The 115343-nt window shown below is 45.2% G+C and carries 84 protein-coding genes (2 of these 84 running past the window's edge); 11 read left to right on the forward strand and 73 right to left on the reverse strand.

Annotation, left to right across the window (positions count from 1 at the left end; genetic code table 11):
- Together H171_RS14770 and H171_RS14775 are read right to left on the reverse strand one after the other, a co-directional pair.
- On the reverse strand, positions 1-1025 hold the 5' portion of the coding sequence (locus H171_RS14770) for a cation:dicarboxylate symporter family transporter (RefSeq protein ID WP_100305835.1). 364 nt of this gene lie to the left of the window's left edge; only the first 1025 of its 1389 coding nucleotides appear in the window; its start codon is at positions 1023-1025; its stop codon lies beyond the left edge, outside the window.
- The gene (locus H171_RS14775) at positions 1026-2219 is read right to left on the reverse strand and encodes a MalY/PatB family protein (RefSeq protein WP_100305836.1); all 1194 of its coding nucleotides are present in this window, start codon (positions 2217-2219) and stop codon (positions 1026-1028) included.
- A gap of 276 nt (positions 2220-2495) precedes the next feature.
- On the opposite strand from H171_RS14775, the gene H171_RS14780 reads away from it, so the two are divergent.
- A complete protein-coding gene (locus H171_RS14780; RefSeq protein WP_100305837.1) occupies positions 2496-2978 on the forward strand; it encodes a MarR family winged helix-turn-helix transcriptional regulator in 483 nt (160 codons plus the stop codon).
- Positions 2979-3219: 241 nt separating this feature from the next.
- Here the strand turns inward: H171_RS14780 and ppdK are convergent, their stop codons facing one another.
- Positions 3220-5844: a pyruvate, phosphate dikinase gene (gene ppdK / locus H171_RS14785; RefSeq protein WP_100305838.1), complete on the reverse strand. Its 2625-nt coding sequence runs from the start codon at positions 5842-5844 to the stop codon at positions 3220-3222.
- 267 nt (positions 5845-6111) lie between these two features.
- The gene (locus H171_RS14790) at positions 6112-7443 is read right to left on the reverse strand and encodes an MATE family efflux transporter (RefSeq protein WP_100305839.1); all 1332 of its coding nucleotides are present in this window, start codon (positions 7441-7443) and stop codon (positions 6112-6114) included.
- Between the two features lie 235 nt (positions 7444-7678).
- Here H171_RS14790 and H171_RS14795 point away from each other — a divergent pair, with 235 nt between their 5' ends.
- The 4 genes from H171_RS14795 (at position 7679) to H171_RS14810 (ending at position 12793) form a co-directional block, all read left to right on the forward strand.
- Positions 7679-8842: a BMP family lipoprotein gene (locus H171_RS14795; RefSeq protein WP_100305840.1), complete on the forward strand. Its 1164-nt coding sequence runs from the start codon at positions 7679-7681 to the stop codon at positions 8840-8842.
- A 359-nt stretch (positions 8843-9201) separates the two neighbouring features.
- The gene (locus tag H171_RS14800) at positions 9202-10737 is read left to right on the forward strand and encodes an ABC transporter ATP-binding protein (RefSeq protein ID WP_100305841.1); all 1536 of its coding nucleotides are present in this window, start codon (positions 9202-9204) and stop codon (positions 10735-10737) included.
- The gene (locus H171_RS14805) at positions 10734-11843 is read left to right on the forward strand and encodes an ABC transporter permease (RefSeq protein WP_100305842.1); all 1110 of its coding nucleotides are present in this window, start codon (positions 10734-10736) and stop codon (positions 11841-11843) included. Before H171_RS14800 ends, H171_RS14805 begins: the two co-directional genes overlap by 4 nt.
- Complete coding sequence (locus tag H171_RS14810) at positions 11840-12793, forward strand: ABC transporter permease (protein ID WP_100305843.1); 954 nt, start codon at positions 11840-11842, stop codon at positions 12791-12793. The genes H171_RS14805 and H171_RS14810 overlap by 4 nt, the downstream gene beginning before the upstream one ends.
- 125 nt (positions 12794-12918) lie before the next feature.
- Here the strand turns inward: H171_RS14810 and H171_RS14815 are convergent, their stop codons facing one another.
- The 11 genes from H171_RS14815 to H171_RS14865 form a co-directional block, all read right to left on the reverse strand.
- Positions 12919-14307, reverse strand: a complete 1389-nt coding sequence (locus H171_RS14815) for a glycine--tRNA ligase (protein WP_025231588.1) — start codon at positions 14305-14307, stop codon at positions 12919-12921.
- A gap of 14 nt (positions 14308-14321) precedes the next feature.
- Positions 14322-14951 (reverse strand): hypothetical protein, encoded by a 630-nt coding sequence (locus tag H171_RS14820; RefSeq protein WP_100305844.1) that lies wholly within the window; start codon positions 14949-14951, stop codon positions 14322-14324.
- Positions 14952-15249: 298 nt separating this feature from the next.
- Entirely contained in the window at positions 15250-15915 is a 666-nt protein-coding gene (gene recO / locus H171_RS14825; RefSeq protein ID WP_100305845.1) for a DNA repair protein RecO, read from the reverse strand.
- A gap of 15 nt (positions 15916-15930) precedes the next feature.
- Complete coding sequence (gene era, locus H171_RS14830; RefSeq protein WP_100305846.1) at positions 15931-16836, reverse strand: GTPase Era; 906 nt, start codon at positions 16834-16836, stop codon at positions 15931-15933.
- A 69-nt stretch (positions 16837-16905) separates the two neighbouring features.
- Entirely contained in the window at positions 16906-19830 is a 2925-nt protein-coding gene (locus H171_RS14835; protein WP_100305847.1) for an insulinase family protein, read from the reverse strand.
- A gap of 186 nt (positions 19831-20016) precedes the next feature.
- Entirely contained in the window at positions 20017-20841 is an 825-nt protein-coding gene (locus tag H171_RS14840; RefSeq protein WP_100305848.1) for a YdcF family protein, read from the reverse strand.
- A 225-nt stretch (positions 20842-21066) separates the two neighbouring features.
- Positions 21067-22452: a TrpB-like pyridoxal phosphate-dependent enzyme gene (locus H171_RS14845; protein WP_100305849.1), complete on the reverse strand. Its 1386-nt coding sequence runs from the start codon at positions 22450-22452 to the stop codon at positions 21067-21069.
- Between the two features lie 563 nt (positions 22453-23015).
- On the reverse strand, positions 23016-23813 hold the full coding sequence (locus H171_RS14850) for a GntR family transcriptional regulator (protein ID WP_100305850.1): 798 nt from the start codon (positions 23811-23813) through the stop codon (positions 23016-23018).
- Positions 23814-23888: 75 nt separating this feature from the next.
- Complete coding sequence (locus H171_RS14855; protein ID WP_100305851.1) at positions 23889-24524, reverse strand: hypothetical protein; 636 nt, start codon at positions 24522-24524, stop codon at positions 23889-23891.
- Between the two features lie 11 nt (positions 24525-24535).
- The gene (locus H171_RS14860) at positions 24536-26662 is read right to left on the reverse strand and encodes a hydantoinase/oxoprolinase family protein (protein WP_100305852.1); all 2127 of its coding nucleotides are present in this window, start codon (positions 26660-26662) and stop codon (positions 24536-24538) included.
- A gap of 89 nt (positions 26663-26751) precedes the next feature.
- Positions 26752-28053, reverse strand: coding sequence for a citrate transporter (locus tag H171_RS14865; protein WP_100305853.1), 1302 nt, complete (start codon positions 28051-28053; stop codon positions 26752-26754).
- 747 nt (positions 28054-28800) lie between these two features.
- On the opposite strand from H171_RS14865, the gene H171_RS14875 reads away from it, so the two are divergent.
- Complete coding sequence (locus H171_RS14875; protein WP_157803168.1) at positions 28801-29112, forward strand: helix-turn-helix domain-containing protein; 312 nt, start codon at positions 28801-28803, stop codon at positions 29110-29112.
- Here the strand turns inward: H171_RS14875 and H171_RS14880 are convergent, their stop codons facing one another.
- From H171_RS14880 to mtaB, 9 genes are all read right to left on the reverse strand, one after another.
- Positions 29113-30339, reverse strand: a complete 1227-nt coding sequence (locus H171_RS14880) for a peptidase U32 family protein (RefSeq protein WP_100305856.1) — start codon at positions 30337-30339, stop codon at positions 29113-29115.
- 126 nt (positions 30340-30465) lie between these two features.
- Complete coding sequence (locus H171_RS14885; protein WP_100305857.1) at positions 30466-31107, reverse strand: O-methyltransferase; 642 nt, start codon at positions 31105-31107, stop codon at positions 30466-30468.
- On the reverse strand, positions 31104-31499 hold the full coding sequence (locus H171_RS14890) for an endolytic transglycosylase MltG (protein WP_100305858.1): 396 nt from the start codon (positions 31497-31499) through the stop codon (positions 31104-31106). Before H171_RS14890 ends, H171_RS14885 begins: the two co-directional genes overlap by 4 nt.
- A 127-nt stretch (positions 31500-31626) precedes the next feature.
- On the reverse strand, positions 31627-33294 hold the full coding sequence (locus H171_RS14895) for a ribonuclease J (protein WP_100305859.1): 1668 nt from the start codon (positions 33292-33294) through the stop codon (positions 31627-31629).
- A gap of 15 nt (positions 33295-33309) precedes the next feature.
- Positions 33310-33777: a Fur family transcriptional regulator gene (locus H171_RS14900; RefSeq protein ID WP_025231564.1), complete on the reverse strand. Its 468-nt coding sequence runs from the start codon at positions 33775-33777 to the stop codon at positions 33310-33312.
- Between the two features lie 52 nt (positions 33778-33829).
- Positions 33830-34111 carry a DUF1292 domain-containing protein gene (locus H171_RS14905; protein ID WP_100305860.1) on the reverse strand — a complete coding sequence of 94 codons (282 nt, stop codon included), beginning with the start codon at positions 34109-34111 and terminating at the stop codon, positions 33830-33832.
- Positions 34101-34541 (reverse strand): Holliday junction resolvase RuvX, encoded by a 441-nt coding sequence (ruvX, locus tag H171_RS14910; RefSeq protein ID WP_100305861.1) that lies wholly within the window; start codon positions 34539-34541, stop codon positions 34101-34103. Before ruvX ends, H171_RS14905 begins: the two co-directional genes overlap by 11 nt.
- A gap of 140 nt (positions 34542-34681) precedes the next feature.
- Positions 34682-34942: an IreB family regulatory phosphoprotein gene (locus tag H171_RS14915; RefSeq protein ID WP_025231561.1), complete on the reverse strand. Its 261-nt coding sequence runs from the start codon at positions 34940-34942 to the stop codon at positions 34682-34684.
- Positions 34943-35022: 80 nt separating this feature from the next.
- Positions 35023-36384, reverse strand: a complete 1362-nt coding sequence (gene mtaB / locus H171_RS14920) for a tRNA (N(6)-L-threonylcarbamoyladenosine(37)-C(2))-methylthiotransferase MtaB (protein WP_100305862.1) — start codon at positions 36382-36384, stop codon at positions 35023-35025.
- Between the two features lie 160 nt (positions 36385-36544).
- On the opposite strand from mtaB, the gene H171_RS14925 reads away from it, so the two are divergent.
- Entirely contained in the window at positions 36545-36778 is a 234-nt protein-coding gene (locus H171_RS14925) for an HPr family phosphocarrier protein (RefSeq protein ID WP_100305863.1), read from the forward strand.
- A 99-nt stretch (positions 36779-36877) separates the two neighbouring features.
- Here the strand turns inward: H171_RS14925 and thiI are convergent, their stop codons facing one another.
- The 11 genes from thiI to hrcA all read right to left on the reverse strand — a co-directional run bounded on the left by thiI (position 36878) and on the right by hrcA (position 48397).
- Positions 36878-38056 carry a tRNA uracil 4-sulfurtransferase ThiI gene (gene thiI, locus H171_RS14930; RefSeq protein WP_100305864.1) on the reverse strand — a complete coding sequence of 393 codons (1179 nt, stop codon included), beginning with the start codon at positions 38054-38056 and terminating at the stop codon, positions 36878-36880.
- Positions 38057-38135: 79 nt separating this feature from the next.
- Entirely contained in the window at positions 38136-39290 is a 1155-nt protein-coding gene (locus H171_RS14935; protein WP_100305865.1) for a cysteine desulfurase family protein, read from the reverse strand.
- A 233-nt stretch (positions 39291-39523) separates the two neighbouring features.
- Complete coding sequence (locus H171_RS14945) at positions 39524-40261, reverse strand: 16S rRNA (uracil(1498)-N(3))-methyltransferase (protein WP_100307544.1); 738 nt, start codon at positions 40259-40261, stop codon at positions 39524-39526.
- Between the two features lie 20 nt (positions 40262-40281).
- Positions 40282-41238: a 50S ribosomal protein L11 methyltransferase gene (gene prmA, locus H171_RS14950; protein ID WP_100305867.1), complete on the reverse strand. Its 957-nt coding sequence runs from the start codon at positions 41236-41238 to the stop codon at positions 40282-40284.
- A gap of 9 nt (positions 41239-41247) precedes the next feature.
- Positions 41248-41994 carry a sulfite exporter TauE/SafE family protein gene (locus H171_RS14955; RefSeq protein ID WP_100305868.1) on the reverse strand — a complete coding sequence of 249 codons (747 nt, stop codon included), beginning with the start codon at positions 41992-41994 and terminating at the stop codon, positions 41248-41250.
- 443 nt (positions 41995-42437) lie between these two features.
- Positions 42438-42623 (reverse strand): hypothetical protein, encoded by a 186-nt coding sequence (locus H171_RS24185; protein ID WP_157803169.1) that lies wholly within the window; start codon positions 42621-42623, stop codon positions 42438-42440.
- Between the two features lie 151 nt (positions 42624-42774).
- The gene (locus H171_RS14965; RefSeq protein WP_100305870.1) at positions 42775-43341 is read right to left on the reverse strand and encodes a glucan-binding protein; all 567 of its coding nucleotides are present in this window, start codon (positions 43339-43341) and stop codon (positions 42775-42777) included.
- Between the two features lie 40 nt (positions 43342-43381).
- A complete protein-coding gene (gene dnaJ, locus H171_RS14970) occupies positions 43382-44515 on the reverse strand; it encodes a molecular chaperone DnaJ (protein WP_100305871.1) in 1134 nt (377 codons plus the stop codon).
- 203 nt (positions 44516-44718) lie between these two features.
- On the reverse strand, positions 44719-46575 hold the full coding sequence (gene dnaK, locus H171_RS14975) for a molecular chaperone DnaK (RefSeq protein WP_100305872.1): 1857 nt from the start codon (positions 46573-46575) through the stop codon (positions 44719-44721).
- Positions 46576-46685: 110 nt separating this feature from the next.
- Positions 46686-47330 carry a nucleotide exchange factor GrpE gene (gene grpE, locus H171_RS14980; protein WP_100305873.1) on the reverse strand — a complete coding sequence of 215 codons (645 nt, stop codon included), beginning with the start codon at positions 47328-47330 and terminating at the stop codon, positions 46686-46688.
- Positions 47331-47347: 17 nt separating this feature from the next.
- Positions 47348-48397, reverse strand: coding sequence for a heat-inducible transcriptional repressor HrcA (hrcA, locus tag H171_RS14985; RefSeq protein WP_100305874.1), 1050 nt, complete (start codon positions 48395-48397; stop codon positions 47348-47350).
- 375 nt (positions 48398-48772) lie between these two features.
- On the opposite strand from hrcA, the gene H171_RS14990 reads away from it, so the two are divergent.
- Together H171_RS14990 and H171_RS14995 are read left to right on the forward strand one after the other, a co-directional pair.
- Complete coding sequence (locus H171_RS14990) at positions 48773-49342, forward strand: 3D domain-containing protein (protein WP_100305875.1); 570 nt, start codon at positions 48773-48775, stop codon at positions 49340-49342.
- Between the two features lie 197 nt (positions 49343-49539).
- Entirely contained in the window at positions 49540-50262 is a 723-nt protein-coding gene (locus H171_RS14995; RefSeq protein ID WP_100305876.1) for a 3D domain-containing protein, read from the forward strand.
- A gap of 95 nt (positions 50263-50357) precedes the next feature.
- Here the strand turns inward: H171_RS14995 and H171_RS15000 are convergent, their stop codons facing one another.
- From H171_RS15000 to gpr, 10 genes are all read right to left on the reverse strand, one after another.
- Positions 50358-50861 (reverse strand): hypothetical protein, encoded by a 504-nt coding sequence (locus H171_RS15000; protein ID WP_100305877.1) that lies wholly within the window; start codon positions 50859-50861, stop codon positions 50358-50360.
- Between the two features lie 120 nt (positions 50862-50981).
- Positions 50982-57374: an InlB B-repeat-containing protein gene (locus H171_RS15005; protein ID WP_100305878.1), complete on the reverse strand. Its 6393-nt coding sequence runs from the start codon at positions 57372-57374 to the stop codon at positions 50982-50984.
- Positions 57375-57596: 222 nt separating this feature from the next.
- Positions 57597-62108 carry an InlB B-repeat-containing protein gene (locus tag H171_RS15010; protein ID WP_100305879.1) on the reverse strand — a complete coding sequence of 1504 codons (4512 nt, stop codon included), beginning with the start codon at positions 62106-62108 and terminating at the stop codon, positions 57597-57599.
- Between the two features lie 10 nt (positions 62109-62118).
- Positions 62119-68361 carry an InlB B-repeat-containing protein gene (locus tag H171_RS15015; RefSeq protein WP_330404251.1) on the reverse strand — a complete coding sequence of 2081 codons (6243 nt, stop codon included), beginning with the start codon at positions 68359-68361 and terminating at the stop codon, positions 62119-62121.
- Between the two features lie 18 nt (positions 68362-68379).
- Entirely contained in the window at positions 68380-70032 is a 1653-nt protein-coding gene (locus H171_RS15020) for a cell surface protein (RefSeq protein WP_100305880.1), read from the reverse strand.
- Between the two features lie 325 nt (positions 70033-70357).
- A complete protein-coding gene (locus tag H171_RS15030; RefSeq protein WP_100305882.1) occupies positions 70358-71248 on the reverse strand; it encodes a tyrosine-type recombinase/integrase in 891 nt (296 codons plus the stop codon).
- Positions 71249-71630: 382 nt separating this feature from the next.
- The gene (gene hemW / locus H171_RS15035; protein WP_100305883.1) at positions 71631-72854 is read right to left on the reverse strand and encodes a radical SAM family heme chaperone HemW; all 1224 of its coding nucleotides are present in this window, start codon (positions 72852-72854) and stop codon (positions 71631-71633) included.
- Positions 72844-74658 carry a translation elongation factor 4 gene (gene lepA / locus H171_RS15040; protein ID WP_100307546.1) on the reverse strand — a complete coding sequence of 605 codons (1815 nt, stop codon included), beginning with the start codon at positions 74656-74658 and terminating at the stop codon, positions 72844-72846. The genes hemW and lepA overlap by 11 nt, the downstream gene beginning before the upstream one ends.
- Positions 74659-75133: 475 nt before the next feature.
- Positions 75134-76546, reverse strand: coding sequence for a stage II sporulation protein P (locus H171_RS15045; protein WP_100305884.1), 1413 nt, complete (start codon positions 76544-76546; stop codon positions 75134-75136).
- Between the two features lie 56 nt (positions 76547-76602).
- Positions 76603-77580: a GPR endopeptidase gene (gpr, locus tag H171_RS15050; protein WP_100305885.1), complete on the reverse strand. Its 978-nt coding sequence runs from the start codon at positions 77578-77580 to the stop codon at positions 76603-76605.
- A gap of 328 nt (positions 77581-77908) precedes the next feature.
- Between gpr and rpsT the strand changes: the two genes are divergently transcribed.
- Positions 77909-78172: a 30S ribosomal protein S20 gene (gene rpsT / locus H171_RS15055; RefSeq protein WP_038280961.1), complete on the forward strand. Its 264-nt coding sequence runs from the start codon at positions 77909-77911 to the stop codon at positions 78170-78172.
- 168 nt (positions 78173-78340) lie between these two features.
- On the opposite strand, the gene H171_RS15060 is transcribed toward rpsT, so the two are convergent.
- From H171_RS15060 to H171_RS24190, 10 genes are all read right to left on the reverse strand, one after another.
- Positions 78341-79999, reverse strand: coding sequence for a glycoside hydrolase family 13 protein (locus tag H171_RS15060; RefSeq protein ID WP_100305886.1), 1659 nt, complete (start codon positions 79997-79999; stop codon positions 78341-78343).
- A gap of 13 nt (positions 80000-80012) precedes the next feature.
- Positions 80013-81731, reverse strand: coding sequence for an amylo-alpha-1,6-glucosidase (locus tag H171_RS15065; protein WP_100305887.1), 1719 nt, complete (start codon positions 81729-81731; stop codon positions 80013-80015).
- Positions 81732-81743: 12 nt separating this feature from the next.
- A complete protein-coding gene (pgmB, locus tag H171_RS15070; RefSeq protein WP_100305888.1) occupies positions 81744-84716 on the reverse strand; it encodes a beta-phosphoglucomutase in 2973 nt (990 codons plus the stop codon).
- A gap of 17 nt (positions 84717-84733) precedes the next feature.
- A complete protein-coding gene (locus H171_RS15075; RefSeq protein WP_100305889.1) occupies positions 84734-85558 on the reverse strand; it encodes a carbohydrate ABC transporter permease in 825 nt (274 codons plus the stop codon).
- A gap of 12 nt (positions 85559-85570) precedes the next feature.
- Positions 85571-86467, reverse strand: a complete 897-nt coding sequence (locus tag H171_RS15080) for a carbohydrate ABC transporter permease (RefSeq protein WP_100305890.1) — start codon at positions 86465-86467, stop codon at positions 85571-85573.
- An 87-nt stretch (positions 86468-86554) separates the two neighbouring features.
- Positions 86555-87913 carry an ABC transporter substrate-binding protein gene (locus H171_RS15085; protein WP_100305891.1) on the reverse strand — a complete coding sequence of 453 codons (1359 nt, stop codon included), beginning with the start codon at positions 87911-87913 and terminating at the stop codon, positions 86555-86557.
- Positions 87914-87935: 22 nt separating this feature from the next.
- Positions 87936-88955, reverse strand: a complete 1020-nt coding sequence (locus H171_RS15090; protein ID WP_100305892.1) for a LacI family DNA-binding transcriptional regulator — start codon at positions 88953-88955, stop codon at positions 87936-87938.
- 252 nt (positions 88956-89207) lie between these two features.
- A complete protein-coding gene (locus tag H171_RS15095; protein WP_100305893.1) occupies positions 89208-90041 on the reverse strand; it encodes a CPBP family intramembrane glutamic endopeptidase in 834 nt (277 codons plus the stop codon).
- A 204-nt stretch (positions 90042-90245) separates the two neighbouring features.
- Complete coding sequence (locus tag H171_RS15100) at positions 90246-91073, reverse strand: peptidoglycan recognition protein family protein (protein WP_100305894.1); 828 nt, start codon at positions 91071-91073, stop codon at positions 90246-90248.
- A 1-nt stretch (position 91074) separates the two neighbouring features.
- The gene (locus H171_RS24190) at positions 91075-91230 is read right to left on the reverse strand and encodes a hypothetical protein (protein ID WP_157803170.1); all 156 of its coding nucleotides are present in this window, start codon (positions 91228-91230) and stop codon (positions 91075-91077) included.
- Between the two features lie 357 nt (positions 91231-91587).
- Here H171_RS24190 and H171_RS15105 point away from each other — a divergent pair, with 357 nt between their 5' ends.
- The gene (locus H171_RS15105; protein ID WP_100305895.1) at positions 91588-91770 is read left to right on the forward strand and encodes a DUF6774 domain-containing protein; all 183 of its coding nucleotides are present in this window, start codon (positions 91588-91590) and stop codon (positions 91768-91770) included.
- A gap of 156 nt (positions 91771-91926) precedes the next feature.
- Here H171_RS15105 and H171_RS15110 read toward each other — a convergent pair whose 3' ends face one another.
- The 18 genes from H171_RS15110 to H171_RS15195 form a co-directional block, all read right to left on the reverse strand.
- On the reverse strand, positions 91927-93132 hold the full coding sequence (locus H171_RS15110; RefSeq protein WP_100305896.1) for an AI-2E family transporter: 1206 nt from the start codon (positions 93130-93132) through the stop codon (positions 91927-91929).
- 55 nt (positions 93133-93187) lie between these two features.
- Positions 93188-94159, reverse strand: coding sequence for a DNA polymerase III subunit delta (holA, locus tag H171_RS15115; protein WP_100305897.1), 972 nt, complete (start codon positions 94157-94159; stop codon positions 93188-93190).
- A 37-nt stretch (positions 94160-94196) separates the two neighbouring features.
- Positions 94197-96590 carry a ComEC/Rec2 family competence protein gene (locus tag H171_RS15120; RefSeq protein WP_166433626.1) on the reverse strand — a complete coding sequence of 798 codons (2394 nt, stop codon included), beginning with the start codon at positions 96588-96590 and terminating at the stop codon, positions 94197-94199.
- Positions 96591-96643: 53 nt separating this feature from the next.
- Entirely contained in the window at positions 96644-97633 is a 990-nt protein-coding gene (locus H171_RS15125; RefSeq protein ID WP_100305899.1) for a GerMN domain-containing protein, read from the reverse strand.
- A 17-nt stretch (positions 97634-97650) separates the two neighbouring features.
- Positions 97651-99093: a sensor histidine kinase gene (locus H171_RS15130; RefSeq protein ID WP_100305900.1), complete on the reverse strand. Its 1443-nt coding sequence runs from the start codon at positions 99091-99093 to the stop codon at positions 97651-97653.
- A 27-nt stretch (positions 99094-99120) separates the two neighbouring features.
- On the reverse strand, positions 99121-99987 hold the full coding sequence (locus tag H171_RS15135; protein ID WP_100305901.1) for a DegV family protein: 867 nt from the start codon (positions 99985-99987) through the stop codon (positions 99121-99123).
- A 189-nt stretch (positions 99988-100176) separates the two neighbouring features.
- Positions 100177-101955, reverse strand: coding sequence for an ABC transporter ATP-binding protein (locus tag H171_RS15140; RefSeq protein WP_100305902.1), 1779 nt, complete (start codon positions 101953-101955; stop codon positions 100177-100179).
- A gap of 8 nt (positions 101956-101963) precedes the next feature.
- Complete coding sequence (locus H171_RS15145) at positions 101964-103211, reverse strand: hypothetical protein (RefSeq protein WP_100305903.1); 1248 nt, start codon at positions 103209-103211, stop codon at positions 101964-101966.
- A gap of 203 nt (positions 103212-103414) precedes the next feature.
- Positions 103415-104953, reverse strand: a complete 1539-nt coding sequence (gpmI, locus tag H171_RS15150) for a 2,3-bisphosphoglycerate-independent phosphoglycerate mutase (protein WP_100305904.1) — start codon at positions 104951-104953, stop codon at positions 103415-103417.
- A gap of 248 nt (positions 104954-105201) precedes the next feature.
- Positions 105202-105954: a triose-phosphate isomerase gene (tpiA, locus tag H171_RS24595; protein WP_100305905.1), complete on the reverse strand. Its 753-nt coding sequence runs from the start codon at positions 105952-105954 to the stop codon at positions 105202-105204.
- A 105-nt stretch (positions 105955-106059) separates the two neighbouring features.
- Positions 106060-107271, reverse strand: coding sequence for a phosphoglycerate kinase (locus tag H171_RS24600; protein ID WP_100305906.1), 1212 nt, complete (start codon positions 107269-107271; stop codon positions 106060-106062).
- A 136-nt stretch (positions 107272-107407) separates the two neighbouring features.
- A complete protein-coding gene (gene gap, locus H171_RS15165) occupies positions 107408-108439 on the reverse strand; it encodes a type I glyceraldehyde-3-phosphate dehydrogenase (RefSeq protein WP_054791531.1) in 1032 nt (343 codons plus the stop codon).
- Between the two features lie 120 nt (positions 108440-108559).
- Entirely contained in the window at positions 108560-110230 is a 1671-nt protein-coding gene (locus H171_RS15170) for a Na/Pi cotransporter family protein (RefSeq protein ID WP_100305907.1), read from the reverse strand.
- 224 nt (positions 110231-110454) lie between these two features.
- A complete protein-coding gene (locus H171_RS15175) occupies positions 110455-110982 on the reverse strand; it encodes a GNAT family N-acetyltransferase (protein WP_100305908.1) in 528 nt (175 codons plus the stop codon).
- A 118-nt stretch (positions 110983-111100) separates the two neighbouring features.
- The gene (locus tag H171_RS15180; RefSeq protein ID WP_100305909.1) at positions 111101-111922 is read right to left on the reverse strand and encodes a carbohydrate ABC transporter permease; all 822 of its coding nucleotides are present in this window, start codon (positions 111920-111922) and stop codon (positions 111101-111103) included.
- A 16-nt stretch (positions 111923-111938) separates the two neighbouring features.
- Entirely contained in the window at positions 111939-112832 is an 894-nt protein-coding gene (locus H171_RS15185; RefSeq protein ID WP_100305910.1) for a carbohydrate ABC transporter permease, read from the reverse strand.
- Positions 112833-112900: 68 nt separating this feature from the next.
- Positions 112901-114226, reverse strand: a complete 1326-nt coding sequence (locus H171_RS15190) for an ABC transporter substrate-binding protein (RefSeq protein ID WP_100305911.1) — start codon at positions 114224-114226, stop codon at positions 112901-112903.
- A gap of 202 nt (positions 114227-114428) precedes the next feature.
- Positions 114429-115343 carry the 3' portion of a response regulator gene (locus tag H171_RS15195; RefSeq protein WP_100305912.1) on the reverse strand. 555 nt of this gene lie beyond the right edge of the window, so the window shows 915 of its 1470 coding nt (coding positions 556-1470); its start codon lies beyond the right edge, outside the window; its stop codon occupies positions 114429-114431.

Raw genomic sequence — 115343 nt, forward strand, 5'->3', positions numbered from 1 at the left:
ATAGCCGCGCAGCCGTTCTGTCCGATGGAGGTACTGAGGGAACCTGCCAGGTTGGAAACTCCGTTATCCACGCCCATCTCATCTGTCAGGGTCCTGATGGTCAGCGGCAGGGTTCCTGCACTGGTACGGGAGGTAAATGCAAATACCAGGGTTGTCATGGCCTTCTTAAAATATGTAAGAGGGCTGACTCCCACGACAGCCAGTATCAGTCCGTGAATGATGAACATGATAAATATAGCTGTATAGGAAGCAAGAACAAATGTTACAAGCCGCAGGATGCTGGTATAGTCACTTCCCGCAATGGTCTTGGTCATCAAGGAGAAGATGCCGAATGGAGTCAGCATGATAATCATCATGACCACTTCCACCACCAAGGTATTCAGCGAATTCATTAGTTTTCCGAAAAACTCCGCCTGTTCCGGGGCGTAGGTACGTACCCCGATTACTCCGATTCCCAGGAATGCTGCAAAGAGCACCACAGAAAGGGTTGCATTGCTGCCCTGTCCGGTCAGGGCATAGATCGGATTGGATGGAATGATATCAATAATGGTATCTTCAATGGAAAGGCCCTCTTTCGCCTTCTCTTCCAGCTGGGAAGTCTTCTTGCTCTCAGCCTCGCCAATCTCCAGACCCTCTGCGCTGACGCCAAATGCCTTAGCGGTAACACCGCCTACCACTGCTGAAATTGCTGCCGTTGACAGGAGAATTACCAGTACAAGAGCTGTGATCTTGCCAAGGTTCTTGCCTGACTTCTGGTTAATGATCGCACACACGATGGATACAAAAATCAGCGGGATTACCATCATCTTTAAAAGCTTGGTATATGCAGTACCCACCAGGCTGATCCAGCGCAGGCTCTCAGAAACCGCTGCATCATCTGCCACTGTCTTTAAGATCGCTCCAAATATAATACCGCCGAACAGACCGGCTATTACACGTACATTAAAAGATTTGCCTTTTTTCTGCAATACAAACAGAACACCCAAATAGATTAAAAAACAGATTACACTTATATAAACAGCCATTTATTCCCCCACCTTTTCTTTGATGTTTTTAATTATGCTCTCGACAGCAGTAACAACATTCTTTGTATCAGTAGCCAGGTTAATCCGGATAAATCCGTGTGCCATGAGGCTGAACCACTCCCCAACGTCGCAGGCAAGACGACACTTGTTCTGGATAAAACCGGCAGTCTCTTCCCCTGTGAGATAGCCCCTTAAATCAATCCAGGACAGATATGTTCCCTCAAGAGGCGTAACCACGATCTCTGGAAGCTCTCTTGCAAACTCTTGTTTCATATAATTGTAATTGTGAATAATCAGTGCCTTCACATTCTCAAGCCATTCTTCTCCTCCCCGGAAAGCGGCCTCCACGCCTGCAACACCCATGAGGTTGACTTCCGGTGAACCAATGCTTTTGATGTATGCATCATAGGTTTCCATTAACGGTTTGTCAAATATGATTACATGGGAGTGAATCAGCCCGGCTAAGTTAAATGTCTTGGACCCCGCATTTAAGGTGATCAGAATATCCTTATACTTACCGTTTCCGACCAGGGCGGAGGATACGAACTTCTTCTCCTCATAGGTAAAATCCTGGTGAATCTCATCGGAAACCACCAGCACCCCATGTCTGCGGCAGATGCCGAACATGGTATCCAGCTCCTCCTCTGACCATACCCGGCTTACAGGGTTATGAGGGGAACACAGGATGAACATCTCTACCTTGTTGTCCATGATTTCCTTCTCAAACTTTTCAAAATCCAGGGTATAATAACCGTTGTTGTTATCAAGCTCACAGGTTACAAGCTTTCTTCCAGTATTCAGTATGGCATCATAAAATGGGTAATATACAGGGGGGCAGATAATAACGGACGCATCCTCTTTGGTGTATGCCCTTACAGCTGCATATAAGGATCCCACCACTCCGGTAGCAAACCTTATATTTTCCCTGGCAAGTTCCACATTATGATGCTTCATCTGCCATGCAAAAAAAGAATCAAAAAATGCATCCTCTACCGTGCCATAGCCAAACACGCCGTGCTCCACGCGCTTGACCAAAGCCTCCCTTACTGCTGCCGGCGACTGGATCTCCATATCGGCAACCCAAAGGGGAAGCAGGTCTGCATCTCCAAAAATTTCCTGAAGTGAGTCCCACTTTAATGTACCCGTTCCCCGTCGCTCCACACAATTTTCCCTACAGAACTTCTCAATGTCCATGAAAATACCATCCTTTTCGTAGTATAAGCAAGCTATTGCATAATATTGTTCACTAACTGAACTATATTATAAAATACTTAGTACATATTGTCAATATATTTTTAATTCATTTTTAATAAATAGGGCATTTTTTACATAATTTGTTTATTTAAAATTATTATAGTTTATTCACTTAACAATATTTCCCGTTTTGTTTGAAATAATATATTGAAGCCCTATTCTATATATGGTACTATTACATGTACAAACATCATCAATTGGAACAGGAGCATTTATATGAGTCATATTTCAGATATAAACAGTGCATATCAGAAGTTGAATGCACGGGCGGATACCTTGTATGAATTTATCATCTTATATCACAATTACATCTATGCCCATCATACATATGAGAATGAAAACTTTAACATGATGGAGATACACACCCTTACCTACATTGACGACTCCCCCGGGATTACCGCCACTGAGCTGTCAAAGATATGGCACAAAAGCAAAAGTGCCATTTCCCAGGTCATCAAGAAGCTGGTTGACTCCGGATATATAGAAAAACGCTACAAAGAGAATAATGAAAAATCCGTATGCCTGTATGTGACAGAAAAGGGACAGAGACTTTCCTCGGTTCACAAAGCTTACGATGTAGCAGACATCACACAGACCACCTCCTATCTGATCGAACAGTGCGGTGAGTCAGACCTAGATGCCTTTTACCGGATTGTTGAAAAGTATAATGAACTTCTGAAATCTGATCTGGAATCTTAGGGATATCAATTGTCAATTATATAAGAACAGCAAAAAAGCTGCAAGATCTATACCGTAAGGTCAGATTGAGCAGCTTTTCTCATATGTTGCATTCTTAATGTATTTTAAACATCAAAAGGGGCCGTGTACGAAACTGCCGGTACCACAACCCCCTTCGACTGTCATATATAGATGTTACATGTAATATCTTTAAATTGCCTCACCTTCAGCATCATAAAGGAAACATATTTTTTAGTTTTCCTTAATTGTTAAGTGCTGCCTGTGCTGCTGCCAGTTTTGCAATCGGCACACGGAATGGAGAACAGGATACATAATCCAGACCAATCTTATGGCAGAACTCTACGGAAGAAGGATCTCCGCCGTGCTCGCCGCAGATACCAACATGCATCTCCGGACGAACGCCCTTGCCTAACTTAATTGCTGTTTCCATAAGCTTGCCTACGCCGGTCTGATCCAGTTTTGCAAATGGGTCATTCTCGAAGATCTTGGTGTCATAGTAAGCATTTAAGAACTTGCCTGCATCGTCACGTGAGAAGCCATAGGTCATCTGAGTTAAGTCATTGGTTCCGAAGCAGAAGAATTCTGCCTCTTTGGCAATGTCATCAGCGGTCAGGCATGCTCTTGGGATCTCGATCATGGTACCTACTTCATATTTTAAGCTGCTTCCTGCTGCAGCGATCTCTGCGTCAGCAGTTTCAACTACGATCTTCTTAACAAACTTTAATTCCTTCTCATCACAGATCAGCGGAATCATGATTTCCGGGCAAACGTTCCAGTCAGCATGTGCTTTCTGAACGTTGATGGCTGCACGGATCACTGCCTTTGTCTGCATCTTTGCGATCTCAGGATAGGTAACTGTCAGACGGCATCCACGATGTCCCATCATCGGGTTAAACTCGTGTAAGGAATCAATGATGCTCTTGATCTGAGCAACAGTCTTGCCCTGGGTATCTGCCAGCTTCTTAATGTCGTCTTCCTCTGTTGGAACGAACTCATGCAGAGGCGGATCTAAGAAACGGATGGTAACAGGATTACCTTCCAATGCTTCGTAAAGCTTTTCAAAATCATCCTGCTGTACAGGAAGGATCTTTTCAAGAGCTGCTTCTCTTTCCGCAACGGTATCGGAGCAGATCATCTCGCGGAATGCGTCGATTCTGTCTCCTTCAAAGAACATATGCTCGGTACGGCAAAGGCCGATTCCTTCTGCTCCCAGTTCTCTTGCTTTTCTTGCATCAGCAGGTGTGTCAGCATTGGTTCTTACTTTCAGCCTTCTGTACTTGTCTGCCCATGCCATGATTCTTCCGAATTCACCGATAATGGCTGCGTCTACTGTCGGAATGATTCCGTCATAGATCTTTCCGGTAGATCCATCAAGGGATAAGAAGTCTCCTTCATGATATTCCTTGCCTGACAGGACGAATTTCTTATTTTCTTCATCCATAACGATTTCGGAACAGCCGGATACACAGCATGTACCCATTCCACGTGCAACAACTGCTGCATGAGAAGTCATACCGCCGCGTACGGTTAAGATACCCTGAGCTGCTTTCATTCCTTCAATATCTTCCGGTGAGGTCTCAAGACGAACCAGTACAACCTTCTCGCCTCTTTCATGCCATGCTTTTGCATCGTCAGCCGTAAATACGATCTTACCGCATGCAGCTCCTGGAGATGCTGCCAGAGCCTTTCCAATCGGTTCTGTCTTCTTTAATGCATCTGTATCAAACTGAGGATGGAGTAAGGTATCCAAGTTTCTTGGATCGATCATCTTAACTGCCTTTTCCTCTGAAATCATGCCTTCGTCAACCAGATCACAAGCAATCTTTAAAGCAGCCTTAGCTGTTCTCTTGCCGTTACGGGTCTGAAGCATGTAAAGGGTTCTATCTTCAATGGTAAATTCCATATCCTGCATATCTCTGTAGTGATCTTCCAGCTTATTGCAGATTCCTACGAACTGCTCATAGGCTTCCGGCATAACTTCCTTTAACTGGTCAATCTTCTGCGGTGTGCGGATACCGGCAACTACGTCCTCACCCTGTGCGTTCATTAAGAACTCACCCATAAGGTGCCGTTCGCCGGTTGCTGGGTCACGGGTAAATGCAACACCGGTACCGGAGGTCTCGCCCATGTTACCGAACGCCATCATCTGAACGTTAACAGCAGTACCCCAGGAATATGGGATATCGTTGTCGCGGCGGTATACGTTTGCTCTCGGGTTGTTCCAGGAACGGAAAACAGCCTTGATCGCTTCCATCAGCTGTAACTTTGGATCTGTCGGGAAATCAGCACCGATCTTTTCCTTATACTCAGCCTGGAACTGTTTTGCGAGCTCCTTTAAATCCTCAGCTGTTAAATCTACGTCCTCTGTGATTCCTTTTTCTTCCTTCATCTTATCGATGAGCTCTTCAAAGAACTTTTTCCCCACTTCCATAACGACGTCGGAGAACATCTGGATAAATCTGCGGTAACAGTCCCATGCCCAACGAGGATTACCGGATTTTGCAGCCAGAACTTCCACTACTTCTTCATTCAAACCAAGGTTTAAGATGGTGTCCATCATACCTGGCATAGATGCTCTTGCACCGGAACGAACAGAAACCAGAAGAGGATTTTCCTTATCGCCGAACTTCTTTCCGGTGATCTCTTCCATCTTAGTGATGTGTTCCATGATCTGGTCCATGATCTCATCGTTAATCTTCTCGCCGTCATCATAATACTGAGTACAAGCCTCTGTTGTTATGGTAAATCCCTGGGGAACCGGAAGGCCTAAATTTGTCATCTCTGCCAAGTTGGCGCCTTTTCCTCCTAACAGGTTTTTCATGCTTGCATTACCTTCGGTAAACAAATAAACCCATTTTCTTGCCATAAGTAAATTTCCTCCTCAAAATGTGTTGGTTGTCCAGCTTTTCTGCCGGATACATTCGCAAAAAAGCCCTGCAAATATTATAGCATAATTCATACGCTAGTAAAGGGGGTTTCTTTAATTATTCCCAAAAATTAGCTCTTTTTTCGATACAATTACCATGAAAGTACTTCCATATTCAGTCATTTTCCGATATGCGATTTTAGTTCGTATATACGAATTTTCCATTTGAAAATCCACGTTTTACCCCCAAAATTTTACAAAATAAATTCAAAATTTTTCAGTTAAAACAGACTTTTTTTCTTTCAGCAACACCAGGCAGATCCCCAGCGTCAAAAATTCTGACACCGGCATAACGGTCCAGATCCCGATTACCCCAAATGCCATTGGAAGAAGAAATACAAGAACGCTGCTTAAGATAAGTCCCCGCATCAGGCAGATGAACAAAGCCTTTCCCGGATTTAGTACCGACTGGAACCAGGTGCTGAACAAGATGTTAAATCCCATGGGAAGAAATGACAGGAAATAAATTCTGACAGCAGGAACCGACATGCCTAAAATCTCATTCGCAGGCTTAACAAAGGCCTCTGTTACCATAGCCGGGAAAAGCATACCCACTCCCACAAACAGCACACCGGCAACGCATGCGGCCAATTCTCCCATGCGGCGTGTTTCCTTTAACCTCTCCATTTTTCCGGCCCCGTAATTCATGGCCAGAATGGGTTGGGAGGCCTGCGAGATACCATTATTAATAGAAGCAACAATCAAGGCGCTGTTGGATATGATACCGTACACCACCACTCCAAGATCGCCAACGTAAGCCAAAAGCTGGCGGTTAAATAAAAACATGACGATTCCGCTGCACGTTTCTAATAAGAAACTGGAAAGGCCGTTTACCACGATTTCCCCTGCTTTTCTCCATTTGAAGCCAAGGGCGATTTTTAAGGAACTTCCCTTGGAAAAGAAATGGGTTAGCAGGATGCCAAGAGTCAGGCAGGAGCCGATCACAGTGGCCGCCGCCGCTCCTGCCATTCCCATATTCATAGGAAAGATAAAAATATAATCCAGGAGCACATTGGTGACACCGCCGGTGATCACGGCAGTCATTGCCAATTTAGGAGCTCTGTCATTTCTGACAAAGGCCTGAAGGAAAGAAGAAAGCAGGAATACAGGCGCCCCCCATACCAGTATCCTTCCATATTCCCTGACATATAGATCCATGGTTTCATTTCTTCCCAGAAATTTTGTCACAGGGTCAAACAGCAGATGCCCTGCCGTCACATAGAACACGCCGGCAGCTGCTGCCATGCAGAGTGCAGCCGTAAAATATTCCCTGGCCCCATGCTCATCTCCCTTTCCCTTGGAAATGGACAAGAGCACACCCCCGCCTACGCCAAACAGCAGGCCGGTTCCGAAAAACAGACTGTATAAGGGCAGAAGAAGGTTTAAAGCAGCAATTCCGATGGCGCCTACTCCCCGTCCGATCATCAGGGTGTCCGCCAATATATATATAGAAGTAACCAGAGTGGCGCTGATGGATGGCATCAGATACCTTAAAAATAACTTCTTCACCGGTTCTTCCAGTAAATTTGCCTTTTTCATAAAAATCCTCCTTTTTTATTCTTTAAACATTCTATCATTTTTCGTTTAAATAACAAGTAATATCAGAGAATATCCGTCCATATTAAATGGTTAAGGAATATATTCCATAAAATGCTCGATTATTTTTTGATTTTTTCTGTAAAATTACACCAAATGAGATTGTTTCCAGAACGAAAATGTGATACATTAGTGGTATCTCTGAAAATTAATCAAAAACAGGAGGAAAAACAAGATTATGAAAAAGAGAGCATTAGCATTAGCAATGGCAGTCATGATGACTGCAGCATTAAGTGGATGTGGATCTTCCAATCAAGGCGGCGCTACCACAGCTGCACCGGAAACCACAACTGCTGCTGAAAAAACGGCAGAGACAACAGCCGCAGCTTCAGAAAAATCTGACAACGGGTATGAGCTTGCATTGGTTACAGACTTAGGAACCATTGATGATAAGTCCTTTAATCAGGGCGCTTGGGAAGGCATGAAGAAGTATGCGGAGGAAAACAACATTTCCTACAAATACTACCAGCCCCAGGAAGGTACTACTGATTCCTATCTTGAGACCATCGGCCTTGCCATCGAAGGCGGCGCCAAGTTAGTTGTTTGCCCAGGATTCTTATTTGAAGAGCCTGTATTCCTTGCTCAGGATCAGCACAAAGATGTTCATTTCATCCTTCTGGATGGCGAACCTCACAATGGTGATTATTCAGAATTCAGAACAGAGGCTAATGTTATGCCGATCCTCTTCCAGGAAGACGAGCCTGGATTCTTAGCAGGCTATGCAGCAGTGAAAGACGGTTATACTAAGCTTGGTTTCTTAGGCGGTATGGCAGTTCCTGCAGTTATCCGTTATGGCTACGGATTTGCAGAAGGCGCTGACGTTGCAGCTAAGGAAATGGGAATCGACAACATAGAAATCATGTACAACTACACAGGTGCATTTGCCGCTACACCGGAAGCTCAGTCCATGGCAGCTTCCTGGTACCAGAACGGAACCGAAGTGATCTTTGGATGCGGAGGCGCAGTTGGCAACTCCGTTATGGCTGCTGCTGAAGAAAAAGGCACGAAGGTTATCGGCGTTGACGTTGACCAGAGCTATGAATCCAATACTGTTATCACCTCAGCGATGAAAGAGCTGTCCGTTTCCGTTTACGATGGAGTAAAGGCATTCTATGACAATTCTTTCCCAGGCGGAAAAACCAGCATCTTCTCAGCAAAGAACAATGGTATCGGACTTCCAATGGAAACTTCCAAATTCACCAAGTTCACACAGCAGGATTATGATGCAATCTTTACTCAGTTAAAAGACGGTAAGATCGAACTTGTACAGCCTTCCCAGGATAACAACAATCCTACGGTTGACTTAAAGCTTGAAAAGACAAAAATTAACTTTGTAGAATAATCTGCAAAAGAAGCGCCATTCGGGTAAACCTTTAAGCCCAAACAGCGCGGGCTAGAAAGAGGAATACCTTCCAGGCATACCTATATGCCCAAATAGCGTGGGCGGGAAAGAGGAATACCTTCCAGGCATACCTATATGCCCAAATAGCGTGGGCGGGAAAGAGGAATACCTTCCAGGCATACCTATATGCCCAAATAGCGTGGGCGGGAAAGAGGAAAGGAGATGCCGTTTGATTCACCAGTCAGAACAGACCTGGTCTCTTACGGCATCTCTTTTTTATTTCTCATAAAACAGAAAAATACCACGGTGTATTTTATTAACCAGGTCCCATAGATAGGTACCGAATTAAGGGGGATTTTATGGACTACATTATTGAGATGCTTCACATCACGAAAGAATTTCCTGGTATCATCGCCAATGATGACATTACTCTGCAATTAAAGAAAGGCGAGATACATGCTCTGCTTGGTGAAAACGGCGCGGGAAAATCCACGCTCATGAGTGTCTTATTCGGCCTGTACCAGCCGGAAAAAGGCGTCATAAAGGTCAGAGGAAAAGAAGAAAAGATAACAGGGCCGCTGGATGCCAATGCCCTGGGTATTGGCATGGTTCATCAGCATTTTAAGCTGGTAGAGAATTTTACCGTACTTCAGAATATTGTACTGGGCATTGAAACGACAAAACGCGGGTTTTTAAAGATGGATGATGCCCGTAAAAAGGTTATGGATTTAAGTGAGAAATACAAATTATTCGTGGACCCGGATGCGATCATATCGGACATTACTGTTGGCATGCAGCAAAGGGTCGAGATTTTAAAAATGCTTTATCGTGACAACGAAATCATGATTTTTGATGAACCCACCGCGGTTCTTACTCCTCAGGAAATTGAGGAACTGATGCAGATCATGAAAGATCTGGTAAAGGAAGGAAAGTCCATCCTGTTTATCACCCACAAGCTCAATGAAATCAAGGCGGTTGCGGACCGCTGTTCTGTCCTGCGCCGCGGTAAATATATTGGAACGGTAGAGGTAGCAGAAACGACACCTGAAGAAATGTCAGAGATGATGGTTGGCCGAAAGGTAAATCTGACCGTTGACAAGAATCCTTCAAAGCCCGGTGAAGTTGTGCTGGAGGTAAAGGATCTTTCGGTGGAGGCTAAAAGAGAAGGCCAGACAAAAAAGATGGTCCATGATGTCTCCTTCAAGGTAAAAAGAGGTGAGATCGTCTGTATTGCCGGCATCGACGGCAATGGCCAGACAGAGCTTATCCATGCCATTACCGGCATTTCCGATATGAGCTCCGGTACCGTTACCATCAACGGGGAAGACGTGACGAAAAAGAGCATCCGTTACAAAAATACCCATGGTTTGTCTCACATACCGGAGGACCGGCACAAACACGGCCTTGTCCTGGATTATAACCTGGCCTACAACCTGGTTCTTCAACAGTATTTTGAAAAGGACTTCCAAAGCAACACCTTCTTAAAAAATGACAAGATCTATGAATATGCGGAAAAGCTGATCCAGGATTATGATATAAGAAGCAGTGAAGGCTCCTTTACTACTGCCCGCAGCATGTCTGGCGGAAACCAGCAAAAGGCTATTGTAGCAAGGGAGATCTCCAAGGCTCCTGATATCCTGCTGGCAGTTCAGCCCACCCGTGGCTTAGACGTAGGAGCCATTGAATACATTCACCGCCAGCTGATAAAGCAAAGAGATGCGGGTGCCGCCATTCTCTTGGTATCCCTGGAATTAGATGAAGTCATGAATTTAAGCGACCGGATTCTGGTCATGTTTGAAGGCGGAATCGTAGCCGACCTAAATCCTAAGAACGTTACGGTTCAGGAATTGGGTCTTTATATGGCAGGCGCAAAGAAAGAAGGTGGCAAATCATGAAACCGAAACAAATAAAGGACCATACAGGAATTCTTTCTTCCATTTTTGCCATTGTGCTTGGATTGATCGTAGGCCTGATCATTCTGTTCCTTTGCAATCCGAAGCAGGCTCTTCCTGGATTTGCAACGATTTTATCAGGAGCATTTACTCATGGAGCCAAGGGCGTTGGACAGGTGTTTTATTATGCAACTCCTATTATCCTCACCGGACTTTCTGTGGGGTTTGCCTTCAAGACAGGGCTTTTCAACATCGGGACTCCCGGTCAGTTTATCATGGGGGGATTTGGCGCTGTCTATGTGGGAATCCTCTGGACATCCTTAGGGCCGGCTCACTGGATCGTCGCTCTTCTTGCCAGCGTCATCTTAGGCGCTGTGTGGGGCCTTGTACCAGGACTTTTAAAGGCTTATTTTAATGTAAATGAAGTAATTGCTTCTATTATGATGAACTACATCGGCATGTATCTGGTTAACTGGATCGTGAAAAGTTATAAACCCTTATTTAATAACCTGCGAAATGAATCCCGGAATGTGGCAGCAACAGCCAACATTCCAAAGATGGGACTTGATAAGATATTCCCGGGTTCCAGTGTTAACGGCGGAATCCTCATTGCAATCCTTACGGTGATTGTGATCTGGCTCCTTCTTAACAAGACAACCTTTGGTTATGAATTAAAGGCTGTGGGCTTTAACCGGGATGCCAGTAAATATGCTGGTATTAATGAAAAAAAGAGCATTATTTTATCTATGGTAATCGCAGGAGCCATTGCAGGACTTGCAGGCGGGCTCTTGTATCTGGCAGGTACCGGAAAGCACATTGAAATCAAGGATGTGCTGGCATCGGAAGGCTTTACCGGCATTTCCGTTGCACTGCTGGGCTTAAGCAACCCCATCGGAGTTCTCTTCTCCGGCATCTTTATCGCTTACCTGACAGCCGGAGGATTTTACTTACAGCTGTTTGAATTTTCAACGGAAATCATTGATATCATCGTTGCAGTTATCATTTATTTCAGCGCCTTTGCCCTTATGGTAAAGATTATTCTTGCTAAAATTCATAGGCAGAAAAGCGAAAAAGCAGAAGCAGCTAAGGAAGGAGGAACGAAATCATGAGCGTAATTTATTTCATTTTTCAGCAGACCATGTATTTCATGATTCCTCTCATGATCGTAGCTTTGGGAGCCATGTTCTCTGAGCGAAGCGGAATCATCAACATTGCTTTGGAAGGAATCATGACCATGGGAGCCTTTACCGGAATCCTGTTCATTCATTTTACAGGCGGCACCATGAATGGACAGCTCCAGCTCATCATTGCGGTCTTAATCTCCATGGCAACCGGTATGGTATTTTCCCTGTTCCACGCCTACGCTTCCATTAACATGAAGTCCAATCAGGTAATCAGCGGTACTGCATTAAACATGTTCGCCCCCGCATTTGCCATCTTCGTGGCCCGTGTTATTCAGGGAGTACAGCAGGTTCAGTTTAACAACACCTTCCGCATTTCATCCGTTCCGTTATTGGGAAAGATACCGTTTTTTGGTCCTCTCCTGTTCCAGAACGCTTATATTACCACTTATATAGGCATTGCAATCTTTTTGCTTTCAACCATTGTTCTTTATAAAACCCGGTTTGGTTTAAGGCTCCGGTCCTGCGGCGAGCATCCCCAGGCGGCTGATTCCGCCGGAATTAACGTATATCGGATGCAGTATGCAGGTGTTATGATCTCCGGCGCCCTTGGCGGACTTGGCGGACTGGTCTTTGTAGTTCCCACCTCCACCAATTTTAACGCAGACGTAGCCGGATACGGTTTCCTGGCTCTGGCTGTATTGATCTTCGGCCAGTGGAAGCCGGTCAATATCATGTTTGCCTCCCTTTTCTTCGGGCTCATGAAGGCTATCGCATCAGCCTATTCCGGAATCCCATTCTTAAGCGCAATGGGCATTCCAAGTTACTTCTATAAGATGATACCTTATATTATCACCTTGATCGTGCTGATCTTCACTTCCAGAAACTCTCAGGCTCCTAAGGCAGAGGGTATTCCTTATGATAAAGGTCAGAGATAGAAGGCAGGGTTCAAAGGCAGAGATAAGAGACTGAGTTAAAAAGATGGAGAAAGAGGCATATGCCTCTTTCTCCATCTTTTTATTAATTATTTGAACTGATGCCTGTTAAATAAACAGGATCATGTTTAGAAACGGAACTTATCCTCAAAGTAGCTCTTCAGCTCTGCAATGGGAACTCTTACCTGTTCCATAGTATCACGGTCACGGACGGTTACGGCGAAATCTTCCTCTGAATCGAAATCATAAGTAACGCAGAATGGAGTACCGATCTCATCCTGTCTTCTATAACGCTTTCCGATGTTGCCTCTGTCATCGAATTCACAGTTATAATATTTGCAAAGCTCTTCATATACCTTTTCAGCGCCTTCATTCAGCTTCTTGGAAAGAGGAAGAACACCGATCTTAACAGGAGCTATGGCAGGGTGGAAATGAAGTACTGTACGTACATCTCCTTCTGCAATCTCTTCTTCATCGTATGCAGCACAAAGGAATGCAAGGGTCACACGGTCAGCTCCTAAAGAAGGCTCTACTACATAGGGGATGTACCGTTCTTTCTTTTCGTCGTCAAAATATGTCATATCCTGTCCGGACGTGTTCTGGTGCTGGTTTAAGTCGTAATCGGTCCTGTCTGCGATTCCCCATAACTCGCCCCATCCGAACGGGAACAGGAATTCAATGTCAGAGGTTGCCTTGCTGTAGAAAGAAAGTTCTTCCTTCTCATGATCCCTTACACGCATCTCGTCTTCTTTGATTCCCAGGGTCTGCAGCCAGTTGATGCAGAATTCTTTCCAGTATGCGAACCATTCCAGATCTGTATCCGGTTCACAGAAAAACTCCAGCTCCATCTGCTCAAATTCTCTGGTACGGAAAGTGAAGTTTCCTGGAGTGATCTCGTTACGGAAGGATTTACCTACCTGTCCGATACCAAATGGTATTTTTTTGCGGGATGTTCTCTGTACGTTTTTGAAGTTTACGAAAATACCCTGGGCTGTTTCTGGTCTTAAGTATACGGTATTTTTGGCATCTTCGGTTACTCCCTGGAAGGTCTTGAACATCAGGTTAAACTGACGGATATCTGTGAAATCATGCTTACCGCAGCTTGGGCAGCAGATGTTCTTCTCATCAATATAGCTCTTCATCTCTTCCTGGGACCAGGCATCAACAGAGCCTTCAATGGTGATATTGTTCTCAGCCATATAATCTTCAATCAGTTTATCTGCACGGAAACGCTCCTTACATGCCTTGCAGTCCATCAGTGGGTCGGAAAAACCGCCTAAATGTCCGGAAGCAACCCAGGTCTGGGAGTTCATCAGGATGGCACAGTCTACGCCTACGTTATATGGGCTTTCCTGAATAAATTTCTGCCACCATGCTTTTTTTACATTGTTTTTAAGTTCTACACCTAAGTTGCCGTAATCCCAGGTATTTGCAAGGCCGCCGTAAATTTCGGAGCCAGGATATACAAATCCTCTTGATTTTGCTAGTCCCACAATCTTTTCCATTGTCTTTTCCATGATCTTAACCTCTCTTATTTAAAAATGATGTAATTTTTCCCTTGTGCTGTCTGAACGGTATAGCGATCTTTTATAACTGCATTCTTGGAAACAAATAAAAGCCTTCCCTGGGTTTGTATTGTTACCGGTTGGGGTGTCTCCACGACGATGGCAAAGCTATCCCCTTTGTTGGACAAAGCTTTTTTTTCTGCCGGTTTTCCATCAGAGGCTTTTACAAATGCCACCCCTTCTGATTCACTCTGCTCCAGGACATCGGACAAACGGGTCACTGTAATGGAATCTACCTGGTTTTCTTTGTCCTCATACTGGGATGCAAAGCCTGCTAAGTCACTTCCAGATGCATAGTGGAAAACCATTTTGGCATTACCGTTTTCCATGGTACAGGAATCAAGGGTTACCGCTCCTTGGCCATGGGACTCGTTATATCCGGAAACAGCTTCTTCCAGATAGGCTTTCAATTCTTCTGCATGATAATAATCCTGTTCCGCATAGGTTTCCACCGTGGCGGTCTGAAGGGTTCCTTCTTCTGTTACATAAATTCTGCTGCTCTCCGTATTCAAGGTGCCGCCGCCGCTCCTGCCTAAGCAGCCTGTCAGCATTCCGGCGGCTAGAATGGCAGCCAGAAAGGCTTTCTTTTTTTTCATCCATTTCCCTCCTGCATTGAATTCTTTGTTACGCGGATTCGGGTGGTGGTTATGAAACTGAAGTGTTGGTTTGAATTGGTGTTGTGTTGGGTGTAATAGTGCGGACCGTGAGGATATAGTGCAGCACGTTAGTCCGCAGGGCAGCCCGTGAAGCCGCAGGCTTCACGGGCTCACGGGCGTTCGCCCTATGAATCAGGGCACGAGAAAATTTTCTTATGTGCAAGCACAACGAAAATTTTCTCGTGCCCTGATTCGCACTGCTCATAGCATTCTTGAACATTATACCAAACCCCACCTGTCATTTCAATACTTTCCATCCAGTCATAGTGTGTAAAATATTCAGCGAGTGAAATTCCTTGTCCACATAGCGCTTCTTATTGATCTCCACACAGCGGACGAATTCCTCCAGCACCGGATCCGTCAAAGTAAAGGTGTATAGGTGCTCTGCCGGAGAGGCGATTACATATTCCCATGCATAGCTTGCCGAATCACTGACAGAGCAGGGAGGGGTCTCTGTGTATTCTCCGTTTAACACCATTGCTTTCAGTTCAAAAATCCTCTGTACCAGCTCATTTTTCAGAGCTGGTTTTAAAAGCGCCCGGATCGACTGGTATAGTAGCTTTAAAACACCTGTTCCGTCCATATTCTCCCTGGCGTAATAATCGGCCAGTTCCAGAAAATAGGATCCATAGCAGGTTCCTTCCACATCCAGGGATAATGCTTCAAAATAATTGGTGATCTCCGCCGACCGAAGAGTATAGGAATCCCTGCCCTCATATAAGGAAAACTGCCCGAAGGCAAAGGGGCGGCTTACCGCCATGAATGGACTCCCCGGTCTTCTTGCCCCTCTGGCAAATGCGGTGATCTTTCCTCTTTCCCTGGTGAGTATCACAAGGCGCTTATCCATTTCTCCGACCGGGGTCACTTTTATTACCATCCCCGTCATGGTTTCAACTTCCCTCAATTCCTACCACCACTTTTAAATGTCTTTTTCATTATATCCATAATTTTTCATATACAGCTCGCTGTCCCGCCATTCTTTCCGGACCTTGACCCAAAGCTGTAGATTTACCTTTGTATCCATCAGAGCTTCTATTTCCCTGCGGGCTGAGCTTCCGATCTTTTTCAGCATGGAACCGCCTTTTCCAATGATGATCCCCTTGTGGGATTCCCGCTCACAGATAATTTCGGCTTCAATATCCATGATGCCGTTATCCCGCTCCTTCATCTTCTCAATCGTGACCGCGATCCCGTGAGGTATCTCATCATTTAAAAGACGAAGGGCTTTTTCCCTGATAAGCTCCGCTGAAATCTGACGCATGGGCTGATCTGTTACCGTATCCTCGTCGTAATACTGAGGCCCCTTTGGAAGATATTTATAGATGAGTTCCAGCATCAGGTCCGTATTTTTGTCCTTTAGAGCGGAAACAGGCACGATCTCAGCAAACTGGCAGACATCTTTATATGCACTTATAAAGGTTAAGATATCCTCCTGGTTCTTCACTGTGTCAATTTTATTAATAACAAGGATCACAGGAGTTTTTACCTGGCTTAACTGCTCCGCGATATGCTGCTCCCCGGCCCCGATGTAGGTAGTCGGTTCTACCAGCCAGAGCACCACATCCACTTCTTTTAAGGTGCGCTCCGCTACGCTTACCATATATTCGCCCAGCTTGTTTTTTGCTTTATGAATTCCGGGAGTATCAAGGAAGATGATCTGTCCTCTCTCATCCGTATACACGGTCTGGATGCGGTTTCTGGTTGTCTGGGGCTTATCGGAAGTGATGGCGATCTTCTGGCCGATGAGATGGTTCATCAGGGTGGACTTTCCAACATTGGGACGTCCGATCAGGGTAACAAAACCTGATTTATAGTTGTTTTCCATATAGGGGGTTCCTTTCCTCTTTCGTGTCCACGTTTTTTGGACATTAAGGTATGCCTGTAAGGCTTTGTATTATGAGTGGAACAGGTTCTTGGTTTCTACAAACAGATCCTTATCCGCTTCGATTTTTTCTTCATTTCCAATGACGCAAAGACTTCCTGTATTTAAAACGGCGTTTACTAGAGGCGCCAGTTTGCGGATATCTTCCTGAGTGGCAGTTAATACTTCTTCCCGCTCCTTTTCCATCATCTCCCGGTCAACTCCGGATAAATAGGCGGAAAGGCCGCGGTTTCCTCTGGTAGACGGAGGGTACGGCACATCCATATCGCTGATGGTGCCGATGACATATTTTGTCATATCACGGTCCGTTGCCTGGAAGCTCTCTAAATAATCTACGACTCCGTCATAGATCCGATTTGATTCTCTTACGTTTGGATCCCGGTAGGAAGTAAAGTAACCTTCTCCTGAACGGCCAAATCCGCTCATGCAGCCATAGGCTCCTCCTTTGACTCTTAAATTGATCCAAAGGTAATCATAGCTTAAAATGACTTTCAATATTTTAAGAGCGCCGGTATATTCCTGGCCGCTGCCTGCAAAGGTACCGCATCTGGCCACATAATTGACCTGGGAAGCCGTGCTGAAGCCTTCGTTTCTGTTTCCAGGTGAAAAAGCAAAGGGATAGCGGGTTCCTTCTCCTTCTGGCAGCAGATCTGTGAGCTTTTTAAGAGCATCAGGGAGTAAATTATACCCTTCTTCATCTGCCGTATAGCTGACCAGCATGTTTTTGGAGGTGAATAGCTTTACCATGACCGCTTTTAAGCGGGCAATGATCTCCTTCTTGCGGGTAGGATATTCCTTTTCCAGATTCTCTAAAAATTCATAGTACCCGATTCCGCCGGTCAGATCATTAAATGAAGAGGTGGCGGAAAAGTAAGAAGTAGCCCTGGCTACGGCTGCTGAATGGCAGGAACCCTCCAGCTTCATTCTGGCTCTTGACCTGGTTTCGCTGATGACTTCGCCTACCCGCTTTTCATCATCTAAAATAGAACGGGTCAGGATCTCGCCAAGAATAGAGAAGCCAAAATCAAGCTTCTCATAAAGCACCCTGGCACTTGCCATAAAGAAACCTTTAAATTCCCCATTATTTTTTAAATCAGGATAAGAGGATACGCTAAAACTGACACCGCCGCTGTTTAAATGGATCTCACTGGTTAAGTCCCCATAGGAGAAGTTTTCTGTATTTACATAGCCAAGCAGGGATTTTAAAAATCCAACATAGGGCAGATCCTCAACAGGAACTGCGGAAGTATCAAACAGAACCTTTAAATATCCGATTCCGGAAGTAAACATCTCATGATGGATCACCTTGACGCCATGGGCTGATTTTTCTTCCCATATGATCTCCTCTGCCTCCTTGGTTATATCTTCTCTCGAAAGCATGGGAATCATTTCCAGCATCTCCTGGGGAGAAGGGTTTTCCTGGTATTCTTTTAAAGCACGGGTCTGTTCTGCCAGCTCCCGAAGTTCTTCTTCTGAAAGGGAGGCTTTGTATGCGGCCAGCTTCTTCGCTTCCTTCTCATCTTCCATTGCCGTTAAGTTCTTTTTGGGACTTACGGTTAAGACGGCCTCAAAAGGATTGTCCAGAAGGTATTCTCTGATGAGCTGTTCAAAATATCCGTCATCTACCACTTTTTTCAGATAATCAAAGGTATCCTGGTATTCTAAGTGCATCATCGGATCTCCGTCATAGAGCCAGCTGTCCATGCATTGAAGACCATACATCAGGCCCTTTGGTGCCGAACCGTAATCCGCTTCCCGGTAACGGAATTCGTAGTAGTTCATTCCTGCTTTCAGGCTCTTCCTGTTGATGCCTTCATCTGCAAGCCTTCTTAAAGTTCCTTTTACAACGGCGAGAAATTCTCCTCTCTGCTCCTTGTTTGCATTTTTTGCAATGATGGTAAAGTAGGGCTGAAGAATGCCGCTGTCATATCCTCCTAAAATGTCCTGGCCGATCCCGGCATCAATTAGAGCCTGCTTTAAGGGTGCGCCCGGCGCATCCAAAAGGGTGTATTCCAGAATCTGGAATGCAATATAAAGCCTGGGATCCAAGTCTGTTCCCACGGCTGTACTGATGGAAAGATAGGTGGCATTTTCTTCAGACTCTCCTTCGGTAATGGAATAAAACGTCTCTCCCTCCACCGGATTTGAGAATGGTTTTTGTCTTGGGATACTGGAATCGATGGTTATTTCGTCGTAATAGCTTAAGTATTCTTTATCAAGCCAATCGAGTTTTTCTTCCATGTTCATATCCCCATAGAGATAAATATAGCTGTTGGAGGGATGATAGTATCTCTTATGAAAGGCTAGAAAATCTTCATAGGTCAGATCCGTAATAAAGGCAGGATCTCCGCCAGATTCCTGGCCGTAGCAGTTATCCGGGAAAAGAGTTTTCCTGGTGTAGCGGTCCAGTACTTCTTCCGGGGAAGAAAATGCTCCCTTCATTTCGTTATATACTACTCCATTGTATATCAGATCTGATTCCGGGCTTTCCAGTTCATAATGCCAGCCTTCCTGCATGAAAATCTTTGGCTCTCTGTAGATATTGGGATGCAGTACGGCATCCAGGTACACGTTCATCAAATTCTGGAAATCCTTGTCGTTGCAGCTGGCTACCGGGTATACTGTTTTATCCGGGTAGGTCATTGCATTTAGGAAGGTGTTAAGGGAACCCTTTACCAGTTCAACAAACGGGTCTTTCACTGGAAATTTGTCTGATCCGCAGAGCACGCTGTGCTCCAGGATGTGGGCAACACCGGTGCTGTCTGACGGAGGGGTACGGAATCCAATGGAAAATACTTTGTTCTCATCATCACAGGATACGAGAAACAGCCTGGCTCCGCTTTTTTTATGGCGGAGTACGCAACCGGATGCTTTGATCTCTTTTATTTCCTTTTCTTCTACAACCTCATAGGCTGCAAGGTTTTTAAACTGATTCATTCTGGGTTTTTTCCTCCTGCATGTTCTTATTATACGTGAGTCCGCAGTGCAGCAAGCGAATCAGGAAGATTCGTTTGCCCACGGGCATCCTCCCTATGAAATAGGCCTTGAAAAGATCTACTTATGTGCAGGCACAACGTAAATCTTCTCCTGTCCTATTTCGCACTGCTCATTGCATTCGTGTAATTACATATTGCCCACTAATTTGTCTTTTAATATGGCTGCGCACTCTCTGACGCAAAAGTGTACGAAAAGAATGGGGTCAGATCCACAGGATATGCCATAGATATCCGGTATTCCCCATTTTCTTCCAATTTGCAGCGCCCGAAATACATGAAAATCACTGGTGAGTACTCCAATTTTAATGGGCTTATCCGGCACCTCTTCAAAGGTTCCAGGCTCCATGAAAATCGGTTGGTCCAGACGGCGGGCTTTCCTTTCCGCCTGGTCTGCTTCAATGGCTACACGGCTGTATGCAATATTCTCAACCGTGCTGGTGGAGCGGGTCTCTAAAATCAGCTGTTCCTCTTTTACTCCGTTAAAGACCAGATAATCACGCATGGCTGCGGCTTCACTGACAGGTTCGTCATCCCCCTGGCCGCCGGACAGCACCAGAATCGTAGATGGATTGTCATCTAAGTACTCCATGGCTTTATCCAGCCGTTTTTTTAAGGATTTACTGATTCCTGTTTCTTTTACCCTGGCTCCCAATACAATGACATAATCCAGATTGGAAGTATCCCGGGCAGCAACACCCGTAAATACCAGGACTTCCACCACCAGAAATATCAGAATTCCGGTACAGCACATGGTAATCACCGACACCGGAATCCATAAGGGAACCTTATCCTTATGCTTCACATAGGCTTCCCAACCCACCGGCAGCAATATGCAGATGGCAGCAAATACAAGCCATATAAAAGAAAGAGATGTGGTCAGACCAGAATAAAGAATGATCACAACATAATAAATAATGCAGGAAACGGCCATCAGCCAAAAAATTAACGCCATATGCCAGCCTCCATTCTACACTTTTTAAAATCAGGTAAATTCTGGGCATAATTCTTTTATAGCATACCACAATATAGGGATTTCTACAACTGTCACTGAAATTATAACAACATCATGTATGAATGTACCTATGATTTTATGAGAATTCAGGTAAAGGCGGCCGGCAAAAGAAAAACAGTACCTGTTTTCTTTTGCCGGCCGCCTTATCCCTCACTAACGGTGTTTTTATTCCAGGTTACCCGGGAATCTTGGAATTCCGTCAAATCCAGCCTTTAAATCATCATCTGTTGGAATATAGTCTGTCATCGCTCCGTCATGGAACTTTTCATATGCCATCATATCAAAATATCCTGTTCCTGTAAGGCCAAAGAGGATCGTCTTCTCTTCTCCTGTCTCTTTGCATTTTAAAGCCTCATCGATTGCCGCTTTTATCGCATGACTGCTTTCCGGCGCCGGAAGGATTCCTTCTACTCTCGCAAACTGTTCTGCTGCCTCAAATACAGCTGTCTGCTCTACAGAACGCGCCTCCATGTATCCGTCATGGTAAAGCTGAGACAAGGTGGAACTCATCCCATGGTACCGCAGGCCTCCTGCATGGTTTGCTGATGGAATAAATCCACTTCCCAGAGTATACATTTTTGCCAGCGGGCATACCATTCCGGTATCGCAAAAATCATAAGCAAAAACGCCTCGTGTCAGGCTTGGGCAGGATGCAGGTTCTACTGCAATAAACCGGTAATCTGCTTCGCCCCTGAGTTTTTCACCCATAAACGGAGATATGAGTCCTCCCAGATTGGAGCCGCCGCCTGCACATCCAATAATAATATCAGGCTTGATCCCGTATTTGTCCATTGCAATCTTGGCTTCCATTCCAATCACCGACTGATGCAGAAGCACCTGGTTTAAAACGCTTCCCAGCACATACCGGTACCCCTCGGTATGTGTTGCCACTTCCACCGCCTCAGAAATGGCACAACCCAGACTTCCTGTAGTTCCGGGATGCTCTGCCAGGATCTTCCTTCCTACCTCTGTTTCCTCGGACGGAGATGGGGTCACGCTGGCTCCATAGGTGCGCATTACTTCTCTGCGGAAAGGTTTTTGTTCGTAGGAACACTTGACCATATAGACCTTACAGTCCAGCTCCAGATATGAGCATGCCATGGAAAGAGCCGTCCCCCACTGCCCTGCCCCGGTCTCAGTGGTCACTCCCTTTAACCCCTGCTCCTTGGCGTAATAAGCCTGAGCAATAGCAGAATTCAGCTTATGGCTTCCGCTTGTATTATTGCCTTCAAATTTGTAGTAAATTTTTGCCGGAGTCTTAAGCTTCTCTTCCAGGCAGTATGCTCTAACCAATGGGGCCGGACGGTACATTTTATAAAAGTCAAGTATTTTTTGCGGAATTTCTATAAAAGGATTATCATTATCCAGCTCTTGCTTTACCAGCTCCTTGCAAAATACAGTTCCAAGTTCCTCTTCTGACATTGGCTGTAAGGTTCCTGGATTTAAAAGAGGCGCCGGCTTATTCTTCATGTCGGCACGTACGTTGTACCACTCTTTAGGCATCTCGCTTTCTTCCAGATAAATTTTGTAGGGAATCTTGTTTTCACTCATATAAAATCTCCTTTCCTCTTTCCTGCCCACGGTTTATGGGCATAATGGTATACCCGTAGGGTGTTTCCTCTTCCCTGCCCACGGTTTATGGGCATAATGGTATACCCGTAGGGTGTTTCCTCTTTCCAACTTTGGGCATTTTCTTTCCGGGATAAGTAGATTTTTAAAATAAAAAATACTCTTATCCCTCACAATAAAATATTGCAGGGACAAGAGTATGTATCGTCATAACTCCTGCGGTGCCACCCGGCTTGATGCATCTGGTGCATCCTCTCACGCATACTGACATATGCTGACTTTCTTAACGGAGTTTACTCTCCGGCTCACCTACTTACCATTCAGTTCGCCCTCAGAAGCCCATTCCCAACTGCCTTTCCCTGCCGCAATTCCACCACCTGCGGCTCTCTGTGTGGTAAGTACAATGGTACTTGCTCTTCCTCATAGGTTTAAAAAAACTCTAACACGGGAAGTGTTAATTGTCAATCATTTTTACTTGAGTTTTTCCCTGATTCAGACACTTTATATCCAGCTTCCAGTTCATAAGCCGTTTATCTGTCTCTCCCCTATAAAAAAGACTGAAATGTTTCAAAGAAATCATCGTTCCATGGAATATTCACGTAATCTTCATTGATGTTTCTCTTGAACAGACTTGGGTACTTTTTAATTAATTCTTTTTTGTCCCTGTCCAATTTAAAAAGGTGCTTTTGCAGCACGTACAGCATTTCTTTGGTATCCCTTGTCTGCAGAGCGAGTATGATCTCCTCATGCTGGGCAACAATCTCTTTTATATTTTGCGCCTCCCGGCAGCTAAGCAGCCGTATTCTCCTGAAATGGCCTCCAACGTTATTGATGGTCTGAAAACTGAAAAGGCGGTCTGTTACCCGGTAAAATATTTTATGGAATTCATCATCCATATGCAAAAACTTCCTAACATCCCCATTGCCCATGTCGGCAAAGGCCTTCTGTTCCATCAGGTTGTTCCGTAATTCCACTAAGTCCGTAGGAGTATGACATGCCATAAACAGCTTCATAACCTCCTCTTCTACGGCTAGTCTTAGAAAACGTTCCTGTTCCACTCTATCTAAATCTATCTTGGACACCCTTGTTCCTCTCTGAGGGAGAAGGGTCACCAAATCTTCCTGTTCAAGCCTGATGAGCGCATCTCTTACCGGAGTTCGCCCAATGTTTAGTAAATCACAAATATCCCTGATGCTTAAGTTAATTCCCGGCCTTAAATGAAGATCCAGGATTTTCTCACGGAGAAGCTGATACGCATTATTATCTGTGCTTTCTCCCTGACGGGAAGCCTCCTCCTGGCCGTCAACGGAAGCTGATATGGTTCCTTTATATAATTCCAACATTGAACCTCCTTTTATTATTGACCATATTTTTTCTATAATCGCTATTTTCCAACAATAAAATAATCATATTTCATTTTATAGGATAGAGGAGAAAAAATCAATAGAACAAACACCCGTCTTAATTAATAAACACATTTCATACAGGCAGGGAGAATAGGATATCCCGCTCATTATTTTGGAAAAATGAATGGCTCCCACCTCTCCTGCCCCGTCAAGGCCTCTGGACCTGGCAAACAGATTCCATACCGGTCTTTTCAACATTTTGCTGCGGGTATAAATCCCCGGCGAATTTTCTTCAATCCAGTGGAAAATTTCATGGAACAAAACTACCTCTTCCAGTACTTCCTCCCAGATTATTTCCGACAAATTATTTTCACTTATAAAACCTTTTATTGCGTTTAAGGTACTATCATTTAACATGATAGTACCTTCTTCCGGCTCAAATATTCCCATATATAAAAATGGTCTTCTCAGTTCTTCTGTTGTCCGTTTTATAGATAACCCCATTGCACCGGCAAGAGAAACACCGGAAACATCCCCATAGCGTTCCTTAAACTCTAATGCGTATGTTTCTGCCGTTTCCATGGAATGAAACAGAATTTCCTTTTCTTCCTCTTCTGACAGTTCACAGGAAGCCGGGTGGTTTTTCAACACCCGGCTATACCATGTTTCATCTTCAGCAGCAGCAAGTTTTTCTATCAGTTCTTGCATACACACCATCTCTACAGCTCATTGCGAGCCAGGACCAGGATGATTTCTGCATCCTCTTTTATATCAATAAGCTCAACCCCGGCCAATCCGGTTACCTGTTCCAGGGCCGGAATTCCGGAATAATCGATAACCCTGGATTCTGCGGCAATATAGCAATCCGGATTGATCCTGACCTCGCTTGAAAAGTTGCTGGCCTTATCCCAGGCCAGTTTTAAATCATCACGTAGCCTTGATTTTGTGGTTACCAGTACCGTACCATTGGACCTTTGCACTTTTACAAAGCCCTTTTTATCTATCATTCTCACGGGAGTCTTCCCGTCTTTTTCTGCAGTTACTACAAATATGGAACCATTGCTTCCAGCCATCTTCATCTTTGACTGTTCCAGGCCAATGGATTCCGCTGCGATTTGAAGTGCCTCTTCCTCATCACAATTCTTCATTAAGTCCGTGGTCTTAACCTCTGTGGAACCCATGGCAATGGCTGTAACCTTCTGGGCCTGCTCATCAATTTCCACATAGACTTCAATGCTGTCTTCCACTGCACCGCTGTTCATGGCCAAAGCTTTTGCTTCTTTCTTAAGGGCTGCAATATCTTCCGCAGTGGGATTGGGAATGGTCCGCTCTACCATCTCCCTTACCATGGCCAGTGCCACACCGATAGAAGAAATAACCTCGGCATTTACCGGTATCTGGTATTTAAAGTTCATTTCATTGGCCGTAAAGGTCAACAGTGTTCCGGCACCGCCTCCGGCGCCTACCAGCACGATCTGTTCTCTTTCAATTTTATATTTATCGATCAGATCCTCAATGACTGGTTTGATTTTATCACAAGCCTTCTGAAGAATGGCTCTTGCCGTATCTTTAATGGACAAGCCCACTTCATCTGCCAGAAGCTGCATGGCTTTACAGCTGGATTCGTAATTGCCCATTGCATAATCCCCGTCTTCCAGGATTCCAAGTACATTGGCAGCGCATGTATTTGTAATGGTTACACTTTCGCCATTCTTTAATCGGATTGCCACATAGTCACTGGGGTCATTTTCACGAGGCTTAATGTAGTATAATTCTGCCCCTTCAAACAGCTCCGGCTCTGTGAAACACGCATATCCCATATTTGCAATATGGGCAGAACGAGGACCCACATCAACGATAGCACCCTTTTTCGCACGGATCATACTTCCGCCGGCAACCCCCAGCACCCGGACATCAAGGCTGTTTACATAAGTTCTGTGTCCTCCGATAATGGAATAATCCACTGCCGGGCGGCCGTTTTTGATCACCCCGATGTTGGTAGATGTTCCGCCAACCTCAAAATAAATGCCGTTAGAAGCACGAAGATACATAAGAGCGCCGATCACGCTGGCCGCAGGTCCTGAAAGCATGGTAAGGATGGGACGCTTTTTCATTTCATTGATTTCCATGACTCCGCCGTCACCGCGCATGATCATAAGAGGAACCGTTACCTTTGCGGCACGTACACTTCGCTCCGTGGAATTGGCAGTATCCAGCATTTTCGGCAGGATCGATGCATTGAGGCAGGCGGTGCGTGTGCGGGTCGTCAGGCCATAGAGCTTTGTAATATCAGAAGCCACGGTGCAGGGGATTCCCTGGCCTTCCGCAATCTCTGCAACCATGCGCTCTTCTTTCATATTATCTACGCCAAATGCTTTGCTGGCTACGATTACCTTATCTCCCTGATCTGCCATCTTTTTGATCATAGAAGATACGTTATCCGGTGTCATGTCCTTGGTTTTCATAAAACTATGGTCAATATTGATCCACTTTCCGGTGCCTAAATCAATATCCTTGATTTTTGTCTGGCGTTTTGTAAAGAATGCCTCCAGACCGCCGCCGCTCATCCCGATCACTCCGACTTTGGCCACATCTCCTTCTAACAAGGCATTGGTAGCCTGTGTGGTACTGTGAGCAATAAAAATGACTTCTTCCGGTTTAATATCATTCTCAGAAAGACATTTTTTAAATGCTTCCACAACACCTGTTGCCACTCCGTTTTCGTCGTGGTGGGTTGTCATAACCGACCCTTTACCTACAATTTCGTTTGTGCTGTTGTCTATCGCTACGGCCTTTGTATGGGTTCCGCCCACATCAATGCCAATTCTTATTGCTCTGTTGCTCATTCGTTGTCCTCCATCTAAAACGGACAAGGGCATACAGACCTTATGTATGCCCCTGTCTGTGAAACTTTTTCATCTACCAAAACAAAGAATTAAACCATTCTTCCTATCGTAAAGTAAATAAGAATTTCAATGGCAATTAGGCTTGCCCAGGCCCACGGCAGGTTGGTCTTTATGTACTGTTTCGGTTCTACCTTTGCATAGCTTAAGCCCCACATGGTCCAGGACTGAGTAGGACATGCACTAGCCACAATAGCAACCGGAGGGATTAAGAAAATAGCATACAGGAAGTGGGGATTAAATGCTCCCGTTGCGTTTAAAATGGAATACAGTGCAATACCGGAGCCCCAAATCATTAACGGTCCGCGGAACAATGCCAGAGGCGCCAGGATACAGAATGCAGCCAGAACTACAATCTCGGATCTTGGAACAACATCCCCAAGCAGAGTCTGAAGATAAGGAACAACCTTGGTAGCGGCTCCCTGGAAAATATTTACGCTGTAAAGCATACCGATCAGAAGTCCGCTGTCTGCAACGCCATCATATAACGTCTTCTGGGTCTTATCCACAGCAGTTTTATAGGTTCTTAAATTCCGTGTAAATAAAAGACCTACAAAGCTTCCTAACAGGAATGCGGGAACTGGCTGCCATTTAAAAATACCTACCATTGCAATGGGTACAAAGGGTACGATAAAGCAGTACCATCCAAGAGGTTTTTCCTCGTAGCTATCCTGGACACCGGCCTCCCAGGCCCGCCTTCTTCCTCTTTTATTGCTTTTAAAATGATGGTACACGACAAATGCAATCATAATGACCATGTGAATGGCAGTTGCCATCAGGGCAAAACGAATGTAGTTGTCATTATAGGAAGCCACTTCTTCACCGAATACCTTCTCAAACTGGCTTACATAAGCAATATTTAAGTACATTCCGCCTGCAACGGACAGCATGTAGGCGCCTAAAGCCGCTCTTTTTTCCACTCCCATGGAAAACAGAATGGGAAGTACGATCATACCGATTGCCATAACGGAACCTACACCAAAAACGCTGGTAAAAAGCAGATTACAGGTAATGCACAATAGTAATGTGGTTACCAAGGGCCTGTCACCCGCAAATTCTACCGTCTTCTTAATGATATAGCCGGCAATTCCCGTATCGACCAGGATACGTCCAAACCATGCACCAAAGATAATGATTGCTATGGTCTTTCCATAATCATCTAACGGCTTTTGGAATACATCGCTTACCACCTCATTGATCGGCACACGTCCAATTACACACCATAAAACGGCTGTAGCGATAAATCCGATCAGAAGATTTCCGCCTTTCATGCAGTACACTACCAGCCCCACAAAGACCAGCAGCAGTAATATGCCAGTAATAATGTCAAGCATCGTTTCTCTCTCCTTTTTAATTGTAATTTTTTGCAGCTTCGTACCTGTTTCCGGATTTGATTCTTCTTGTCGCAACTAAAATTTCATCTGATATATCAGTTTTCGATATATAATATATCACATAAAAATTAGAGATACTATATGCATTATTAATAAAAAATTTATATTTTTTTATTAATATTACACATTTAAGGATCCGCCAACAAGTTAAAAAAAGGAGACGATAGTAAGTTTATAAACACAAAGTCTACTGTTTTGCATTATCGATTGAAATTATAGTAGATCATAATAAATTTCTCGATGATCACGGCCCTTTCCTCGTTGGTAGTTTGAAAATACTGGACATGAAAATACCCCTATACAGGACTTTTATATTTCATTCTCCTATATAGGGGCAGCATATCAGTTTTACTTCAACACGCATACTCTCTATTTTGATTGAAATTCGTTAAGTTCTCCGACTTGTTATTACCTCAACTGCAGGACTTCATACATCATAAGCAGCTTTTGTTCTGCCAGCCCATTCTGGAGGTAAACGGCAGCGCTTCTTTTACGGAGAACCCTATAGATATTTTGTTACAAATAAAAAAGCTCTACTACAGCAGCATTTCCTTTAAAGAAATGCGCATGTATGAAGAGCATCTACATTTTTTTATTGTTATAGGAGAACATAACAATCAGATCTAGCATAAGCTTTCCGCCCAGAAAACACCGCAGCAAAAAGCTTATGACAAAAAGTTTGATCTTGTGGCTGAATATATCGGGCAGCACTATATGGAGCCGGTCAGTTTAGAGGACCTAGCTGCTTTTGCAGGCTTCAGCAAATACCATTTTTCCAGAATCTTTATGGCCTACTACCAGACCTCTCTGCCGGAGTACATCACTTCCGTACGGATTTCCAAGGCAAAAGAGCTGTTGGAAAATCCGGATTTATCCATTATGGACGTGGCATTCCAGTCCGGCTTTTTAAGCCTGTCATCCTTTAACCGGACCTTTAAGCAGAGAAACAACTGCACGCCTTCCCAGTTTCGGAAAATGTTCGACTATTTTCCGGCCTGATCAGGCCTTGCAGCGTAAAATATCGTATTCCTGGGGTACGTCTCCCTCTAACTCTAAGTACAGCACCTGCTTGGAATGGGGGGCGCTTTCCTGGGACTTTCCTTCTTCGTCATAAATGGCTTTTACAAGGACTTCTAAGTTCCTGCCATCGGGCTTCATCACCTCAATGGTGTCCCCTACCGAAAACTTATTCTTCTGTGTGGTACGGGCTAATCCTCTCTCATCCACTGCTTCAATAGTTCCCAGATACGTATAGTTTTTCACATAAGTGTTGTTGTCATAGATCTGCGTGGTAGAATCAGGCTTACTAAAATAAAAGCCGGTGGTAAATTCCCGGTAAGTGCATTTACCGATTTCGGAGCGGTACCACTCCATATTGGCCCGGTAGATTTCAGGGTCTTTGTTATAATCATCAATGGCCTTCCGGTAAGTTCTGGCCACGGTGGCTACATAAAGGGCTGTTTTCATGCGGCCCTCTATCTTAAAGCTGTCAATCCCCGCATCCATCATCTCCGGGATGTGTTCGATCATACACAAATCCTTGGAATTAAAGATGTAGGTTCCCCGCTCATTTTCATAAACCGGCATGTATTCTCCCGGTCGTTGTTCTTCAACGATGAAATACTTCCAGCGGCATGGATGGGTACAGGCTCCCTGGTTGGCATCTCTTCCTGTCATAAAATTGCTTAAAAGACAGCGTCCGGAATAGGAAATGCACATGGCTCCATGGATGAAGCTTTCGATCTCCATATCCTCCGGAATCTGGCTGCGTATTTCTTTTATCTCTGTCAGAGAAAGCTCCCTGGCGGAAACGACCCGTTTGGCTCCAAGCTGGTGCCAGAACAGATAAGTTCCGTAATTGGTGTTGTTGGCCTGAGTGCTGATATGGATTTCCAGATCCGGCATAATACGCTTTGCAATAGCAAATACTCCCGGATCGGAGATGATCAAGGCGTCAAGGCCTGTTTCCTTTAATTCATTAAAATATTCCTCAACTCCGGTCAGGTCATCATTATGGGCCAGAATGTTGGCCGTAACATAGACCTTTACCCCTCTTTCGTGGGCAAAGACGATTCCTTCCCGGATCTCTTCCATTGTAAAATTCTTTGCCTTGGCGCGGAGGCCAAAGGCTTCTCCACCGATATAGACAGCATCTGCGCCGTATACTACTGCAGTTTTAAGTACTTCCAGGCTGCCTGCCGGAATCAAAAGTTCGGTCTTTCTCATGAAAATCCTTTCTTATGTCCATATTTTAAAGAAGTCCGACTCGCCTTACGGCTCATCGAACGTCTAATTTGCTAAGTGTCTTATAGGTTAAATTCAGGCCGCCATTTGCTTCCTTCATTAAGTAAATTAGATCAGAATGCTGACGGTGATCCCGTCCCCGATTGGTACAATGGTCGTTGTAAGCCGTTCAGAATGCTTTAGCTCATATAAGTATTCCCGCATCCGCCCGTGAATGGTCCGGTTCCGTCGCTCCACCGCATAGCGGGATTCTATGATATCCCCATCCTGAAGGACATTATCGGAAATCAACATCCCTCCGGGGGCCATAAGCTCTAAGATCCTTGGCAGCCACAAAAGATACTGCCCCTTGGCTGCATCCATGAAAACAAGGTCAAAGGGGCGGTCAAGCCCCTTTAATATCTCCTGCGCATCTCCTTCAAGCAAGGTGATCCGCTTAGTCTCTCCGGCCTCTATAAAATTTTCTTTAGCCTCTGGAATCCTTTTTTCATATTTTTCTATGGTGGTGATATGGCATTCAGGCGGCATAACCTCAGCCATTAAAAGAGTAGAGTACCCCACCGCCGTACCAACCTCCAGAATGGCCTTTGGCCTCATGGCAGCCGTCATTGTCTGGAGAAAAGCCGCAGTTTCTTCCCTGATGATCGGGACGCCTTCCTGCCTCGCCTTTTTTCCGATCTTTGAAAGGAGCGGGCTTCTGTCTGTTTCCAGAGACTTTATATAATCCGTTATCCTGTCGTTTACAATCATTTTTTTACTTCCTTTTCCTCTGTATTCTCATTCATCATCTGAAGGATTTCCTTGGAGGTCATGGAAGTGTTTAAGGTATAGTCTCCCGGGTTTACCTTATAAGCAAAAAACTCCGCCTGTATGATAAAGGAATATTCATTGGATATCAAACCATTATCCTTTAGAAGCTTTGCCGTCTGGGACACAGAAGTTCCTTTGTTAATAGTTATCTCCTTGTCCCGTCCCGGCTCTGCTTCCATTGCAGAGGCATAGAATATCTCATGGCCGAACTCATATCCTCTTGTAACTCCCTCATAAAGGAGGAGGATCACCAGGGCAAGGATAATAAGCCTGCTTGAAATCGCAATGACTGCTCCAGTTATTTTATTAATCTCTTTCGTCGCACGGCTCATATCCTGCTTCCTTTCATCTTATTGCCCGTTTTACAGGGCATAAAGGTATACCCGCAGGGTGTTTCATCTTATTGCCCGTTTTACAGGGCATAAAGGTATACCCGCAGGGTGTTTCAAGTACCCTGTTCTATACTTCCATAATGATTGGCAGAATCATAGGATTCCGTTTCATCCGCTTCCATAAAAAGTCGCTTAAGCTATCCCGTATCACATTCTTAATCTTACCCCAGTCATTGACATGGCGGTCCAGGCAGTCAGCAACAGCGTCATTGACAACGTTCCTTGCCTCCTCCATTAAATCCTCAGACTCTCGCACATAAACAAATCCTCTGGATACAATATCCGGACCTGCCAAAAGCTGATTGGAGTATTTCTCCAGGGTCAGAACCACCACGATAATTCCGTTCTGGGCCAGGTTCTGTCTGTCTCTTAAAACGATATTCCCTACATCTCCGACGCCAAGACCATCTACCAGGATTCCTCCTGCCTGCACATGGTCCACGATCTTCCAGGATTCCTGTCCCAGTTCCACCACATCGCCGGAGGACATGATAATCACATTCTCCTTTGGGGTTCCCATCGCCTGAACCAGATTTTTCTGGGCCATGATATGACGGTATTCACCGTGCACCGGGATGGCGTATTTGGGACGGACCAGGGCATACATCAACTTGATTTCCTCCTGGCATGCATGTCCCGATACATGAGTGTCATCGCTGATTACCTCTGCTCCCTTCATGGAAAGCTCGTTAATGACCTTTGAAACAGCCTTTTCATTGCCGGGAATCGGATGGGAGCTTAAAATTATCACATCGGTCGGCTTAATGGAAATCTTTTTATGAGTGCTGCTTGCCATACGGGAAAGTGCTGCCATGGATTCTCCCTGGCTTCCGGTGGTGATGAGCACAGTCTGCTCATCGGGGTAATTTTTTAACTGGTCAATTTCAATGAGGGTTCCATCCGGAATATTTATATAGCCAAGCTCACTGGCCGTGCCGATTACATTGACCATGCTGCGGCCCTCTACCACTACCTTGCGGCCAAACTTGGCTGCGGAATTGATGACCTGCTGTACCCGGTCCACGTTTGATGCAAAGGTAGCTACAATGATGCGGTTATTCTTATGGTCTGCAAAAATGTTATCAAAGGTTTTTCCCACGGTCTTTTCCGAAGGAGTAAACCCGGCTCTTGTAGCATTGGTGCTGTCACACATCATGGCCAGAACGCCCTTTTTGCCCAGCTCGGCAAAACGCTCTAAATCAGCCGGTTCCCCGAATACGGGAGTATAGTCAATCTTAAAATCGCCTGTATGCAGAATCACGCCGGCCGGTGAAAAAATGGCAAGGGCGGAGGCATCGGCGATGCTGTGGTTGGTTTTGATAAATTCAATACGGAAACAGCCTAAATTAACGGACTGCCCATGCTTGATCACCTTTCTCTTGGTGTTTTTCAATAAATTATGTTCTTTCAGCTTGTTCTCGATTAGGGCTATAGTAAGCTTTGTTCCGTATACCGGCACATTAATATCCCTTAAAATATAAGGAAGAGCGCCGATATGGTCCTCGTGGCCATGAGTGATAACAAATCCCTTTACCTTATCAATGTTCTGTTTCAGGTAAGAGACATCCGGTATCACCAGATCGATTCCTAACATATCATCGGTTGGGAATGCCAGTCCGCAGTCCACAATGATGATGCTGTCTTCACATTCAAAAGCAGTGATATTCATACCGATCTGTTCCATTCCGCCTAAAGGAATGATTTTAACTTTCGCGTTGCTGTCTTGTTTTTTCAATATTTTACCTCCATCTTATGATTTTCCGTCCTGTTCTTCTTCCATTGCCTCCCGGCATTCCCTGCAATACCCGTGCAGCTTCACTTCATGATCGGTCACAAGAAAACCTGTCCTGTCAAGAAGGGCCTGCTCCAGCGTATCCAGTAAATCGCCTTGAAAGGAAAATACGTTTCCGCATCGGTTGCAAATCGCGTGGTGGTGGTGATGTCTGGACTCACGATCCAAGCCCCCTAATTCATAGCGGGCGAATCCATCGTCAAAACTGACCTTGTCAATCACAGATAGATCCACAAGTACCTGCACGGTCCTGTAAATCGTGGCAAGCCCAATCTCCGGGCACTCCTGCCTGGCCAGATCATAGATCTCTTCCGCAGTCAGGTGCTGCCCGGGGCGCTCTGCCATGAGTTCCAGTACCAGCATGCGCTGGTTGGTCACCTTGAGTCCTTTCTCTCGAAGCATATTTTTAAATATTTCCTGTTTCATTAACAGTCCCTCAATTACTCACCATCATTTTTGTGTGAAAGATGCTATTCTTTCAAATTTGAATATCCACATCTGCTCCGTCAAGCAGTTCGGAAAATATCTTAAATAAATAATCTATCTCGTTATCATCCTCTACAAACTCATACAAAGCCTGGCTGTCTTCCTGCTTTGACAAATCCTTTAAGATGTAACATTCCCCTTCGTCATCGTCATCTGCCGCATCAGTTACCAGCAGATAATTCATCCCATTAATTCTGGTTTCCTCCAGAACGTAAAACTCCACGTTTTCCCCTGAATCCGTTGTCAGGGTAATCTTCTTCTCATCACTGTTCATTTCCTGTCTCCTGCTTTAAGCTGTCCAGATAGCCCTGCAGGATCAGCCCTGCCGCCACCTTATCAATGACTGCCTTGCGGTGTTCTCGTCTTACACCGCTTTCCTGTAAGATTCTCTCCGATGCAACGGTCGTAAGCCGTTCATCCCATAGAATGACGGTAAGTCCTGTCCGCCTCACGAGCATCTCTTTAAACTGTTCCGTTTTCTCGGCCCGGTCACCGGCCGTATTATTCATATTTTTCGGATAGCCGAGGACAATGGCTTCAATCTCATATTCCCGGATCAGTTCCTCAATCCGGGCACAGGTCTTTCTCAGTTTATTCTCGTCTTCTCTCGTAATTGTCTCCACTCCCTGGGCGGTTATACCAAGTAAGTCAGAAACTGCAACTCCTACAGTTTTAGAACCGTAATCAAGCCCCATAATCCTCATATTTTCCTCCAAGGTTGTTCTTTTTCCAATCTTTATGCAGCAAAAGAAAGCTGGTCCAAAGCCAACCGTATAAAAACAAACTGTCAGACTCCGCCTATTTCCACTTCATCTGACAGCTAGACTTATGATTATCCACAGCCTTATTTCAACTTCGTATCAATATATACTCCCATAAGTTCTTCCAAAATCTCATCCCGCTCAACTTTCATGATAAGACTTCTGGCATTCTTATGGCTGGTAATATAAGTAGGATCTCCTGACATAATATAGCCCACGATCTGGTTAATAGGATTATAGCCCTTCTCATTAAGGGCAATATAAACCTGCTCCAGCACCTGGCTAACATTCAGTTTATTTTCCTGCACTGCCTTGAAAAATTGCGTATTATGAATATCGCCCATGTTTCTCACGTCCTTTAACTGTTCTACTATATTCTAAACCAAAAGTTTGAATTCGGCAAGCCAAAAATAAATTTTGTCTCTCAATACTTTAAAAATGCCACCTCATCGTTTAGCATCTCCATCAGAGTTCCCTCTTTCACTACGCCCTTTAAGCCTTCTTCAAAGGGTATTGCAGCCTTCACATATTCTCTGGTGTGGCCGATCATGTAATGAACGTCATTCCACCAGTAATCCTCTTCCATAAGTACCTCGGTCCTGGATCCTAACCATGACTTCCGATACTCTAAGGACATTTCCTTCTCCAGGCAAAGGAGTTCATTGCTGCGCACCGCCTTTATGGATTCCGGGATCTGGTCCGGCATCACTGCCGCCCTGGTGCCGTTTCTTTTGGAATATTTAAAAACATGCATCTCATAGAACTGAACATTTTTCAAATATTCTTTTGTCACCTGGAAGTCTTCGGAGCTTTCTCCCGGGAATCCTACGATCACATCTGTGGTAATGGCAGGATTTTTAAATGCCTTCCGCAAAATCTGACAGCGGTTTAAATAATCCTCCGTGGTGTAATGGCGGTTCATTCGCTTTAAGGTATTATCACATCCGCTTTGCAGGGATAAGTGGAAATGGGGACATATTTTATGAAGTCCTGCCAGTTCTGACGCAAACTCTTCCGTTACAATCCTGGGTTCTAAGGAACCAAGGCGGATCCGCTTTAAGCCTTCCACTTCGTGAATGCTCTTAATCAGATCCAGAAGAGTAAGCCGTTCTTCCTCTGGAAAATCCTTTCCATAGGAGCTTAAATGTATTCCTGTTAGTACGATCTCCTGAAAGCCGGAAGCGGTCAGACGTTTTACTTCTTCCGCCACCTCATCGGGCTTCCGGCTTCTTACTCGTCCCCTGGTGTATGGTATGATGCAGTAGCTGCAAAACTGGTTGCAGCCATCCTGGACCTTGATAAATGCCCTTGTATGGTCTGAGATCTTGTCAATGGACAGATTCTCGTACACCATAGTGTCATTGATATCAATAACAGTTTCCACCGCTTCAACAGGCGCAGCGGACTGACCGGAGGATATGTCTTCTTCCGGCTTCTTCTTTTGGGCAAAGTAATCTTCCAGAATAGAAACCAGTTCGGTCTTTTTATTGTTGCCAACGACTAAATCCACCGCTTCATCCTTTTTAAGCTCTTCTCCTGCTGCCTGGACGTAGCATCCGGCCGCCACGACCACTGCCTCCGGATTCATCTTCTTTGCCCTGTGGAGCATCTGCCTTGATTTACGATCCGCGATATTCGTTACGGAGCATGTATTAATGATATAAACATCTGCCCCTTCCGCAAAAGGAACGATCTCATATCCTGCGTTTTCAAGAAGCTGCTGCATGGCTTCTGTTTCATAGGAATTAACCTTGCATCCTAGATTATGCAGGGCTGCCTTTTTCATCTTGTTTTCTCCTATCTAAATAATCCTTTTATTTTCAGTATTTTCATGTAAATTTACCATTGACTTTTGTACAATATATCAGTAGTATTGAAGTGATTAAGGGTCTGTTCCCAGGCAGGCCCTCATTAAATAAAAGAGCTCACTCAAGGAGGTTTTTCACATGAAAACAGTTCGTATATCTTTAAATTCCATCGATAAAGTAAAATCTTTTGTAAATGATTTAACAAAGTTTGATACCGATTTTGATCTTGTTTCCGGCAGATACGTAATTGACGCAAAATCTATTATGGGCATCTTCAGCCTGGATCTTTCCAAACCCATTGATTTAAATATCCACTCTGAAAATAATGCTGATGAAATCTTAAGCGTGTTATCTCCATACATTGTAGATTAAGAATCAGCCGTTCGATCAGCCGCCAGGTGAATTGAACTTCTATAATGTCTTTCGGGGTCCGGCCTTTTCCAAAAGGAGCCGGACCCCGATTTTATTTTTTTAACACCAAACTTTTTCCACCGTGCTTATGGCTGTTTCAACCAGTTCGCCGATCTTTTCCTCTAACTTTTCCTCTGACCGTTCGATCATCTTCAAACTCGGTTTTGTCACCGGATGCTTTGCCACAAAAATGGTACAGCAGTCCTCAAAGGGAAGTACGGAAGTCTCATAGGTACCGATCTTTTCCGATACATCCACGATTTCCTGCTTGTCAAAGCCGATGACAGGACGGAATACCGGCATAGTGGTGGCTGCATCCGTAGCCGCCAGAGACTGCATGGTCTGGGAAGCCACCTGTCCGATACTCTCTCCTGTTATGAGTGCCATAGCTCCGCTCTCTTCTGACAGGCGCTCTGCAATTCTCATCATATAACGTCTCATGATGATGGTAAGCTCCTCATGAGGGCATTTGTCATAAATGTACAGCTGGATATCCGTAAAATTTACAATATGAAGGCGGATCGGCCCGGAATATTTAGAAACCAGCTTTGCTAAATCGATTACCTTCTGTTTGGCACGCTCGCTGGTATATGGCGGCGCATGGAAGTAAACGGCATCAATCTTAACCCCGCGCTTTGCGATCATATATCCTGCCACCGGGCTGTCGATACCTCCGGATAAAAGAAGCATGGCTTTTCCATTGGTTCCCACCGGCATGCCGCCAGGACCTGGAATGACATGGGAGTAAATATTGATCTTATTGCGGACTTCCACATGAAGCATCACATCCGGCTTATGAACATCTACCTTTGTCTCGGGAAACGCATTAAGAACTAATTCCCCCAAATCCCGGTTGATCTGTTCAGAATTTACCGGATATTTTTTGTTTCCTCTGCGGGCATTGACCTTAAAGGTGAAATTCTTATCCTCGTAGAATTCATCTACATAAGACAGCACCTGCTTCTTTAAATCCTCGTATCCATTGTCGTCCACCTGAACCATAGGGCAGATGGCGGCGATACCGAAGATACATTTAAACGCTTCTATGACCTCATCAAAATCATATTCTGACTCTGCATTCACATATATACGGCCTGATTCCTTGGAAACTATAAAATCTCCTTCCACCCGCTTTAAGGAGTGGCGGATCTGAGTTACCAGGGCATCCTCGAACAGATAACGGTTCTTTCCTTTAACCCCGATTTCTGCATATTTAATTAAAAATGATTGATATTGCATCTGTTATCCTTTCCTCTCTCCTGCCCATGATTTTTGGGCATAAAGGTATACCCGAAGGGTATTTCCTCTTTCTGTAATCTTAGCCTCTCTGATAACGCCTTAAAACAGGCAAAAGCTCCTTAAGCACATCAATGCAGTAATCCACTTCCTCTTTGGTATTATAAACCCCGAAGCTGAACCGCAGCGTAGAATCCAAAAGCTCTGGTTTAACGCCTATTCCCTTTAATGTTCCACTGACAGCCGGATGGTTGGAAGAGCAGGCAGACCCGGAGGACACGTAGATGTCCTTATCTTCCAGAGCATGCAAAAGCACTTCGCTTCGGACTCCCAAAAAGCTTGCGCTGACGATCTGAGGTGCCGACAAGTCACCGGGCAGGCTGTTTACCGTAACGCCGTCGATCCCGGAAAGCCTGTCTATCATATAATCTTTAAGCGCGATCATAGACTGCATCTTCTCTCCATGATCCGTATACATTATTTTAGCCGCCACTCCCATGCCTGCGATTCCAGGAACATTTTCCGTACCGGAACGCATGCCTCTCTGCTGGCCGCCTCCATAAATCAAGGGCCTTATTTTCACCCTCTGGTCAATGTATAAAAATCCAACGCCTTTTGGTCCATGTATCTTATGGGCGCTGACGGATAAAAGATCAATCCCCTGGCGCTTTGGACGGATGACAAACTTTCCGTATGCCTGAATGGCATCTACATGGAACAGAATGGACGGATTCTTCTTTTTTATGATCTTTGAAATGGCTTCGATGGGTTCCACCGCACCGATTTCATTATTTACATACATGATGGAAACCAGAATGGTTTCCGGGCGGATTGCCGCCTCAAGCTCTTCCAGACGGATATGTCCGCGGGCATCTACAGGAAGGTAAGTCACCGTAAAGCCCTGTTCCTCTAAAAACGCCAGGGGATTATACACTGAGGCATGTTCTATGCCGGTACTGATAATGTGGTTTCCCGCCCTTTTATTGGCCATAGCAGTCTCAATCAGAGCCATATTATTGGATTCTGAACCACCGGAGGTGAATACGATTTCCTTTGGAGCAACTTTTAAGGTCCCTGCTATGATCTCCGCAGCTTCCTTCATATACTGTTCCGCTTCCATTCCTTTTTTATGCTTGGCGGAAGGATTCCCGTAGTCCTCCGTCATGATTTTTACAACAATATCTCTTACCGGTTCCAACACTCTGGTCGTCGCCGAATTATCAAAATAAGCTTCCATATATGGCTCGTTCCTTTCCTCTTCCCTGTCCATGCTTTTTTGGACATAAAGGTATGCCTGAAAGGCGTTCCTCTTCCCTGTCCATGCTTTTTGGACATAAAGGTATGCCTGAAAGGCGTTCCTCTTCCCTGTCCATGCTTTTTGGGACATAAAGGTATGCCTGAAAGGCGTTCCTCTCACTGCCCGTATTTCCGGGCAATAGGGGTATCCGTACGTTGTTTCTCCTGGCCCTGTCAGTCTTCCAGCTGGAAGGCCAGTACGGATACAATCGCAAGGCCGGCAGTTTCCGTCCTCAGGATCCGTTTTCCAAGGGTAATTGGTTTGGCTCCGGAATTCTTTGCAAGTTCCATTTCAGAATCCTCAAAGCCTCCCTCCGGTCCGATAAATATCCCCGCGCTCATTCCTGGCTTAATGGCTGACAGGATTTTCTTCGTCTCCGCCATATCCTTTGCGTGTTCAAACGGAATGACTGTTATATCAAGATCCTTTGCAAAGGTCAGAGCCTCCTGAAACGTCATGACACCGGTCACCTCCGGTATGATAAGCCGCTTGGACTGCTTGGCAGCGCTTTCTGATACCGCCCTCCAGCGGCGAAGCTTTGATTCTTCCTTTTTTTTATCCAGCCGCACCACGGCCCGTCTGGTCTGCACCGGAATGATCTGGGATACACCAAGTTCCACAGCCTTCTGGATAATTAACTCCATTTTATCACCCTTTGGCAGTCCCTGAAACAGGTAGAGCCTGGCAGGAAGCTCAGCGCCTCCCTCATCCACCGACAGGATTTTGGCCGTAACTTCCAAAGAAGCCACTTCCAGAATCTCACACAGATAATCTTTGTCTATGCCATTGCTGATTAAAACCTGTTCTCCGGCGCCCATCCGCAGGACATTCTTCATATGATTCACATCCGGCCCCATGATCCGGATTGTATCTGCTCCAATCTGATCCTGATTAACAAAAAAGTGATACATCCTTTTCCCCGTTCCTCTTCCTACTTCTTCCTGACTGTTATAGAAATCCATTCGCCCTGATAGGTGGTTTCCACAAGCTCAAAGGCTTCATTTTCCTCAAATGCTTTCTTCACAGCCTCTTCCTTCATGTTAATAATGCCGGAAGTAATGAAAATAGCGTCTTTTTTCATGTGAACTGAAATTTCCTTCTGAAGAAGGATGATGATATCTGCCAGAATATTAGCTACCACTACATCATATTTTTCAAAGCCTGCTTTCTCCTGGATCGCCCTGTCATCAATAATATTGCCCTGTAATACCTGAAACTTATCCACAGGGATCTCATTGGCTTCCATGTTTTCTTTAACAGCAATAATGGCATTTTCATCAAGGTCTGTTCCAAATACCTCTTTGGCACCCAGCTTTAAGGCAGTGATTCCCAGAATGCCGCTTCCGGTTCCCACGTCGAGGAGGGTTGTCTCAGGAGTAATATATTTTTGCAGCTGACGGATACAAAGCTGGGTCGTCTCATGCTGTCCGGTACCAAAAGCAGTACCCGGGTCGATCTCAATCAAAAGCTTGTCCTTGTGCTCCTCCGGGATCTCCTCCCAGGTAGGTTTGATCAGGATATCATCTACCGTAAATGGCTTAAAATACTGTTTCCAGTTATTAATCCAGTCCTTATCCTCAGTCTCACCGGACACAATGGTACAATCCCCTAAATCCGTGAACATGGAAAGCTCCAAAAGTCCTTCTTCCACACGTTTTAACATGCCATCGATGTCAGAATCCGGCTCCAGATAGAAGCTGACCTTTGCAATGCCCTCATCCGGCGGAAGCTCCGGCAGAATATCGATAAACATGCCTTTTGTCTCCGCCTCCGTTAGAGGGATGTTATCCTCGATCTCAATGCCTTCTATTCCGATTTCATCAAACATGCTGCTGACTAAATCCACGGCCTCTGTCGTGGTGGTCAGTGTAAATTTTTTCCATTTCATAGCAATTCCCTATCCTTTAATAATTTTGATAAACAGACACAAAAGCACCACTAAAACAACCGGGCGCACAATCTTTAATCCATTTTTTACCACAAGGCCAGATCCGATATAATGGCCTGCTATGCAGAAAAGTCCTGATGCCAGTCCTAAGGGGATCAAAACCTTTCCATTTATTAAAAAAGTCGCCAATGCTGCAATATTAGAGGACAGGTTAATCACCTTCGTGGTGCCTGATGCGCTCCTGACATCCATTTTGGCAAATCCGGTCAAAATCAGCAGTAAAAAGGTTCCCGTACCTGGTCCGTAAAAACCGTCATAGCATCCAATGACCAGCGCTGCACCTATGCTGATCAAAAGCATCTTTTTTTCAGGCAGGCTGCTCTCTTCCTCCTGATTTCCCAGGTTTTTATTCTTAAGAACATAAAAGGCAACAACCGGAAGCACCGCCAGCATCATACCCTTTAATAGCCGCTCACTTGCAAGCATGGATAAGTGCGCTCCGATTACAGAACCAACCACAGCAAAAAGTGCGGCAATCAGAGACAGCTTTGCTTTAATATAACCGCCCTTTGCATACCTTGCCGTAGAAATCACCGTTCCCATGGTGGAACCCAATTTATTGGTTCCAATGGCCAAATGAGGAGGAACCCCTGCTGCCAGATATGCCGGAAGGGATATAAGTCCTCCACCTCCTGCAATGGAATCTACAAAACCCGCTAGAAAGACAAGAGGGCACACGATCAGATATTGGTACATAGGCTGTTTCCTTTCCTTGGCATCCGGTAACCGGACTTTCTCATTATAGTATATGAACGTTTAGCTCTCAGTTTTAAATCACAAGATATCATAACATACAATGAAATCGCTTGCAAGCGTCTAACATGTACGAAATTTAAAGGGTTATTTCGTAATTTATAAAAAAAAATATTTTTTTTGAAAAAGATGCAATAAAAACGGATGCTGGTGCATTAACTAATTGAACGGATGAAAATAACTTTTGTTTCGTTCCGATCGCAAGGGCAAAAAAATATCAAGTAAACGAAATTCCTTGATGCATTACACCCCATCACACCCGCCTGAGCGATTGGAATTGGAACAGGAACTATTTTCACAAATTACAAAGCAAAAATTTTTGTAATGAAAACAGGGGACGCACCTCATGGCCGATGCATTTCAGCCGTGTGGTGCGTCTCCTGTTTTTATGACGAAATATCCTGTTTCCCTTTTATGATTATCCACATATTGATCAACTGCTCTTTTTGTTTCCAGAACTGCATCCCAGCATATTGCCACAAAGGCCTGTAAGCTTCACTGCAAAGTACCTCTAAAGCACCTTTTATTGACTGCATATGCCGCTCCATGAGATCCCTCCATTCAATACTCATCTGATAATCTCTTTGGTAAAATTCACTTAATGAAGGTAAACAAAGTTTATCGAACCGAACTTCCTCTCCATTATTAAACATGAAATTCAAATGAAAGAAAAGGTACAGCAGAAAATTTCCGCCATACCTCTTAAAAACCATTCAAACAGATTTACTGAATCCAGGCTCCGTCAGCCCCCACCTTATATCCGTCAGGAGTGGTCGTATTGGTGAGCAGCCTTCCCTTATAACCATCGGACATGGTGTTAAAGTAATAAGCCTTTCCGTCTACAATCTGCCAGCCTATCCTCATGGTACCCATTGTACCGTCATCCATCGGATTTAAGTAATACCGGAAGCCTCCCTCATCTGTGTACCAGCCGGTCAGCATATGTCCTTCCCGGTTAAACCGGTACCATCTGCCATCGATATGCTTCCAGCAGTTCGAGGGCCAGCTTCCGTCACTGTACTGAAACCACCAGCCGGATGGGCTATAACGCCATCCTCTCTGATAGCTGTAGCTCCCGGGACCATCATCATCGTCATCATCATCGTCATCATCCCAGCAGTCAAAGGATACACTTCCTTCAACCGGCCCTTTGTTTTTTGTGCCCGAGCCGTTCCAGCCTGGAAAATCCCGGACAGACTGCCCGTCAGCGGCCATGACTGACGCCGGAAACAAAGCTGCTAACCATATAACAACGGCTGTCAGGGCCAGTTTTTTTGCAAACCTTCCCATACGTTCCCCTCCATTTAAAACCATGTACCTTCCGGAATCCTTATTTAAAGATTCCCTTCTTTTTATGTTTGTCACCTTCTACTGTGCCGTTCATGGCTTCGTCAAACTTACGAAGCGCCTCTTTTTGAACCTCTGTCATACGCTCCGGCACTGAAACCACCAAAGTGACAAAATGGTCGCCCCGAATTGCCCGGTTGCGCAGGGAAGGAACACCCTTTCCTTTTAAGCGCACCTTGGTATCCGTCTGGGTACCTGGCTTCACTTCGTATTCCACTTCTCCATCCACGGTCTTGATCCGGATGGTTCCGCCTAAAGCAGCATTTGCAAAGGAAACCGGGACCGTTGAGAAAATACTGGTATCCTGGCGTTTGAAAATCGGATGGTTGGATACCACTGCCTCTACCAGCAGATCCCCTCTCTCACCGCCATTGGTTCCCGGTTCTCCAGCACCTGCAAGACGCACGGACTGTCCGTTGTCAATTCCTGCCGGAATGGTGACTTTAAATTTCTTTCTTCTTGTAATGTATCCGCTGCCATAGCAATCCGGGCATTTGTCTTTAACAATTTTCCCGCTGCCTCCACAGTCCGGACACGTCTGAACATTCTGTATCTGTCCGAAGAAGGATTGCTGGGTATACATGATCTTTCCTTTTCCATTACATTTTGGACATGTAACAGGTGAGGTTCCCGCTTTTGCACCGCTTCCGTGACAGGAGGAACACTCTTCCTTGAAATTGATCTCAATCTCCTTCTCGCAGCCAAAAATCGCATCCTCAAAGGTGATGCGGATGCTGGTTCTGACATTGGCTCCCCTAGATGGCCCATTGTAACGGGCGCTGCTACGTCCTCCGCCAAAGATATCTCCGAATATATCTCCGAATATATCTCCCATGTCCGCTCCACTAAAATCAAAGCCGCCAAAGCCGCCTGCTCCCCCGCTTCCGTCAAAGGCAGCAGAACCGAACTGGTCGTACTGACGTCTCTTATCAGGATCGCTAAGGACACTGTAGGCCTCGGAAGCCTGCTTGAACTTCTCAGCAGCCGCAGCATCTCCGGGATTTGTGTCAGGATGGTATTTCTTAGCTAATGCCCTGTAAGCCTTCTTAATCGCTGCATCATCCGCATCTTTTGGAATGCCCAGGGTTTCATAATAATCTTTCTTACTCTCTGCCATCTTAGGTCTACCTTTCATAGATTAAGAACATTCGATTCACCTTCGGTTCACCGAACGGCCAAGTTCCCAAATACCCATCAGGGTAACTGAAAGCCTTCATTTTCTCTCGTCTTTGCTGAGGAACTCATGCCTGAAGAAATTCGGAAAAAGTGCTGTATCGCTACAACACTTTTCCAAAAGTCCTGTCTGCTGACCAGACTAGTTTACACCTCTTTGAAATCGCCGTCAACTACATCGCTGTCCTGATAGGTTGCATTATCTGCTCCCATGTCAGGGCCTGCGCCCTGGGCTCCGCCCTGCGCCTGCTCATAAACTTTTGCAAATAGAGCCTGTGCACTGTTCATCAGTCTTTCTCTGCCAGCCTTGATATCTTCAATCTGAGCATCCGTCATATCATCGATTGGGGCTCTGTTAACTGCTTCTTTTAATGCATTCAAGTCCGCTTCCACAGTTGCCTTATCGTTTGCATCGATCTTGTCTCCTACTTCCTGCAGAGCCTTCTCTGTCTGGAATACCATGGAGTCTGCATCGTTTCTTGCGTCAATGCCTTCCTTACGCTTCTTATCCTGAGCCTCATATTCAGCTGCTTCCTTAACTGCCTTATCAATATCAGAATCAGACATGTTGGAGCCGGAAGTAATGGTAATATGCTGTTCCTTGCCTGTTCCCAAGTCCTTAGCGGAAACATTTACGATACCGTTGGCATCGATATCAAAGGTAACTTCGATCTGAGGAACGCCTCTTCTTGCAGGTGGAATTCCATCCAGACGGAACTGGCCTAATGTCTTATTATCTCTTGCAAACTGTCTCTCACCCTGTACCACGTGGATATCAACCGCTGTCTGGTTGTCTGCCGCTGTGGAGAAGATCTGGCTCTTCTTTGTGGGGATCGTTGTATTTCTTTCAATCAGTCTGGTAGCAACACCGCCCATGGTCTCAATGGATAAGGAAAGAGGAGTTACGTCCAGAAGCAGAATATCGCCTGCGCCTGCATCACCTGCAAGCTTTCCGCCCTGGATGCTGGCGCCGATGGCAACACATTCATCCGGGTTCAAGGACTTGGAAGGCTCCTTGCCTGTCAGCTGTTTTACTTTCTCCTGAGCAGACAGCATACGGGTAGATCCGCCTACTAACAATACTTTTCCTAATTCTGCTGCAGTAATGCCCGCATCTCTTAATGCATTCTGTACCGGAACCGCAGTGCGCTCGATGAGATCTAATGTCAGCTCATCAAATTTTGCTCTGGTCAGGTTCATATCCAGATGCTTTGGACCTTCTGAAGTAGCAGTAATAAACGGCAGGTTGATGTTGGTGGTCGTTGCGGAGGATAATTCCTTCTTCGCCTTTTCAGCAGCTTCTCTTAATCTCTGCATAGCCATCTTATCACCGGATAAATCTACGCCCTCTGCCTTTTTAAATTCATCTACCATCCACTGGGTCACGCGGTTATCAAAATCATCACCGCCCAGACGGGTGTCGCCGTTGGTGGAGAGAACTTCGATAACACCGTCGCCGATTTCAATGATGGAAACGTCGAAGGTACCGCCGCCTAAGTCATATACCATAATCTTCTGCTCTTTTTCATTGTCAAGTCCATAAGCCAGAGCTGCTGCTGTCGGCTCGTTGATGATACGCTTTACGTCAAGACCTGCAATCTTACCGGCATCCTTGGTTGCCTGACGCTGTGCATCGTTAAAATATGCCGGTACGGTAATAACCGCTTCGGTTACTTTTTCTCCTAAATAAGCCTCTGCGTCTGCTTTTAATTTCTGAAGGATCATAGCAGATATTTCCTGAGGGCTGTAATTTTTACCGTCAATAGCAACCTTGTAGTCCGTACCAATATGTCTTTTGATGGAAGAGATGGTACGGTCAGAGTTTGTTACTGCCTGACGCTTAGCAGGCTCACCGACTAGCCTCTCACCGTTCTTTGTAAATGCAACAACGGATGGTGTGGTTCTTACGCCTTCGCTGTTTGGAATAACAACTGGTTTACCGCCTTCCATAACGGCTACGCAGCTATTTGTTGTACCTAAGTCAATACCAATGATCTTGCCCATAGTTTTTTCCTCCTAATTAATAAACAAAATATAAATGATTACCTTTTTCCTGCCCATATTGGGCATAAGGTATACCTGAAATGTATTATCTGCTTCCTGATGCCTCGTGACTAATTTGCCACCTGCACCATGGAATGCCTTACCACGCTGTCACGGTAAGTGTAACCCTTCTGAAGCTCCTGGGAGATTATATTTTCGCCCAGTGACTCATCTTCAATATGCATTACTGCATTATGGAAATTCGGATCAAACGGCATTCCAACCGCTTCAATAGGTTTTACGCCGGCTTCCTCCAGCGTTTTCATAAGCTGTTTATATATCTTATCCATTCCATCTGCAAAAGGAGCGCTTCTTTCCTCCTCGGATATTGCTGCAAGACCTCTTTCAAAATTATCAACTACCGGAAGAATCCGTTCAACGATATCCTTAGCTCCGATTTCGAACATGGCTGACTTTTCTTTTTCTGTTCTCTTGCGGTAATTATCAAATTCAGCCATGGATCTCTGAAGGCGGTCGGTCAGTTCCTCTATTTTTTCATCCCTTGGGTCTTTCTTCTCTTTCTTTTTTCCGAAAAGGCCCTTTTTTCCGGATTCTTCTTTGGAACCCTCTTCAGCCATTTCTTCTTCCGGAACATATTCCTGGGTTCCATCGTCCCCGCAGGCTTCTGCACCTTCTATTTCTTTTTCAGCGAAAACGGCATCCTCTGTATTAACAGTCTCATCTGCCAGATTCTCATCTGTTTTCACATCTTCCATGCTCAATGCTCTACCCTTTACCTTTCATCTTTTTTCAAAATGGTATCCAGCTGCGTCATGAGATTACGCAATGTGCTGAGAACCTTTTCATAATCCATCCGTTTCGGACCAATGATTCCAATGGTACCTCTTAGGCCTTCGCCCAGTTCATAGTTGGCGGTTACAATGCTGCAATCCTTCATTGCCTTAACAGGTGCCTCATCGCCAATGTAAACCTGGATTCCGGATCCGCTCTCCGTGCTGTTCATATCATCAATCAGCCCCTGCAAAAGATCCTTCTGTTCCAGCGTACCGATAAGCTTGCTGGCCCTTTCTCCGTCACTTAACTCCGGATACTTGAAAATGTTCGTGGCCCCGCTGGTATAAATCTGAAGGTCTTCATCATCACCCCGGATAGCGGCAGCCACCTCACCTAGAACCCGGTCCACCACATCACAGTGGGGCCCTGCCTGAACCTTCATCCTGCTGATCACTTCAAGATTGATCTCCTCTATGGTCAGCCCGTTAAGGGCATTGTTAAGAAGAATGTTAAGATTCAGAAGTCCTTCGTCATCTAATTCCGTATGAATGGGAATCATTGCATTCTTAATGATATTCCCCTCCACCACGATAACCACAAGAAGCTTTTCTTCATCAACCTTGGAGAGCTGGATAAACTTCAGTTTGTTCCGGTGGAATTGAGGCGCGCTGATCATTGCAGCGTAATTGGTATTCTGGGCAAGAAGCTTTGCCATCTGTTTTAACAAAAGTTCTACCCGGTCCACCCGCTTTAACATCATATCCTTGATCTCAGTGACTTCCTCTTCTTTTTCCTGCATGATCTGGTCCACATAAAAACGGTATCCTCTGTCTGAAGGAATCCTTCCGGCGGAGGTGTGAGGCTGCATGATATATCCCAGTTCCTCCAGATCAGACATCTCATTCCGGATGGTAGCAGAACTTAAGTTCAAATCCGTATACTTTGATATGGTACGGGAACCTACAGGTTCTCCGGTTTCCAGATAAGTTTTGATGATGGCTTTTAATATAGTTACTTTCCGCTCATCCAACTGATCCCTGTCACTCAAACTGCCCCACTTCCTTTCTGAGTCTTTTTGTTAGCACTCAACGTTTGGGAGTGCTAACATCTTCTTTTCATAATATATTCTTTTTTTCTACTTTTGTCAATACATTCCTAAAAACTTTTTGATGAAGTTTTTATGTCCTGTTTGTACATTTTTCCTCATTTCTAAATGAAATATTACAAAGCTGTTGACATTATCTTCTTGACTTTTAACACTTTTGTAATATAATGGTAAATATGACACCATGACAACACAATTGCGAGGTAAGGTTAAAGGAAAGATGACTTACAGCCTTAAGCTTGTGAACAGCGTGCCCCGCTTTACCGGGCATCAACCGGATTTGCCCGCATATCCGATTGATCCATTTGGAGGTAAATTATGAATAGTTTTTCAGGGAAAAAGAGGATCACCGGATTCCTGACACTTCTTTGTATCCTGCTGTTGTCAACAACTGCACTAGCAGCCGAGACTACAGGAAATGACGAAACCGTGAATCAAGTACAGTCCGAAAACTCTGGAACGGATCACCAAACCATACAAACCAGCACGGAAAATCAGGCAGCATCAGCCAGTACTGAGGAAATCGGACCTGGTATTAAGAAAAAAGAAGCTGAACCTGTAAAGCCGGAGGAGCCGGCAAAACCGGTTTATCAAAAAGGAGAATCCCTGGGACTCTTCTCCGCCACTGCATATTGTCCGGGCGAAAGCACCGGCAAACAGTGCCGTACCTATTCCGGTACGATACCGCAGCCGCAGCATACCATATCTGCAGATATCACAATTCTTCCGCTTGGAACAAAGGTCATGATCGACGATATCGTTTATACCGTTGAAGATATCGGAAGCGGCGTGAAGGGAAATAAAGTCGATATATTCTTTGCAAGCCGCAGGGAAGCATTGGATTTTGGAAGACAGACAAAAGAATTATTTGCAGTCATTGAACAGTAGAAAATGCCCATATGACCCCGCAGAACAGTGAATTACTTCACTGCTTCTGCGGTTTTTTTTTCGTCTTAACCTTGACAAATATGGAAAAATGTGTAAAATGTTTACTTGTACCTCATTTATTACAATTCTGTTACATATAATTATAAATATATTAAAACTTATTACAGATTGTAAAAAAGAAAGGAAGTATTTGTAATATGAGTAAAACAAACCGAATTCAATGGTTCCTCGGAACCTTACTAATGATGACATTTATCTTAATAAGTGCATGGAACGTTTTGGCGGCTCAGACAGCAGGTATTATTGACAATGCTGATGAGAACAACGTCAGGGGCTGGGCCCTAAACAGTTCTGATCCAAACGCTGCGGCAGAAGTAAAGATTGTTATTACCAATCAGTCAAACGGACAGGTCGTTGCAGAACTTACCACCACTGCCTCTAAGTACCGGGAGGATCTTGTATCCAACGGAACCGGAAATTACGGCTTTGAAATACCGGTTCCCTGGAGTTCCTACGGAGACGGCACTTATCTGGTAGAGGCCTATACAGGAGGCCAGAAGCTTTCCGGCACCAGAGTACATGGAGTAGGTGCTGCCGCTGCCGCAAGTCTTCAAAACAGCAACTCTAATCTTCGTTCCCTGGGGGTTTTTAAAACCACGGCCTACTGCCCGTGCCGCAAGTGCTCCGGAGGCTGGGGAGGACGTACCAGCACTGGAAGCATTGCAACCGCAAACCATACCATCTCTGTTGATCCAAGGGTCATTCCTTATGGCAGCCGCATCATGGTAAACGGGGTTGTTTATACGGCAGAGGATTGCGGAGGCGGAGTCAAGGGGAACCACATTGATATTTACTTCAATACCCATGGTGAAACCCGTGCCTATGGCACCAGGAGTGCAGAAATCTATCTTGTTCAGTAATACAAACCCCAGCAGGAAAGCCCGGTGAAGATTTTCTTTTCTCCGGGCTTTTTATAATATTTATCACATAGGGCCCAATGGTCCATTTCCGTACTTTACGTTCTCACGGCAATCTCTTTTATCATGCGCATCAGTTCTAAAGCGCTTCGGAATGCTACATAATTTCTGGATGTCAGTCTGCCGGCAACTATTCCCTGAATACTGGCGTTCTGGCGATGTTCTATTTTGACTATCAATGTTTCTTTCGCATGAACTGCACGCGAACTTAAGGTCAAACTATCCTGTAGCTGAATTTTTGCCTTTACTGGTATTTTGTTTTTTCCCTTAGTTCTGTGTGCATATTCATCTGACATTTTTTTATTAAGAAACCTTGGATTAGTGGACGACTGGGGAGTTCCAACCCAGTCGCATATTTCATCCAGTTTAAGCATTAAATCGCCTATATCGGAAAACCACACAGGTCCGTCTATATAGCAGTTAAGAATTTCACCATATAAATTTCCTTCTTTTTTTCCATGAAAACAAATAAGCATCGTACTGACCCGGTCTGTTATAGTCATGCTGCGGCAGATGTTCTGCATTTCTTCGCTTTTTATCATAGGTTTATTATCCCCCTTTTCAATCGTGCTTTGTGAGGTTTTCTTTATAGAAAGGGAAAGCAAAGGATATGCACACTTTCCCTTTCCAGCAAACGAAAGTTGCTGCTTTCCATCATGTCCTTACTGCAGCCAGGCTCCATCTCCCCCAACGGCATATCCATCAGGCGTCATCTCACTGACATACATGGATCCCAGTGGCCGTTCTTCATTGCTCTTATAGATCCATTTCTCCGTTGCCGCATCATACCGATAGGTTTCCATACTGTTCTGCTCTGTAAAGTAATACCACTTTCCTCCGATATTCCTCCAGCCCTTTGCCATCATTCCTGTCTCAGGGTCTAAATAATACCAGCGGTTGTCTTCCTTATCATGATGCCAGCCCGTCTTCATCTTTCCAAGCCAGCCGTCTGATTCTGTATTGCAGTAATACCAGTCATGCTTCTCATCACGGAACCAGCCGTAATCCATGATCCCGCTGGCATTGAAATGATACCAGCCGTTCTTGTTCACGTCTCCGTTTGCATAATCCAGCTTCGCCCACATTCCTGTCAGACGGATTCCTCCGTTTAGCACAAAGGCCCACTGGCTTCCCTTTCCTGAAAGCTCTTCCCAGTTTCCATTGGTTCCCACGATGTAGCTCTTGCTCCTGCTGGGATTGTAAGGGTTGGCTTTGATTCCGCTTCCGGTTCCTCCTCCGCCTTTGCTTCCTCCCTTGCTTCCCGAGCTCTGGATCTTATCATAGTGGTCATAACGCTCATCCAGTACTTCATCTAACGGCTTTGTCACTTCTTTCAGCTTTTCCAGCGCTTCAAGCAGTTCATCAAGGGTCGCCTTCGGAGAAGTACGGTCCAGTATCTCCAGGGCCTCTTCGATTGCTTCCTTAAGCTTCTCTGTCTCCTTTAATGTCAGGAAATAGTCATCGCTCTTATCAATCGCGTTCTTTATGGCATCCTCCAGCTCTTTCCTGGCATCAGTTACTTCCTTCTGATTGTTCTCGTAGTAGGCATAGACATAGGTTTTCCGGCTGATCTCCCGGTCCGGATCGAACTCACTTAAGCGGTCCTCCCGATAACTCCAGCCTACATAGCTGTACTCTACGCCTTCTTCACTGATGAAAATATCTGCCGGTTCTTCCACCTGGCCATACTCATAGGAATAATACCAGTCACTGGGAGCCTCTCCCTTTCTTACCTTGAAGTAATACTGGTACCTCGGAAGGGCTGTCTGGTTTAAGAAGTAGAGCCGGTATGCCCTGGAATACACCATCACATACCTCATTCCTGCCTGGGCCGTAAAGGTAAACAGCCCTCCGGTCTCTTCCGGATCATCTGACATCTCCACAAGCTCCGCCTGGACCGAACCGTCAAACGGGTCCGTAAAAATCCGGTACAGCTGGTAGTCCATCATGCCCACATCATCCTTACCTAACTGGATATAGGTGACGAATTCTGCATCCGATGGCGTGGCCATGGCCGTCTTTCTTCCATTGACATATCGTTCAATGTCTACATTCAGTCCCCAGGCTGCTTTAAACGCCTGGCTGTGGTCGCTGTCATACTCCGGCGAGGCCTTTACTGCATTGGATTCCGTGGCCTTTGCTGCATTCTTCGTATATACCACCTTATAGGTTACATCTGCATGGTTCTGATCCATCAGGATCCGGTCTGCATCGGTCGTCAGCTCCTCCTCCAGTTCCGGTATCTCTCCCGGATCAAGGGCGATTTCATTCTCACTTCCTCCACGGATCTCATCAACCACCGTTGCATTGCTCGGACTGGCAACCGGACGGGTATAATAAGCCGTAAACACCAGATTGGTATCCGGCATATCAAAGGCAAGCTCTCTCTCATACAGCTTTCCGGTAAGACCTGGCACTGATCCTATGGTGTTCTTCCAGTACAGGAACGTCTCTCCTGCTCCATTGGTCTCTTCTGCTGTAATTACCACACGGTCTCCCTTATGGGCTTCCTCATATCTGGCTGCGTCAATCGCTTCCTGATCAACACTTACCACACGGCCTTCCAGGGTCTCCACGATGTAGTTGGGGATCTCCAATGCTCCCCCTGGGTCCGTAGTGATCACTGATCCGTCCGGCATCCGGCTTTCTGCCGTGATTTCGGTCTCTCCCTTTGGTCTGGCTACCACGATGTACTCCTCGTTGTAATTCAGCCCGGAAAAAGTCACACTTCCCGGATTTCCTGTCACGGCCTGCCAGCCGTCACTTCCGGTCTCCGTGGTAACGATGACCGTTCCCTCCTTACTTAAGACCGCATAATCCGACTTCTTATCGGCAGGCTTGATCACAAGCACTGTTTTTCCTTCGTGGTTCTCATCAAATAAGATCTGGTAGTTGGTCTCCACCACAGGGGTCAGTACCTCCACCGGGTCACTGATGTTCCCTTCAGTATCTCCGATCTGGTTCCCCACGATTGCATGCACATTTCCTGCTGCCTCATACACAAGGTACCTGGCTCCCGGGTAGAGTCCGTCAAAATATACCCGGCCTGCAATGGTTCCCGTCTGCACTCCCACGATGTTTCCTTCCAGGTCGGTTATGATGTACTGGTAGCCTGCCGTGGTGTGGTAAACGGTGATCTTTCCCTTTCCTTCCCCGTTAAGTCCGGTGGAAGCATCGGGAGCTGCCACATCCGTTCCGAATACTGCCGGATCCTGATAGAAACGTATGGTATAGGTATGTCCATTCTTTAATACATCAGCTGCTTCCACATCCAAGTCCCCGTCATACCAGCCATCCACCAGATAGTTGATCTCCGGCACATAGCCCGGTATCTGGCCTGCAATGTCCCCCCAGGTCCTGTCATACTGGATATGCAGGGAGGTAATGCTTCCGTCTGCCAGAGAACCGTGTTCTCCTGCTGCAAACTGGATGTCGATCCATTTCTCCGGGTCCTCTTCAAACAGGGCCGTAACAGTCGCATCTCCGGTAAAACGGTGATCTTCTGTCAGAAGCTGCTCTCCGCCATTCAATGTCCCGTTTCCATCCTGGTCTATAAACCAACCGGCAAACCGGTAATACTGGTCCGCCAGTGTCATGGGAACCAGGCGTTTTTCCTTTACCGTACTCCAGGTATAACTGTCGGTCTGACCTGCTGCAGAACCATCATTTCCAAGAACTGAAGTACTATATACCCCGCTTCCCAAAGTTTGTTCTACTACGTCAGGGGACACACCGTTTCCATGGGAGATGGAACCGTGAGCTCCAGTCCGATAGGTGATCTGATACCATTTTGACGGAACACGGTCATACCGGTAGCTGACGGTTAAGTCATCGCTTGGCATGATCCCTGAATAATCATGGCCGGTATCAAAGCTTCCGCTTAAATCCGGTACTGCTGCCGCACTTTCATAGCTATAACCGTACAATTCCCGGTATTCTGTGCCGACCGCTGTATCCGCTGTTTTCTGCTGGACCTCCGGAATAACGATATTCCTTAAGTTATTATCAGTCGAATCATTATCCAGATAATTAACCGTAAACCGGTAGCCTTCCCCTGTTGCTTCATATACATATGTAATTTCTACCGGCTGGTTCGGCATGAAGCCCATAAAACCACCGCTGCTTCCAAAGCTTCCCTGGACTGCACTGACCAGATTCCCATCCGAATCATCCGCAGTATCTCCGGCTGTTATGCTTCCTGATACAAACTGATATCCGTATATATCCAGCGGACTTGTGCTTATGGCATCCTCCGGGTAATACGGCGTTACACCAGGCGCATGGATCACGGTTCCGTTCCCCGTCACATAGCGCACCGTCAGATCCGATCTGGCCGCCGGATTATTCCAGTCTACCTTGTATGCGTATTTCACAGCCGCATCCTGTCCCGGCATCCTTCCGGCAAATTCCCCGGTCGAGCCGTTAAAGGTTCCGATCGGCGCTGCTCCCAGTCCGTCATAGTTATATTCAGCGGGGCTGGTCAGGGAATCCGAAAGACTCCACAGATACCCATGGATGTTCTTTTTCTGGGACTGGATCACCGACTCCACAGAATAGGTATTTGCCGTGGTCGTCGACTGGAACACGATGGAGCCGTTCTGATTGGTGTAATCCACCGTATAATCAAACTTCACATTAGAGTCCGGCTCCCATATGGCATAATAGGTAACTGGATCTTCTGGATATACAGCCGGCAGGGAGGAGATGTATTCCGGACTGGTATGGCTGTTTACCTTGCTCCATCCCTTGAACACGTATCCGTACCTGCTCACACTGGGAAGCAGGGCATTTACGCTGTTTCCGGCCGTTCCGGTCAGGGTTTGCGGCTGAGGTGTACCTCCGTTGACTACAAAAGCAATGGAGGCATCGATACGGGTGTATTCATAGGTAACTACCACATCCTGCCCCGGCATAGTCCCGGTTATTTTTCCAAAATCTGTTTCTTCTGTTTCCACCGCAGTTAAGGTACTGCCGGTCCCCTGGTCAATGGAAGTTCCGGTAAACTCATACCCGGAAATAGCCGATGGCGGCGAAATAACCACCCCATCTCCCGATGCAAAGGACAGGCTGGGCGTATCCGGTGCACCGGTCACGGTTCCTCCTGTAGCAAAATCCCGATAAACAAAGCTAACGGTGTAGCCATTGCGTTTCAATACTGTATTTTTTGAATTATTTAAAGCAGAGGATCCCACTGTAGCAAAGATCCCGGCCCCATTTCCTACATCCGCATCTGCAAAATAGTTGTCTGCAAACGGGCAGGAGGAAATGCTTCCGGAATACTCAACCGAAGGAACGGCTATAACGACTTCCTGCCCCGTGGCTGTTGACTCCCCGACAGACGCCTCCGGAACTTGCTGGGAAGTTACACCGATCCGTGAGGCGTCAAGATCTCCCTCTACGGTAATGTGCTTCCCATCTGCCAGATAGACATTTGCTTTTTCTCCTGCAGTATTTGTATTGTCCGAAATAATTATTTCATTCCGGGCAGAAAAAGTACCGGTACTTTCAAATTGAACCGCACCTTTTCCCGCTGCAGGTCTGTTGCTCTTTATCTCAATTCCACTGTCTCCGCCATTAAGCACAAAATTCGTACTTCCCAGAATTTCTACTGCGCTTCCATTATTATTCTGAAGAGTCAGTTCATTATTTAATTCTAAAGTTCCTCTGCTTGCCTGAATCATTGAAGCAGCATCTGTCAAAGTTCCATTGGTTCCATCCATAATAATATCTGTAAATGAAAGCCCGAAGTTATTATTATTTGAAAACATTTCACCAGCAAATCCATTGGCACGGGCCAGCGTCACACGGGCACCGGCAGTAGGAGCTCCCCCTAATGTCATATCAGTACTGGAAATGACAATTTTCGTATTCGAATTTGTTATGCTGCTGAAATCAATCGTAGAATTAATAGGATTATAATCTTGAATAAAAATATATGCATTTTTCCCGTTGCATTTAGCAATTGCCGCCTCTATGGTCTGTAATGGCTCACTAAATATTCCTGAGTTACTATTGCTGCCATATTGAGAAGAAACATAGTACGCCGCCTCTTTCATTGCAAAAGCAACTCTCCGATGTACAATTTCATAAGGCCGTACCGTAAACATCCAGGAATAGGATATAGAACAGTCACTGGACAATGCGGAAGACGCCGCGGATTCCTTAAACATATTCGTACATCGCTCGCTAAAACTTCCCGCCCATTTCGTTGTCGTAGGTTCCGTTATTCCAAGAGTCGGGTCATCTGTAATCACATCAACAACAACCGCCTTATTTGCAGTCTCCCTCATATAAAATCCCCGGGCTGTTTTATACATATCTTTTGTAAGACTGCCATTGATTTGTAGATCATAGGCGCTGCCCAGCCAGAAGGTACGGCCGTCGGACGGCATTGTGCCTCCTACATGAGCAAGATAATAATCTACCAGCATATATTTGCCATCCGAACTGGGAGTGGTCGTGACCTTCATCTCAATACGTGTTTCATTTGCGCCCGATCCGAATTTAAGCAATTCTGTATACCCGTTGTAATAACCATTAAAAGAACCGGTGATTGCATTACCTTCAGAATCATGCTGACCATGTTTTGCGGAATAATACTTTCCGCTGCCGAGAGTTATTTGTGTATCCGGTGTATAAAGACCCGTTACATTGGCTGGTACCGGTGTTATCTTAGAATTGCTGGTAGCTTCATCTGCCGCCATGAAAAGATAACTGGGAAAACCATACCAGCTATAAGTAAACTGCATATTGCCGGTACTGTAAGTATCACTCTGCCCCGCTTTTTTTCCTGCAAGCTCAAAACGCCAGCTTGTGCCTCCGGAGCCAGTACTGGAATAATCATTACTCCACTTCCACGTCTGGTTGATATTATCACTTGCAGAAAGTCCAAGATTCGTGCTTCCCAGTTCCGGAATATAGGCAAATGCAATTACCGTCTCCTGAAAAGTAAGTCCGGCTATCAGGCATACGGAAAGGACCATTGCCAAAATACGTTTCCAAACCATATAAACATTACGGATCCTTTCTTTTTTCCTTTCTTCCTTTCGTTCCATGTTTCCTCCTTTTAAAAGACCGATTTATAACTTCACCTTAAATCAGTGCTCTTTGTTCTTACCTCAATCTCCCTTACCATTGACTCAGGCCCCAGATGCTTCGGAAACCTGTTTCTCCTTTAGGCGTCAGCCATCCGCTTATCCATGATCCTTTTAAAGAAAGGGAGAGTGCCAGATAATCCAGACACTTTCCCCTCCTATGAAGAATGATTTCAATTTAAACTATGGGGTTTCCGGTGTCCATTTCCCGCTTTCATCCACATAATATCCATCCGGGGTCACTTCAGCCCGGTACAGGGAACCCAGCGGACGTTCTGACTGACCGGCATAAGCCCATTTCCCGGTTGCTTTATCCAGATACCATGTCTGCTGACTGTTTTCCTGTGTCAGGTAATACCATGCGCCGTCTATTTTCTGCCAGCCGGTAAGCATAGCACCGTTAAACAGATTTAAGTAGTACCATCTTCCATCATTATCATCAAGATGCCAGCCGGTCTTAAGGCGTCCGAACCAACCATCGTGAACGGTGGTTAAGAAATACCATTTCCCTTCTTCATCTAAAAACCATCCGCTGTCCATTACCCCTTCCTGGTCAAAATGGTATGTATAGATCAGGGTGGTCCCATTATAGGTATATCTGATATTTGCCCACTGGTCTTTTAATTTTGTTCCGCTGCTTAATAGGAAGGACCAGCCATTGGCTGCCGGATTAAAATTCTCCCAGTGACCGTCAACATCATTTGTATAAGTCTTATAACTTCCAAAACGGTAAGCACCCGGTCCCACGCTACTGCTGGAACTGCTCATTCCGGAACTGCTGCCTCCTCCAGAACCGCTTCCGCCTCCGGATCCATTTCCGCCTCCGGATCCATTTCCGCCTCCGGATCCATTTCCGCCTCCAGAGCCATTGTCTCCTCCGGAACCATTGTTTCCACCAGAGCCATTGTCTCCTCCGGAGCCATTGCCATTTCTGATTCCGTCAACAATATCCTTTAATGTCTGATAAGCCTGATCCAGCTCATCAATCGTGGGACGGGGCAGAGTATCACGCACTACAATTGCATCATGGATTGCATCGGTCAATGTATTTCTGTCTTCTTCACTTACCGAACCATTGTTTTTCAAAGCATTAGCTGTATTGATTTCATCCTCCAGCCGGTTCTTTGCCTCCTGCCACAAGGAATCATCCTCCTGTTCATACACTGCGTACAGTTGGAGATTTTTGTTAATCGGAGCCGTTATATCATAAAAACCTGCGGTAGCCAAAGGCTGTTTTTTTAATCCTGTAAATTCATATACAATACCGGTAACCGGATCCGTGTAGTCTTCCAAGCATTCAAGATCCATATATCCGTCTGTATCTTCTAAAGTACTTCCGGCTCTTGCTTTAAGACTTGCCACCGAACCTCTTATCGTATCGGTAACGGTAACCGTATATGATTTGGAATAAGTTAAGATAATCGTGTCCCCAACATTTGCATCAAATAAGAATGTACCGGTAAAACCGGCATCCGGATCATTCAGATCAGGTTCCAAAGGCATAATCTCCGTACATACCGGATCGCTATCCGCATTTTCAACCTTCCACAACTGGTAATCCATATTTCCCAGAAGGCTGGTATCCAGGGTACCATAAACCTGAATATCAGGTGTGTGGTTCCCATCGGAGGGCAGTGCTTTATTAATGCCATCCACCTTTCTCGACAATGAGATTCCTAAAACCCAGGGGATCTTTAATGCTTCACTATCCACTGCAGCAGCATCTCTCACTGCATTGGACTCCGTAGCAGTCGGTACATTTCTCCGGTCAAATTTAACCGTATATTCCACTTTATGCCCTGATGTCAGCAAACCTGGATCGGAAGAATTGTCAATCAGGTCGAGTTTTAACGCTTCCAACAGATCCGTTTGCATATTGAGAGCAAACGTTCCATTTTTAGGGGAATAATCTACCGTTGCATTGGATGAGGTCGCCGTGGCTGGTACGGACTCATACCGTGCCTGAAGAACTACGTCGCCGGCCGGCATAATAACCCATGGATTCTGCTGTTCTGCCTGAGATGCAGTAAGAGACATAGAGCCAATCAGGCAATCCCACCGCTTAAAACTGTACCCGGTTATATCAGGGGCTTTAATCCTTATCTTATCCCCTTCCCGGACACTGACCTGGGTTGCTCCTTCTTCAATCTCCAAGGGTACGTTATTTCTGGTAACCTCCGCCACATAGCCTCCGTTTGTGATATACAGAGTATAAGTCTGATTTTGCACCAGAGAGGATTCTTCCAGGAAAATGGGATTTCCCAGCAATATCTTTTCAGACGGAGACTCTGTTTCTCCCAAATGCTTTGCAACTACCGTATATTCCCGGCCGGATTCCAGACCTGGGAATTCTGCAAAAGCCGGATTTCCTGCGGCTTCTAACCAGCCGTCTGCTGATCCTTCCTGTGAAACGGCATTTCCATTACCATCAAGCAGCGCATACAGCGTATCCGCCGCTGTTGGACTGATCCTGATTTTCTTTCTGCCTTCATTTCCATCATTTGCTATGGCATAGTTATTTGCAAGAGTGACAATGCCTACCCTTGCAGGCTGGCTTATCAGGGAGCCATCCACATGACCGGTCAGTGGTTCCCCTGTTACAGGTGCCGCAGTCAATGATAGTTCATACACATAATAATAGGTACAGGGATTGAGCCCTGTAAATTTCCCGCTCTGCAACTGGGAACCTGTCATGGTGGATATGACGATTCCGTCTGCATCCGCAACTGCATACTTTCTCTCTTCGTTAGCACCATTGATTCTGATCTGTCCGGTTCCATCTGCTGATACAGAACCATCTGCATCAGGAATGCTTAAAATCCCGTCATCACCTGCCATTAGCGTGAACCTGGCCGTATAGCTGTGATTGGAAAGAATCTGCAGATCATTTTGTACCTGGTTTCCATTCTCATCATACCAGCCTGCAAACATATAATTGTCATCTGGCTGAAGCGAGGGAAGCGCCAGATCTGTCCATATCGTTCCTCTTGCTACATGGGCCGAAGTGGCTCCTGAAACAATACTTCCATGGCTTCCGGATACAAAGTTTAAATCAAACCACTCATTGGGGTCCTCTTCAAAATTGGCATATAGCTTTAGGTTCCCGGTTATCTCCACATCCCCGGTAAGCTTTGCACCGGTTTTTCCTGTTCCGTTTGCGTTTGCTTTATACCATCCGTCAAATAAATAATGTGTCGCCGCCGACGGAGTGATGCTCTGAGTCAATTCATCAATTGTATAGGTATCCAGCCTGAAAAACCTGGGAGAGGGATCTCCCGACAGATTTCCGTTCGCACCATTATAATAATCAATACGGGCCCAGTAGTTAGGATCCGTCAAATCCTCGTTATAGGTAATGGTAACAGAACCTCCGACAATGTCCGTATTAAAGGTCAGCTTTTCGCTTGCCTCATCCAGAACGGAGTTGGAGAAATTACCGTTCCACGTGATATTCGGCGGATAAGAATATCCTGATTTTCTTTCTATATCCAGATCTACAAGTTCAGTCGGGGATACGGACAAATTCTGCTGTTGTTCAAGAATGTTGTTATGATTGTCCACCGTGTTTACAATAATATGGGTCGTATAAGACGGATCAATCTGATACCTATAGGTGATTACCACCATTTGATTGGGCATCTTTCCTGTATAATTCTTATCTGCATCAAAGCTGCAGCCAGCCGAAGCCGCCGAATAGATTCCTCTGTTTACTAAATCATCTGTATCTCCAAATCCGGCCTTCAGTTCTGCACCGGTAAGTTCATATGCCGTTATAGCAGCAGGTGCAACAGAGAAGGCTGTTTCTGCAGAGTAAGCATATGCATCCGGTGTTTTTATAGCAGTACCGTCTCCATCAACGTACTCTACCCGCAATGTAAATTTTTTGCTGGTATCCGGTTCATAACGATAGGCAACCGTAAGATCATCGTTAGGCATGTATCCCCGGATCGCGTTGGTAGAAGTGTTGATAGCAGCGGCCGCTTCCAATGTTCCGGCCCCGCTCGCATCGTCAAATCTTCTGATCTTGTTATTTTTTATCAGCACTGATTTCAGCTTATACCCCGGTATGTTCCTTTTATAGGTGGCTGAAACCGGTGTATTGGCCGTCACTGGATTCGTCCAGGTTCCGTCATCATAAAACCGGATCATCTGGCTATCGTCGTCTGATGGCCATGCGGATTGGCTGGTACCGTCAGTTATGCTGTCTCTTGCCGAATTTAAATCACGGTAATGCATGACCGTGAAATCAAACTGGCTGCTGCTGTTGCCATTCCAAACCGCCTTATAGGTTTCCGGTGACTCATAGGGGAAAGCATAAGGCAGGTTAAGAACCTTATTTCCATTTTCGTTATACCAGCCGTCAAAGGTATAGCCCGGCCACTCAACCTGGAATTCCGGAAGCTTGGGCCTTGGTCCGGAGCCTTTGTCCTCTGTTTCAATGCCGCTAAAATCTCCAGATGAACTTAGGGCAAATCCTGCCTGTCCCGTGGCATAGGAAATGTTATTTTCATATCTTGGTACATTCGCATATGTAGAATGCGACAGATTCGGTCCCTTCTGCGGATCAAATTGAACGACAGAAGGATCGCCGTATCCTAGCGTTGCTGCAGATGCGGGCGGTGCCGCCATGGTAATAACCATGGCGGCTGCCAGTATCAATGCAGTCTGCGCTTTCCATTTCTTCATGTTTTTCATTGTTTCCTCCTTACTGCAGCCAGGCTCCATCTCCCCCAACGGCATATCCATCAGGCGTCATCTCACTGGCATACATGGATCCCAGTGGCCGTTCTTTATTGCTCTTATAGATCCATTTCTCCGTTGCCGCATCATACCGATAGGTTTCCATACTGTTCTGCTCTGTAAAGTAATACCACTTTCCTCCGATATTCCTCCAGCCCTTTGCCATCATTCCTGTCTCAGGGTCTAAATAATACCAGCGGTTGTCTTCCTTATCATGATGCCAGCCCGTCTTCATCTTTCCAAGCCAGCCGTCTGATTCTGTATTGCAGTAATACCAGTCATGCTTCTCATCACGGAACCAGCCGTAATCCATGATCCCGCTGGCATTGAAATGATACCAGCCGTTCTTGTTCACGTCTCCGTTTGCATAATCCAACTTCGCCCACATTCCTGTCAGACGGATTCCTCCGTTTAGCACAAAGGCCCACTGGCTTCCCTTTCCTGAAAGCTCTTCCCAGTTTCCATTGGTTCCCACGATGTAGCTCTTGCTCCTGCTGGGATTGTAAGGGTTGGCTTTGATTCCGCTTCCGGTTCCTCCTCCGCCTTTGCTTCCTCCCTTGCTTCCCGAGCTCTGGATCTTATCATAGTGGTCATAACGCTCATCCAGTACTTCATCTAACGGCTTTGTCACTTCTTTCAGCTTTTCCAGCGCTTCAAGCAGTTCATCAAGGGTCGCCTTCGGAGAAGTACGGTCCAGTATCTCCAGGGCCTCTTCGATTGCTTCCTTAAGCTTCTCTGTCTCCTTTAATGTCAGGAAATAGTCATCGCTCTTATCAATCGCGTTCTTTATGGCATCCTCCAGCTCTTTCCTGGCATCAGTTACTTCCTTCTGATTGTTCTCGTAGTAGGCATAGACATAGGTTTTCCGGCTGATCTCCCGGTCCGGATCGAACTCACTTAAGCGGTCCTCCCGATAACTCCAGCCTACATAGCTGTACTCTACGCCTTCTTCACTGATGAAAATATCTGCCGGTTCTTCCACCTGGCCATACTCATAGGAATAATACCAGTCACTGGGAGCCTCTCCCTTTCTTACCTTGAAGTAATACTGGTACCTCGGAAGGGCTGTCTGGTTTAAGAAGTAGAGCCGGTATGCCCTGGAATACACCATCACATACCTCATTCCTGCCTGGGCCGTAAAGGTAAACAGCCCTCCGGTCTCTTCCGGATCATCTGACATCTCCACAAGCTCCGCCTGGACCGAACCGTCAAACGGGTCCGTAAAAATCCGGTACAGCTGGTAGTCCATCATGTCCACATCATCCTTACCTAACTGGATATAGGTGACGAATTCTGCATCCGATGGCGTGGCCATGGCCGTCTTTCTTCCATTGACATATCGTTCAATGTCTACATTCAGTCCCCAGGCTGCTTTAAACGCCTGGCTGTGGTCGCTGTCATACTCCGGCGAGGCCTTTACTGCATTGGATTCCGTGGCCTTTGCTGCATTCTTCGTATATACCACCTTATAGGTTACATCTGCATGGTTCTGATCCATCAGGATCCGGTCTGCTTCGGTCGTCAGCTCCTCCTCCAGTTCCGGTATCTCTCCCGGATCAAGGGCGATTTCATTCTCACTTCCTCCACGGATCTCATCAACCACCGTTGCATTGCTCGGACTGGCAACCGGACGGGTATAATAAGCCGTAAACACCAGATTGGTATCCGGCATATCAAAGGCAAGCTCTCTCTCATACAGCTTTCCGGTAAGGCCTGGCACTGATCCTATGGTGATCTTCCAGTACAGGAACGTCTCTCCTGCTCCATTGGTCTCTTCTGCTGTAATTACCACACGGTCTCCCTTATGGGCTTCCTCATATCTGGCTGCGTCAATCGCTTCCTGATCAACACTTACCACACGGCCTTCCAGGGTCTCCACGATGTAGTTGGGGATCTCCAATGCTCCCCCTGGGTCCGTAGTGATCACTGATCCGTCCGGCATCCGGCTTTCTGCCGTGATTTCGGTCTCTCCCTTTGGTCTGGCTACCACGATGTACTCCTCGTTGTAATTCAGCCCGGAAAAAGTCACACTTCCCGGATTTCCTGTCACGGCCTGCCAGCCGTCACTTCCGGTCTCCGTGGTAACGATGACCGTTCCCTCCTTACTTAAGACCGCATAATCCGACTTCTTATCGGCAGGCTTGATCACAAGCACTGTTTTTCCTTCGTGGTTCTCATCAAATAAGATCTGGTAGTTGGTCTCCACCACAGGGGTCAGTACCTCCACCGGGTCACTGATGTTCCCTTCAGTATCTCCGATCTGGTTCCCCACGATTGCATGCACATTTCCTGCTGCCTCATACACAAGGTACCTGGCTCCCGGGTAGAGTCCGTCAAAATATACCCGGCCTGCAATGGTTCCCGTCTGCACTCCCACGATGTTTCCTTCCAGGTCGGTTATGATGTACTGGTAGCCTGCCGTGGTGTGGTAAACGGTGATCTTTCCCTTTCCTTCCCCGTTAAGTCCGGTGGAAGCATCGGGAGCTGCCACATCCGTTCCGAATACTGCCGGATCCTGATAGAAACGTATGGTATAGGTATGTCCGTTCTTTAATACATCAGCTGCTTCCACATCCAAGTCCCCGTCATACCAGCCATCCACCAGATAGTTGATCTCCGGCACATAGCCCGGTATCTGGCCTGCGATGTCCCCCCAGGTCCTGTCATACTGGATATGCAGGGAGGTAATGCTTCCGTCTGCCAGAGAACCGTGTTCTCCTGCTGCAAACTGGATGTCGATCCATTTCTCCGGGTCCTCTTCAAACAGGGCCGTAACAGTCGCATCTCCGGTAAAACGGTGATCTTCTGTCAGAAGCTGCTCTCCGCCATTCAATGTCCCGTTTCCATCCTGGTCAATAAACCAACCAGCAAACCGGTAATACTGGTCCGCCTGTGTCATGGGAACCAGGCGTTTTTCCTTTACCGTACTCCAGGTATAACTGTCGGTCTGACCTGCTGCAGAACCATCGTTTTTCAGAATGGACGTCTCATAGACCCCGGTTCCGCTCCCCTGTTCCTGTACATCAGAAGACACTCCGCTTCCATGGGAAATGGCGCCATTGATTCCTGATTTGTAAGTAATCCGGGCCCACTGGGACATGACACGGTCATATCGGTAGCTAACGGTTAAGTCATCACTTGGCATGGTTCCCGTATAATTACGGCTGCCATCAAAGCTTCCGCTGGAAGACGGTACCGCCGCAGCACTTGCATAGCTATAACCGTATAAATCCCTGTACTCCGCGCTGACCGCTGTATCCGCTGTTTTCTGCTGGATCTCTGGGTTTATGATATTTTTTAAACTGCTGTCACTGGTATCATTATCTAAAAAGTTTACGGCAAATGTATACCCTTCCCCTGTTGCCTCATATACATATGTAATTTCTACCGGCTGGTTCGGCATGAAGCCCATAAAACCACCGCTGCTTCCAAAGCTTCCCTGGACTGCACTGACCAGATTCCCATCCGAATCATCCGCAGTATCTCCGGCTGTTATGCTTCCTGATACAAACTGATATCCGTATATATCCAGCGGACTTGTGCTTATGGCATCCTCCGGGTAATACGGCGTTACACCAGGCGCATGGATCACGGTTCCGTTCCCCGTCACATAGCGCACCGTCAGATCCGATCTGGCCGCCGGATTATTCCAGTCTACCTTGTATGCGTATTTCACAGCCGCATCCTGTCCCGGCATCCTTCCGGCAAATTCCCCGGTCGAGCCGTTAAAGGTTCCGATCGGTGCTGCTCCCAGTCCGTCATAGTTATATTCAGCGGGGCTGGTCAGGGAATCCGAAAGACTCCACAAATATCCATGGATGTTCTTTTTCTGGGACTGGATCACCGACTCCACAGAATAGGTATTTGCCGTGGTCGTCGACTGGAACACGATGGAGCCGTTCTGATTGGTGTAATCCACCGTATAATCAAACTTCACATTAGAGTCCGGCTCCCATATGGCATAATAGGTAACTGGATCTTCTGGATATACAGCCGGCAGAGAGGAGATATATTCCGGACTCGTCTGACTATTCACTTTGCTCCAGCCCTTAAACACGTATCCGTACCTGCTTACACTGGGAAGCAGGGCATTTACGCTGTTTCCGGCCGTTCCGGTCAGGGTTTGCGGCTGAGGTGTACCTCCGTTGACTACAAAGGCAATGGAGGCATCGATACGGGTGTATTCATAGGTAACTACCACATCCTGCCCCGGCATAGTCCCGGTTATTTTTCCAAAATCTGTCCCTTCTGTTTCCACCGCAGTTAAGGTACCGCCGGTCCCCTGGTCAATGGAAGTTCCGGTAAACTCATACCCGGAAATAGCCGATGGCGGCGAAATCACCACCCCATCTCCTGATGCGAAGGACAGGCTGGGGGTATCCGGTGCACCGGTCACGGTTCCTCCTGTGGCAGTATCCCGGTACGCAAAGCTTACGATATATCCGTTACGCTTTAAGACCGTATTCCGCGAATTGTTTAAAGCTGAGGAGCCAACTGCGGTATAAATCCCTGTTCCGTTTCCTGTATCCTTATCTGCAAAGAAGTTGTCTGCAAACGGACAAGAGGTAATACTTGCAGAATAATCGGCTGAAGGTACAGCGATGACAATTTCCTGTCCCATCTCTGTTGAATCTCCGACCGAAGCCTCAGGTATCTGCTGTGCAGTCACGCCGATCTGTGAGGCATCCAGATCTCCATTTACAGTAATCTGCTTTCCCTGTGCAAGATAAACATTGTTTTTTTCTCCGGAGGAATTCACATTATCCTCAATCGTCACCAGATTTTTTACAGAAAAGCTACCGTTACTATCAAAGTAAACAGTTCCCTTACCATTGGAAATGTTATTTTTTACTGTTCCATAATTCATTGACAGATTTGCCGTTCCCGTTATCTCTACCGCACTTCCTGATCCGACTGAAGTTCCATTGCAATTTTTCACAACTGCTCCGCTATTGATCTCAACTGTTCCGGAGGCTGCAGATATGACCGGCGAGGAAGTCTCTACGCCATTTCCGTCAAGGATGATATCTGTCAATTTTAATGTCCCGCTTGAAACATTAAAAACGGAGCCTGTATAGGAATCTGCCCGTTTTAAGGTCTTAATATAATCAGAATTTTCATTTGTAGGATTTCCGGAATGATCAAAATCCGTACTTGCTATCGTAATATCCTTTGAAGAAGACCCGGATATTGCTATTGGGGCTGTTATATCCGGATAATCCATCACATAGATGTATCCCTTTTTATTTCCAATCTTATTTAAAGCATATTCAATGGTTTTATATGGACTGGTGTATGTCCCTTCTGCCGAACTGCTGTCACTTCCATATAAATCTGATACATAGTAGGATGTATCTCTGATTGCAAAGGCTACACGCTTATGTACCATCTCATATGGATGCAGCTGAAAATGCCAAGAATAAGCCATTCCTGAATCAATTCCGCTTACCGAATCTCCTCCACCTTCGTTGAATACGTTGCCTCCCCATGAACTATAATGGCCTATCCATCTGGTGGTCGGCGGTGTAACACCGAGATTACTGTCGTTTGTGATACAGTCAAATGTTGTCTTTGTATATTGGTTCACCATATGAAAGCCGCGGTTATTTTTGTATACCGTAGCATAATCGTCTGACGAGCCACCGCTTCCGCCTCCGATCATTACATCAGTACCTGTTCCCAATTTAACAGTCCTGCCATTGATTCCACCCTGTCCGTTTTTGTCATAAATGTAATAGTCTACAAATACATATTTGTCATCCGGACTTGGTGAAACCGCAATTTTAAATTCCACTCCCATACTGGCCAAATCTTCCACAGCACCGTTGGTGCCCCCATTTGCCTTATATGTGGTGCCGCCAGCAACCTGAAGGTAGGTTGCATACCCTTGCCAGCTAAAGGTTGTTTGAATTCCACTTGTGCTATATTCTGTCTGTCCTGCTTGTAAACCGCACAAGTCAAAGCGGTATGAGTTCCCCCCGGATTCGCCCGTTCCGCTTCTCGGCCCTATCCATTTATATGCAGTTGCCTCGCTTGCCCCGTTCCCAAGATCTTCATTTGTTAATTCTGAAGAAGCATACGCGATCACGCTCATTCCAGGCAATAACTGGCCTCCTATGATACAAACCGACAGAACCATCGCAAAAAAGCGTTTCCATAATTGATACCATCTTTTTGATATTCCTGCTTTTTTACTTTTTGTAGTCATATTCAATTTCTCCTCTGATTAGAAATTAAGCCTTTCTTCCGGAGGCAGTTCATCTGTGGAAGGCTCTGTATCATAACCTGCAATCAGACCTCCTTCATATGGATTCTCTTTGTTATCTTTATCATAATGATAGAAACCGATTCCATCAGTTCCAGTTCGCCATCTGGGCTTTTCATCATCTCCCACCCATGCTGCAAATCTGTCGTTTATAATAAGGAGATATCCTCCCTCTTTATCCTTTACTGCCTTTTTATCACCTTTTACAATCTTTCCGTTAATATCTACCACCTGGTAATACGTCTCATCGTTCTTCCGAACCTCTACTACACCATAGCCATATTCTTCATCTGCCTCCAGCCTAATTCCATTGATGTAGTATCTGTTATCATTTTTCTGAAGCTGGTTCCGGTTCCCATAGGCCTTTCCGTTTCCGGAAAATCCAAATGTAAAGACACCATCTTCCAGTTCCACTTTGATCTCCTTTCCCATCTGCATGGAACCGTCATTTAATTCGTCCGGCGCAAACAAATACAGATCGGATTTTTCAATTCCATATAATGAGCCATCTATAAAATCCTCTGAACTCCAGTCGTCCACATCGTACTGGGCTACAAACTCCGATTTTCCATCGAACAATACAAAGCCCGTCTTCATCCTTCCGATTCCGTCAAAGGCATAATTTTTTCCGCTGATGTTACGGATCCTGTTCCGGTAGACTTCCCCTTTTTCATCCGTGTGCCACCAGCTGCATTCCTGATCAGAATAATCCGTTTCATCCAGATTTTCCGACGGGTACATCCAGAACCACATGTTTTTCAGAAGCTTGCCTCCATCATATGCGGAATAGAATCTCGCAGATGTGGAGCTGGTAGGATTGCTTTTATCCGCATTGCTAATGGTTGCTACCTTGCCCCACCATGGGTTCATAATTCCATTTTCATCAAATCCATAAGCATTTCCGCCAATATTCTTCTGCTTTAAATTCTCTCCTTTGCTGTAAACCTTTTTGGAGCTTTCATCAAAATAGATCCACATTTTTTCATAATCCGAATAATAGCGGTCGGTCATGTTGCTAAGCAGTTCAGAACCACCGGTCCCATAGCCGATTTCACCATAATCCAGCCATTTTTCTGTAAACAGAACCCCATCTTCTCCAGAGTAATAAACCCCTTCTACAAACGGATCATCCGAATCATTAATGGAATTTCCATTTTCATCAATCCATCCGGTTAACATAAGTCCATCTTCATTAAAAAGATAGGTATTTCCATTAATCTTCTTTTTGAAACTGTTGCCCTTTCTTTGATACGCCTTGCCATCAGTTCCAAAATAGTACCAGCCTTCTTCAAAATCACCTTCCGGATCTTTGGTTTCATCAATCCAGATCCATGTGTTTTGAACCATCTTTCCATCTTCATCCACGAAATAACTGGTGTTTCCCAGATGGAACATACAATTCTTAAGAATCGTTCCTTCCGATGATAAGTAATACCAACTGTCCTTTGATTTTTTCCAGACATTTGTCACCGGCTGATCATCCGAACCAAGGTATGACCATTCGTCATTCTCGAGCTTCCAGCCTTCGGCAGCATAGACATCTTCATGGAAAGATGACGTTAAAAAGCCCACCGAAAGTGCAAAGATCGTTAGCACACATAATCTCTTTTTCATTCCTCATCACTACCTTCCTTTCTCTTAAGTTACATCTTCATGGAGTTATTTCCGCCATAGGGGAAATTGGCACTCAACATGTATACCTTTTTGCAAAATACAACAGAATTCCTCTTTTGTTGTTTAAAAAAAAGAAAAACCGGGTTTGATATAACGCTCCGGTTTTTCTTATCTAAATATAAACACTTTAAAAGGCCGGTTTTACAAAAATTATGCAAACCAGCTTCTTTGTTGTACCTGAATTTCAAAAAAAGGAGATTTTGAAGAAAAATAGTGGATTTTATTTCCTTTATGTAGTAGAATATTTTAAGATACTAGAATGCTTTTACAACAAAAGAGGAATTCTGTCGTCAATTTCAACCAGCAATTTCAGACTTTCCAGCTGCCTTATATGGTTATAGCCGCTTTCTATCGTGTAAATACGTGTCGTATTAACGCTGCTATGTCCTAATATATCTGCAAGCCTGGACAAATCCTTCTCTGAATCATAGTAAGATCTGGCAAATAAATGTCGTAAATTATGGGGATAAATTTTTTCCTGTGCGACGCCCGCTTCTACGCCCAATGCTTTCATTTCTCTCCAGATATTACTTCTGTCCAATGCAGCTCCATTCCTTGTTATAAAAATCATACCTCCTTCTAAATGTCTTTTTTGTGCATACAATATTAACATCTGAGATAACTGTCTTGTAAGGAACACAGTTCTCACCTTCCCCTTACAATCCACTTCCGCCCGTCCTCTGACTGCGGCTTCTACCGTAATAAAAGGTAACTCCGATACCCTGATTCCAGTTGAACAGATCGTCTGCAGCAATAAAGCCAATCTTATATTACCTTTTTCAAAAGCAGTTTTTACCAATCTCCTATACTCATCCTTTGACAACTCCTTGTTTTCTGAACAAAAAGTATTGCGGCTGATTTTAAGAAATTTCACTTTACAATCCTCCCAACTGCAATAATTAAAAAAACCATTAAGCGCAGCCAGAGCCCCATTAACTGTCACAGGAGCCATCTTTTCGCGCATAACACCCTTCCACATTATCACAATTTCTTTATTAGCAGATCTTCCATTGAGATAGTGCATGAATAAGCTGAGATTATATCGGTAACTCCGAATTGTTTCTTTGCTTTTTTCACAACCGTGCAACCACGCACAATATTCATCGATCAGCGTATCTGTAACGATTCTCGCTTTACACTTACAGACTTTATCCATATTGTCCTCCTATTATGCAGTACCATATATTCAAATACGAATCGTTCCCAATTCAGGGATAAAATATTCTACATTCAGGGAAAGTTAAAATAAAAAACAGAAATCCTCTTGAGAATAAATAAGAAGATTTCTGTCTGGCATTGAAAAGAAAAACTATCAACTTTCCGTGCTGTCATTTTTTTAACGAAGCTTCTTCGAACTAAATGATTCTATTTATCGTATAATAATGTCGGACATAAAACCCAAAATTTCTCTTCTTATCTTCGACTATTATTCTACTGAAACGTAAAACAAACTAGTTGTATAATGTAATTAATATTAGGTTAATTGTATTAAATAATGTTAAAAATTACCATTTTTCATTATCGCTTACGGATTATGCTCATTTTAAAAACCGGCTCATAACATAATTACTGATGTCGATTCCTCTGGAAGTCAGACGATAACAGCCATCTTTAAACTCCATAAGCCCTTCCTCTTCCATTGCATCTAACACCATACCGTAAACGCTCCGGATGTTGTGGCCAAAGTTGCTGACAAACCCTTGGGCTGAGACACCTTTCATGAGACGCAGCCCCAGAAACATGTATTCTTCCATCTTTTCCTCTATCGTCAGCTGCTCAAACTCCTGCCTCAACACTCTCTGAAATGCTTCTTCCTGATCCAGACTGGCTCTGCAATACTCATCGAGTGCAGGAGTATTATGAAAACGGCATCCATTCAAATAAGAGGCAGCCCCCAGACCTAAGCCCAAATACTCTACTCCAGTCCAATAGCCGATGTTATGCCTGCATTCGTATCCGTTTTTGGAATAATTGGATATTTCATACCTTTCATATCCTTGTTCGTTTAGAAATTCCTGGGTGAGGTAATACATTTCACGCTCTGTATCCTCATCCGGCAAATTCGGCAGGGACATAAGTCTATTACGTTCTTCCAGGGTCAGGGAGTGGTTTTCCATGTTTTCCATGTTTCCTTGCTCCCCATACCGATCAAAATAAGGTGTCCCCTTTTCCACGATCAGGCTATAAGCAGATATATGCTCCGGTTTCAGCATTGTCACCTTTTTTAAGGTATTCTTCCATGATTCCAATGTCTGCCCTGGAATTGCTGAAATCAAATCCACATTTACGTTGTCAAATCCGGCCATACGAACTCTTTGATAGCTTTTCAGGAATTCATCATAGGTATGAATTCTGCCTAAATAGCGCAGCTCTTTGTCATCTGCAGACTGAAGCCCCATACTGATCCGGTTTACCCCTGCTTCTCTGTAACAGGAAAGCGCCTCGGCCGTCACCGTACCAGGATTTACCTCCATCGTGATCTCTGCACCAGGAAGAATCTCAAACGCTTCCCTGAGAGAATGAAGAACTGCAGCCATGTCCCCTATACCCAATATAGAAGGAGTGCCTCCCCCTATGAATACACTGATCACCTGGTATTCTTTGACTTTGGCACTCTGGAATTTGATCTCTTCTATTAACTTTTCTGTATATTCCCGCTGCATCTGCTGGTTACCGGGAAAAGATAGGAAATCACAGTATGCGCATTTACGCACGCAGAACGGGATATGCACATAAATCTCAAGATTCTTTTTATTCATCATCTAATTTCAGTACGCTCATAAATGCCTTTTGCGGTATCTCTACGTTACCAACCTGGCGCATACGTTTTTTACCTTCCTTCTGCTTTTCAAGAAGTTTCTTCTTACGGGAAATATCACCGCCATAACATTTGGCTAAAACGTCCTTTCTCATGGCCTTCACTGTCTCACGGGCAATGATCTTGCCGCCGATAGCAGCCTGGATGGGGATCTCAAAAAGCTGTCTGGGGATCTCATCCTTAAGCTTCTCGCACATTCTCCGTCCCCTGTCATAGGCCGATAACGCATGGACGATAAAGGAAAGGGCATCCACTTCTTCCTTGTTTACCAGAATGTCCAGCTTCACAAGCTCTGACCTCTGGTAGCCCTTTAATTCATAATCAAAAGACGCATAACCCTTGGAACGGGATTTTAAGGCATCAAAGAAATCATAAATGATCTCGTTTAAAGGAAGCTCATATCTTAAGAGTGCCCTGGTGGCTTCCATGTATTCCATGCCCAGATACACGCCCCGTCGTTCCTGGCACAGGGTCATGATGGCGCCTACAAATTCCGTGGTCACCATGATCTCAGCGCTGACAATTGGTTCTTCCATATATTCAATTTCCGTTGGATCAGGCAGGTTGGAAGGGTTTGTCAGCTCCAACTTCTCACCGTTCTTTTTATAAACACGATAAACAACGCCGGGTGCCGTTGTTACCAGATCCAGATTATATTCCCGTTCCAGACGTTCTTGGATTACCTCCAGATGAAGGAGACCTAAAAATCCGCATCGGAAGCCAAAGCCAAGGGCAAGAGAAGTCTCCGGCTCAAAGAACAGGGAAGCATCGTTAAGCTGAAGCTTTTCCAAAGCATCACGCAGATCATTGTAACGAGCTCCATCCGCAGGATACAGGCCGCAGTAAACCATGGAAGTAACTTTCTTATAGCCTGAAAGAGGTTCCTTACAAGGCCGATCCGCATTGGTAATGGTATCACCCACTGCGGTTTCTTTTACATTCTTTATGCTGGCTGACAGATACCCTACCATACCGGCGCTTAGTGACTCGCACGGTAGGAATTGGCCAGCGCCGAAATATCCGACCTCCACCACCTCTTCTATTGCTCCGGTAGCCATCATGCGCACCCTGTCGCCTTTTTTTACAGTTCCCTCCTTAACACGGAAGAAAACGATGACGCCTTTATAGGAATCATAAAGAGAGTCGAAAATCAGGGCCTGGAGGGGAGCTTCAGGGTCACCCTTTGGAGCCGGGATCTTTTCAACAATCGCTTCTAAAACTGCTTCCACATTTAGCCCTGTCTTTGCAGAAATCCTGGGAGCATCATGGGCTTCGATCCCGATAACGTCTTCGATCTCCTCCACCACACGCTCCGGTTCCGCGCTTGGGAGATCGATTTTATTTAATACCGGAAATACGTCAAGATTATGATCCAGAGCCATATAAACATTAGCCAGTGTCTGCGCCTCGATTCCCTGGGAAGCATCCACAACCAGGATGGCTCCGTCACAGGCTGCAAGGCTCCGGGAAACCTCATAGTTAAAGTCCACGTGACCAGGAGTGTCAATCATGTTAAAAATGTATTCTTCGCCATTCTCGGCCTTGTAAACGGTCCGGACTGCCTGGGCCTTAATGGTAATTCCACGCTCCCGTTCCAAATCCATATTATCAAGCACCTGGGATTGCATTTCCCTGCTGGTGAGCAAACCTGTCTTCTCTATGATCCTGTCTGCAAGGGTTGACTTTCCGTGATCAATATGAGCGATAATACAAAAGTTACGTATCTTATTCTGCTGGGCAGCTGCCATAAAGTTAATTCCTCTTTTCTGATGTTTCTGGTGTTTTCCGGCCAGGCCCATCCCTAAGGGCACAATCCGCCAGATTACTATGATATCTTTAAAAATATACCATTAAAATTACCGATTGTCCACTGTGAAAGCGTTGAATTTCCTTGTAATTCCGTTGAAATAGCAAGGATGATTGATTGGTTTGCTGTTATTGGTAAAAATAGCAGTATTATGGTGTTACTAAAATGGTACCACTTTCACTTGCAAATACAGTAACTATGTATATGTATTAGAATAATATTAAAGAAACAACCGCCCTAATATAAGGGGTTGGCCAAATACTTAGAATAGAAACTCCATCCTTTTCACTCGCCAAAGTTTACAAGGGTGGTTTTTCTATGCCCATTTCTGGTTCCATGCAGAGAAAAGCTGCTGAAGCAGGGAATACCTAAGATCTAAGCGGATTCCCTGCTTTATCATTTTAAATATACCATTTTTAATTACCTTGCAACACCATATCCAAAATTTCAGACAGAGGTTCCATGGCATTTAACGCTTCCTGGTATGTATTGGTCTGGGCCCCTACTTCAATCAGGGCCGACCTGGCTCGCAAGTGCTGGTTATACCGTAGTCCTTTTATGTATATTTTCCGCGTCAGATTTGGAAAATAGGCTGCAGCATCAAGCTGCATCTGTAAGCTGAAAGCGAGATTCTGCGTTCGATAAGGATTGGGTAGATACTCAATAGGCCCTTTTGGTGTTTGGCTGACCCCATTAAAAAACATAATGGGAGCAGTGGGTTTCCCGTTGACCTGGTTTACCATATGCAGATTTTCATTTACCCCATCCCGGTGAACATCCAGTATCACCTCGATCGAGGGGTTTTTCTGGAGGATCTCTGTAATGCCATCCAGGGCATACGTATATGCTTTGTTTCTATCCAGCTTCCCGTTTTGCAAATCATAAACCGAGGTATCATGTATCACATGATAACCTTTTTTGGTCAAAAGCTCTGTAAGATAGTTTCCAATTCCCACCACGGTCGCATTGGGATTATTCGGCCCGTGGTCCGAAAATTCCTCCTGGGAATGGGTATGGTAAATGAGGATCTGTGGTTTATCGTTTCCGCCCTCCAGGGTAAAATCTTTTGAAAGGAACTCATCCGCCTTCATTAAATCCCTGCCTGCCGTTGTGGAGGTATGGATACTGTAAAAATGCTGGATGAGGAAGTCATAGTCAGCCAGCTGTTCCCTGCGGTATACGGCCCCTGCTATCGGCCATAAAGTGCTGGACGCACAGGTCATGGCAGGGTCCTTATCCGCAGTCAGCGTATTTCCTTTATCAGCTTTTGCCGCCTGGTCAGCCTCTGCTGTCTGATTTTGTTCCGGTATCTGATTGGCTGCCGTGTCCCCTCCTGCCGGCAGCTGCTCTGCCGGCTGTGCCTTATGGGTTCCGGCATTGATGCTTCCGTCTTCTCCACTTTCTTCTCCACCGTCATATAAAAGGAAACTATGTTCCTCATAAAATCTTCCGCTTTCTAAATATCCTTCATAGGCCGGGTCTGCTTCTCCATGGTTCGTTTCCGTTTTGCCGCTGCCGCCGAACCGGTAAAGCGGTGACTGACTGAAAAGGATATCACAAAGAACGTTTATCATGGATTTTTCATGGGTTCCGGACAGAATGCTGCTCTGATCACTCTCATCCCATGTTGCGGCCGGATACTGGAGCCTCCAGATATAGGAAATCCCAAAGCCGGCCCCTTCTTTCGCCCAATTTTCCACTTTATGCGGATCTGCCTTTTTTCTCACTTCTGAAACTTCTTTAATGCTGAGAAGAACGGCCAGAGCCAGGCTTATGATGATCATCATTTTTTTTATATACCAGTTAATATCCTTGTTTCTTCGCCTCATAACCGCCTTCCTGCATAGATTATTCATAATATCCTATGCGGAATGCCTGCCATTTACTACGAATCTTCCTGTCCCAAAAATGCCAGGTGGATTCCTTCCGAGATGGTAAAGCTAAGTTCCTTTACCGTTTCATCAATATCCGGGGGTGTCACATACATTGGTCCGAATTCCGGTTCCAGCAATTCACGGATAAGATCATACTGCTCATCCGAGTTCAGTTTGCCGATGAAATCTCCCATTCCTTTTGTTTCCATGCTTTTTGAAAGAGCTCCGATCATGGCGGAAACCGTATCATGGACAATGGCTGCCGCCCCTACAACGGTAGGCACTCCGATGGCCATGACCGGTACGCCAAGGCTTTCCAAAGTAAGGCTGTGTCTGTGATTGCCCACTCCAGAACCTGGGTGGATTCCTGTATTCGTAAGCTGAATGGTAGTCCCAAGCCGCTTTACGCTTCTGGCTGCCAGCGCATCAATGGCAATGATGAGATCCGGCTCAGTTTCTTTAATAATTCCTTTTAAAATTTCGGCACTTTCCATTCCTGTCTGAGCCATGACTCCCGGAACGATACCGCTGATAATTGGCATGGTTCTTCCCTTCCAGAAATCATCTCCGTACTGGATTTTCAGATGCCTAGTTACCTGGAGATTTTTTAAAACTCTGGGGCCAAGGGAGTCCGGTGTTACGGATGAATTGCCAAGCCCTACCACCAAAACATGAAAATTCGGTTTCCGGTAATCTTTTCCTGAAAGGAGGCGTTCGATCTGGTTTGCCAGCTCCTCCGATACTTCTCTGTGATAATCTTCGTCTTTCATGGAAAGCTCGTCGGCTTCCAGGGTAATATAGGTCCCAATAGGTTTTCCCATGGCCTTTGAGCCTTTTTCATCAAGGATTTTTACCTCAGTCATTTTTATGTGGCTGTCTGATCGATGCCACTCACGCAGAGACACACCTGATATCTCACCGCCATCACCCGGGAAACTCTCTCTCTCTTCTACTGCAAGGTCTGTACGCACTGTAAATGTGTTTTCCATTTTTTCCACCTTTCCTATTTACTGCCCATGCTTTTTGGGCATAAAGGTATTCCTTAAGGCTTTCCTCTTTATTGCCAATGTTTTTTGACATAAAGGTTTGCCTGTATGGCTTTCCTCTTTATTACTCATGCTTTTTGGGCATAAAGGCATGCCTGTATGGCTTTCCAGCATTTCTTAGGTATTTTCTGCAAAAATACGGGAATTATGTATTGACATCTGCTTCGAAATTCGTTAGAATACAAAGGTATGTTTACATTGAACTGTCCGTGTCCAGGCTTTGATGCAAAACAAAGAATAATCATATATCATATTATTGGAGGTGTACCGATTGGCTAACATTAAATCTGCAAAAAAGAGAATTTTAGTAAACGAAACAAAGGCTGCAAGAAATAAAGCGATCAGATCCAAAGTGAAAACATCTATCAAGAAGGTAGAGGCTGCTATCGTTGCCGGTGACAAGGCTGCTGCACAGGCAATTTTAGTAAACGCTATCTCAGAGATCGATAAGGCTACTACTAAGGGCGTATATCATAAGAATACCGCTTCCAGAAAAGTATCCAGAATCTCAAAAGCTGTAAACACAATGGCTTAATTCATAGAACAGACTTTTATCCCATTCGGAATAACCCACTGAATGGGATTTTTTGTGCAGTTTTAAGGCTTTTGCAAAATAGTCTCATGCAGAACTATTTTGCAAAAGCCTTTTTATTTATAGTCAATGGGATATTCACGATCTGCCCACTCACTTAATGAGGTTAAACTATTGATAAATCACAAACGCTTCATAAGGTTTCAGTTCTCCGCTTATTCTCTCCTTTGTATCATAATTGCTGATCAAAACGTTTCCTGATTCAAATTCCTCTGGTACGCTGTAATTTAATGTCCGTCCGCAGAAGCTGCATACGACCAGTAGCTTCCTGTCTCCCAAGGTCCTCACGTAGGCATAAATATCCGGATCATCGGGAAGCAGCAGCTCGTAACTGCCATAAACGATGATCTCATATTCATGGCGCAGAGCAATCAATTGTTTATAATAATGGAATACAGATGTCTTTCGTTCCACCTGTTCTTTGGCATTGATGCTTTCATAATTGGGATTTACCATGATCCACGGGCTGGCTTCTGAAAATCCGGCATTTACGCTTGTATCCCACTGCATGGGGGTCCTCGCATTGTCCCGGCTCTTATACCTTAAATACTTCATCATTTCCTCTTGGGTGAAAATTCCTTTTTCTGTCAGCTCATAGTAGGCATTTATGCTGTCCAGATCCCGAAAATCCTGGATGGATTCAAAGGGGACATTGGTCATTCCCAGTTCCTCTCCCTGATACACATAAGGAGTTCCCTGCATCATATGGAGGCAGGTGGCAAGCATCTTGGCTGAACGTTCCCGGTATTCCTCACTGTCGCTTCCAAATCGGGAAACAACTCTGGGCTGGTCATGATTATCCCAGAACAGGCTGTTCCATGCAACTCCCTCAAGCCCCTTCTGCCATTTTGTCATGATGGCTTTAAGATCCGGAAGATGCAGCTTCTTATCCGTCCATTTGTTGTCAGTATCCCCATCCACATCCATATGCTCAAACTGGAATACCATGTTAAGTTCACTTCCATCAGAGGATGCGTATCTGGCCGCTTCCTCAAGAGTCACACCGGAGCACTCTCCTACTGTCATGATATCGTAGCCGGATAAAACCTCCCGGTTCATTTCCTTTAAATATTCGTGAACTTTTGGTCCATTAGCGGAAACATTAAAGCTGGCATACCCATTGATCATGGCCGGACCGTTGGGAAGTCCTTCCCGCTTGGAAATCAGGCTGATCACATCCATGCGGAATCCGTCGATGCCCTTATCCAGCCACCATTTCATCATATCGTATACTTCTGTCCGGACTTTCCCGTTATCCCAGTTTAAGTCAGGCTGTTTTTCGGAAAAAAGATGAAGAAAATACTGGTCAGTTTCCTTATCATATTTCCATGCAGGTCCGGAAAAGCAGGATCCCCAGTTATTAGGTTCTTTTCCGTCTTTTCCATCTCTCCATATGTAATAATCCCGGTAAGGATTATTCTTTGATTTTCTGCTTTCTAAAAACCATGAATGCTCATCTGAGGTGTGGTTTACCACAAGGTCCATAACCAGTTTGATTCCCCGTTTATGTAGCTCATCCAAAAGTCTGTCAAAGTCCTCCATGGTTCCAAATTCCTTCATGATGTCACGGTAATTACGGATATCGTAGCCATTGTCATCATTTGGAGAATCGTATACGGGAGACAACCAGACCACATCAATCCCCAGTTCCTTTAAATAGTCCAGCTTGCTTATGATCCCCCCTATATCACCGATCCCATCCCCATTGCTGTCACAGAAGCTTCTGGGGTAGATTTGATATACTACAGATTCTTTCCACCAAATTTTCATAGTCTTCTCCTTTTTAATCCAATACATAATCACGCAGCAAAATAAGAAACACACTGGCAGTCCAGGTAAAACCATGATCCCTCAGGCCCCGCCCGTCCAGTGCACTGTAATTTTCATAAAATCCTTTTTCAGCACAAAGTCTACAGAAACGTTCCGCATAAAAGCGTGCCTCTTTCTGTCTGCCGCACTGTCTTAAAGCATCTACCAGAATCATGGTAGCGGCAGGCCATACCGCTCCCCGCCAGTATCCGTCTTCTTCAAACAGCTTGCTGTCCAAAGGCTCTGATGCAAACCCCCAGGAACCGGCCAGATGGCCTCTCTCTAAAAGCCCTGAAATCAGATTTTCCCGAAGTTTCTCTGGAAGACGTTCCCCAAGAATCAGGGGAAGATATAAAATAAGGGAATCAGAAGTGACCACTTCCATCTCAGGGATCTTCACCGCTTCAAACCGGCCATCTCTCACAAAATAGGCCAGCAGCTTAGTGAACAGATTTTCCCCCTTTTCCTTCCACGCTTCAGCCTCTGACAGCCAACCAAGCTGCCTTGCCGTATGCTCCAGAAACTCCATCTGCAACACAAGCCATGCCGATAAATCCGGCGACTGGACCGGTAAGCCCAGACGGAAAACAGTGGCATTGTCCCAGCCGGAATCATTGCCATGCTGATAGGTTGGGATGCCGTTTTCCTCCACCCTGTAAGTCAGCCACCAATCGGTAAAGGAGGCAGCAGAACGGTACAGCCTCTCCTTTACTTCCCTGCCCGGATCATGGATCTGAAACATTTTCTTTAGAATAAATCCCTGAACCGGAGGCTTTACAAAGGAACGGATGATCGTCCTCGCCTGATATGCATCGGGGTATGCGCCATACTCATCCTGTTGATCCGCCATGGCTAAAAACTGTCCGTATGCCAGCTCCGGACGGGACGAGACCAGGGCAAGGCCGTTAAAAGCATAATCCCAGCTCCATACAAGATTCATCCAATTTTTTGTCATGACCATTACCGGTCTTTTGATATAACCGGAAGGCTGGAGCACGGAATGCCACAAAACATAAGCTGCTTCCCTTCCGGCTTTTTTAAAAGCAGGATCTTTCCCCTTTAAATCTTTCATGATCCCTTTCTCAAACTCCAGATATTCCTCTTTTACCGCCTGACGGCACAAGGCATAGCTCCCGTACTCTTTTTTCTGGGGGCTTAAACCGGTAAGGGTGATCACAGCCAACAGCTCTCCCTTCTCCGGGCTTAGAAGAAGCTCCGTCCTGCTGCTTCCAAAGCCATTGTCCGGATATGCCGATTGATCCTTTGCCTTTCCTTTTCGCAGGGTCACATGGAGGGCCATATCATCTCCCGCTATTTCAAAGCTTCCATCCATGTGTCCCATCACTCTGTCATAGGTACCCGCTTTTGTCTTTGTGATAAGAACAGGGCTGTTTGATTTCAGGAGAAACCCTTCCTCATCCCCAAAGCATATGGAGTATTCTCCTGTTTCAGAAGTCACATTCAGTTCCCAGGGCGACATGGAAACTGAAATCGTCACTTCCGGTTTCCCATCATCCTTTACCGGTATGATGGGATAAGTCTCCTGTTGGGAAAACGCACCGTAGAGTACCCGTACCGCAATGTGGCCGTCAAATTCCTTCGCTCCATCCTGAGGATAGGAAAATGCCAAATAAGAGCCGTATCGGCTAAAAGGCACGGAATGGATATCCAGTAGCCTCCTGTGCTCCTCCATCTGTATCCCTCCTTATCCGATGATCTCCAGCAGCTGGCTGAAAGCTGACAGCTTATAATCTGCTAATAAAGATTTTACCGCATCTCCCACTGCCCCGCAATCCATTCCGCCAGATTTTGCTGCTATAAGTCCTGCCTCGGCGTCTTCTACTACAAGGCAGTTTTCCGCCTTACAGTTCAGCATTGCTGCTGCCTTTTGAAATACTTCCGGATGAGGCTTTGAATGAGTGATTGCATTTCCGTCAGAGACGGCATCAAAGAAATGTTCCAATCCCAACTGCTTTAAGATCAGTCCTGCGTTCTTGCTGGAGGAGCCGATCGCTAGTTTCAACCCCCGTTTTCTAAGCTCCATCAACGTATCCTTAGTTTCCTCCGACAAATCGGAAGGGGTCATACCTTCCAAGAGCTTTTTATAACCCTCATTTTTCTTTGTTAGATATCTTTCCTTATCTTCTTCCCTCATGACCTTATCATACCGTTCCAGTATGATATCAAAGCTCTCCTTCCGGCTGACACCCCGCAGCCGATTATTGATGATCTCATCAAAATAAATCCCCAACTCATCTGCCACCTCTTTCCATGCAAGATAGTGGTAATGATCGGTATGACAGATCACTCCGTCCAAATCAAAAATAACCGCTTCATAGGTTTTCTTTTCCACGTAAACAGATGCTTCCGGTTCCACCCTGCTGCTTCTTCCAAAAACCATAAGTGACACCGGGCAGCTTCCGTTGTTTGCGATTGTAACGCCTTTCTTATCCACTGTAACCGTCAGCTTCTGGCCCTTCCATACCAGAGGAAACCGAAGCTCATCCCAGGCCTTAGGCAGCTTGGGATTAAGCTCCAGGCCGCCACGGCGGATCCTCAGCCCTCCAAAGCCCATGACACAGCTTAACCAGATCCCTCCGATGGAGGCACTATGAATTCCTTCTTCCGATGATTTCATATTAGGTCCCATATCGATGGAGCATGCCGCCTGATGCATCTGATAGGCCATGTCCTCCATTCCGTAATCATTGGCTAAAACTGCATGAACGCAGCGGCTTAAGGATGAATCATGAAGGGTTTTATCTTCATAAAATATAAAGTTTTTTCTTTTTGTTTCCAAGGAAAATAAATCAGGCATCACAAAATCCAGCATGACCGTATCGGCCTGTTTGGAAACCATCAGTTTCCCCATCTGCTCCATATTATAATCCTGGTGGATTCCCAGGACCTTTCCGGAGGCCTTATAAGGTGCCAGATCAATGGGTTCCAAGCTCATATACTGATCGGTCTGAGGGACAATGCCATTTTCCCCAGGTACCGGTAAGTATAGCATTGCCCTCTTTTCTTTTAGACTCTGTTTTAACCGGCCAAAATGGAACTTCTGGTCCAGCCGTTCTGAAACCTCCTTATTTTCCTTAGGCAAAGCTTCCATAATAAGCTCAGCCAGCTCCATATTATAATCCGCCATATAATTGGTATAGGCATTATTATCCACATGCTCCTTATACTCATCCGGCCCGATCACATCAAGGATTTCATAACAGCCCTTTTTCTCGTTCCATTCCAGCCGGCTGGACCAGAAAAGAGCCGTATCCAAAATGATTTCATATCCATACCGGTCCATATAGTCCTGATCTCCGGAGGCCTGGTAATACTGCCATACCGCATAAGCCACATCTGCGCTGATATGATGCTCAATTAATCCTGTCAGGCACTTTTGCACCTTGCCCGTTACCACGTCGGTACCAAGATATAAGGGAGTCACCTCACCGTCATCGATCCAGGCACACTCCCATGGATACATGGCCCCCTCCCATCCGTTTTCTGCTGCCTTTTTGCGGGCGCCATAGAGATTTCTGTAGCGATATTCCAGAAGGGTCCTGGCGGTTTGAGGGTCCGTAAGGGTAAAATAAGGCAGGATGAACATTTCCGTATCCCAAAAGGAATGACCCTTATAGCCTTCTCCTGTCAAAGCCTTTGCAGCGATCCCCACACGGTTGTCGTTCTTTTTCACCATGATATTCAGATGATACTGGGCAAAATGGAGGGCAAGCTGATCAAAATCATCTTTTCCCCGTATGGTCACCTCATGATCTTTCCAAAATTCTTTCCACACCGCCTCTGACTCTACCAGAAGTCTGTCATATCCTTTATCAAATTCGATCCGTAAGCATTCCATGCCGTCTGCTTTCAGACGTTCCAGAGTACCGGAGTGTTCTTCCTTTTCATAGGCCAGATCCCTGGAGGAATGAAAACAGGATATCTTTTCCAAGCGGATGGTTTCACCGGCCTCTGCTATCACGGACCAGCGCAGATCCATATTTCTTCTTCCCATAACCGGGAGAGGCTTTTCCTCCCGGCTTATCCTGCAGGCACTGTGGACTGCCGCCAGCACCCGGGATTCGGTCGTTTCCGCCAGATACTGCATGGTTACGCCGTCATAGATCCTGCGCCTTAAATTCTCAAAATGCATGGCCCCATGGTTTGTCACATCCCCATGAATTCCAGTTTCAATCTCCAGCTGCGCGCTTCCGTCACAGGACAGCTCCAGATATTCCCCTGTAATATGATCATTCTTCAAGGATACAAACCGTTTAAAAACAGCCGTTACCAGAGTTTTTGATGGACATTCCCACACAACCTTTCTGGTGGTTTCTCCGTTCTTTAAGTTCATGATCCTGGAATACTCCATGACCTTGCCTGACTGCAGGTTCAGACGGTATCCGTCAACAAAGATATCCATAGCAGTTACATCCGGAAGATTGGGAAGTTCTGTCACCTCTTCGTCTCCCGCTTTATTAAAGGTTCCGGTGATGAACGTGTTCCTCACCTCTTCCACATACCGCTCTTCCAGAGCATTTCGCATCCCTATGTAACCATTTCCCTGGGCAAAAACCGCTTCGTATTTTCCCAGGTTCCGGGCATCAAATTCCGTTTCCTCAATCAGCCAGTTTTTCAAATCTCCCTGACCCTTCAAAAAATTCATAGTGTTAATCATTATGCTCTCCTATATTGTCAGCCTTTTACTCCTGATGCCGCAACGCTGGCCTGCACCTGCTCCTGGGCCAGCGCATATAAAATAATGCCCGGAAGCACGACAAGGGTCAAAGCAGCAAACAGCTTTGTGTAGTCATATGAAAATGATTCGGTAAAAAATTGCAGCGCCACCGGCAGTGTCCTGTTCTTATTGGAAGAGGTCAGCAGGGAAGCGTAAAAAAATTCATTCCAGTTATTCAAAAACATAAGGATCCCGGCCGTAGCAAGCCCTCCTTTTGCCAGAGGAAGATTGATCTGGAAAAATACCCGGAGAAATCCTGCCCCTTCCAGCCTGGCCGCCTCATCTAAGGATGATGGAATGGACATAAAGGTGGATTTTAAGATAAACACGGACATTGCAAGCCCCATGGATAAGTAAACCACCGCCAGACCCCAGATGTTGTCATACAGATTTATCTTCATGATCAGGGAGAAGATGGGCTGTGCCTTGGAATGGGAAGGGACCAGAAGGGTAATGGTAAACAAGGCAAAAATCAAGGATTTTCCCGGAAAACGGTACTTTCCGATCACATAAGCGCCCATGGCAAAGAACAGCAGAGACAGGAGCGTTGAGGTAATGCAGACCAGAAAGGAATTGACCGCGTACCGTAGAAAATCATATTTCTCAAATAAGTATATATATGGTTCAAAACTTATGGAAGTCGGCAATGTAAATGGATTTCCAAGAATCTGGGCATTTGTTTTAAAGGATGACATGATCACCCAGAGGATCGGAAAGACCGATATGATCACGGTAAATATCATAAGAAAATACATAAAAAACACAGTAATTTTTTTCTTCATTTTTCCCTCCTCCTAATAGATGCTGTCATTCATACGGAATGTAATATTGACGGCTGCCAGAATAATTAGGCCCAAAGCAAACATGACCATACCGTTGGCATTGGCGTATCCGTATTTCATATCAGATATGGAATTGACCAGAATTAACGGTATATTCATGGTATCGTCCCCAGGGCCGCCTGCGGTCGTCAGCCTGATCTGCTCATACATGGCGATCCTGGAAGTAATGGAACAGATCACTCCAGTTCCAATGGCATTTCTGCAAAGCGGAAGCATGATATGACGGGTCAGCTGCCACGGGGATGCCCCGTCGACCCTGGCGGCTTCCACCACTTCCTCCGGAACCGCCATCAAATCATTTAATACCACCAGGGTCACAATCACCGCATAAAAAATCCAGGTGCACGTAACTGCCCAGAATGCATATGGTGACTGAAAGAACCATTGGACATGAAAATCCGGAGAAAATCTTCGGATCAGGTTATTTAAAATACCCATATCGTCATTGAAGATAAATTTATATATCATGGCCCAGGCAGCCGCTGAGATCACGTTAGGCACCATAAAAATCACCCTGGTGAATTTCCAGCCTTTGGGCTTTGCATACAGAACAAATGCCATCAGCACGCCGAATCCCACATGAAGAGTGGCTGCAATCACGGACCAGGCAAGAAGGTTTTTCAAAGATATGAGGAAGGTTTTGGAATGAAAAAGATCGATGTAATTTTTGAGCCCAATGAATACCGGTTTGTTAAAGCCATCCCACTTGGTAAAGGATGTGGCGATTACTGTAAGAATTGGTGATAAGTAAAACAGTAAAAATATCAGGAGGGAGGGCAGCAAAAATAAGTAGCACCACTTATAATTCCTTCTCTCCAAAACAGTGGAATTTGATTTTCCTGCTTTCATTTTCTTCCCCTCTTTCTAAAAAACACTGCTGCAATACACCTGTTTTCACAGGCTTTTGCAACAGTATTTAATTCCCATGTACGATGTTTAGTTTTTCGCTTCTTCCGCCTTCTGAGTCAACTGGCTGCAAAATTCCTCCGGTGTAAGGGTTCCATCTGCCAGCTTAGGAAGCAGCTTTCCAAATTCCGTATCAGCAACAGAAGCTGGCATCACATCGAAAATAGATGCGGTATATCTGGTATTTTCATCCATGCTCCCGGCAAGCTGGGATAAGATGCGGTTTTCTGCCTGTTTCTTTAAAAATTCGTCGCTGTAATCAAGCTTCGGAGCCACTCCGCCTTCGGTCAGTACCAGCTGCTCGATTTCTTCCTTGGAATCACGGAAAGCAAAGAAAGCTTTTGCCAGTTCTTTTTCCTCATCAGAAGCGGTATTTGCGATCCAGAATTCACCGAATACTCTTGGATTTGCAATAGCAAAGTTTCCTGGATAAATATCTGAAGTTACTTCCTCACCCGTAAATCCATTTGACCACTTGTCTGCTGATTCTTCATCAAAATCAGAGGCCATCCAGGAACCGTTGCATATAAGGGCAGCACTCTTGCTCATAAATGCATTGGCTGCATCTGCGTAAGCTGCGCCAATAGTATTGGCTGATGCATTGCTCTGAAGGAGTTTCTGCAGAATGGATATAGCGGAAACGATCTTTGCATCGTTGTAATCATACAGTTTATCATCCACGTACTGAGCCAGATACGTCTCTCCCCCCTCCTGATTGGCAATAAGGGCCGTAAGGAGAAGTCCTGATGTCCAGGCGTTTTCCGCAGTCTGGAATGCAAACTTATTATCTCCGATGCTTTCCATGAACTCGTCAAGTTTCATATCCTTAACGGCTTTTTCCGGCTTATACATGGTATTGTTATAATACAGCCCTACAGGCTTTAACACGGAAAGAGGCTTGCAGATGAGTTTTCCGTCTGCGGTGCAGTAATCCATGGAGTCATCAATCCAGTTATTCTTTACCTCCGGGTTAGCATTTGCAAATTCGCTTAAGTCATATGCCATGCCATTGGCTAGAACAACGCTCTTAAACCACTGAAGATCGATACCACCTGAGCCAGGTGCGTGGACAATAGCTGGAAGCTTATTCTGCTGGGCCAATTGCTTAATCTTTTCCGCATACTGGGCCTGAGGAACCTCCTCGATCACAATCTTATACTTGCCTGCGTACTTCTGATTAAACCGCTCTATTTCAGGAAGGAAAAACACAGCACCTACATTTTCACCTGCCAGATAGGTTGGAAAAGTCATCTGTATTTCCTTACCCGATGCATTTTCAGAATTGCCTGCCCCTGGTGCCGTTGTCTTACTGTTCCCACCGGAACAGCCGCTGATCACCGTTGCTGCAGCCATAACAGCTGCCATAATCCCCGCCAATTTTCTTTTCATAAATTTCCTCCTTAATATTTTTTTACAATTGCTTCACACTCTTGCCTTCTTCAAGAAAATATTTCGTCATATGAACTCTGGAATACTTTTCGTCATTTACCATTTTCATGAGAAGCTTTGCCGCATCGTAGCCTTTTTGCCACATGTTCTGGTTGATGCGGGTGATAAAAGGATCAATGTATTTCATAAAGTAGTTGCCGTCATAACCGGTAATGGAAAAATCTTCTGGGCTCTGATATCCCAGCTCCTGAACTGCTCTTAAAACTCCTATGGCCGTTAAATCGCTCATGCAGACAAACGCAGTCCCAGCCTCCTCTTTATATTCCTTCAGCAGTTTCTTTGTTCCTTCATACGCTTTTTGTTCCATAAAGTCCGTATAGATCACTTTGCAGCTTTTGGGATCAATGCCGTTCTTTTCAAGGGCATCTAAGTAACCCTGTTGACGTCTGATGGAAACATCGGACTTTTTCCGCCCATAAACAAGAATCAGTTTCCGGTGTCCACGATCGATCACGTACTGGGTGACCTGCTCAAACGCCTTTCTGTCATCTGTCATAACTGCTGATGTGCATGCTCCGTCCAGCTGGATATCAATGGACACACAGGGCAGGGCAGAGTGAGGCAGGCTTTTTACCATAGGATCCGTTATCCTGAGTCCCATAATTACGGCTCCTGATAATGAATATTCTCTGCAAAATGTGTCAAAATCCTTTTTTTCCTGTTCTTCCTTTCCAATGGAATACATGGCCAGATTGATCTCATGCTTCATCATGTAGGTATAAGCTCCCTGGATAACATTCATCATGAACTCGTTAGACTGGGCCTCTTCCAAAAGTCCGCAGATAAGTAAAGCCACATTCTTTTTGTTCTTTGAAGACAGATTTTTGGCACTGGTATTGGGGACATATCCAAGTCTTTCCGCTGCCTCCACCACGCGCGCCCTGGTTTTGGCCGATACATCACTGTATCCGTTTAATGCTCTTGATACAGTACTTACTGATAATCCCGTTTCCTGTGCCACGTCATAAATTGATTTTGCCATTCTACACCTCGTTTTTTCCAAAAACGTTTTTGGTCTTTGGTTTTTTTTAACACTTCATTTTAGAAGTGTTGCATGAAATACCTATCTACGAAAACGTTTTTGATGATTACAAAATAACATTTTCTTAGGCCTGTGTCAATATATTTTATTTTGTTTGTTATAAATGTCTAATAATTATCGCTAATTTTATGCACATTGTCCTCCAGGTTTTATTTGAGAAGGATGTTCTCATTTCTTCCACATGAATGGGATCTATTCTTTTCTGTTACGAGAGATATAAAAGAAAAGTACTATGAGAAATGATAGGGTTTGTGCAATGGTAATGCGGACAGTCAGTAGTTCATCCACGCCGGAAGTTGTGACTACGTGCAGCAGATTGGACGTGGTGTTATTCACAAAATGAGCTGCCATTCCTGCCCACAGGGAACCTGTAAGCTTATAAAGCATACAGTACTGAATTCCAAGCAAAGTACTGGTGACGACCAGAATCAGGCCGGCTATAAATGCACCTGCCACGGACTGGTTGCCGTCTATTACATTTCTTAAGGGCTGCTTGATATGCCAGACTCCAAAGAGAACGGAAGACAGAATACATGCGGCAGGAAAGGAATGCTTTTCTTCTGCCAGCCGGACAAACAGTCCCCGGAAAACTCCCTCTTCCATTATCACATTGATCATATTTCCTGCGATACAGATCATGATAAACAGAATGCTGCTTTGCATCCCCCGGTTTCCTAAAACGGAATAGCTGGTTACGTAAAACTTAAGTCCCGAAAAATTGTCTGTTGATGATTGAATCAGTATTTCAATTCCATAGCCTAAAGTAAAAACAACGGCGCCAAGCAATGCTCCTAATAAAATATTTCGCAGCGCCTTTACAGGAGAAAAACCTACTTCTGTCCATGAATACCGGAATAGTGGAATGGATACCCCCAGCAGTAGAATGCCGGCCAGTTTATGTATAAATGCTTCGCCGATCATTGTCTGGTCGGTACGGAGTATGAAATATTCTATTGTCCGGAATGCAAAGCAAATGGCATAGAGCATAAGAATGATTGGAATAGGGTTTCGTTTATAATCCAGCATAGGGTTACCTCTCTGACTGTTGTTTATGAAGTTGAAAATTTCCGCTGCCGCTGATTCATTGGATCATCTTCTGATGAATTCCATGGAAGACACAATTATCTGCTATACAGGCAATTTTATCATAGTATATGAATATTTTCCAGCATCTTTCGATGGCTTCCATAATTTTAGACGGGGCCGGATTGCCTGGCTCCCGTCTTCTTTTCAGACAATATGCAGGGCACCTTTTTCATCAGTGCTCAGATTCATTTCTCCTTCAAACATGCTTCCGTCTTCCGTAACCCGGTATAGCTCTTCTTTCCAAATGATCCACTGGTTTTCTGCCATAGAACCGTTGTTATTTAGATAATACCATTTGCCATCTGACCCGGTTTTCCATGTATCTTTTACCATAAATCCGGCACCATCGAACCAGTACCAGTTTTCTCCGTCCTTATACCAATCGTTTGTAACATAATTTCCGGTATTCCCTAAGTAGAATCTCCAGCCATCCTCTTCTTCAATCCATCCGGATTTATGCTGCTCTTCTGCCAGTGCTTCTTTAAAACTATCCCAGGTATGTTTGGTATGATTGTATACATAAGGATTGGGACAGATTTTTCCCGTTACATCATAATGGCGGATAACATGATCCGCCGGAACGTTGTACTGTTTCATCAGTTCTTTTGTCAGCTGAGCAGCGGCTTCTACTGTTGCATCTTCAAAATACCAGTCTCTGCTTGTATCTGACTGACTTCCATTGTTCCTGACACAGAGCTCTATTCCCAGGCTGTTGCTGTTGCGGCATTCCGGATGGGTATATGTTTTTGCTCCGCAATGCCATGCAATATCTATGTCTTCAACGGATTGCCATATTTCTCCGCTGAATCCGACAAAATAATGGGCGCTGGCTCCAATGTATTGGGAGGCGTAATATTTACAGTTTGCTTCTGCTCCTCCGAGAGCTCCTACATAGTGAATTACAATATATTTTATCCGGTCAATCTGACCGTTGCTATAATTGTATGGTGTCAATAGTTTTTGAACTTCCATATTAAATTCCTTCCCTTAGGCCTACAAATCCCATCTTATCTGCATCAAAGGATTCCCGGAAACGTTCAATCTCCGTGTAATCGGAATTCTTTAGATTTTCCTGTATTCCCAAAAGCTCTATGTTTGGCATAGTTTCTGTTGCTTCGCTTTTAACCATTAAATCACCTTGTCCTTTTTGTATTATTATATGATGGTTGGGGTGGGAATGTACCAGGGGGGATAGGCTATTAAATGTTGGAGCCGGTAGCAGCCCTTGAACGGACTGGCATCCAGGTGACAGAAGAAATGAAATAGCTCGATGATGCCATTTTTGATGAATAAGAGATAACTCATTGAGGTGATTTATTTGAACTATGAATTTTTATTAGAAGAAGAGGATTCCCATGGAATCATTATATAGGAACGATCACTGATAGATATTTTAGAACCTTTTAACATCTATAAGATAGTGTAAGATATTTTCTGTCTTGCCGCCGCCCCTCTGCCACATATACTATCCAGAGGTGATATCTTTATGCAACCCTGCGAACTTGTAATTCTTATATCTACCATGGCCTGCCGTATCGCCGAGGGCCGGTCTGCTGATGAAATCGCTTTGATAAGTTCCATATTTTCACAGCTTGGTGACACACTGAGTACCATTTCTGCCTATCAGGATCTCTGTTGTGAAAACGATGAAGAAGAGGACACCAACTGATGAAAGTGGCTGCGATAAAAATGGGATTCCGTAATTCCCGGTCCATAAAGAAAGGAGTGCTGCTTCCATAGACTACAATACCTATGGAAGGGGCACTCCTTTCTTATGCCTCAAACAGAAAAGCAGGTTCCTAAGAACCTGCCCTCTCAGGCAAATCTATTTCTTATGACCGGAAGAGACATCATCAGGGGAAAGGGGTGTATTGACTGTGACCGGGTCTGTATGAGCTTCCCGGACCTTTCTCTCCCTGGCTGCAATGATATCCCCGGCAATAATCTTTAATATATGAACCACGGGTACTGCCAAAACCATTCCCCATATCCCGGCAATTGCACCACCCACAGTGATCCCTATAACAATCAAAGCCGGGCTTAAGGAAAACGAGGTTCCCATAAGCTTTGGCTGTATCACATTTCCATCAATCTGCTGAGTAATAAGCAAAACCAGGCCGGCAATCGCACCTGTATTGATTCCGCTTGTACACGCAATGATAATCACAACACCAATGGAGCCAAAAATTGAGCCGAAGTATGGGATAATATTACAGATCCCCAGCATAACCCCAAGCGCCAACGCATACCTGGAACCAAGTATGGTAAATTCAATGGTGGTAATCGTACATAAAATCAGGGAATCTAAAAGCTGGCATACAATAAACTTTTTAAAACTGTCATTGATAATAGTTCCGTACCTTAAAGCTCCATTTCTGACATTTTCGCGAAGAAACAAATCCATGAGCCGCTTCATCTGAAATTTGACATTATGAGTTTCCAGAAGGAAATATACGGAAGATACAATTGTAATAAACCCGCTAAAAATATGGGAGGTAACTCCCAGGACAGCATTTAGCGAGCCCATTATTTCCTTCAGGCCAATTCTCTCCAACACATTTTTCCAGGCAGTCTGGGGCGGCAAAATCTCTCCCAGCTTATCGGATAAGCCAAATTTTTCCAACGGCAGTTGTTCAACAGCCATTATAGCGTTATTATAATAAGTATTGAAATTTGTTATAAAATCCAATATGCTTCTCTGAAGCAGGGGAATTCCCTTGTTTATAACCAGAACTACAACAGAGATAAATAAAGCATAAATGATAAAAACACTGATCCCTCTGGACCTCTTTTGAAATGGACTGGATTTAAGCCTGTTTAAGCGTCGTTCTAGTGCAGAACATGGGATATTCAGCAGATATGCTATGACAAATCCATAAAAGAAGGGAATAAGTACCTTTGTAGATGATTTAAGCCAAATCATCACATCTGAAACATTCATAACAATTTTATAAAATATTATAACCAGCATAGCAAGCAGCAGACTTGATAAAAATACCCTTATCTGCTTCCTCTTCAACAATTCTTCCATCCCGACCTCCTTTCCAAATAAACTAACCAAGTTTTACCGGTTTAATCGTTAACCCCTAATATTTTTGCGTCAGCAGCAATTCCACCGCCATTCGGTCATTTAACCTCCCGGTCTTAACTGCTTCTTCCGTTTCTACGCATAAGTTTACATAAGACAAAATCTGATCTTTGGAAAAAGTCCTTGCCTGTGGCATGATCTTTCCTGCTGCAAAAGGAGGTATCTTAAGCTTTGAAGCAATTCCGCCCTTATCCATTCCTTTTCCCATCAGCTCCTTTGCCTGCAAAATCTGGTTAAACTGTCTGGCAATCAGAAACAGGATCCTCATGGGAGGTTCCTTTAAGGTGAGTAAGTCCTCATAAAGATCCATTGCCTTTTTTGTTTCCCTGTTCACGATCGCCGCAACCATTTCAAAAATTTTATTGGTTGTCCGTACTGTACAGATGATTTCCACATCCTCATCCGTAATAACCTCTTTTCCCAGAGTATAGCTTATGAGCTTCTCCAGCTCCATGCGGATATTTTCCATATCATCTCCGGCCATGTGAAGAAACAGTTCCATGGTACGTCCCGTGATCTTCTTTCCTTCCCTGGAAAGCAGAGTCCCCGCCCATCTGGCAAGCTGGGCCGTATCCTGACGTTCCATTTCTGCCCCATACCCCAGTTCCTTCACCTTTTTAAACAGCTTGCTCCGCTTATCTACCTCTGATTCCACAAAGATCAGGCAGGTGGTATCCGGCATATGGGAAAGATAAGATACTATTTCATCGGAAGCCGATTTAAAAAAGCCACTGTTCTCCACCAGGATCAGACGTTTTTCTGCGAAAAAAGGCATGGTATCTGCTAGGCTGATGACTTCCCTCACATCGATCCCTTTTCCCTCAAACTGATTAAAGTTCATGGTATCGCCTGCCGTAATGGCTGCCTTCATTTGATTTTTATAGCTGTTCCTCAAAAAGGCTTCTTCTCCATATAGAAGATAGACCGGCTTGAAGCTGTGGTTTTTTATATCCTGAGTCAGCGTCTGCATGGTTTCCTCCCTCTTTGGCATGACTTTTTTATCCTCTCTAATTATAACGGGAGAACTTCTCTCCGTCAACGAAACTTTCAAACCGGATCTTCTCCCCATCGGTCCACATCATTATGGCCCCTCCTTCTCCTGTTTTAAAAACCTCAGTTCCTCTCTCTTTTAAGCGGTCCAAAACCTCTTTATGAGGGTGTCCATAAGAATTGCCCGCCCCATAAGACACCACAGCCCACCGGGGCTTTATGGCGTCGAGGAACGCCTCCCCGGAAGAATATTTCGAACCATGATGAGCCACCTTCAGCACATTCACATCTGCCAGCATCTGCTTTTCCCCAGGCCTTTTAAGAAGTTCTTCTTCTCCTCTTTCTTCCATATCTCCTGTAAACAGCATACGGCAGTTTCCGTAGTCCATTATTAATACTTCTGACTCCTCATTGGTGGTTTCCGGCCGGTCTTCTTTTCCTGGATACAGACAGGTAATGCGAAGATCCTCTACCTGAACCCCACCCCCTCCTGCCACGTACAACACTTTCGTCCCCCGCTGCTTTGCAAGTTCTTCCAGCTTCTTTATTGCCTCACCCTCTCTACCATGATAGGGAAGCATGAGATTTTCAATTCTTATATCTTCACTGTTTTCCAAAAGATAGGCGACACCGCTTAAATGATCCTGATCCCCATGACTGATAAATGCATATTGGATCACAGGTACTCCCATACTTTTTAAACAAGGCTCCAGAGAATATTTGCCCAGAGACTTTTTAGAAGAGCTTCCACCATCCACTAAAACTGTAGACCTTCCTGCCCGCAGCAGGATGCCATCCCCTTGTCCCACATCAAGAAACACTGCTTCCAGACCTCTCACAGGACCAGGCTTAAAAAACAGAATGCAAAAGCAATACATCCCTGCCAGTATAAGAACTTTTAATCCAAAGCACCCTTTCTTTTTCTCTTCCTTATTCTCACCGGTTCTTTTAGCCTCATACTCCCCCCAGACTTTCAAACAGTAAAGCCCTGCGAACAGAATAAGTCCGTATGCCGCCAGCCGTCCAGCTTCCGGTCTGCCAAAGGTCAGGCTGTACCCTGGAAGTCCCCCCATGATCTTGCAGATCCATTCATAAAAGGTAAGAATGTAATGTCCTGTTCCCGCCGCTCCGATCCCAAGAAGGGGACTGAAGCTTCCAAGTAAAATAATTCCGATTCCGGAACAAACCACCCAATCCATTAATGGAATAAGCAAAAGATTTAAAAATAGTCCATAGAAAGGAATCTGATAAAAATGATATAGGGTAATTGGCATGGTGACTATTTGTACCGCCACTCCTGTGGAAACAGCACTTGACAGGAACCTCTTCCTTCCAAGCCATTTTTCAAGGATGGGGCCTGCCCCACCGATGGCATAAACAGCACCAAAGGACAGCTGAACACCTCCATTCGTAAGGAGGAGAGGTGACTTTAGTCCCAGAAGCAGCAGCGCCAGGGAAGCGGAGGATAAAAGGTCATAGGTCCTTCCAAGATAGGAGGCCATAAATGCGACAGACATCATAATCACTGCCCTCACCACCGAAGGACCGCTGCCTGTTAAAATCCCGTATAATACAACCAGGACAGCTCCTGCCAAACCTGCGCTTCCAAGACCCAGTCCTGTTTTCCTTAAAATCCGGTAAAAAGAAAGACCAAGGAAGGACATATGCATACCGCTGATTGCAAGAAGATGGGAGATTCCGTTCTTCTGATATAAAGATTTAATATCTTCCGGAAGCCCGCCCGTATCCCCCAATACAGCAGCTGTTAATACACCGGCATCTTCTTTGGAGGTATACTTATAAAGGAGGGAACGACCCCATTCCCTGACCTGGCGTATCCCATCTAAGAGAGGATCTACTCTTGGATCCAGAATCTCCAGCTCCTTCCCAAGAAACCTTCCGTCAATCCCCAGCCCCTCATAATATCCCTTGCTGTCAAATTCCCCCGGATTCCTGGCTGATTGAAAAGGCTGTATCTCTCCCTTTACTTTGATAAGCTGTCCCAGGCGCAGACCTATATCTTTATTATCACCAGTTCTTTGAGGATATAACGGCATGTCTGTACCCGGCTCTCCTAAAAGCTTCACAGACACCATCAGACCTGGAACTAAATAGCAGCTCTCCTGCTTCCATACCTTGATTTTCTTTAAAACAATCTGAAGCGATCCATTCTTTTCTTCAAAGGAAGAAACCCTTCCCTCTGCTTCCGCATAACCACCGGAAAGCTCCTCAATGGTTCTTACTCTCTCCTCCCACCTTTTGCAATCGTATCCGGCCCATGCCGCACCCAGGTATAAAAAAAGAAGAGGCAAAAGAACCCAAAGCCGGTTTCTGCCTCTCCAATAACCATAAAGAACAATTCCGGCAGCTAAAAAAGCCGGAATAAAAAGCCAGGATGTCAAAACCAGCAAAGCGGCAGTCTCTCCAAGTACAAATCCCCCTGCAATCAGACATAATGGGCGTTTTATTGTTCTGTTCCTCCTATATCACTAGATACTTCTTCATTTTCCGCATTGTAATCCAGATTGCGTTCAAAAAGCTGGTTTAAGGAGATGGAATCCCGAAACATGACTTCCTGAGAACCGTTTACCGTAATCTGCACCTTATTGATGGAAGAGGCAGCAGCCAGAGAATTCACGATAGAATAAATCGGGATATATTCCTTTACCTCCAGGTTGTTATTCAGAAATGCGGAATCAAAATTAATATAACAGATGTTTTCATTGACCGACACATTAAGAAGCTTTGTATCCTTCGGCAGAGTCGGATTCATCCCCGGCCTTCCCGGACCGGCGATCAGCTGTTCAATGACCAGCTTTTCTAAGGAAGTGTTTACGTTATGCACCACTTCTCTTGTCTCTTTCACCAGTTTTTCACCGGTATCATCAGAGAAATACAAGGGCAGTTCTGTCTTCTCATAGGAGTTGACGTTGCTGATGTTATCAATAAAATCAGAATTAGCCATAGGCCCTACCGGACTTCCGGAACTGTCCATTAAGGGCTGTTCCGCAGTATACACGGCAACATAATCCACTCCTTTTACCTGAGTCAGTGTTCTTACCAGGGAAGCCCTGCATAGAATCTCCCTGGTTCCATTCATCATGGCATAATTGTTATCAAAATACAGATATAAGACCGTGTCCTCCAGCTTGTAACGCTCAAAGCCCACCTTATCCGGAACTGCTGCCTGCCGGTCTAAGTCCTTAGGTACCGTCCGAAGCTGTTCCATCAGATTCCTGATCCTCCAGTCTGTCACATCTTCCAAGTCACCTTCCGGTTTCTGTGTCATGTGATAATCCTGAGGCTCCAACTTTGTCATGGCTGAGTTTAAATAATAAATTTTATACACATCTCCAATGGTTTCCGCTCCCTTTCCTTCTCTTTTTCCACAGCCGGTCAGACATAGAAAGCACACCAGGAAAAGGAGCCCCCCCCTTAGCAGTTTCAATTTCATCTAATAGCCTCCTGTTTCTAAGAAATATACGTGAGTGGAATCCGTACGGTAAATGTGGCTCCCTCGCCCTCTTTGCTCTGAAGCTTCAATGCCCCCTGATGCATCAGCACAATCTTTTTTGTAATGGAAAGGCCAAGGCCTGTGCCTCCTGTTTCTCTGGATCTTGCCTTATCCACCCGGTAGAACCGTTCAAACACATGCTCCTGGAACTCTTCCGAGATCCCGATTCCGGAATCGGCCACCTTTACGTAAAAAAACTTATGGTCCGCGTCAAGGGTCACCCGTACCCAGCCGCCTTCCACATTGTATTTGATGGCATTCTCCACCAGATTGCTTAAAGCCAGGGACAGCTTCATCTCATCCACATCGGCAGTGACCTCCCGGATGCTTTCAAAAGTAAGTTCCACATTGCGTTTCCCGGCAATGGGACGCAGCCTTTTTAAGATCAGCTCCATCAGTCCGTTGATATTCACCTGGGCAATGTTTAAATTTCCCCCGGCAGTCTTGTCCATGCGGACCAAAGAAAGCAGGTCATCAATGATCTTGTTCTCCCGTTCGATTTCATCGGATATATCACTCAAAAATTCCCGGTATAGATCTGCCGGAACATCTTCCATTCCTATCAGGGAATCGGCCAGCACCCGGATGGACGTGATCGGGGTCTTCAGCTCATGGGAAACATTCGACACGAATTCTTCCCTGGACTGGTCCACTGCCTTTAGCTTCTTTAACGTCAGATTAATGGTTTCCGTAATCAGTATGGTTTCCTTATAAGCATAGGGGCTGATGTTCTCGTCCATATCCCCTTCTGCAGCTCTGTTTAACGTCCGCTGCAGCTCCCGGAAGGGCTTCATCAAAAGCTTTGCAAGAAAAACCACAACAATGGCCAGAACGGAAAAGATCATAAGCTGAAGAAATGATCCCTTATCCGAAACCATGGAGATCCGGTTCAGCAAATCCTCCGTGGATGCCGTCACAATCATAACTCCGGCAATTTCTTTTTCCTGGCTGTTGGAATAAATGGGAATCGTTAACGCCGAATAATGTTTATCAGTATTATATTTGCTGCTGTTTTCTCCGTCAAAGCAGCGGAGGACCTCCTCAGATATATTGAGCTTTCCAACAGAAAGGGAAAAGGTATCGCTGATGATCCTGAAATTTCGGTTTACCACCACGATCCTCCCATTGAACATATCTGCCTTCACGGACATTTCATTATCCAAGAGAGGGTCCCTGGGCTCCATGGTCAGGTACCCGATCCTTGTCATCTTGTTGCTTAAAATCCAACACTGGTTTTGGATGTCCTGCATTCTGGACTCAATGAGGTTCTGCCGGTATGTACCCAGCATGACAGAATTCTGAATAAATACCGGTAAGATTCCAACCACCAGAAGGGCAATGATTAAGGTGACCCGCAGGCTTATGGCATGTTTCTGATTAAAAAGCTTTACCTGGAACATGTCCCTGCACCTCCAACCTTATTTCTGTCATATATCCAGCCTTTTTGTACATGCAATGGCCAATGCTCCCGGCCCAATGTGGCAGGATACGCTTAAAGAAAGATTGTCCACGCAGATTTCCCCGGTCTTTGGAAAAATCTCCTCCAGCTCCTTCTTAAATTCCATGGCAGCCGCTTCATTATTGGTATGGGCAACGGCAATACCGGTACGGATTCCTTCCGGATCTCCAAACCGCTCCTCCATATCCTTTTTCGCAGCCGTAATCATCATGGTTTTGGCCTGCTTCATGGTTCTTGCCTTGGCAAAGGCGTCCAGCTTCTCTCCCTGAATGGTAAGAACCGGTTTAATTCTTAAAAATGTCCCCAAAAGAGCCGCTGCCGGAGTGATTCTTCCACCCTTTTTTAAATATTCCAGCGTATCCAGGGTAATATAAATGGTAGATTCCATTTTCGTCTCTTCCAGCTTTTCCTTAATGGCAGCTGCAGTCATTCCATCATCTGCCATTCTCTTAGCTTCCATAACCGACTGTCTTTGAGTGACAGAGATCCTCTGGTTATTGACGACAAACACCTTTCCCTCGTAATCATCCGCCAGCATAAGGGCAGTCTGACAGGCACTGCTCAATCCGCTGGACATGGGAATGTGTACAACTTCCTCATATTCTTCTAACAGTCTGTTCCACAGATCAAGAAGATCGGCCGGAGATGGCTGAGAGGTGGAAATGTCCACCCCTTCCTCCAGCTTTTCATAGAAATCCTTCTGTGTCAGGCTGATATCCTCATAAAACGTTTCCCCTGCCATCATAAATGGCATAGGAACTACGTAAATCCCAGCTTCCTCTCCCTGTCTTTGGGTAATTCCGCTGTTACTGTCTGTTACTACCGCTACTTTCATTTCTGTTCTCCTTCATTTCCGTAAGCAATGAGCCAGGCGCCGGAATGCTTGCATTGATGCATCTGGCGAATGCTGCGAGGGTCAAAAAGTTCTCAGCTTGCTGGGACTTTTTGACTTCCGTAAGCAATGAGCCGGGCGCCGGAATGCTGCGAGGATCAATTCCCCCATAGCCTGCTGCACGGTATTTGACTACCTTGTCAGGGCAGCCTGTTCTTCTTCACCTGCAGACGTATAAAGCTGATAATACATTCCCCGCTTTAAAAGCAGCTCCTCATGATTTCCCTCTTCCACAATATTACTGTCAGAAAGCACCAGTATCCTGTCCGCATTCTGAATCGTAGTAAGTCGGTGGGCAATGGTCAGAGTGGTTCGGCCTACTGCCAGACGTTCCAGGGACTGGGAAACCACATGCTCGCTTTCGTTATCAAGAGCAGAGGTGGCTTCATCAAGAATCAGCACCTGAGGATTTTTAAGAAATACTCTGGCAATGCTGATGCGCTGCTTTTGTCCCCCTGAAAGCTTTACCCCCCGTTCTCCCACATAAGTACTGTAGCCATCCTTAAGTCCTGTTATGAATTCGTGAGCTCCGGCCAGCTTTGCAGCCTGGATCACTTCCTCCTTGGAAGCTCCGGGGTGGCCGTATTCAATATTTTCAAAAACCGTTCCCGAAAACAGATACACATCCTGCTGCACCACACCTACGGTGCTTCTTAAGCTTTCTAAGGTCACATTCCTGATATCCTGGCCGTCAATGAGGATCTCACCCTCTGTCGGATCATAGAAGCGGGGGATCAGGTTGCACATCGTGGTCTTTCCGCCTCCGGAAGGTCCCACAAGAGCCACCTTTTCTCCCTTTTTGATATCAAGGTTTATGCTGCTCAGCACCGGATTATGGTCATCCGGGTATTCAAAGGAAACCTGATGAAAGGTAATATTTCCTTTTACATCGTGAAGAGGCTTTGCTCCTTCTTCATCAAAGATATCGATACTGGCATCCATTAACTCCATAAAACGTTCGACTCCGGTTATTCCTCTCTGGAACTGTTCCGCAAATTCTATGATTCTGCGGATAGTTGCCAGCAGTGTGGTCACATACAGGGTGTAAGCCACCAGATCCCCGGGCTCGATCAGTCCCTGAATCATGAATATGCCGCCTGCAACGATGACCACCACATACATCAGACCGTCAAACAACCGGATGGTATTCTGGAAAGCAGCCATGTACTTATAGGTTTTCCGTTTAATCTCCAGGAATTCCAGATTATCCCGGTTAAATTTTTCAATCTCAATCTTTTCGTTGGCAAATGCCCGGACTACCCGGTTTCCAAGAAGGCTGTCCTCGATCCTGGCGTTCAGCTCCCCGATATGGTTCCTTTGATGTTTAAACGCCTTTCTCACCTGTAAGTTAAAGTAGGTACATGATACCGCCATAACCGGAATCAGGAGGAAAATAATAAGCGTCAGGGGGAGATTGATTCCCGCTAGTACAATAAAAGATACCACCGTCTTTAAGAAGGCGATGAAAAATTCCTCCGGACAGTGGTGGGCAAACTCCGTCACGTCAAATAAGTCGCTGGTGATCCGGGACATGATCTGCCCAACCTTTGTATTGTTAAAATAATTATCCGACAGCTTCTGCAGATGTGCAAATGCATCCTGCCTCATATCAGTCTCAATTGCTGCTCCCATAACATGGCCAGTGTAAGCCATATAGAAGCTGGCCAATCCGTCTATGATCCTGAGACCAAAATAAAGGGCACCGATCCCGATGATCGTACGAATTGTAAGGGACGTTATGTCTCTTAATCCCTGATTGGTAATATAACGTAAGATCAAAGGCAATACCATCTCACAGATGGTGGTAAGCGATGCACAGAATAAATCCATGGCCATAACTTTGGTATATTTTTTATAGTAGGGCACAAAGCGTTTTAACAATGTGCCCGTTTTCATCTCATTTTGTTTCATATAATCCTCTACTCTGTAATCTTAATATTTTTAATAAGCCCCAAAGCCCAATCCCTTTCCCCCGGCTTTCTGCTTATAATATTAATGTTCATACGCTGCTCCTTGTAAAGCACCTGTGCGGACATCCCATAAAGGACTTCCCCTTCCTTCTCCTCCGGTTCATAAAAAGCAACCCGTGCTTTGGCCTTTTCTACGTCAAAATCCACGATTTCCGGCCCTTTCCCCTGCTCAAACCACTGCTTCTTAAACTCAGCTTTACGCCCTTCAAAAACTGCTGCATAGATGTAATAATCATGGCCTCCATACCCTTTTCCGTCATAGTAATGGTCCATGCTGCCGCTATTTGACTCATCATAAAGAAAATTTCCCGGAATCCCAAAGCTCATATTGCCGATCTTCCGGTAAACCAGATGCCTTCTGCATCCAATGGAAACCTCCTCCGGCAAAGCTGCCACGCCTTCTAAATCCACAGGAATATGACCGTCAAGGCTGCATACCTCCAAATACTCCTTCTTGGGGAAGGGAAGCCTGCGGTCCATGGAAAGCGACGTTTCAAGGAACTCGATAATTTGCTGGTTTACCTGCTCATCCTGCCTGCTGCGGGCCGAAGGCATGAAATAACAGAACTGGTGAAGAAGGACCATGGCGCTGTTTCTGTAATAATAAGCATCCATTTCCAATTCATTCCATACAAAAAAATCCCTGGCAAATGCAACGCCTATACCAGAATGCATCATCCCTTTTATCTCTTTAAAAGAAAATGACCGAATATGGGTGACCAGTTTCCCCTCCTGACGATCCGGTATATAATAGACCGCAGGCCAGCAAAACATGTATTCCCCATCCCCGCTCCATCCGGATACCAGCTTCATAAGATCAGAAAACCACTGGTAAAAGTACTTCTGTCTCATGGCAAGAAAGTCCCTTTTTATATAATATCCGGTCCTGTCCTCGAGCCTGAGCCTAAGCTTTTCTTTTTTTGCCAGCCGCTCCAGAAAATCGATGGCTGCCGCATGGAATCCAGGGCCGGCAATGTTCGTCTGGCTCTCTCCTTGAAGTTTGCTTTTGCTCCACTTAAACCAGACATAGCCTTCCTGGCATAGCTGTACAATCAAAAATCCTTCGATCCGTAAACAGCGGTACCCCATTTCCTTTGCCAGCTCCTTTGCCATACCTTCCGCTGACTGGCCATTCCAGACCATTCCTGAAAATATTTTTTTCTTTGGCTCCAAAGAAAATCTGATTCGAATACTCATCTGAAACCCTTCCTAAGATATCTTTCTCTATTCTATCTTATTTTCATTAGAAATGGAAGCATAAAAAAAATATGGACGAATTTAATTTGTAGTTTACATAAAGAAAGCCTGCTGCCGCCGGATAGGAACGGTTAATTCGTATATAAAAATGAGGGCTGCCCAGTATAATCACTGGAAAGCCCTTATTTTTGGCATAATTAAACTCATTTCACGAGTAATGATTTTCCTGTCATCTCTTTTGGCTGTTTTAATCCCATGAGTTCAATCAGAGTAGGAGCGATATCTGCCAGGCAGCCGCCTTCTCTTAACTTATAAGCTGGGTCAGCATTTACCAGAACAAACGGAACCGGATTGGTGGTATGGGCGGTAAATGGTTCTCCTGTCTCATAATCCAAAAGCTGTTCTGCATTTCCATGATCAGCGCAGATGAACAGAATTCCATCCGTTTCCTTGATCGCCTCAACAGTTCTTCCTACACAAGTGTCCACGGTTTCAATCGCCTTAATGGCTGCGTCTTCGATCCCTGTATGGCCAACCATATCAGGGTTTGCAAAGTTTATGATTACACAATCATATTTTCCGGATTTGATTGCCTCTACCAGCTTATCGCATACAATGGGAGCGCTCATCTCAGGCTGCAGGTCATAGGTGGCAACCTTTGGAGAAGGAATCAGGATCCTGTCCTCTCCCTTATTCGGCTCTTCCACTCCGCCGTTAAAGAAAAAGGTTACATGTGCATACTTTTCAGTTTCAGCAATTCTGGCCTGTGTCATGTTATTCTGAGCCAAAAATTCGCCAAAGGTATTTGTAATGGATTCTTTCTTGAATGCAACCAGCTTGTTTTTAATGGTTTCATCGTAATCCGTAAAGCATACATAAGTCAGGTTCAGGCGCTTTTCTCTTGGAAATCCCTTAAACTCATCATCACAGAATGCCCTGGTTATTTCTCTTGCCCGGTCAGGACGGAAGTTAAAGAAGATCACGGAATCGCCGTCTTTCACCGTAGCTAATGCTTTTCCATCTTCTGTCACAACAAATGGCTCCACAAATTCATCGTTAACCCCTTTGTCATAGGAAGCCTGGATTCCGGCAGCTGCCGATTCCGCAAGGTTTCCTTCTCCCTTTGTCAGGGCATTGTATGCCCGTTCCACACGGTCCCAGCGGTTATCTCTGTCCATTGCATAGTAGCGGCCCATGACCGATGCAACTTTACCCACACCGATCTCCTTCATCTTTGCTTCTAATGCTTCCACAAAGCTCTTTCCGGAAGCCGGAGGTGTGTCACGTCCATCTAAGAAGCAATGAACATAGACCTTATCAAGGCCGTTTCTCTTTGCCAGTTCTAATAGGCCGTAAATATGGGTGTTGTGGCTGTGAACTCCACCGTCGGATACCAGGCCCCACATATGAAGGGCTGTTCCGGTTTTCTTACAGTTTTCCACTGCCTGTAAAAATTCTGCCACCTCAAAAAAGTCACCGTCTTCTATAGACTTTGTAATCCTGGTAAGCTCCTGATATACTATACGGCCTGCGCCCATATTTAAATGCCCTACTTCTGAGTTTCCCATCTGTCCGTCAGGAAGGCCTACTGCCAGTCCGCTGGCATTCCCTTTCACAAATGGGTACTGGCTCATAAGCTGATCCATGATCGGGGTCTTGCCTTCACAAACAGCGTTATGGTCGCAGTTATCATTTAATCCATAACCATCAAGTATCATTAATACAATCGGTTTTCTGCTCATAACTAGTTCTCCTTTTTCTCTTCTTTGTTCTATTGTAATAGAAGCATCTTACATCTATATCGCTATGCCTCATTAGTGTGGGAAATCTTAAAGAAATCATTGTCTCACAGTATTTATTTTACATGATTTGCCCATTTCTTGCAACCGGTGAATGATGAAATAATAACCCGACTCCGGTACCCGCCTTTACTATGAGGAAAAAGCTGCCTTCCCCACCATTTAAGGAAGGGGCAGCAGCTTTTACCCACTTATTTATTGTAATTTACGATCTTTCCAAACTCTGGTTTTAAGGAAGCACCGCCAACCAGGCCGCCGTCAATATCAGGCTGTGCAAATAACTCCGGTGCACTTGCTGCAGATACGGAACCGCCGTACTGGATGCGGATGGCTTCAGCGGTTGCTTCGTCGTAGATTTCAGCGATGCATTTACGGATTGCGCCGCAAACCTCCTGCGCCTGCTCGGTTGTTGCAACTTTTCCTGTACCGATGGCCCAGATCGGCTCATAAGCGATAACCGCATTAGCCGCATTCTCTGCCGGTATATTTAAGAAAGCGATCTTAATCTGCTGGCGGATCCAGTCAAGAGTGATTCCCTGTTCTCTCTGGGTCAGTGTTTCTCCGCAGCAAACAATGGGTGTGATGCCGTATTCAAAGGCTTTTAAAACCTTTTTGTTTACAGTTTCATCTGATTCCGCAAAGTATTCCCTTCTTTCGGAATGGCCGATTACCACGTATTTCACACCTGCATCTTTTAACATGGCAGGAGAAATCTCTCCGGTATAGGCTCCTTTATCCTCATAGTACATATTTTCAGCACCGATGTGGATATTGGTTCCCTTAGCAGCTTCCATTGCCGGTATAATGTCAATAGCCGGAACACAGAAAATAACGTCTACCTCATCATTTGCCACCAGAGGCTTTAATGTATTCACCAGTTCAACCGCTTCGGTTGGGGTCATATTCATCTTCCAGTTACCTGCAATAATTTTCTTTCTGGACATAGTATCAACCTTCCTTTATGTTTGTCATTCGGGAGACCGGGATCTCCTGCTTGCAAGACCCGGACAGTCATTCTTTGTCCGGGCCGGTATCGTAAGTCGAATTTCTTATTTATTATCTGCTGCAGCGACTCCTGGCAGTTCCTTGCCTTCCAGGAATTCCAGAGAAGCCCCTCCGCCTGTAGAGATATGGGTCATCTTGTCAGCAAAACCAAGTCTCTTAACCGCATTTACGGAGTCACCGCCTCCGATTACCGTAGTAGCATCAGAAAGCTCTGCAACTGCACGGCATACCTCTAAAGTACCTTCCGCAAAATTAGAGAATTCAAATACGCCCATCGGTCCGTTCCATACAACAGTCTTGGCGCCTTTTAAAGCATCCTTGAAAAGTTCAATGGATTTTGGTCCGATATCAAATCCTGACCAGCCTGGATCAATCTCGCTTACTACCTTTCTTTCTGTATCATTAGAAAACTCCCTGCCTTCTAAGTTATCTACAGGAAGCAGCAGCTTTACGCCCTTATCCTCTGCCTTTTTAATCATCTCTAAGGCATAGTCAAGCTTATCTTCCTCACATAAGGAATTTCCGATTTCCTTGCCCTGAGCCTTTGCAAAGGTATAAGCCATGCCGCCGCCGATGATCAGAGTATCAACCTTATCAAGCAGGTTATTGATTACGTTGATCTTATCGGAAACCTTTGCTCCACCCAGGATTGCCACGAAAGGACGTACTGGATTCTCAACTGCCTGGCCCAGGAATTTGATTTCCTTTTCCATCAGATAACCAACTACATTGGTTGTTGTGTATTTGGTTACACCTACATTGGAGCAGTGAGCCCTGTGAGCGGTACCGAATGCGTCGTTTACGAAAATGCCGTCGCAAAGGGAAGCCAGCTCTTTTGCATACTCATCTGCGCTCTCATCCTTGCCGTACTTAGTCTCTTCCACTCTGTAACGGGTGTTCTGAAGCAGCAGAACTTCTCCATCCTTTAATTCATCAGCGATCTTTTTTGTCTCAGGACCTGTTACCTTCGGATCGTTTACAAATTTAACTTCTACCCCAAGTCTTTCGCTTAAAGCGGGAGCAACCGGTTCCAAAGACATCTCAGGAAGAGGCTCGCCCTTCGGCTTTCCTAAATGGGAACAAAGAATCACTCTTGCGCCCTGGTCCAATAATTTCTTAATTGTAGGAACAGCTCCGTCAATACGGTTGAAGTTCTGAATCACTCCATCCTTTAACGGCACGTTAAAATCACATCTCACTAAAACTTTCTTACCCTGTAATCCGGTTAAATCATCAACTGTTTTCTTATTAAGCATATTTCAATGCTCCTTTCCTATTTTTTTGCCCATACTTTCCGGGCATAAAGGGATACCTGTAAGGTGTTTCCTTTATTCTTCAATATTTATAAAAATAAAAGGCCCGGTCCATAACGACCGGACCCTTTGTGGATCATTAGCCTAATTCAGCAAAGTACTTAATTGTACGAACCATCTGGCTTGTATAGGAGTTCTCGTTGTCATACCATGAAACAACCTGAACCTGATATAAATCATCGCCAATCTTGGAAACCATGGTCTGAGTAGAATCGAATAAAGAACCAAATCTCATACCAACAACATCAGAGGAAACGATTTCATCTGTATTGTATCCGAAGGAATCGCTTGCTGCTGCCTTCATAGCTGCGTTAATGCCTTCCTTGGTTACATCTGCACCCTTAACAACTGCTGTTAAGATGGTAGTGGAGCCTGTTGGAACCGGAACACGCTGTGCGGAACCGATTAACTTGCCGTTTAATTCCGGAATAACCAGACCGATTGCCTTTGCAGCACCGGTGGAGTTTGGAACGATGTTGGCAGCGCCTGCTCTTGCTCTTCTTAAATCACCTTTTCTGTGAGGTCCGTCAAGGATCATCTGATCGCCTGTGTAAGCATGAATTGTGCTCATGATACCGGACTGGATCGGTGCATAATCGTTAAGAGTCTTAGCCATAGGAGCCAGGCAGTTTGTTGTACAGGAAGCAGCTGAGATGATCTTGTCATCTGCTGTTAATACATTCTCATTAACGCTGTAAACAACGGTTGGAAGATCGTTTCCTGCCGGAGCGGAGATAACAACCTTCTTAGCGCCTGCATCAATGTGAGCCTGAGCTTTGTCCTTGGAGCAGTAGAATCCTGTACACTCAAGAACTACATCAACGCCGATCTCTCCCCATGGAAGTTCAGCAGCTTTTGCCTGAGCATAAATTTTAATAGTCTTACCATCTACAGTAATGGAGTCCTCGGAAGCTTCTACCGTGTGAATACCCTCACCATAGTATCCAGCGTATCCGCCCTGAGCAGTGTCATATTTTAATAAATGTGCTAACATCTTTGGATCTGTTAAATCGTTAATAGCTACTACTTCATAGCCCTCTGCGCCAAACATCTGTCTGAATGCAAGACGGCCAATACGGCCGAAACCATTAATCGCCACTTTTACTGCCATAATTCAATTCCTCCTAAGAATAAAATTAAATTTGATTGTTAAATATTAATCAACTACCCTTTATTTTACCTAATATTCCACTAAATAGCAAGTCCTTTTTTAATTTTAATCCTGACCTGCCTAAATCTCATTCTTCACATAGCTGGCCAGATTGTAGGAATGGTCAGAAATACGTTCCAGATTGCTGATAAGCTCCAGGAACACAACACCTGCCGATGGTTTGCACCCGCCTGAAGAAAGACGTTCAATATGCTTTTCCCTCAGCTCCTCTTCAAGAAGGTCTACTTCATCCTCCCATTTGCTTACCTTACGGACATCTTCCATGTCTCCTTTTCTTCTGGCTTCTATGGAATGGAAAAAGGAATTGTAAGCCGCCTGACAGATAATCTCAAGATCAGAAGCACCGGTGTCAGAGAAAGTGATTTCATGCTGAATCATATATTCTGCCTGCTCCACCAGGTTTTCTGCGTGATCTCCTACCCGTTCTATATCATTGATGCTGTAAAATAAGTTGTTGATTACCAATTTTTGTTCCTCTGTTAAGGACAGATTGTCGATTTTGACCAGATATTCCATCAACATCTTTTCCATATTATTGATCGTCTTTTCTGTTTTATACACTTCTTTTACTTTATCCGCATTTTTCGTGAGGACTGCCTCCATGGCAAGCTTCACATTTTCCAAAGTAATCTGTCCCATATGTACCACCTCCATGGAGGCTGTTTCTACTGCAAAAGCGGGAGACTCAAAGATTCTCTCATCCAGGTGCTTCATGGTTACAGCTTCTTCTCCCGCCGTCTCTACATCATCGGTTCCTCTTTCCGGAACAACAAATCCGGATAGGTTCACCAGCTGTTTCGCAAACGGGAACAGGGTGAGTGTATTGGTCAGGTTAAAGAACGTATGGAATATGGAAATCTGTACTGCAGTGATGTTATGGGCCGCCAAAGCCGGGGTGACCATAAAAAGGACAAAAGAACCGATGCCAAAAATAAGAGCTCCCAGCACATTAAAGGACAAATGTATCACTGCTGCCCGCTTTGCAGTCCTGGATCCGCCAATACTGGAAATGAGAGCAGTTACGCAGGAACCGATGTTCTGGCCGAGAGTGATAAATATAGCTGCATTGGTAGTAACTACACCGTTCATGGCAAGGGTCTGAAGGATTCCTACCGATGCGGAAGAGCTTTGAAGAAGAGCCGTTACTAAGGCGCCGATCAGCATGCCCAGCAAAGGATTTCTTCCTAAAAGCCGGAATGCCTCTGAAAAAATAGGGGCATCGGTATAGGGAGAAATTGCTCCTGACATAAAATCCAGACCAACAAACAGCATGCCAAGGCCCACCAGGATCTCTCCTATGGTTTTCATCCTTTGTTTATTGCCAAACAGCAGAAGAACCGCACCGATTCCAATAAAGAGAGGGGCCCAAAAGGAGGGCTGCAATATGGAAAAGGCATCTCCCAGCTGATTCATGGATACGATCCAGGCCGTAATGGTGGTACCAATGTTAGCTCCCATGATAACGCCGACCGCCTGGGTCAAGTTAAGCACCCCGGCGCTTACAAAACCGACCACCATGACTGTGGTCGCTCCGCTGCTCTGGATAATTGCTGTGATAAGTGCGCCCAGAAGCACCGCTAAGAAACGGTTGTTTGTAAGCATTCCCAAAAAACGGCTCATTCTGCTTCCTGCGCTCTTCTGCATGCCGTCTGCCATGGTATTCATGCCATAGAGGAACATTCCCAGTCCCCCCATAAATCCAAACAGACTCGATATGTCATTTACAGACATGTAGTACCTCCTTATAAACACTGATTATGTTTTTATTCCAGTGCGCCTCCCTCTTTCCAGATGACACACAGTTTAAAATATAACATAGGCGGAATTGCTTTTTCAATGTTTTTTAAAAATTATGTAAAATTTTGGTGAAATTTAGGTAAAACTATTACCCTCATGCAAATAAAAAACCGCCCTGCTGTTGGAAAATCAGCGGGCAGTTCTTACCATGGTGAAATTTACAGTAGTTTTTCATATAGTTTAAAACAATGCAATCCATAATTACCAAGTCCCAAATCTACAGTATCCACATACTTAAATCCACATTTTTCATACAGCCTAACAGCAGGTAAGTTCTTTTCATAAACATCAAGGCGGATCGCTTTTGCGTGTTCTTTCATCCCATGTTGAACTGCAAAATCCATCAATGCCATGCCAACTCCATTTTTGAGATACTCAGGATGAACAGCAAATGTATAAATCACAAATATATCGGAATAGTCAGCATCTATTCCCCAGTGCACCTTATGATATGCAGACTCCGGCTCATGACTTAATATCAATGAACCAACGATCTTTCCTGCATCCTTTGCAACATAAAGATTGTCATTAGCAACACCGGTCACTGCATCTTCACGGGCTGGATATATGCCTTTCCTCCAGCCGGGATAGTTTATGCCAGCCTCCAGATAATCATTCAGATCGTCATAGAGCTGCTCAAGTTGGTCAATGTCGTATCTTGTTCCCTTCTCAATAATAATGTTCATATGTACCTGTCACCTTTCAGAATATTACAACTGGCAGGAATGCAGGAGCAAACTGTATTCATAGCTTTATAGTATCAGCTCCAATAAACCTCTTCCTCTTTTATCAAGCATAATTTTATCATCCTTTCACCGCACCTGCAACCAGGCTATCCTGAATCTGATTGCTCAACATAAAATAGATAACAATGGTGGGCAGAGTTGCAATGACCATGCCCGCTCCGATCAGGCCCCAGTCAGTGGAATATTGACCTGCAAAGGACATAATTCCCACGGGCAAGGTCCGGTACCGGTCGCTGTCCACAAAGGTATTGGCTAACATCAGCTCATTCCAGGTTCCTAAAAATGTAAAGATTGATGCGGTGGCAATCGCCGGCTTGATGATGGGAAGTATGATGGTTGCAAAGCACCGGAAAATCCCGCAGCCATCCATACAGGCTGCCTCTTCTATTTCTATGGGGATGCCTTTGTAAAATCCGATTAAGATCATGATGCTCATGGGAAGAGCTCCCGCAATATAAGGAATAAGAAGTCCTAAGTATCCGCCCTTTAATCCGGTTTTATCAAGGACCTGAAAGAGGGGCAGCAGAGCGGCCTGGGCCGGAATCATAATTCCCAATGCGAAAATTCCAAATACCAGGGATTTAAGCTTCCATTTCATTCTGGCTATGGCGTAAGCAGCCATGGCAGATAACATTCCAGCAACGGCCACGGTTGCCATGGAATAGAATACGGAGTTTAAAAAGTACCGGATTAAGTTTGTCTGGGTAAATGCATTTCCGTAATTTTCCCATCTCCAGATCTGGGGAAGCCCGATGGGGTTAACTCCAAAAATCTCACCATTGCTTTTTAAGGAAAAGGTAAAAAGCCAATACAAGGGAAAAAGCTGAGTCAGTGCAATGAGGCACAGCAGCAAAAACTTTATCTTTTTTTTCATATTCATAGGACCGCCTCCGCATTTATATGGCTGATGCATTTTCTTCCGCTTTTTTAAACAGCCTGCTCACAATAAAGGTAAACAGCAGGCATTCCACTACAATGAAAAATGCCTGTGCGCTTCCATACCCATACAGGCCTCTGCGGAATAAATTATTGTACATCAGAGTTGCAGGTACCTCACTGGCATGGTTTGGGCCGCCTCCGGTCATGACATAAATTAAGTCAAAAGCCCTTAGAGAGCCGGTAATGGAAAATATGACACAGGTCTTAATCACCGGGGCTAATAGGGGCAGGGTTATCTTTGTATTCACCTGCCACTTACTGGCACCGTCGATTTGAGCTGCCTCATAATAATCCTGGGAAATGGATTTGATCCCTGCATAAAAAATCAGCATATGATAGCCGATGTACTGCCACACCGCAGGAATCAGAGTGGAGAGAAATGCAGTTTTGGGATTGGAAAGCCAGGAATAGCTGAAATCAGTGGCTCCCAGGGCACGGATCAAAAGGTTTAAAAGTCCGTATTCGCTGTTGAACATCTTCATCCAAAGCTGACCGATCACCATACTGGAAATGACCACCGGCAAAAAGTAAACGGTACGAAAGAATTTTTCGCCTTTTACTCCCCTTGCCAGGACCATAGCCAGAAAAAGGGAGATGGGCAGCTGAATGAGTAAGGATGCGCCCACTAAAAGAAAGGAATTTAAAACGGCCTTCACAAAGTGGCGGTCCTCTACGAATAACCTTATGTAATTCCCAAGACCAATAAACTTCATTTTTCCCATGCCATCGTACTGGAATAGGCTGTAGGCTCCGGAAATAAAAAGGGGTATCACACTAAAGCTGATAAACAGAATGAGCGCAGGCAGTACAAAACAGGCCACAAAGCTCTTTTTTCCCAACATATTATTCATGGACAATCTCCCTTGGGCAAAAAATGGGTATCGCCTGTTTCTGTAAGCGATACCCCCTTTGCTCTTACTTACTTATTAATAGCTGCTTCATGTTCCTTTATAAACTCACCCGTATCGGCACCTGGAGCGAACAGGGTCTGCACCTGTTCATTATGAATGGTGGCAGGTTCCGCATCAAGAGATGTATCCCATGCAAGGACTGAGGTCTTTCCTTGGGATAGGAGATCTTTGATCTGTACGAAAAGAGGATTTAAGCCCTTTTCATCCACCTCTGTTTTCCATCCGCTGAAACCTGAGCCTGACTCATAAGCAGCTTCTCCCATCTTTTCGTTTATGTAAATGGTGAATTTAGCAGCTTCATCCGGATTCTTCGTGCTCTTATTTACCCAGAAGGATTCTACGAATCCGCCGCAATAATCGGTTTCATTGCCTTTGCCGGTAATCATGGGGATTTTCATTGCCACCACATCCTCCGGATTGATGGTAACAGCTTTATCTGTATAAATGCCATTTGCAAACCAGCTTCCCATAAGCCTCATGGCTGCTCTTCCGGTTCCAAAGGCTGCATTGGCATCATCATTGCCCTGCTCCAGAGGATTGGCTCCAAATGCGCCCATCTTGTATAATTCCTGGACCATATCAGCCGCTTCCGCATAGCCCTCTCCTTCAAAGGGAGCCTGGCCGGTGAGCATCTTGTTGATTCCCTCTGCCCCTACGGTCCGCAGTGCCAATGCCTGATAGATGAATGCCGCATTCCAGCCATCCTTTGCGCCAGAAGCCAGAGGGGTCACCCCATCAAGAGCTTTCAGCTTTTCAACTGCGGATACCAGTTTGTCGTAAGTATCCGGAAGCTCTGCTCCTGCCTGATCAAATAAGGCCTTATTGCAGTATAAGGTCATATACCAGGAAAAGGAGGGAAGAGAATAGGTTTTTCCATTGTATTCAAAAGCTGCCGTAGAGCCCTCCAGGAGTTTTCCCTTAACCTCATCTGTTATATAGGAATCCAGAGGAAGAAGTTTATCCGCATTGATCATCTTTCTTGCGGTTCCTGCCCCCCAGTAATAGAACACATCAATTCCCTTTGCATCTCCTGCAAACTCTGCGGAAATCTTCGTCTTATAAGCCTCCGTATCCAGAGTCTGGGTGTTGATTTCCACATTGGGGTTTTCTGCTAAATAAGCGGCAACCGACTCATCATATTTTTTCTTTAGTTCATTGGTATCATTGGACCACTGGTGCCAGACATTTAAAACGGTCTTTTCCGTCTTTCCCTCCCCTGAACTGCCGGCGTTTGTTGGGGCCGCACTGTCTTTGCTTCCACAGCCTGTCATACCTGCTGCCAGGGCTGCTGTAAGCACCACGGCCGAAACTCTCTTTAATAAACTTTTTTTCATCTCAATCTCCTCCTGGGTTTCTTTGTTTCCTTCTGATATCAGTATAGCGAAACTCTTTTTTTAACTCAATTAAATATTTTGACCCAAAAGGTTAGAAATTTTACTACCTTTGCTTAAACTCCTTAACGGTTACTCCCACATGCTTTTTAAAGCAGATGCCAAAGTAATGGGAATCCCGGAATCCTACCTTTTCTGCTATTTCTTATACTTTGTAATCCGTTGTATTAAGAAGGCGGATGCTCTCTTCAATCCTTTTTTTCAGGACATATTCTATCAGGCTCTGTCCGGCCTCTTTTTTAAAAACTCTGCTTAAGTAGCTTTCATTGGAAAAAACAGCCGATGCTACGGATTTAAGAGTAAGAGCGGGATCGCAAAAGTTTTTATCGATATATTCCAGGGCCTCGTTTGCCACCTTATTTCCCTGCTTTGATTTCTTACTGTTATGATAATTCAAAATGATATGGATGGATTCATCCAGAAACTGACGGCACTCTTCCACCGTCTGTATGGATTGTATGGATTCATACAGACGGTCTTCTCCTATGAGCTGTTCCAAGCTGACCCCATACTTATTAAGGGTGCTTCCGGCTTTAGACATCAGGTCCATAACCGTGAGTCTTAAATATTCTACTTCCGTTACCCTTGAGTTCCTGACTCCTTCCACATAATCCCCGATTGCAGCAGATACCCTGTCAGAAATTCCATTGGTCAGGGAAAAAAGGAAGTCCTCCCAGTCAAAGGTCAGCTTATCCGGATTTTTTTCCATAATATGCATATATTCTTCGTACGTGATGATCCGGTTATCCCCTAAAAGAACCGATGCACTGAGGGCATGTTCCGATTCATCAAAAGCTTCAGCAATTCCCTCATAGCTCTCATGGCTGTTGCTGATGCCAATGGTGGAATCAATGCGGTTTTCCCTCAGCCTTTGATGGATCTGCCGTGCAATTTCCCCGCTGTCCTTTACGCGTCTGGCCGTACAAAACAGGATCATATTTTTCATATAATGAAGAAAGGATATGGTTCCGTCTATGGGATCACTGCCAAGGAGTACCATAGCCCTTTTATGGAGGCTGCCGTCTGCTTCTCCTGACTGTTCCTCTTTCAAATGAATGTT

Origin of the sequence: [Clostridium] celerecrescens 18A (assembly GCF_002797975.1) — a bacterium.
Lineage (GTDB): Bacteria > Bacillota > Clostridia > Lachnospirales > Lachnospiraceae > Lacrimispora > Lacrimispora celerecrescens.

Bases quoted from the DNA above. Each gene is read 5' to 3' on its own strand.
- holA (WP_100305897.1), bottom strand. From the start codon at position 94,159: ATGCAGACGCTGACTCAGGATATAAAAAACCACAGCTTCAAGCCGGTC.
- mtaB (WP_100305862.1), bottom strand. From the start codon at position 36,384: ATGAAAAAGGCAGCCCTGCATAATCTAGGATGCAAGGTTAATTCCTAT.
- H171_RS15045 (WP_100305884.1), bottom strand. From the start codon at position 76,546: ATGAGGCGAAGAAACAAGGATATTAACTGGTATATAAAAAAAATGATG.
- H171_RS14800 (WP_100305841.1), top strand. From the start codon at position 9,202: ATGGACTACATTATTGAGATGCTTCACATCACGAAAGAATTTCCTGGT.
- grpE (WP_100305873.1), bottom strand. From the start codon at position 47,330: ATGGAAGATGTGAAAACAGATGAGAATCTGGCAGATGAGACTGTTAAT.
- H171_RS14990 (WP_100305875.1), top strand. From the start codon at position 48,773: ATGAATAGTTTTTCAGGGAAAAAGAGGATCACCGGATTCCTGACACTT.
- H171_RS14810 (WP_100305843.1), top strand. From the start codon at position 11,840: ATGAGCGTAATTTATTTCATTTTTCAGCAGACCATGTATTTCATGATT.
- prmA (WP_100305867.1), bottom strand. From the start codon at position 41,238: ATGAAATGGAAAAAATTTACACTGACCACCACGACAGAGGCCGTGGAT.
- H171_RS14995 (WP_100305876.1), top strand. From the start codon at position 49,540: ATGAGTAAAACAAACCGAATTCAATGGTTCCTCGGAACCTTACTAATG.
- H171_RS15060 (WP_100305886.1), bottom strand. From the start codon at position 79,999: ATGAAAATTTGGTGGAAAGAATCTGTAGTATATCAAATCTACCCCAGA.
- H171_RS15185 (WP_100305910.1), bottom strand. From the start codon at position 112,832: ATGAATAATATGTTGGGAAAAAAGAGCTTTGTGGCCTGTTTTGTACTG.
- H171_RS15180 (WP_100305909.1), bottom strand. From the start codon at position 111,922: ATGAATATGAAAAAAAAGATAAAGTTTTTGCTGCTGTGCCTCATTGCA.
- dnaK (WP_100305872.1), bottom strand. From the start codon at position 46,575: ATGGGCAAGATCATTGGTATTGACTTAGGTACAACAAATAGCTGCGTA.
- thiI (WP_100305864.1), bottom strand. From the start codon at position 38,056: ATGCAATATCAATCATTTTTAATTAAATATGCAGAAATCGGGGTTAAA.
- H171_RS24190 (WP_157803170.1), bottom strand. From the start codon at position 91,230: ATGGTTAAAAGCGAAGCAACAGAAACTATGCCAAACATAGAGCTTTTG.
- H171_RS14865 (WP_100305853.1), bottom strand. From the start codon at position 28,053: ATGCTTGACATTATTACTGGCATATTACTGCTGCTGGTCTTTGTGGGG.
- H171_RS14790 (WP_100305839.1), bottom strand. From the start codon at position 7,443: ATGAAAAAGGCAAATTTACTGGAAGAACCGGTGAAGAAGTTATTTTTA.
- H171_RS14855 (WP_100305851.1), bottom strand. From the start codon at position 24,524: ATGCAAGAACTGATAGAAAAACTTGCTGCTGCTGAAGATGAAACATGG.
- H171_RS14775 (WP_100305836.1), bottom strand. From the start codon at position 2,219: ATGGACATTGAGAAGTTCTGTAGGGAAAATTGTGTGGAGCGACGGGGA.
- H171_RS14835 (WP_100305847.1), bottom strand. From the start codon at position 19,830: ATGAATCAGTTTAAAAACCTTGCAGCCTATGAGGTTGTAGAAGAAAAG.
- tpiA (WP_100305905.1), bottom strand. From the start codon at position 105,954: ATGTCCAGAAAGAAAATTATTGCAGGTAACTGGAAGATGAATATGACC.
- gpmI (WP_100305904.1), bottom strand. From the start codon at position 104,953: ATGAGCAGAAAACCGATTGTATTAATGATACTTGATGGTTATGGATTA.
- ruvX (WP_100305861.1), bottom strand. From the start codon at position 34,541: ATGAGGATTATGGGGCTTGATTACGGTTCTAAAACTGTAGGAGTTGCA.
- H171_RS14820 (WP_100305844.1), bottom strand. From the start codon at position 14,951: ATGAAAAAAAAGAAAGCCTTTCTGGCTGCCATTCTAGCCGCCGGAATG.
- H171_RS24185 (WP_157803169.1), bottom strand. From the start codon at position 42,623: ATGAGTATTGAATGGAGGGATCTCATGGAGCGGCATATGCAGTCAATA.
- H171_RS14945 (WP_100307544.1), bottom strand. From the start codon at position 40,261: ATGTATCACTTTTTTGTTAATCAGGATCAGATTGGAGCAGATACAATC.
- gap (WP_054791531.1), bottom strand. From the start codon at position 108,439: ATGGCAGTAAAAGTGGCGATTAATGGTTTCGGCCGTATTGGCCGTCTT.
- H171_RS15085 (WP_100305891.1), bottom strand. From the start codon at position 87,913: ATGAAAAGAAAATTGGCGGGGATTATGGCAGCTGTTATGGCTGCAGCA.
- H171_RS15010 (WP_100305879.1), bottom strand. From the start codon at position 62,108: ATGAAAAACATGAAGAAATGGAAAGCGCAGACTGCATTGATACTGGCA.
- H171_RS14880 (WP_100305856.1), bottom strand. From the start codon at position 30,339: ATGAGAAAGACCGAACTTTTGATTCCGGCAGGCAGCCTGGAAGTACTT.
- H171_RS15140 (WP_100305902.1), bottom strand. From the start codon at position 101,955: ATGAAACAAAATGAGATGAAAACGGGCACATTGTTAAAACGCTTTGTG.
- H171_RS14965 (WP_100305870.1), bottom strand. From the start codon at position 43,341: ATGGGAAGGTTTGCAAAAAAACTGGCCCTGACAGCCGTTGTTATATGG.
- H171_RS15015 (WP_330404251.1), bottom strand. From the start codon at position 68,361: ATGACTACAAAAAGTAAAAAAGCAGGAATATCAAAAAGATGGTATCAA.
- H171_RS15000 (WP_100305877.1), bottom strand. From the start codon at position 50,861: ATGATAAAAAGCGAAGAAATGCAGAACATCTGCCGCAGCATGACTATA.
- H171_RS15125 (WP_100305899.1), bottom strand. From the start codon at position 97,633: ATGAAATTGAAACTGCTAAGGGGGGGGCTCCTTTTCCTGGTGTGCTTT.
- H171_RS15105 (WP_100305895.1), top strand. From the start codon at position 91,588: ATGCAACCCTGCGAACTTGTAATTCTTATATCTACCATGGCCTGCCGT.
- H171_RS14850 (WP_100305850.1), bottom strand. From the start codon at position 23,813: ATGTTGGAATTATATAAAGGAACCATATCAGCTTCCGTTGACGGCCAG.
- H171_RS14955 (WP_100305868.1), bottom strand. From the start codon at position 41,994: ATGTACCAATATCTGATCGTGTGCCCTCTTGTCTTTCTAGCGGGTTTT.
- H171_RS14805 (WP_100305842.1), top strand. From the start codon at position 10,734: ATGAAACCGAAACAAATAAAGGACCATACAGGAATTCTTTCTTCCATT.
- H171_RS14915 (WP_025231561.1), bottom strand. From the start codon at position 34,942: ATGGGCGATATTCATAATACGCAATTTTTCAAGGCAGTGCAGGAAAAT.
- H171_RS15030 (WP_100305882.1), bottom strand. From the start codon at position 71,248: ATGGATAAAGTCTGTAAGTGTAAAGCGAGAATCGTTACAGATACGCTG.
- H171_RS15080 (WP_100305890.1), bottom strand. From the start codon at position 86,467: ATGAAAGCAGGAAAATCAAATTCCACTGTTTTGGAGAGAAGGAATTAT.
- era (WP_100305846.1), bottom strand. From the start codon at position 16,836: ATGGAAAACAACTATAAATCAGGTTTTGTTACCCTGATCGGACGTCCC.
- H171_RS15130 (WP_100305900.1), bottom strand. From the start codon at position 99,093: ATGTTCCAGGTAAAGCTTTTTAATCAGAAACATGCCATAAGCCTGCGG.
- H171_RS15135 (WP_100305901.1), bottom strand. From the start codon at position 99,987: ATGAAAGTAGCGGTAGTAACAGACAGTAACAGCGGAATTACCCAAAGA.
- H171_RS15065 (WP_100305887.1), bottom strand. From the start codon at position 81,731: ATGGAGGAGCACAGGAGGCTACTGGATATCCATTCCGTGCCTTTTAGC.
- H171_RS15145 (WP_100305903.1), bottom strand. From the start codon at position 103,211: ATGAGTATTCGAATCAGATTTTCTTTGGAGCCAAAGAAAAAAATATTT.
- H171_RS14905 (WP_100305860.1), bottom strand. From the start codon at position 34,111: ATGAACAGTGATGAGAAGAAGATTACCCTGACAACGGATTCAGGGGAA.
- ppdK (WP_100305838.1), bottom strand. From the start codon at position 5,844: ATGGCAAGAAAATGGGTTTATTTGTTTACCGAAGGTAATGCAAGCATG.
- H171_RS14885 (WP_100305857.1), bottom strand. From the start codon at position 31,107: ATGATTGTAAACGACAGGATAACGGATTATATAAAGTCTCTGGAAACA.
- H171_RS14935 (WP_100305865.1), bottom strand. From the start codon at position 39,290: ATGGAAGCTTATTTTGATAATTCGGCGACGACCAGAGTGTTGGAACCG.
- H171_RS15005 (WP_100305878.1), bottom strand. From the start codon at position 57,374: ATGGAACGAAAGGAAGAAAGGAAAAAAGAAAGGATCCGTAATGTTTAT.
- gpr (WP_100305885.1), bottom strand. From the start codon at position 77,580: ATGGAAAACACATTTACAGTGCGTACAGACCTTGCAGTAGAAGAGAGA.
- H171_RS14890 (WP_100305858.1), bottom strand. From the start codon at position 31,499: ATGAGCCGTGCGACGAAAGAGATTAATAAAATAACTGGAGCAGTCATT.
- H171_RS14780 (WP_100305837.1), top strand. From the start codon at position 2,496: ATGAGTCATATTTCAGATATAAACAGTGCATATCAGAAGTTGAATGCA.
- H171_RS15090 (WP_100305892.1), bottom strand. From the start codon at position 88,955: ATGGCAAAATCAATTTATGACGTGGCACAGGAAACGGGATTATCAGTA.
- lepA (WP_100307546.1), bottom strand. From the start codon at position 74,658: ATGGCAGCTGCCCAGCAGAATAAGATACGTAACTTTTGTATTATCGCT.
- H171_RS15175 (WP_100305908.1), bottom strand. From the start codon at position 110,982: ATGAACATTATTATTGAGAAGGGAACAAGATACGACATTGACCAACTT.
- H171_RS15020 (WP_100305880.1), bottom strand. From the start codon at position 70,032: ATGAAAAAGAGATTATGTGTGCTAACGATCTTTGCACTTTCGGTGGGC.
- hemW (WP_100305883.1), bottom strand. From the start codon at position 72,854: ATGATGAATAAAAAGAATCTTGAGATTTATGTGCATATCCCGTTCTGC.
- H171_RS15075 (WP_100305889.1), bottom strand. From the start codon at position 85,558: ATGAAGAAAAAAATTACTGTGTTTTTTATGTATTTTCTTATGATATTT.
- H171_RS14925 (WP_100305863.1), top strand. From the start codon at position 36,545: ATGAAAACAGTTCGTATATCTTTAAATTCCATCGATAAAGTAAAATCT.
- pgmB (WP_100305888.1), bottom strand. From the start codon at position 84,716: ATGATTAACACTATGAATTTTTTGAAGGGTCAGGGAGATTTGAAAAAC.
- H171_RS14815 (WP_025231588.1), bottom strand. From the start codon at position 14,307: ATGGAAAAGACAATGGAAAAGATTGTGGGACTAGCAAAATCAAGAGGA.
- H171_RS14845 (WP_100305849.1), bottom strand. From the start codon at position 22,452: ATGAGTGAAAACAAGATTCCCTACAAAATTTATCTGGAAGAAAGCGAG.
- H171_RS15190 (WP_100305911.1), bottom strand. From the start codon at position 114,226: ATGAAAAAAAGTTTATTAAAGAGAGTTTCGGCCGTGGTGCTTACAGCA.
- H171_RS15100 (WP_100305894.1), bottom strand. From the start codon at position 91,073: ATGGAAGTTCAAAAACTATTGACACCATACAATTATAGCAACGGTCAG.
- H171_RS14900 (WP_025231564.1), bottom strand. From the start codon at position 33,777: ATGAAACAGGAAATATTTAAAAATATGCTTCGAGAGAAAGGACTCAAG.
- H171_RS14840 (WP_100305848.1), bottom strand. From the start codon at position 20,841: ATGGCGTTAATTTTTTGGCTGATGGCCGTTTCCTGCATTATTTATTAT.
- H171_RS15095 (WP_100305893.1), bottom strand. From the start codon at position 90,041: ATGCTGGATTATAAACGAAACCCTATTCCAATCATTCTTATGCTCTAT.
- H171_RS14860 (WP_100305852.1), bottom strand. From the start codon at position 26,662: ATGAGCAACAGAGCAATAAGAATTGGCATTGATGTGGGCGGAACCCAT.
- H171_RS14795 (WP_100305840.1), top strand. From the start codon at position 7,679: ATGAAAAAGAGAGCATTAGCATTAGCAATGGCAGTCATGATGACTGCA.
- H171_RS15170 (WP_100305907.1), bottom strand. From the start codon at position 110,230: ATGTCTGTAAATGACATATCGAGTCTGTTTGGATTTATGGGGGGACTG.
- H171_RS24600 (WP_100305906.1), bottom strand. From the start codon at position 107,271: ATGCTTAATAAGAAAACAGTTGATGATTTAACCGGATTACAGGGTAAG.
- H171_RS15110 (WP_100305896.1), bottom strand. From the start codon at position 93,132: ATGGAAGAATTGTTGAAGAGGAAGCAGATAAGGGTATTTTTATCAAGT.
- dnaJ (WP_100305871.1), bottom strand. From the start codon at position 44,515: ATGGCAGAGAGTAAGAAAGATTATTATGAAACCCTGGGCATTCCAAAA.